99 protein-coding genes, 5 tRNA genes, 1 other RNA gene and 7 pseudogenes (1 of these 112 cut by a window edge) are annotated in these 115343 nt (G+C 41.1%); 55 read left to right on the top strand and 57 right to left on the bottom strand.

The window, feature by feature from the left end; all coding sequences use genetic code 11:
• Nucleotides 1-155: 155 nt before the first annotated feature.
• The gene (locus tag CDG62_RS13975) at nt 156-1022 is read right to left on the bottom strand and encodes a hypothetical protein (protein ID WP_087527223.1); all 867 of its coding nucleotides are present in this window, start codon (nt 1020-1022) and stop codon (nt 156-158) included.
• A 287-nt stretch (nt 1023-1309) separates the two neighbouring features.
• The gene (locus CDG62_RS13970) at nt 1310-1624 is read right to left on the bottom strand and encodes a hypothetical protein (RefSeq protein WP_087527224.1); all 315 of its coding nucleotides are present in this window, start codon (nt 1622-1624) and stop codon (nt 1310-1312) included.
• Between CDG62_RS13970 and CDG62_RS13965 the strand changes: the two are divergent.
• The 3 genes and pseudogenes from CDG62_RS13965 to CDG62_RS13955 all read left to right on the top strand — a co-directional run bounded on the left by CDG62_RS13965 (nt 1609) and on the right by CDG62_RS13955 (nt 6068).
• A pseudogene (locus CDG62_RS13965) lies at nt 1609-2568 on the top strand (IS5 family transposase). The gene CDG62_RS13970 and the pseudogene CDG62_RS13965 sit on opposite strands and share 16 nt — an antisense overlap.
• Before the next feature lie 568 nt (nt 2569-3136).
• Nucleotides 3137-4402 carry an anaerobic sulfatase maturase gene (locus tag CDG62_RS13960; protein ID WP_087527225.1) on the top strand — a complete coding sequence of 422 codons (1266 nt, stop codon included), beginning with the start codon at nt 3137-3139 and terminating at the stop codon, nt 4400-4402.
• Between the two features lie 115 nt (nt 4403-4517).
• Entirely contained in the window at nt 4518-6068 is a 1551-nt protein-coding gene (locus CDG62_RS13955; RefSeq protein WP_171405716.1) for an arylsulfatase, read from the top strand.
• A 113-nt stretch (nt 6069-6181) separates the two neighbouring features.
• Here CDG62_RS13955 and CDG62_RS13950 read toward each other — a convergent pair whose 3' ends face one another.
• The gene (locus CDG62_RS13950) at nt 6182-6658 is read right to left on the bottom strand and encodes a copper resistance protein NlpE (protein ID WP_087527226.1); all 477 of its coding nucleotides are present in this window, start codon (nt 6656-6658) and stop codon (nt 6182-6184) included.
• 276 nt (nt 6659-6934) lie between these two features.
• Between CDG62_RS13950 and CDG62_RS13945 the strand changes: the two genes are divergently transcribed.
• Nucleotides 6935-7531, top strand: a complete 597-nt coding sequence (locus CDG62_RS13945) for a 1-acyl-sn-glycerol-3-phosphate acyltransferase (RefSeq protein WP_087527264.1) — start codon at nt 6935-6937, stop codon at nt 7529-7531.
• A 69-nt stretch (nt 7532-7600) separates the two neighbouring features.
• On the opposite strand, the gene CDG62_RS13940 is transcribed toward CDG62_RS13945, so the two are convergent.
• The 4 genes from CDG62_RS13940 to mrdA form a co-directional block, all read right to left on the bottom strand.
• Nucleotides 7601-7936: a hypothetical protein gene (locus CDG62_RS13940; protein ID WP_087527227.1), complete on the bottom strand. Its 336-nt coding sequence runs from the start codon at nt 7934-7936 to the stop codon at nt 7601-7603.
• A gap of 165 nt (nt 7937-8101) precedes the next feature.
• Nucleotides 8102-8830 carry a sulfite exporter TauE/SafE family protein gene (locus CDG62_RS13935; protein ID WP_087527228.1) on the bottom strand — a complete coding sequence of 243 codons (729 nt, stop codon included), beginning with the start codon at nt 8828-8830 and terminating at the stop codon, nt 8102-8104.
• Nucleotides 8831-9049: 219 nt separating this feature from the next.
• Nucleotides 9050-9616, bottom strand: a complete 567-nt coding sequence (gene rsmD / locus CDG62_RS13930; RefSeq protein WP_087527229.1) for a 16S rRNA (guanine(966)-N(2))-methyltransferase RsmD — start codon at nt 9614-9616, stop codon at nt 9050-9052.
• Between the two features lie 2 nt (nt 9617-9618).
• Nucleotides 9619-11664: a penicillin-binding protein 2 gene (gene mrdA, locus CDG62_RS13925; RefSeq protein WP_087527265.1), complete on the bottom strand. Its 2046-nt coding sequence runs from the start codon at nt 11662-11664 to the stop codon at nt 9619-9621.
• Between the two features lie 241 nt (nt 11665-11905).
• On the opposite strand from mrdA, the gene CDG62_RS13920 reads away from it, so the two are divergent.
• From CDG62_RS13920 to CDG62_RS13905, 4 genes are all read left to right on the top strand, one after another.
• A complete protein-coding gene (locus CDG62_RS13920; RefSeq protein ID WP_087527230.1) occupies nt 11906-12424 on the top strand; it encodes a hypothetical protein in 519 nt (172 codons plus the stop codon).
• A 63-nt stretch (nt 12425-12487) separates the two neighbouring features.
• Nucleotides 12488-13804, top strand: a complete 1317-nt coding sequence (locus tag CDG62_RS13915; protein ID WP_087527231.1) for a hypothetical protein — start codon at nt 12488-12490, stop codon at nt 13802-13804.
• Between the two features lie 77 nt (nt 13805-13881).
• Nucleotides 13882-14541: an adenylate kinase gene (adk, locus tag CDG62_RS13910; RefSeq protein WP_087527232.1), complete on the top strand. Its 660-nt coding sequence runs from the start codon at nt 13882-13884 to the stop codon at nt 14539-14541.
• 82 nt (nt 14542-14623) lie between these two features.
• Entirely contained in the window at nt 14624-14815 is a 192-nt protein-coding gene (locus CDG62_RS13905; protein ID WP_087527233.1) for a hypothetical protein, read from the top strand.
• 18 nt (nt 14816-14833) lie between these two features.
• Here the strand turns inward: CDG62_RS13905 and nth are convergent, their stop codons facing one another.
• Together nth and CDG62_RS13895 are read right to left on the bottom strand one after the other, a co-directional pair.
• The gene (gene nth / locus CDG62_RS13900) at nt 14834-15544 is read right to left on the bottom strand and encodes an endonuclease III (protein WP_087527234.1); all 711 of its coding nucleotides are present in this window, start codon (nt 15542-15544) and stop codon (nt 14834-14836) included.
• A gap of 3 nt (nt 15545-15547) precedes the next feature.
• Entirely contained in the window at nt 15548-16342 is a 795-nt protein-coding gene (locus CDG62_RS13895) for an RnfABCDGE type electron transport complex subunit B (RefSeq protein WP_087527235.1), read from the bottom strand.
• Between the two features lie 347 nt (nt 16343-16689).
• On the opposite strand from CDG62_RS13895, the gene gdhA reads away from it, so the two are divergent.
• Nucleotides 16690-18033 (top strand): NADP-specific glutamate dehydrogenase, encoded by a 1344-nt coding sequence (gene gdhA, locus CDG62_RS13890; protein WP_087527236.1) that lies wholly within the window; start codon nt 16690-16692, stop codon nt 18031-18033.
• Between the two features lie 73 nt (nt 18034-18106).
• On the opposite strand, the gene CDG62_RS13885 is transcribed toward gdhA, so the two are convergent.
• The 3 genes from CDG62_RS13885 to rlmH form a co-directional block, all read right to left on the bottom strand.
• Nucleotides 18107-18889, bottom strand: a complete 783-nt coding sequence (locus tag CDG62_RS13885; protein ID WP_087527237.1) for an META and DUF4377 domain-containing protein — start codon at nt 18887-18889, stop codon at nt 18107-18109.
• Nucleotides 18890-19030: 141 nt separating this feature from the next.
• Complete coding sequence (locus CDG62_RS13880; protein WP_087527238.1) at nt 19031-19807, bottom strand: dioxygenase; 777 nt, start codon at nt 19805-19807, stop codon at nt 19031-19033.
• Nucleotides 19808-19915: 108 nt separating this feature from the next.
• Nucleotides 19916-20398, bottom strand: coding sequence for a 23S rRNA (pseudouridine(1915)-N(3))-methyltransferase RlmH (gene rlmH / locus CDG62_RS13875; RefSeq protein ID WP_004980899.1), 483 nt, complete (start codon nt 20396-20398; stop codon nt 19916-19918).
• 146 nt (nt 20399-20544) lie between these two features.
• On the opposite strand from rlmH, the gene CDG62_RS13870 reads away from it, so the two are divergent.
• Complete coding sequence (locus CDG62_RS13870) at nt 20545-21486, top strand: M28 family peptidase (RefSeq protein WP_087527239.1); 942 nt, start codon at nt 20545-20547, stop codon at nt 21484-21486.
• Nucleotides 21487-21729: 243 nt separating this feature from the next.
• Here the strand turns inward: CDG62_RS13870 and CDG62_RS13865 are convergent, their stop codons facing one another.
• From CDG62_RS13865 to CDG62_RS13850, 4 genes are all read right to left on the bottom strand, one after another.
• Entirely contained in the window at nt 21730-22110 is a 381-nt protein-coding gene (locus CDG62_RS13865; RefSeq protein WP_087527240.1) for a VOC family protein, read from the bottom strand.
• Nucleotides 22111-22238: 128 nt separating this feature from the next.
• A complete protein-coding gene (gene lon, locus CDG62_RS13860; RefSeq protein ID WP_087527241.1) occupies nt 22239-24668 on the bottom strand; it encodes an endopeptidase La in 2430 nt (809 codons plus the stop codon).
• Between the two features lie 148 nt (nt 24669-24816).
• A complete protein-coding gene (locus tag CDG62_RS13855; RefSeq protein WP_087527242.1) occupies nt 24817-25407 on the bottom strand; it encodes a 5-formyltetrahydrofolate cyclo-ligase in 591 nt (196 codons plus the stop codon).
• Between the two features lie 66 nt (nt 25408-25473).
• Nucleotides 25474-25872: a MerR family transcriptional regulator gene (locus tag CDG62_RS13850; RefSeq protein ID WP_087527243.1), complete on the bottom strand. Its 399-nt coding sequence runs from the start codon at nt 25870-25872 to the stop codon at nt 25474-25476.
• 82 nt (nt 25873-25954) lie between these two features.
• Here CDG62_RS13850 and CDG62_RS13845 point away from each other — a divergent pair, with 82 nt between their 5' ends.
• The 7 genes and pseudogenes from CDG62_RS13845 (at nt 25955) to CDG62_RS13815 (ending at nt 36716) form a co-directional block, all read left to right on the top strand.
• On the top strand, nt 25955-28909 hold the full coding sequence (locus tag CDG62_RS13845) for a heavy metal translocating P-type ATPase (RefSeq protein ID WP_087527244.1): 2955 nt from the start codon (nt 25955-25957) through the stop codon (nt 28907-28909).
• 341 nt (nt 28910-29250) lie between these two features.
• Complete coding sequence (mumR, locus tag CDG62_RS13840) at nt 29251-30162, top strand: LysR family transcriptional regulator MumR (protein WP_087527245.1); 912 nt, start codon at nt 29251-29253, stop codon at nt 30160-30162.
• A gap of 344 nt (nt 30163-30506) precedes the next feature.
• Nucleotides 30507-31761: pseudogene (locus CDG62_RS13835) on the top strand (NRAMP family divalent metal transporter).
• A 35-nt stretch (nt 31762-31796) separates the two neighbouring features.
• Nucleotides 31797-32579 carry a LamB/YcsF family protein gene (locus CDG62_RS13830; RefSeq protein WP_087527246.1) on the top strand — a complete coding sequence of 261 codons (783 nt, stop codon included), beginning with the start codon at nt 31797-31799 and terminating at the stop codon, nt 32577-32579.
• The gene (locus CDG62_RS13825; RefSeq protein WP_087527247.1) at nt 32572-33378 is read left to right on the top strand and encodes a putative hydro-lyase; all 807 of its coding nucleotides are present in this window, start codon (nt 32572-32574) and stop codon (nt 33376-33378) included. The genes CDG62_RS13830 and CDG62_RS13825 overlap by 8 nt, the downstream gene beginning before the upstream one ends.
• Nucleotides 33379-33411: 33 nt before the next feature.
• Complete coding sequence (locus CDG62_RS13820) at nt 33412-34995, top strand: urea amidolyase family protein (RefSeq protein WP_087527248.1); 1584 nt, start codon at nt 33412-33414, stop codon at nt 34993-34995.
• A complete protein-coding gene (locus tag CDG62_RS13815; protein ID WP_087527267.1) occupies nt 34995-36716 on the top strand; it encodes an acetyl/propionyl/methylcrotonyl-CoA carboxylase subunit alpha in 1722 nt (573 codons plus the stop codon). Before CDG62_RS13820 ends, CDG62_RS13815 begins: the two co-directional genes overlap by 1 nt.
• 748 nt (nt 36717-37464) lie before the next feature.
• Here the strand turns inward: CDG62_RS13815 and CDG62_RS13810 are convergent.
• A pseudogene (locus CDG62_RS13810) lies at nt 37465-38599 on the bottom strand (IS3 family transposase).
• A 377-nt stretch (nt 38600-38976) separates the two neighbouring features.
• Between CDG62_RS13810 and CDG62_RS13805 the strand changes: the two are divergent.
• Together CDG62_RS13805 and CDG62_RS13800 are read left to right on the top strand one after the other, a co-directional pair.
• Nucleotides 38977-39438, top strand: a complete 462-nt coding sequence (locus CDG62_RS13805; protein ID WP_087527268.1) for a DUF2147 domain-containing protein — start codon at nt 38977-38979, stop codon at nt 39436-39438.
• A gap of 200 nt (nt 39439-39638) precedes the next feature.
• Nucleotides 39639-40817 (top strand): DUF445 domain-containing protein, encoded by a 1179-nt coding sequence (locus CDG62_RS13800; RefSeq protein ID WP_087527249.1) that lies wholly within the window; start codon nt 39639-39641, stop codon nt 40815-40817.
• Nucleotides 40818-41163: 346 nt separating this feature from the next.
• On the opposite strand, the gene CDG62_RS13795 is transcribed toward CDG62_RS13800, so the two are convergent.
• From CDG62_RS13795 to CDG62_RS13785, 3 genes are all read right to left on the bottom strand, one after another.
• Nucleotides 41164-42381 (bottom strand): OmpP1/FadL family transporter, encoded by a 1218-nt coding sequence (locus CDG62_RS13795; RefSeq protein ID WP_087527250.1) that lies wholly within the window; start codon nt 42379-42381, stop codon nt 41164-41166.
• Nucleotides 42382-42514: 133 nt separating this feature from the next.
• Nucleotides 42515-43582, bottom strand: coding sequence for an amidohydrolase family protein (locus CDG62_RS13790; protein ID WP_087527251.1), 1068 nt, complete (start codon nt 43580-43582; stop codon nt 42515-42517).
• A gap of 12 nt (nt 43583-43594) precedes the next feature.
• Nucleotides 43595-44413 (bottom strand): fumarylacetoacetate hydrolase family protein, encoded by an 819-nt coding sequence (locus tag CDG62_RS13785; protein WP_228254398.1) that lies wholly within the window; start codon nt 44411-44413, stop codon nt 43595-43597.
• A gap of 296 nt (nt 44414-44709) precedes the next feature.
• Between CDG62_RS13785 and CDG62_RS13780 the strand changes: the two genes are divergently transcribed.
• From CDG62_RS13780 to CDG62_RS13740, 9 genes are all read left to right on the top strand, one after another.
• Entirely contained in the window at nt 44710-45579 is an 870-nt protein-coding gene (locus CDG62_RS13780) for an alpha/beta fold hydrolase (RefSeq protein WP_087527253.1), read from the top strand.
• An 11-nt stretch (nt 45580-45590) separates the two neighbouring features.
• Nucleotides 45591-46589, top strand: coding sequence for a VOC family protein (locus tag CDG62_RS13775; protein WP_087527254.1), 999 nt, complete (start codon nt 45591-45593; stop codon nt 46587-46589).
• 124 nt (nt 46590-46713) lie between these two features.
• Nucleotides 46714-48555 carry a bifunctional 3-(3-hydroxy-phenyl)propionate/3-hydroxycinnamic acid hydroxylase gene (locus CDG62_RS13770; RefSeq protein ID WP_087527255.1) on the top strand — a complete coding sequence of 614 codons (1842 nt, stop codon included), beginning with the start codon at nt 46714-46716 and terminating at the stop codon, nt 48553-48555.
• On the top strand, nt 48536-49327 hold the full coding sequence (locus tag CDG62_RS13765; protein WP_087527256.1) for a 2-keto-4-pentenoate hydratase: 792 nt from the start codon (nt 48536-48538) through the stop codon (nt 49325-49327). The genes CDG62_RS13770 and CDG62_RS13765 overlap by 20 nt, the downstream gene beginning before the upstream one ends.
• Nucleotides 49328-49376: 49 nt before the next feature.
• Complete coding sequence (locus CDG62_RS13760) at nt 49377-50321, top strand: acetaldehyde dehydrogenase (acetylating) (protein ID WP_087527257.1); 945 nt, start codon at nt 49377-49379, stop codon at nt 50319-50321.
• A gap of 2 nt (nt 50322-50323) precedes the next feature.
• The gene (dmpG, locus tag CDG62_RS13755) at nt 50324-51352 is read left to right on the top strand and encodes a 4-hydroxy-2-oxovalerate aldolase (RefSeq protein WP_228254397.1); all 1029 of its coding nucleotides are present in this window, start codon (nt 50324-50326) and stop codon (nt 51350-51352) included.
• A gap of 4 nt (nt 51353-51356) precedes the next feature.
• Nucleotides 51357-52205, top strand: a complete 849-nt coding sequence (locus CDG62_RS13750) for an SDR family oxidoreductase (RefSeq protein WP_087527259.1) — start codon at nt 51357-51359, stop codon at nt 52203-52205.
• Nucleotides 52206-52285: 80 nt separating this feature from the next.
• The gene (locus CDG62_RS13745; protein ID WP_087527260.1) at nt 52286-53296 is read left to right on the top strand and encodes an MBL fold metallo-hydrolase; all 1011 of its coding nucleotides are present in this window, start codon (nt 52286-52288) and stop codon (nt 53294-53296) included.
• A 223-nt stretch (nt 53297-53519) separates the two neighbouring features.
• Nucleotides 53520-54134 (top strand): TetR/AcrR family transcriptional regulator, encoded by a 615-nt coding sequence (locus CDG62_RS13740; protein WP_087527261.1) that lies wholly within the window; start codon nt 53520-53522, stop codon nt 54132-54134.
• Between the two features lie 275 nt (nt 54135-54409).
• Here the strand turns inward: CDG62_RS13740 and CDG62_RS13735 are convergent.
• The 4 genes and pseudogenes from CDG62_RS13735 to CDG62_RS13720 form a co-directional block, all read right to left on the bottom strand.
• Nucleotides 54410-55356 (bottom strand): annotated as a pseudogene (locus CDG62_RS13735) (IS5 family transposase).
• A 126-nt stretch (nt 55357-55482) separates the two neighbouring features.
• Nucleotides 55483-55665, bottom strand: a non-coding RNA gene (ssrS, locus tag CDG62_RS13730) — 6S RNA.
• A gap of 99 nt (nt 55666-55764) precedes the next feature.
• Nucleotides 55765-56049 carry a cell division protein ZapA gene (locus CDG62_RS13725; protein WP_087528913.1) on the bottom strand — a complete coding sequence of 95 codons (285 nt, stop codon included), beginning with the start codon at nt 56047-56049 and terminating at the stop codon, nt 55765-55767.
• A gap of 2 nt (nt 56050-56051) precedes the next feature.
• Entirely contained in the window at nt 56052-56603 is a 552-nt protein-coding gene (locus CDG62_RS13720) for a hypothetical protein (protein WP_087528912.1), read from the bottom strand.
• A gap of 64 nt (nt 56604-56667) precedes the next feature.
• Between CDG62_RS13720 and CDG62_RS13715 the strand changes: the two genes are divergently transcribed.
• Nucleotides 56668-57300: a UPF0149 family protein gene (locus CDG62_RS13715; protein WP_087528911.1), complete on the top strand. Its 633-nt coding sequence runs from the start codon at nt 56668-56670 to the stop codon at nt 57298-57300.
• Between the two features lie 80 nt (nt 57301-57380).
• Entirely contained in the window at nt 57381-58703 is a 1323-nt protein-coding gene (gene pepP / locus CDG62_RS13710; RefSeq protein ID WP_087528910.1) for a Xaa-Pro aminopeptidase, read from the top strand.
• A gap of 96 nt (nt 58704-58799) precedes the next feature.
• Here the strand turns inward: pepP and CDG62_RS13705 are convergent, their stop codons facing one another.
• Together CDG62_RS13705 and CDG62_RS13700 are read right to left on the bottom strand one after the other, a co-directional pair.
• On the bottom strand, nt 58800-59159 hold the full coding sequence (locus CDG62_RS13705) for a GGDEF domain-containing protein (RefSeq protein WP_265936537.1): 360 nt from the start codon (nt 59157-59159) through the stop codon (nt 58800-58802).
• A gap of 110 nt (nt 59160-59269) precedes the next feature.
• Nucleotides 59270-60202: an IS5 family transposase gene (locus CDG62_RS13700; protein ID WP_087528927.1), complete on the bottom strand. Its 933-nt coding sequence runs from the start codon at nt 60200-60202 to the stop codon at nt 59270-59272.
• Nucleotides 60203-60408: 206 nt separating this feature from the next.
• On the opposite strand from CDG62_RS13700, the gene ubiH reads away from it, so the two are divergent.
• From ubiH to CDG62_RS13685, 3 genes are all read left to right on the top strand, one after another.
• The gene (gene ubiH, locus CDG62_RS13695; RefSeq protein WP_087528836.1) at nt 60409-61617 is read left to right on the top strand and encodes a 2-octaprenyl-6-methoxyphenyl hydroxylase; all 1209 of its coding nucleotides are present in this window, start codon (nt 60409-60411) and stop codon (nt 61615-61617) included.
• A complete protein-coding gene (locus tag CDG62_RS13690; protein WP_087528837.1) occupies nt 61614-62858 on the top strand; it encodes an FAD-dependent monooxygenase in 1245 nt (414 codons plus the stop codon). The genes ubiH and CDG62_RS13690 overlap by 4 nt, the downstream gene beginning before the upstream one ends.
• A gap of 174 nt (nt 62859-63032) precedes the next feature.
• A complete protein-coding gene (locus tag CDG62_RS13685; protein ID WP_086207818.1) occupies nt 63033-63284 on the top strand; it encodes a hypothetical protein in 252 nt (83 codons plus the stop codon).
• Nucleotides 63285-63407: 123 nt separating this feature from the next.
• On the opposite strand, the gene CDG62_RS13680 is transcribed toward CDG62_RS13685, so the two are convergent.
• The 6 genes from CDG62_RS13680 to CDG62_RS13655 form a co-directional block, all read right to left on the bottom strand.
• Nucleotides 63408-64064 carry a DUF2238 domain-containing protein gene (locus CDG62_RS13680; protein ID WP_087528838.1) on the bottom strand — a complete coding sequence of 219 codons (657 nt, stop codon included), beginning with the start codon at nt 64062-64064 and terminating at the stop codon, nt 63408-63410.
• 95 nt (nt 64065-64159) lie between these two features.
• Nucleotides 64160-65548, bottom strand: a complete 1389-nt coding sequence (gene purB, locus CDG62_RS13675) for an adenylosuccinate lyase (protein ID WP_087528839.1) — start codon at nt 65546-65548, stop codon at nt 64160-64162.
• A 57-nt stretch (nt 65549-65605) separates the two neighbouring features.
• The gene (gene hflD, locus CDG62_RS13670; protein WP_087528840.1) at nt 65606-66337 is read right to left on the bottom strand and encodes a high frequency lysogenization protein HflD; all 732 of its coding nucleotides are present in this window, start codon (nt 66335-66337) and stop codon (nt 65606-65608) included.
• A gap of 13 nt (nt 66338-66350) precedes the next feature.
• On the bottom strand, nt 66351-67484 hold the full coding sequence (gene mnmA, locus CDG62_RS13665) for a tRNA 2-thiouridine(34) synthase MnmA (protein ID WP_087528841.1): 1134 nt from the start codon (nt 67482-67484) through the stop codon (nt 66351-66353).
• Nucleotides 67485-67488: 4 nt separating this feature from the next.
• Nucleotides 67489-67974, bottom strand: a complete 486-nt coding sequence (locus tag CDG62_RS13660; protein WP_087528842.1) for an NUDIX hydrolase — start codon at nt 67972-67974, stop codon at nt 67489-67491.
• 262 nt (nt 67975-68236) lie between these two features.
• Nucleotides 68237-68914: a hydrolase gene (locus CDG62_RS13655; RefSeq protein ID WP_087528843.1), complete on the bottom strand. Its 678-nt coding sequence runs from the start codon at nt 68912-68914 to the stop codon at nt 68237-68239.
• A gap of 125 nt (nt 68915-69039) precedes the next feature.
• Here CDG62_RS13655 and CDG62_RS13650 point away from each other — a divergent pair, with 125 nt between their 5' ends.
• A complete protein-coding gene (locus tag CDG62_RS13650; protein WP_087528844.1) occupies nt 69040-69936 on the top strand; it encodes a LysR substrate-binding domain-containing protein in 897 nt (298 codons plus the stop codon).
• 34 nt (nt 69937-69970) lie between these two features.
• On the opposite strand, the gene CDG62_RS13645 is transcribed toward CDG62_RS13650, so the two are convergent.
• The 4 genes from CDG62_RS13645 to CDG62_RS13630 all read right to left on the bottom strand — a co-directional run bounded on the left by CDG62_RS13645 (nt 69971) and on the right by CDG62_RS13630 (nt 72819).
• Nucleotides 69971-70507 (bottom strand): gamma carbonic anhydrase family protein, encoded by a 537-nt coding sequence (locus tag CDG62_RS13645; RefSeq protein WP_087528845.1) that lies wholly within the window; start codon nt 70505-70507, stop codon nt 69971-69973.
• Nucleotides 70508-70600: 93 nt separating this feature from the next.
• The gene (gene dacC, locus CDG62_RS13640) at nt 70601-71749 is read right to left on the bottom strand and encodes a D-alanyl-D-alanine carboxypeptidase PBP5/6 (RefSeq protein ID WP_087528846.1); all 1149 of its coding nucleotides are present in this window, start codon (nt 71747-71749) and stop codon (nt 70601-70603) included.
• 117 nt (nt 71750-71866) lie between these two features.
• A complete protein-coding gene (locus tag CDG62_RS13635; RefSeq protein WP_087528847.1) occupies nt 71867-72253 on the bottom strand; it encodes an MCR_0457 family protein in 387 nt (128 codons plus the stop codon).
• Nucleotides 72254-72444: 191 nt separating this feature from the next.
• Entirely contained in the window at nt 72445-72819 is a 375-nt protein-coding gene (locus CDG62_RS13630) for an MCR_0457 family protein (RefSeq protein ID WP_087528848.1), read from the bottom strand.
• Nucleotides 72820-73646: 827 nt separating this feature from the next.
• Here CDG62_RS13630 and CDG62_RS13620 point away from each other — a divergent pair.
• Complete coding sequence (locus CDG62_RS13620) at nt 73647-74411, top strand: hypothetical protein (RefSeq protein ID WP_087528849.1); 765 nt, start codon at nt 73647-73649, stop codon at nt 74409-74411.
• Between the two features lie 185 nt (nt 74412-74596).
• Here CDG62_RS13620 and CDG62_RS13615 read toward each other — a convergent pair whose 3' ends face one another.
• Together CDG62_RS13615 and CDG62_RS13610 are read right to left on the bottom strand one after the other, a co-directional pair.
• Nucleotides 74597-74872 (bottom strand): putative quinol monooxygenase, encoded by a 276-nt coding sequence (locus CDG62_RS13615; protein ID WP_087528850.1) that lies wholly within the window; start codon nt 74870-74872, stop codon nt 74597-74599.
• Nucleotides 74873-74880: 8 nt separating this feature from the next.
• Nucleotides 74881-76035, bottom strand: a complete 1155-nt coding sequence (locus CDG62_RS13610) for a catalase family protein (RefSeq protein ID WP_087528851.1) — start codon at nt 76033-76035, stop codon at nt 74881-74883.
• Between the two features lie 226 nt (nt 76036-76261).
• Between CDG62_RS13610 and CDG62_RS13605 the strand changes: the two are divergent.
• Nucleotides 76262-76651, top strand: a pseudogene (locus CDG62_RS13605) (hypothetical protein); the annotation flags it as partial.
• Nucleotides 76652-76703: 52 nt separating this feature from the next.
• Here CDG62_RS13605 and CDG62_RS13600 read toward each other — a convergent pair.
• Nucleotides 76704-77636, bottom strand: a complete 933-nt coding sequence (locus tag CDG62_RS13600) for an IS5 family transposase (protein ID WP_087528927.1) — start codon at nt 77634-77636, stop codon at nt 76704-76706.
• Nucleotides 77637-77677: 41 nt separating this feature from the next.
• On the opposite strand from CDG62_RS13600, the gene CDG62_RS13595 reads away from it, so the two are divergent.
• Entirely contained in the window at nt 77678-78103 is a 426-nt protein-coding gene (locus tag CDG62_RS13595; protein WP_162904037.1) for a type I secretion C-terminal target domain-containing protein, read from the top strand.
• Nucleotides 78104-78333: 230 nt separating this feature from the next.
• On the opposite strand, the pseudogene CDG62_RS19795 reads toward CDG62_RS13595, so the two are convergent.
• Nucleotides 78334-78480: pseudogene (locus tag CDG62_RS19795) on the bottom strand (antitoxin HicB); the annotation flags it as partial.
• A 14-nt stretch (nt 78481-78494) separates the two neighbouring features.
• Complete coding sequence (locus CDG62_RS13580) at nt 78495-79712, bottom strand: tyrosine-type recombinase/integrase (protein WP_087528740.1); 1218 nt, start codon at nt 79710-79712, stop codon at nt 78495-78497.
• Nucleotides 79713-79866: 154 nt separating this feature from the next.
• On the opposite strand from CDG62_RS13580, the gene surE reads away from it, so the two are divergent.
• From surE to CDG62_RS13565, 3 genes are all read left to right on the top strand, one after another.
• Nucleotides 79867-80637: a 5'/3'-nucleotidase SurE gene (gene surE / locus CDG62_RS13575; protein WP_087528739.1), complete on the top strand. Its 771-nt coding sequence runs from the start codon at nt 79867-79869 to the stop codon at nt 80635-80637.
• A gap of 153 nt (nt 80638-80790) precedes the next feature.
• Nucleotides 80791-81609: a peptidoglycan DD-metalloendopeptidase family protein gene (locus CDG62_RS13570; RefSeq protein WP_004980810.1), complete on the top strand. Its 819-nt coding sequence runs from the start codon at nt 80791-80793 to the stop codon at nt 81607-81609.
• 95 nt (nt 81610-81704) lie between these two features.
• The gene (locus CDG62_RS13565) at nt 81705-82634 is read left to right on the top strand and encodes a LysR family transcriptional regulator (protein WP_087528738.1); all 930 of its coding nucleotides are present in this window, start codon (nt 81705-81707) and stop codon (nt 82632-82634) included.
• Between the two features lie 201 nt (nt 82635-82835).
• Here CDG62_RS13565 and rsmI read toward each other — a convergent pair whose 3' ends face one another.
• A complete protein-coding gene (gene rsmI / locus CDG62_RS13560; protein ID WP_087528737.1) occupies nt 82836-83681 on the bottom strand; it encodes a 16S rRNA (cytidine(1402)-2'-O)-methyltransferase in 846 nt (281 codons plus the stop codon).
• A 327-nt stretch (nt 83682-84008) separates the two neighbouring features.
• On the opposite strand from rsmI, the gene CDG62_RS13555 reads away from it, so the two are divergent.
• From CDG62_RS13555 to CDG62_RS13545, 3 genes are read left to right on the top strand one after another with little or no spacing between them, the layout of a single operon-like run.
• Complete coding sequence (locus CDG62_RS13555; RefSeq protein ID WP_087528736.1) at nt 84009-84416, top strand: YraN family protein; 408 nt, start codon at nt 84009-84011, stop codon at nt 84414-84416.
• 60 nt (nt 84417-84476) lie between these two features.
• Complete coding sequence (locus CDG62_RS13550) at nt 84477-85160, top strand: BON domain-containing protein (protein WP_087528735.1); 684 nt, start codon at nt 84477-84479, stop codon at nt 85158-85160.
• Complete coding sequence (locus CDG62_RS13545; RefSeq protein ID WP_087528734.1) at nt 85150-86034, top strand: alpha/beta hydrolase; 885 nt, start codon at nt 85150-85152, stop codon at nt 86032-86034. Before CDG62_RS13550 ends, CDG62_RS13545 begins: the two co-directional genes overlap by 11 nt.
• Before the next feature lie 41 nt (nt 86035-86075).
• Here CDG62_RS13545 and nudC read toward each other — a convergent pair whose 3' ends face one another.
• From nudC to dnaQ, 3 genes are all read right to left on the bottom strand, one after another.
• Complete coding sequence (nudC, locus tag CDG62_RS13540) at nt 86076-86852, bottom strand: NAD(+) diphosphatase (RefSeq protein WP_087528733.1); 777 nt, start codon at nt 86850-86852, stop codon at nt 86076-86078.
• Nucleotides 86852-88495, bottom strand: coding sequence for a chemotaxis protein (locus tag CDG62_RS13535; RefSeq protein ID WP_087528732.1), 1644 nt, complete (start codon nt 88493-88495; stop codon nt 86852-86854). Before CDG62_RS13535 ends, nudC begins: the two co-directional genes overlap by 1 nt.
• A gap of 126 nt (nt 88496-88621) precedes the next feature.
• Nucleotides 88622-90037 carry a DNA polymerase III subunit epsilon gene (dnaQ, locus tag CDG62_RS13530; RefSeq protein ID WP_087528731.1) on the bottom strand — a complete coding sequence of 472 codons (1416 nt, stop codon included), beginning with the start codon at nt 90035-90037 and terminating at the stop codon, nt 88622-88624.
• Between the two features lie 209 nt (nt 90038-90246).
• Between dnaQ and CDG62_RS13525 the strand changes: the two genes are divergently transcribed.
• From CDG62_RS13525 to CDG62_RS13500, 6 genes are all read left to right on the top strand, one after another.
• The gene (locus tag CDG62_RS13525) at nt 90247-93516 is read left to right on the top strand and encodes a LysM peptidoglycan-binding domain-containing protein (protein ID WP_087528730.1); all 3270 of its coding nucleotides are present in this window, start codon (nt 90247-90249) and stop codon (nt 93514-93516) included.
• A 35-nt stretch (nt 93517-93551) separates the two neighbouring features.
• On the top strand, nt 93552-95393 hold the full coding sequence (locus CDG62_RS13520) for an extracellular solute-binding protein (protein ID WP_087528729.1): 1842 nt from the start codon (nt 93552-93554) through the stop codon (nt 95391-95393).
• A 21-nt stretch (nt 95394-95414) separates the two neighbouring features.
• Nucleotides 95415-96470: a microcin C ABC transporter permease YejB gene (locus tag CDG62_RS13515; RefSeq protein ID WP_087528728.1), complete on the top strand. Its 1056-nt coding sequence runs from the start codon at nt 95415-95417 to the stop codon at nt 96468-96470.
• On the top strand, nt 96470-97483 hold the full coding sequence (locus CDG62_RS13510; RefSeq protein WP_087528727.1) for an ABC transporter permease: 1014 nt from the start codon (nt 96470-96472) through the stop codon (nt 97481-97483). The genes CDG62_RS13515 and CDG62_RS13510 overlap by 1 nt, the downstream gene beginning before the upstream one ends.
• A complete protein-coding gene (locus CDG62_RS13505) occupies nt 97458-99047 on the top strand; it encodes an ABC transporter ATP-binding protein (protein ID WP_087528726.1) in 1590 nt (529 codons plus the stop codon). Before CDG62_RS13510 ends, CDG62_RS13505 begins: the two co-directional genes overlap by 26 nt.
• A 118-nt stretch (nt 99048-99165) precedes the next feature.
• Nucleotides 99166-100410: an NADH:flavin oxidoreductase/NADH oxidase family protein gene (locus CDG62_RS13500; protein ID WP_087528725.1), complete on the top strand. Its 1245-nt coding sequence runs from the start codon at nt 99166-99168 to the stop codon at nt 100408-100410.
• 7 nt (nt 100411-100417) lie between these two features.
• On the opposite strand, the gene CDG62_RS13495 is transcribed toward CDG62_RS13500, so the two are convergent.
• Nucleotides 100418-101083: a glutathione binding-like protein gene (locus tag CDG62_RS13495; RefSeq protein ID WP_087528724.1), complete on the bottom strand. Its 666-nt coding sequence runs from the start codon at nt 101081-101083 to the stop codon at nt 100418-100420.
• A 65-nt stretch (nt 101084-101148) separates the two neighbouring features.
• On the opposite strand from CDG62_RS13495, the gene CDG62_RS19680 reads away from it, so the two are divergent.
• Both CDG62_RS19680 and CDG62_RS19840 read left to right on the top strand, forming a co-directional pair.
• Complete coding sequence (locus CDG62_RS19680) at nt 101149-101403, top strand: hypothetical protein (RefSeq protein WP_228254455.1); 255 nt, start codon at nt 101149-101151, stop codon at nt 101401-101403.
• Nucleotides 101336-101757, top strand: a pseudogene (locus CDG62_RS19840) (YiiX/YebB-like N1pC/P60 family cysteine hydrolase). The gene CDG62_RS19680 and the pseudogene CDG62_RS19840 overlap by 68 nt, the downstream one beginning before the upstream one ends.
• 77 nt (nt 101758-101834) lie before the next feature.
• Here the strand turns inward: CDG62_RS19840 and CDG62_RS13485 are convergent.
• From CDG62_RS13485 to CDG62_RS13475, 3 genes are all read right to left on the bottom strand, one after another.
• A tRNA-Glu gene (locus tag CDG62_RS13485) sits at nt 101835-101910 on the bottom strand.
• A gap of 47 nt (nt 101911-101957) precedes the next feature.
• A tRNA-Glu gene (locus CDG62_RS13480) sits at nt 101958-102033 on the bottom strand.
• Between the two features lie 24 nt (nt 102034-102057).
• Nucleotides 102058-102133 (bottom strand) — tRNA-Glu (locus CDG62_RS13475).
• Nucleotides 102134-102331: 198 nt separating this feature from the next.
• Between CDG62_RS13475 and CDG62_RS13470 the strand changes: the two genes are divergently transcribed.
• Nucleotides 102332-103422, top strand: a protein-coding gene (locus CDG62_RS13470) for an IS4-like element ISAba1 family transposase (RefSeq protein ID WP_085940648.1) whose coding sequence is annotated in 2 segments (ribosomal slippage) — nt 102332-102872 and nt 102872-103422 — 1092 coding nt in all. Because the reading frame shifts where the segments join, the coding sequence is not laid out codon by codon here.
• Nucleotides 103423-103454: 32 nt separating this feature from the next.
• Here CDG62_RS13470 and CDG62_RS13465 read toward each other — a convergent pair.
• The 7 genes from CDG62_RS13465 to pyrC all read right to left on the bottom strand — a co-directional run bounded on the left by CDG62_RS13465 (nt 103455) and on the right by pyrC (nt 109832).
• Nucleotides 103455-104360 carry an alpha/beta hydrolase gene (locus tag CDG62_RS13465; protein ID WP_171405715.1) on the bottom strand — a complete coding sequence of 302 codons (906 nt, stop codon included), beginning with the start codon at nt 104358-104360 and terminating at the stop codon, nt 103455-103457.
• An 80-nt stretch (nt 104361-104440) separates the two neighbouring features.
• Nucleotides 104441-105853 carry an amino acid permease gene (locus CDG62_RS13460; protein WP_087528819.1) on the bottom strand — a complete coding sequence of 471 codons (1413 nt, stop codon included), beginning with the start codon at nt 105851-105853 and terminating at the stop codon, nt 104441-104443.
• Nucleotides 105854-105962: 109 nt separating this feature from the next.
• Nucleotides 105963-106038, bottom strand: a tRNA-Glu gene (locus CDG62_RS13455).
• A gap of 176 nt (nt 106039-106214) precedes the next feature.
• Nucleotides 106215-107645: an amino acid permease gene (locus CDG62_RS13450; RefSeq protein ID WP_087528818.1), complete on the bottom strand. Its 1431-nt coding sequence runs from the start codon at nt 107643-107645 to the stop codon at nt 106215-106217.
• Nucleotides 107646-108057: 412 nt separating this feature from the next.
• Nucleotides 108058-108133, bottom strand: a tRNA-Glu gene (locus CDG62_RS13445).
• A gap of 20 nt (nt 108134-108153) precedes the next feature.
• Complete coding sequence (gene rnt / locus CDG62_RS13440) at nt 108154-108813, bottom strand: ribonuclease T (RefSeq protein ID WP_005399764.1); 660 nt, start codon at nt 108811-108813, stop codon at nt 108154-108156.
• On the bottom strand, nt 108798-109832 hold the full coding sequence (gene pyrC, locus CDG62_RS13435; RefSeq protein WP_087528822.1) for a dihydroorotase: 1035 nt from the start codon (nt 109830-109832) through the stop codon (nt 108798-108800). Before pyrC ends, rnt begins: the two co-directional genes overlap by 16 nt.
• Before the next feature lie 151 nt (nt 109833-109983).
• Between pyrC and CDG62_RS13430 the strand changes: the two genes are divergently transcribed.
• On the top strand, nt 109984-111246 hold the full coding sequence (locus tag CDG62_RS13430) for a GGDEF domain-containing protein (RefSeq protein WP_087528817.1): 1263 nt from the start codon (nt 109984-109986) through the stop codon (nt 111244-111246).
• A 56-nt stretch (nt 111247-111302) separates the two neighbouring features.
• Here CDG62_RS13430 and argG read toward each other — a convergent pair whose 3' ends face one another.
• A complete protein-coding gene (gene argG, locus CDG62_RS13425) occupies nt 111303-112646 on the bottom strand; it encodes an argininosuccinate synthase (protein ID WP_087528816.1) in 1344 nt (447 codons plus the stop codon).
• Nucleotides 112647-113272: 626 nt separating this feature from the next.
• On the opposite strand from argG, the gene lldP reads away from it, so the two are divergent.
• Nucleotides 113273-114940: an L-lactate permease gene (gene lldP, locus CDG62_RS13420; RefSeq protein WP_171405714.1), complete on the top strand. Its 1668-nt coding sequence runs from the start codon at nt 113273-113275 to the stop codon at nt 114938-114940.
• A 32-nt stretch (nt 114941-114972) separates the two neighbouring features.
• Nucleotides 114973-115343, top strand: partial view of a transcriptional regulator LldR gene (lldR, locus tag CDG62_RS13415; protein ID WP_087528814.1) — the start only. It continues 373 nt past the right edge of the window; the window shows 371 of its 744 coding nt (coding positions 1-371); the start codon lies at nt 114973-114975; its stop codon lies beyond the right edge, outside the window.

Here is a 115343-nt window from a genome sequence, read left to right as displayed (position 1 = left end):
TATATTATTTTGGAATGGATTATATTAATTAAAAAGGGCTTTGTTGCATAAAGATTTTAAAGATAGAGCTTTCCTAAATTGTACTAGCTCAAATTTAACCTGACAGTCTTAAGCAAATATCGGTAACTGTCAGATCAGGTTTGAGCTAGTACAATTTACGAAATGGTTGTTATTGTGTTTGGATCTATTGCTAAATCTTTAATAATTTTTTCTGAACGTTCTCGAATGATTCGCCAATCGTTTAAATGAACTCGGTTAAATAATATTTCGAGTCGAACTTTCATGAAGGGTTCTATATTCCAATGCATAGCACATCTTTTTTCTAAATTATTTCTTTCTTTATTTTTACAGAATATCAGTGTAATAACCTTGCCTTGTGCATCCTTTTCTATATACATATCTTCAGTTTCTTGATGACCATCACTGTTCACCCAGTCTGGATGAGGATCATACTTTACCAAACCAAACTCTTCAGTATTAGCTGGAATATAAATATCTCTATAATTATTTTCTTTCAAAGCTTCATATGTCTGTATTTGAGAATCTAAAGTACTATTTAAAAAAAATGCCATTAAATTTGGCTGGTATCGAACACCAGCATTAACCATGATGGTAACCCATTCATTATGCTTTTGATGTTCTTCTGCACGGAATTGCTTTTTTGACTCTTTTGCAGATTTTGCTGCGTCTGAACCTTCTGGAGCCCCACCATAACCAACGTAAACCAGCCCCGTGGTATATTTCATATATATTGCAAATGAGGTAATGACTGAATTGAAATCTCGAGGTGGTGCTTTATAACCTTTATAGCGGTTCTCACGTACCAAGACAGGAGAGTCTTCATACTCCAGCCAAGATACTCCCTCACCTAAAAGTACAGGTTGACCACCTAAATTACCAACACGGTAAGGAAGGCCATGAGGACTCATGGGTGGCTTAAATTCAGCTTCTTTTTGCGAATCATTTGATGTACAACCGACCACTGCAATGATAAAAAGATAAAATAGATAATTTTTTTTCATGAGCCACTCGATCCTCCCTTTTTTAAAACTAATTGTTTAGGTCTAGCCTTTTCTATCTCACTAAACAACGAAAAAGTCTGATTTACATAATTCACTACACTTGATTCACATAATTCACCATGCTAGAAATCTGTTCCAGTTGAAACACCATAAGCCCATCCAGAATAACCATAACCTAGATCCAAAAGCTCCTGATAGATAGCTAGAGTCGCATTAATTTTTTAACATCTAATAGTGCTAGTAATTGAGCTATTCGGTCTTTTGAAAGCATTTGTAAATTTGTCATATTATTTTCCTTTAATATCGATTGGTTTTACAATAAAACCCTGTACGACTTTTTTTGCTTTTAGTTGAATGGTTTTCCAATCCTGCAAATGAACACTTTGAAATATTGTAGTAACACGAGCTCTCATTTCAGGATTCAAAACAAATTCCTGTTCACATTTACGTGCTATTGGATTTTCCGGATCTCCACATTTAATTAAGGTAAGTACCTTTCCTCCTTTATCTTTTTCAACATATAAATCATCTAGGCTTTGTTGCACAAAGCTATTCTTAAAGGCTTCTTCATCAATATAATTTCCAAATGAAGAAGCCTGCACTTAAAATTTATCGAGCAACTAATTGGCCTCGTATAATCGACCACTAATAAATAGAGGAAATATCTTCATTTGCTTCGACCCAACGACTCAATGGTATGCTCAATCACAAGGCAGCAGGGTCGAAATCAAACTTATGCCGATGCCGCGATTCAGTGCAGTTTAATAATCAAATCGCTATTTCGATTCTCTTTACGCATGGTCACAGGATTCGTTCAGAGCCTCATTAAACTTAGCGGATTAGGTTGGACAGCCCCGAATATCAGTGATATTTGTACTTCACGATGTGTAGAAGACAGAAGCATATTTATATTGCAATTCACTATCAAAAAAGTAGTAATGACTTCATTTACTTGTGGATTCTACTGGCTTAAAGCTTTTATATGAAGGTGAATAGAAAAGGAAGAAACATCAGCCTGAATATCGTCGCCAATGGCGTAAGCTTTACATTGGTATAGATGCTGAAACCCTGCAAATACGAGCTGAACAGCTCACAATGAATAATATCAGTGATTCACAAGTCCTGGATATTCTGCTGAATCAAATCCCATCTGATGAACGTATTGATTCTGTCTATACAGATGGAGCATATGACACGAAACAATGCCGTCAGCTCATTGCAAATCGATAAGCAAATGCGGTGATTCCGCTAAGAAATAATGCAAAGCCTTGGAAAGATACAAAGACCAACTCGCCAGAGCGCAATGAACTACTTCGAACGATTAAACGTTTTGGTAGTACACTATGGAAAAAATGCTCAGGCTATTATCGGCGAAGTTTGGTTGAAACCAAGATGCACTGCATCAAATCTTACGAAGCAGTGTTTCTCAGGCGATAAATTCAGTGCTAGGAACTTTCAAAGCTAAGTGAATGAGATTGATGCATGTGTGGTGGTATTTAATAAATTTACGGAATTAGGCAGACCTAATACTCAAGTTATGCCTTGAATTTGGTAGGACTTGGTGAAATCAACCTTTAAAAGGTTTGTACAACAAAGCCAATACATACTAAAGAATAATACGTTCTAAGAAATGATTGGAATCAGAAAAGAGCTTTAATAGAAAGAGTGTATAAAAATGCAATTACCATTCTTTTGAGTGGTTTTTCTATTTTCAAAGTTTGATAACGTGCTCTACCAAGCAATGCAACTGTGTGAGATGGGTCAGTATTTTTCAGCATGCCTAAATTGGAATTGGCTGTTGATTTTTACTCTTACACGGTAGCTTTGCTGATGAAAATTAAGCTTAGGGACAAGAAGAGAATGAATTATAAAATATTGGAATTATCAAAATATCCGCAAGGTCATTTTATGGCAGCCTTCCTGTTGCATGTATAGCAGCAACGATCATATGGGTTAATCCATTCAAAATACAAAACGGCACTGGTCTTAAGCAGACTTCTTGCAGTGAATGGAATGAAACTCGCTAATCACTTTTCGCAGAATAATTTGTGCACATGGTCTTGTACAGTTGCGAATTTGCGCCTGAACGCTGAAAAAGATGAGGACTCTAAAAAATGCGAATGATACCTATACAAGCTGAATCCCCACCGTTAAGAACCATGCAACTGAAGGGGCAGACCTATCGTTATCACGTGATGATTAAACCCTCAGGCGCGCAGTGTAATTTAGACTGTAGTTACTGCTTCTATCTGCATAAACAAGACATGCTACATCAGCCGAAAACCCCGCGCATGGCGGAGTCAATGCTAGAGCTTCATATTAAGCAATATATACAAGCACAAACTGGCGATGAAATTGTATTTAGCTGGCAGGGTGGAGAACCCACCTTAATGGGCTTGGCCTTTTTTGAGCGTGTGGTTGAACTGCAACAAAAATACAAGAAACCCAAGCAACGCATTGAAAATGACTTACAAACCAACGGCACCTTACTAGATGAAGAATGGTGCGCCTTTTTAAAGAAACACAATTTTTTGGTCGGTTTATCCATCGATGGTCCAGCAGATTTACATGACATTCATCGCTACAACAAAGGCGGCAAACCGACCCATGCCAAAGTCATGCATGCCGCAGCACTCCTGCACCAATACCAAGTGCCTTTTAATGCCCTGTGTGTCGTAAATCGCGACAACAGCAAAAGAGCACTCGAGGTCTACCACTTCCTGCGAGATCAAGTGAAGCCCTACATGATCCAGTTTATTCCCGGTATGGAAAGTGCCCAGTTTCAGCAAACAGCACCGGGCTACTGGAATCCGCAAGACCTACCAAAACTAGGCAGCTCAGCCGCACAACCAGGCACAGCGGACTCAGTCGTTACCGACTGGTCGATTGCCGCAGATGACTGGGGTATCTTCCTGTCTACCGTATGGAAAGAATGGCTCGCCAAAGACTTTGGGAAAGTATTTATTGACCAATTTGAAAATGTGATTTCAATGATGTTTGGCTATGGGGCACAGAAATGTGTTTCAGGACAAATCTGCGGCAAATCACTGGCGATTGAACACAATGGTGATTTGTTCTCTTGCGATCATTTTGTCTATCCCGAATACAAGTTGGGCAACATTCAAGAGACGCATCAAGGCGACTTAGTCTTTTCAGAACGACAAAAGAAATTCGCTTATGCGAAATCGAATAGCTTGCCTGAATACTGCCGTAAATGTCCGTATCTACAACTGTGCTGGGGAGATTGTCCTAAAGACCGCTTCCTAAAAACGCCAGAAGGAGAAGTGGGCTTGCACTATTTATGTTCAGGTTTGAAGAAGTTTTTTCATACCGCAACGACATCGAAGCATGAGATTGCGAAACGCTTACAGCCAAATTAAAAGAACCGTTGTAATTAGGGGCAGGAATTAGCCCAAAACAAATGAAAAGTTAAATAGTTACAGCTATTTGAAAATCCATTTTTTTTTCGTTCCAAAAATCTGTTAAGGAAAACTTATGCGTAAAAAGATCATTGCACGCTCCATAGCTTTGGCTGGCGGTGCACTGCTTTCAACAGCACTGATGGCAAAAGCACCCAATATTTTGGTCATTATGTCAGATGACGTGGGCATGACCAACGTTAGTGCATATAGCCATGGCATTATGGGCTATAACACACCGAATATTGATCGTATTGCCAAAGAAGGCATTATGTTTACCGATCATTATGCACAGCCAAGTTCAACCGCAGGGCGTGCATCTTTCATTACGGGGCAATATCCAATTCGTTCGGGTCTAACTACAGTGGGGCGCCCAGGCTCACTTTTAGGTATTAAACCAGAAACACCAACGCTTGCAGAAGTACTGAAACCGTTGGGTTATATGAATGGTCAGTTTGGTAAAAACCACTTGGGTGACCGTAATGAACATTTACCAACAGTACATGGTTTTGATGAGTTCTACGGCAACTTGTATCACTTGAATACTGAAGATACTTTTGAGCAATTTGATTATCCAAAAGATCCAGAATTCCGTAAAAAGTTTGGTACACGTGGGGTGCTGCATTGTTATGCAACAACTACAGATGATGAAACGACAGACCCTCGCTTCGGTAAAATGGGTAAACAAAAATGTGAAGATACGGGTGCATTAACCAGTAAACGCATGGAAACTGTAGATGATGAATTCGTGGCAGCCAGCTTAGATTTCATGAAACGCAGTAAGAATTCAGATAAGCCGTTTTTTGTCTGGTTAAACCCAAGCCGTATGCATATGTTTACGCATTTACGCGAATCACGCCGCTATCTTGCAGCAAAAGCAACTTCCGAAGAAGATATGTACGGCAGTGGCATGATCGAACATGACATGCAGGTGGGTGAAGTGTTGGATGGTATGAAGAAAATGGGCGTGTTAGATAACACCATCATTATCTATACTACTGACAACGGACCTGAGCATAGTGCGAAAAATCAGGGTGGTACCACACCATTCCGTGGTGAAAAAATGACAACCTATGAAGGTGGTGTTCGTGTACCAATGATGATTCGTTGGCCAGGTCACATTCCTGCTGGACAAGTGAAAACGGGAATTCAAGCTAATATGGACTTGTTCACGACTTTAGCGTCTATTGCTGGAAATTCGAATGTTGTCGATGAAATGAAAACCAATCGTAAACAATATATTGATGGTGTGAATAACCTTGATTATTGGACAGGTAAGTCGGCAGAGAGTAAGCGAAATAATTTCTTCTATTACCATGAATCATCACTTCGCGCTGTGCGAATTAATCAGTGGAAGCTTCATTTAGAAACCAGCGAAAATTATTATGATGGTTATCAGAAGCAAAAAATTCCATTGGTGTTCAATTTACGTCAAGACCCATATGAGTCTTTTGATAGCACAACAGATCGTTCTGAAATCACACAGAAAAAACTTTGGTTGGGTGAACCTGTGGAAGCCATGATTGGTGAACATATTAAATCTTTGATTGATTATCCACCTGTGCAAAAAGCTGCAACGCTTGATTTCAGTAAGTTGGTTGAAAATTTACTGTCGAAAAAGCAGTAAATGGTGTTTAAAAGTAGCCGATAGACTTCGGCTACTTTTTTTAGATGTTTGGGCAATTCATACACAAACATACAAATACGTAATTTAAATCATGCCTCATATTATGCGTACTCTTACTCTAAAGATTTGGTGAGTTTAAAGTTGAACTCTGGTTGATGCAGCACTTGACCTTTATCACCACGCATTTCAATAAATTGTGTACCAATGTAATAAATACGGCTATCACCTGATGAGTCTAGCTGAATCAGATGATTAGAGTCATTCAAAAATTGAAATGAGCCTTTCACTTCATTGACATAATTATTATTCGACTTGCCTAAAAATTTTTGTTTCAACACGAAATGACGATCTAAAGTGAGTTCAACTTCAGTGTCGATTCCTGAACAATCATGACAGGGTAAAGTCCCTTGATATGTACCTACCCAATCGAAAGCATTTGCTGTGTCTGGAGTATCTAACGCGGCTGCGCTAGCACTGTCGTCTATCGATGCTGTGACATTGAGATCTGGTGGGGGATTATTCTCATTCGGTTTTGAGCATGCGACTAACATGGTGAAAGATAGGCATAGTGCTAAAAAAGTCTTTTGCATATACAGCACCCGATATTATTCAGTGTTTAATTTACATTACAGTAGTACTGGAGCCGAAACTGTGAAGATCTGTGAGTGCTTCTGTATCTTCAATAAAGAATATTATTCACGTATTTTTTCTTTTAAGCTCGAATGTCCTGATTTCTCCTGAAATATTTGGAATTAAATAAAATATACGTTTATAGATTAATTGTTGTTTTATTGATCGGAGCGCCGTGTATTTGATCAGTAGCATTGCTAGAATCAGCGCGGATTTTCAGTAATGTGGTATTTTTTGTGTTCGAAAAGCTTGCAGAACAAAGTTTAGCCTTAATGGGGTGGCAGATTGATAATCATTGGGATTTGAATATCGATCAATGTGTAATGATTGCGGCACCACATACCAGCAATTGGGATGCGTTGTACGCCCGTTTGGCATTGAAAGCCTTAGGTGTACATGTTCGTATCACAATTAAAGACAGCTATATGAAACTACCATTTGGGCCATTTGTTCGTGCAATGGGTGGGATAGGTATTGACCGTCGTCCGAAGCATGAAGGCGAAGCACGCCCAAGTATGGTGCAACTCATGAGTGATCTTTTTAAAGAACACCCTAAGTTGGTCATGTTAGTGACACCAGAAGGGACACGTGCCAAACAGGAACAGTGGAAAACAGGGTTTTACCATGTTGCAGTCAGAGCAGGTGTTCCGATTGCACTGGCCTATATGGATTATGCGAAGAAAAAAACTGGGGTAGGTAAAATTATTTATCCTACGGGTGATTATGAAAAAGATATGGCTGAAATTATGGCATTTTATGTGCAAATTTCTGCTAAATTTCCTCAAGATTTCAGTGTCGATACTCGCTATCACAACGACTCAACTGTGTCTTAACTTCAAATTTAAATCATATGAAATTATAAAAGACAGCTTTCGAGCTGTCTTTTTTATTGCTAACTGGATTCAAGGGGTTTTCAGGGGGGTGGGTAAAACCCCACCTAGTGACTGGCATGCGGCCGTGTAACTTTGTAGCTGTGTTTCAATCACTTCAGGCAGAGGTAGGTCAAAAATTTGATCACCGTGTTGATAGCTTTCTACATAGGATTGGGCTTTTTGTTTACTGCTGGCAAGTACTTGTTCATGATAACTGGTCATGCTGCTGTGGTCTGCCTGATCGCGTTCTATATTTTGACAGTCAAAAGATTGGAGAAGTTTTTCGGCTTGTTTTATTTCTTTGGATGAGCTTATGGAACAAGCACTGATAAAGCAAAGACACAGTAGTGCAAGAGGCAGTTTCATATATGGTGAGTGGCGGGTTGAAAGGTGTGCCAATTGTATAAATATTTGTGAAGTCGGAGAAAGCCCAGTAGTGCCAAGTGGTTTAAAGATGAGCCTATTTTGACAGAAAATACACAATTGCTCGCATCAAGTTGATGCTAGCGTACTGGTTCAAATTTTATGGTGCTAAAGAAAGCTATAACTAATGCAGAGGAAACACCCTGAACTAAACAATAAGCCCAGTACTGTATGTTTGAACTGCCGTTCAGAAATTTTATAAAACAATTGCGCACCGAGCATGGCCGGTAGGCTCACACTTAAAACTAAGATGCCCATATAGGGTAAATGTTGCAGGTTTAAATTTCCACGAAGTAGGTAGCTAAATAGTGTGAATACTTGGATCGCAAAATTAAAATGTCTTAAAATTGAGCGCTGTTGCTCTTTAGGTAGATTTTTTAGCATGACCCAAGCAGAAGGAAGTGAGCCACAAAACCCGCCTAAACCACCGAGTATGCCACCAATAAAACCAATACAGCTGTCGGCATATTTTCCAGAGGTTTGAATGAGGCGAATTTGAGGATTAAGTAGCATCAATGGACACCAAAGCACTAAAAATATACCAAGCATTAGCTTAAACATATCCGCTTGAATAATATCTAAAAGATAGGTTCCGAATGGAACGCCAATCAGACCTGCAAGGATATAAGGTGCAACGAGATTTTTATCAAGTTGAAAGGTAGATTCTGACTTTAAGGAAATCAGGTGACTCCAGACTGAAGCAAAAACAACTAATGGCGCTGCGAGCTGTGGTGCTAAAACCCATACCCAAAATGACATGGCAATTAAGGCAAAACCCGTTAAGCCCTGAACAAAACCCGCCACCATTGCACCTAAGATAAAGATCAACCAAGTCATATGCGATATATTTAAAATTTTAGCAAGTGTACGGTTTTTCGACCACTCTACATAGTTTATAGAGGTGAAGAATGACTGAAACTTTAGCTTGATTTTGAATATGTATATTTCTCATCATACATAGCGTAGATCAGAACTACATTAATATATCTTAAGACGACTTCATTCAGCCTAAATGTGGTTTGTGATGGCGTAAATCAAAAGAGCGTAAAGCCGCAATTATGGGAAGACCACCACTTTCTTTTGATATAAGCCTGCGCGCACAGTTCCTGCTTTGGTATTCTTCACCTGTACCCACGAGGCTGGAAGTTTTAATAGATTTAAATCTCGATCTGCTTCTACATAAATATAGCCATGATTTTGAATTAGCGGGTCAGCCAACTGAGCTAATTGTTCCCATAGCTCTAGGCTATACGGGGGGTCTAAAAAGACCAAATCAAACTGTTCTTTTAAGGTGGGTAATGTTTGCTGTGCAGTAGCTACTTTTAATTGAGCACGAGACTTAGGTACTTTAAGTAGTTCCAAATTTTGTGTTAAAAACTGTGCTTGACTGCGGTCAGGTTCAATCATCACTACTTTTGAAGCACCACGTGATAAGGCTTCAAATGCCAATGCACCCGAACCTGCACAAATGTCCAAAACATTGGTATTTTGTACATCCCACATGAGCCAATTAAACAAAGTCTCACGTACACGATCAGGCGTAGGGCGTAAACCTTCAATACTGGCAAAAGGCAGTTGGCGACGTTTCCAGTCCCCTCCAATGATGCGGAGTTGGTTTTTCATAGTTAGTCTGACTCTACAGGTTCAGGAGGTGGTGCTGCTGAACGGCTTGGATTTACCGTTGTTGATGCAGGTGCTGTATTTGGGGTGCTTGTCGTTGCTGTTGCACTTGTCCCAGTGGTGTTCGCTGTTGGAGTGCTACCACTTGGTAATTCACCCGGTTTAATCCCCGCAGTCATCAAGCCACCACTAATTTGATGGTTTTGTGGACGAATTGGGTTTTTATGACGAGTGAGCAGCCAGTAGTCTAAGATCGGACGAGCCAGCTGTGCGGCAGAACCACCATGACGCCCATTTTCCCACACCACTGCAATTGCAATTTCAGGGTTTTCCGCAGGTGCAAAGCCCACGAATAAACCATGGTCCAACTGACGTTCAGTCAGCAAGGCTTCATTGTAGCGTTTACCTTGGGCAATACTTTTGACCTGTGCTGTACCAGTTTTACCTGCAATTTTATACATTGGCGTGCGAATGCCACGTCCAGTCCCTGTTTCAATGACATCGACCATGGCATCACGCATTTGTATCCAGTCTTGATCAGTGCCGTTGAATTGAATTCTGCCGACAGGTGCATTTAAGTCTTTATGTGGTTTCGCACCTTTACTGGTTTGTAAAACATGCGGAATCACATGTGAACCATGATTCGCCGTAATAGCGGTCGCCATGGCCAATTGGAGCGGTGTTGCGGTAAAAGCACCTTGTCCAATACTTACTGAAATGGTTTCCCCTTTGAGCCACTTGGCATCACGGGTACGCATTTTCCATTCAGGATTTGGGTAAAGACCTGTACTTTCACTTGGTAAATCTACACCCGTTTTTTCACCAAAACCAAACTGGCGCATCCATATGTTCATCTTTTCAATGCCCATACGGAACGACAGAATATAGAAGAAAGTATCGCAAGAGACCACTTGCGATTTATGCAAGTTGACTACGCCGTGTCCTGATTTTTTCCAGTCACGAAATTTATGCGAATCGCCCGGAAGTGTGAAATAGCCATGATCGGAGATGGCTGTGCCCCAATCAATTAAGCCATAATGAATGCCACCTAAACCAAACATTGGTTTAATGGTTGAGCCGGGGGGGTAAGCCCCTTGCACAGCACGATTATATAGCGGTTGATCGAGGTTATCACGTAATCCACTGTAGTCTGTATGACTAATGCCTGTGACAAACAGGTTAGGGTTAAAACTTGGGCTTGAGACCAAGGCAAGGATTTCACCTGTGCGTGGATCCATCGCCACGATTGCACCACGACGACCTGCAAGCTGCTCTGAGGCAACCGTTTGCAAGCCATAATCGAGTGAAAGATATAAGTCATTACCACGAATGGGTTCTTTACGGCCTAAATGGCGCAGCACGTTACCATGTGCATCGGCTTCTACAGACTCATTTCCTGGTACACCATGCAACAAATCTTCATAGGACTTTTCTACCCCAATCTTACCAATCAGGTTGGTGCCCGCATACAAATCTTTATTGATGCTTTTTAATTCTTTATCGTTAATTCGACCCACATAACCAATCACATGGGCAAACAGCTCGCCATGTGGATAGTAGCGCGTCATCTGGGTTTCGATATTAACCCCAGGGAATTGATATTTAACTTCGCTAAAGCGAGCAATATCGTTTTCATTAAGATTAAGTTTAATGGAAACGCGTTCTGTTTTACGTGAGGTTTTAATACGACTGTTAAAGCGCTCAATATCGTCAGAGGTGAGTTCTAAGATTGGCGTTAAACGTTTAATTGTGGCATCAATATCCGTCACATCCGCTCGACTCATCGTCGCGGTAAAGACGGGATAGTTGTCCGCCAACAGCACACCGTTGCGGTCATAAATATAACCACGTGCAGGGGCTAAAGGTTGTAGGCGGATACGGTTTTGATCGGATGCAGTTGAAAACTCATCAAATTGAACCAGCTGCAAATAGGCATAGCGAGTGACTAAAATCAGCAAGAAAAAGACCACAATACCCATGGATATAAAGGTACGATTTCGAAAAATGCGCTTTTCTTGTTGGACATTTTTTAAAGGAAAGTGCTGTTTCATACCAAATCGACTTAAACACATGGATAAAGAGGAAAATACCTGCGCGCTATTCTAACGCATGTCACACTGTTTTGATATTTGTTATCGCTGCATCTGCTTTTCATTTTTGCCTAAATTTTGACTTTATAGACATGAAAAATATAAATAGCTGTATATAAGTGTTTTATAAATTCTGCTACAGTCAAAATCCTGTAAAAAGGGACCAATTACTAAAATAACATTACGGATAATGGTGACAATAATGACAAGAATTTATCCAGTGTTGGCACTTGTTGCCTGTGCAAACGTAGCCTACGCTCAAGATAATTCCTTTTTGCCAGATGCGAAAATTCCTGCTGGCAGTGCTCAAACGTGGAATGTGGGAGCTGGTGTAACGCAGAAATTACTGCACACCAATCTGGAATGGGTGAATCCTTATGGCATTGCATATGCAAAAGCTGGGGTATTTATCAATGATGATTACCCTATAGGTGGTCAAATGGGTTTTAGATTTCCAGTTCATTTTACTGGTAAAGATAAAAATGGTTATTATCTCGGTGTTTATGCAGGGCATATTGATAGCAAGAAAGTAGATGGCGAGTACGAATCTCGCCTCGGTGGTGGTGTAGATCTTGCTTATGTGTTACTTAGTCCTGAGCGAATCAGCACTTTCAGCGTGGGGATTGGTGCGGGGGAAAAACTCGAAGCAAAATCGGGCTATGTGGTTGCAGAAACAGAACCGAGACTACAATTTTCCTATACTCTAAGTTTCGGTTTGTAGACACAATATCTTTTTTAAAACGCTATATAATTCAGTTAATAAAATTAAATATGGAAGTTATGCATGCTTGAGTACGTCAATCAGTTGTGGCAAACCTTTTTGAATCGACCCGATTTTTGGGCTGTACTCAGCATTATTCCTGTGACTGCTTTTGTGACTTGGGCGCATGTTTGGATGGCCCTGAAAATGGTCTTTTATCCGATTAACTTTTGGGGCTTCCATATAGGTCCCTTGCCTGTGGGTTGGCAGGGTATTGTGCCCAGAAAAGCGGGGCGTATCTCAGGCATCATTACCGATAACACCTTATCCAAACTCGGTTCTTTGCGTGAATTTTTAGATGCTATGGATCCTGAGGATATGGCGCGAATCATTGGTGAACAAGTCGGTTTTGAACTTGAGCACTTGATTGATGAAGTCATGATTGACCGCAATGCAGTACTTTGGGAAAACTTACCTTATTCGATTAAGCGTCGAATTTATGCGCAGGCACACAAACAGCTTCCAGCTGTGCTCAGAGAATTAGTGACCGAACTGACCATGAACGTCGAGTCACTTGTGGATATGCGCGATATGGTGGTCAGCCAAATGGAAGGTGACCGCAGACTGATGGTGCGTATGTTCTTGAAAGTGGGTCAGAAAGAAATCAACTTTATTTGGCATATCAGTGCACTCATCGGGATGTTCTTTGGTATCTTCCAAATGATTGTTTGGTTTGTGGTGCCATGGCATTGGACCGTGCCATTTTGGGCGGCAGTATGGGGCTTCTTAACCAACTGGATTGCCATTTGGATGGTGTTTAACCCAATTGAGCCACACTATGTTCGATATCTGCAACTGACTGAATTAACAAAAGATCGTAAGTTTCCATGGATTAAACCTGTGATTCCGCGCATTGGGACTTATAATGTACAAGGCGCGTTCATGAAGCGCCAAGAAGAAGTGTCTGATGTGTTTGCGAGTGTAGTCACAGAAGACCTGATTACGTTAAAATCTATCATGACTGAAATGATGTATGGCAATAAAAAGGACAAGACCCGTCGTATTGTCAAGCGCCATATTAATGAAATCATGGAAACACCATTGGTGAGAACATCTTTGCAGCTGTCTTTGGGGCCACGTGAATACGCAAAGCTCAAGACGGACTTGATTGATCGTTCAATTGAAATTACGATGGTGCCTGTATGCGACCCAGCGTTCAATGCGAGCCGTGCACAGAAAATCTATCAAATGTTTAGAGATCGTATTCGGGAGCTAACGCCGAAAGAATTTCAAAACTTATTACGTCCTGCATTTCAGGAAGACGAATGGATTTTGATTTTATTGGGTGGGGTAACTGGCTTCATTGCGGGTACAATACATTTGTTTGTAGCTTTCTTATAATTAGATGCTAAAAACATGTCGAATTTGTCGGCATGTATAAAGCGTCAAATATATTGTTTAAATGAGGATGTTTTTTTATGCGCATTATCTTACTCGGACCACCTGGAGCAGGTAAAGGTACACAAGCTCAGTTGATCTGTAAGCGCTACAATGTCCCACAAATTTCAACCGGTGATATGCTCCGTGCTGCAATTCGTGAAGGAACTGAACTCGGTCTACAAGCTAAAAGCGTGATGGACAATGGTGGTCTTGTATCTGATGAACTGATCATTGGTTTAGTGAAAGAACGTATTGCACAGCCTGATTGTGTAAATGGCTGTATCTTTGATGGTTTCCCTCGTACAATTCCTCAAGCCGAAGCGCTTGAAAATGAAGGCATCAATATTGATCACGTGATTGAAATAGATGTTCCTGACGAAGAAATCGTACAACGTCTTTCTGGTCGTCGCCAGCACCCTGCATCGGGTCGTGTTTATCACATCGTTTACAACCCACCTAAAGTGGAAGGTAAAGACGACGAAACTGGTGAAGATCTGGTACAACGTCCGGATGACCAAGAAGCAACGATTCGTAAGCGTTTAGGTTCATATCACACTGAAACTGAACAGTTGGTTGGTTTCTACCAAGGTCGCGCAGCGTCTGGTGAAAATGCACCAACCTATGACAAGCTGAATGGCTTACGTCCAATTGACGAAGTACAAGCAGATTTGTTCGCGATTCTTGATCAAGACAAATAATTGCATGTTTTAAACATGGCAATGTTTTGACATTGAAAGAGCTCTAAGTCATATTAGGGCTCTTTTTCTTGATCCTCTTAAAATGGAGTCGCGTGTGGCACAAGTTGGAATCATTGTTTTAATTATTGTTGCTGCGGCGGTATTAGTGGGTCTGTTTTATATCAGCGTAAAAATGCTACGCGATGTCAGTAAACAAGAAAAAATGTCGAAGAAGCAACCAGAACGTCAGTTGCATCCGAAATTGCAGCAAGATTTAAAAGATAAATCGAATTAAAAATAAAAAAACTGAACTTTAGTGTTCAGTTTCTATCATCGTTGTGGCAATACGTGCTGCACCAAATTCAAAACGATCTGGCCAGTTACACACATCTGAAACAATACACTCATGACATTTCGGTTTGCGTGCGATACAGCAGTATCGACCATGTAAAATGAGCCAATGATGCGAGTCGACAATAAATTCTTTCGGAATGACTTTTACCAAACGATGTTCGACTTCAAGCACATTTTTGCCGACCGCTAAGCCCGTACGATTGCCTAAACGAAAAATATGTGTATCGACCGCCATTGTTGGTTGTCCAAAAGCAGTATTTAACACCACATTGGCTGTTTTTCGTCCTACACCGGGCAAGGCCTCTAAATCGGCGCGGTTGTTTGGCACGATGCTGTTATGTTTTTCAATCAGAATTTTACAGGCTTTGATAATATTCTCAGCCTTTGAATTATATAAACCTATAGTTTTAATATAGGCTTTTAAACCATCTACCCCCAAGGCATAAATCGTTTCAGGTGTATTGGCAATTGGAAAGAGTTTATCAGTGGCTTTGTTGACGCTCACATCCGTTGCTTGAGCAGATAAGGTTACGGCTACTAACAGCTCAAAAGGACTTGAATAATTCAATTCAGTTTTTGGGTTTGGGCGTTGTGCTCGTAAACGTTCAAAAAAGATTTGGATTTGCTTTTTGGTCATGTTTTTTACAGGTTTTCCGCTTGTGGTTAGCATGCTCTAAGCTTCCTGTAACTGATTAAGCTGTTGGGTTAAGTCATCTAACAATAGACGTTTTTTTACATCTTCACGCACGCTGAGTTGCTTTTCTAGTTTTTTAATTTGTACACGTAATTTCGCCAGCTCAATGGTGGATTTTGCATCTGGTTTTGCTGCCATTTCTGGTTCTTTTTCAATGATCTGAATATCAGGTACAGCATCGTTCTGTGCTGAAAACTTGGCAAATAACGCCGTATCAATTTCCGCACGAACCACTGGACCTTTACGGTGTAGACGCTGTTTTTCCTCACGCTGAATGTGTGCGTAATAGCGTTGTCTTAAATCATCTTGTTCAGCTTTACGCAAGATTTCCGTCGGTATGCCGTTTACATCTGGAATAAGGTCAATACAGTCAACAGGACAAGGGGGAATACACAGTTCACAGCCTGTACACAGGTCAGTCAAAATGCTGTGCATGAGTTTACCCGAGCCAATAATGGCATCTACAGGACAGGCACTAATACATTTGGTACAACCAATGCATTCATCTTCACGAATGATTGCTTTCATTCTCTGTGGACGACCATCGGCTTGCAGAGGCCAAACACTTTTCTCTGCAACTAATTCTGGTCGGTTTAGTAACTGAGCCAATGCATTAGCTACAGGCTGCCCACCAGGTACACACTTATTGGCTGCCTCACCTTCGTTGATGGCTTGGGCATAAGGCAGACATCCATCACGATGTCCGCAGAGTCCACATTGGGTTTGGGGAAGGAGAGCATCGATAGTTTGGATCAGGGAAATGTGCGAATTCATGCGTAAACCAATCCTGCAACTGAATTTGCAGAGATATTAGGAGAAATAGGTAGATCACTGAATTTTACCATGTTTTTTTTGAATAATCCTGTGTTCCAAAATAGATCATTAGATGCATCTTTTTCGAGCACAAAATGATTTTAAATCCGTGTTTTCATTGGTGTTTTTTTATATGGGGTTTCGAGGTATGTTTTATATAAATAATTGTTATATAAATGATAAATATGTTTTTTTATAGAAATGTGTTGTGAATTGTCGGTAAAAGATATTTAATTGTTTGCGCCAAAATTTAACATTGTTTATAAAAGTTGACCAATTTTGATCCATTTTCTGCTGAGGATTAAGCGTTGAAATATAACAGCCTTAATGAGTTTTTAGATTACGTGAAAACACGTGATGAACATCAACCCGAGTTTCTACAAGCGGTAGAGGAAGTCATGACCAGCCTTTGGCCGTTCATTGAAAAAAATCCTCGTTATGCAGACCATGGTTTGCTAGAGCGTTTGGTTGAGCCAGAGCGTGCGATTCAATTCCGCGTTTCATGGGTGGATGATCAAGGTCAAACCCATGTAAACCGTGCTTTCCGTGTTCAATACAACTCAGCTATTGGTCCATTTAAAGGTGGTATGCGTTTTCACCCATCGGTAAATCTCTCGATCCTCAAATTTTTAGGCTTTGAACAAACTTTTAAAAATGCGTTAACAACACTGCCAATGGGTGGTGGTAAAGGCGGTTCAGACTTTGATCCTAAGGGGAAGTCTGAAGGTGAAATCATGCGTTTTTGCCAAGCGCTAATGATTGAGCTATACCGTCACCTAGGTTCAAATACGGATATCCCTGCGGGTGATATTGGTGTGGGTGGCCGTGAAGTGGGTTATATGGCTGGCATGATGAAGAAGCTAAGTAATGACACTTCATCTGTGTTTACGGGTAAAGGTTTGACCTTTGGTGGTTCTTTGGCGCGTCCTGAAGCAACGGGTTACGGTACAGTGTATTTTGCTGAAGAAATGCTAAAAACACGTGGCGACTGCTTCCAAGGCAAAACAGTCACGATTTCTGGTTCTGGTAACGTAGCACAATATGCTGCTGAAAAAGCAATGTATTTGGGCGCAAAAGTCGTTTCATTGTCTGACTCTGCGGGTACGGTATATGTAAAAGCAGGCTTCACCGATGCTTTACTTGCTGAAGTGATGGAGCTGAAAAATGTGAAGCGTGGTCGTATTTCTGAATTTGCATCTAAGCATGGCTTTGAATACTTAGAAGGGCAGCGTCCATGGTCTATTCCATGTGATATCGCATTGCCATGCGCAACTCAAAATGAATTAGATCAGACGGATGCTGAAGTACTCCTTGCAAATGGAGTGATTTGTGTCGCTGAAGGGGCAAACATGCCTTCTACTTTAGATGCAGTTGAAAAATTCGTTGAAGCGAAAATTTTATACGCACCAGGTAAAGCATCCAACGCGGGTGGTGTTGCGACCTCTGGCTTAGAAATGTCACAAAATGCTTTGCGTTTGGGTTGGACTTTTGAAGAAGTCGATGAGCGTTTACATGCGATCATGAAAGAAATTCACCGTAACTGTGTGAAATACGGTACACAAGCAGACGGTACTGTGAACTATGTCAATGGTGCTAACATTGCAGGCTTTGTAAAAGTTGCAGATGCAATGCTAGCTCAAGGCGTATTCTAAGTTTACATATACTTAGAAAAATCCCTATAAAAAACCGAGGCGATAGCCTCGGTTTTTACAGATCATTGAACGATTACAATGAGCCTTTTACCGCTTCGCGTTCAATAATCATGTCTTGAACATAAGCATATTTTGATTGGTCAGCCGCAGGGTTTTGAATTTCATAACGCTTCACACGCACGATTTGACGTTCTTTCGGATTGTGGGTGAAACCATCAATGTGGTTATAGAATAACGTCCAGTCTTTATCGACCTGTGTTTTTACGCCATTTTCAGCATACTTAATTTCACGAACTTGTAAGCATTCCACACGAGCAACACCTGCAGAACATGTTTTGGTTTCTGGTGAAATTTCTAAGAAAACAGTTTCACCTTGGCTTTGATATTTCGCTTCAGCCGTTTGCTTACCTGTGAATACAATTTTTTCACCTTTTGCCGATACCACGGTCAGTGTTGGTGCATCAGGATCATTTAGGTTTAAAACAAAAGGTGCCTTACGGTTGTCAAATAAATCTGCTGCGACACTTTCTTGAGCCATAGCTTTTGGTTCACATGCCATTTGAGTCGCCATCAGGTTACCCGTCACGATTTGATTATTCTCAACTTTCCAACTGGTACCCATACCGTTACAACTGGTTGCAATGCCTAAGCGACCAGCTTGTTTGTCAAAGTTTAAAACCAAAGGTTTAGGCGCATCTGCGGTGTTCGCGCTCCAATGGTAGTTTGTGAGTGTTTGATCTGCATTTTGTTGTTGTAGTACAGACACAGCCAAATCTCCTACTTTTTGAATATCAGATGATTGGCAAGCAGCCAGCGCGAGTGGAAAAAGGGCAATCGCTAAATATTTTAATTTCATGGGTTACAAGTTCTTGATTTAAAATAACAAGATACATGATATCCGATGTTGTTTTTAAAAGAATGGATACATTCAGTTCTTTTGGGTTTCAAAATGTATCCATAAATATTTTTTTGTTAATATATAAATAATTTTCATACATTAATCGAAACGGTAAATGTCCATGCCTAGTGCACCCATAGTAAAACTACTATGTACAATATTAAAACGATGACCTGTGCCCATCGTAAAGAATATTGGGGCAAAGTGTTCCAACGTTGGGTGGTTACGGCGGACAAAAGGGATCGATTCCCAGTCTAAAACCGCGTCAAAGTCCTGATGGCTGAGTTTCGCGACGACATGATTACGAAACGTTGAAGCCCACTCAGGTACCGCTTGTGACTGACCATGCCACGACAACTCGGCTAAGTTATGGGTAATACTCCCTGAGCCAATGAGCAAGACCTGCTGTTCGCGTAGTGGTGCAAGCGTTTGTCCAATTTTATAAATCTCCTCTGCCGACAGATTCATCGGGAGTGAGATTTCCACCACAGGGATGTCTGCATCTGGATACATATGGAGTAAAGGCATCCAAACGCCATGATCACGCGGACGGGTACTGTTTGCATGAGCTGAAAAACCTGCTTCTGCCAATAAATGTAGAATTTCTTCAGCTAAAACAGGCTGACCGGGTGCGGGGTAGCGAATGTCATAAAGCTCAGCAGGAAAGCCTCGAAAGTCATGCCATGTCTCAGGACGGACTCCAGTACTTACTTCAAGTGAGTTACTTTCCCAGTGGGCGGACATAATCACAATTGCTTTTGGTGTAGGTAAGTTTAAGCCTAAACGATGTAACGCAGGCCCAACTTGCTCTGGATTCAACGCAAGCATGGGAGAGCCATGAGAAATGAATAAGCCGGGTAGCGTTTGTAAGTTCATTATGAAGGCCTAATAAGGGAAGATGAAAAGAATTTTGTCAGATTCTCATCATCTGTGTAATGGGGGAAATATCAACGTATTGTTCCAAAAAAAGAACAATACTTGAGCTTAACCTGCACGATGATAAGGGTGATTATGGTTAATACTCATCGCACGGTAGAGTTGTTCAATCAGCATCACGCGAACCATCGGGTGAGGTAAGGTCAGTTTGGATAAAGACCAATGCCAAGCAGCTGCTTTACGTACTGCTTCAGAGTGACCGTCAGGCCCACCAATAGCCAATACAATATCATTGCCCTCAAGCATCCATCCTTTCATAGTTTCTGCCAGTTTTTCGGTGCTAAACTCACGACCACCGACTTCTAAAGCAATCAGCACTTCGTTGCCTTTCATCGCATTTAAAATGCTATCACCTTCAATTTGACGGTATTTCAAAATATCTGCTTCTGAATCATTTTTACCGCGCTTTGCCATGGGTAGTTCAATAATCTGCGTTTGAACAAAAGGTTGAATACGTTTGAAATAATCTTCAAAACCAGTGAGCACCCACGCTGGCATTTTTTGACCAATGGTCAGAATACGGATTTTCATAATGGGGCATGTATAAGGAGGTGATTCATTATAACGGTGAAAGTCAGGCTTTGCAGTGAGACGAAACAAAATGCAATTGAATTCACTGAGCCAATGTTGCTTAATTCAACAGATGAGAGGAATAAGAAATACTTGGAATAATAACAATGTGGCTCAAAACTTTAAAAAAACAGGTTTTTTTGTGGATTGCTGTACTGACTACTTTCACAGGGCAGGTATTTGCAAGCAACGTCAAAATGGCTGATGAACAAAACCTACAAGTTTATTTGGAGCAAGTGATTGGTCAGGGCAAAGCACGTAACTATAAAAACCTTGATGAACTGAACCGTGTCTCTGCATGGATCAAAGAACAAATGCGCTTATTGGGCGTTCCCTGTCACTATCAAAACTTTACGGCCAATCAGCAAATCTACCGAAATGTAGTGTGCAGTTTAAACGTTGGACGTGCAGACCGCGTGATTGTTGGGGCACATTATGACGTTTTTGGCGATCAAGATGGTGCAGATGACAATGCCTCTGGTGTTGCTGGCGTGATTGAAACGGCGCGCATTTTGTCAGAGCAAAAGTCTAAACTGCCCAACAATGTGGACTTTGTGTTTTATAGTTTAGAAGAACCACCATTTTCTAAAACTGAACAAATGGGCAGTTATGTGCATGCAAAATCGGTTCAGTCACAAAAAGATAAGATCAAAGGTGTTTATATTTTAGAAATGATTGGGTTTTTTAGCGAGCAACCCATCCAAAGCTATCCTGTGGGCTTAAAGTGGATTTACCCAACACATGGTAATTTTATTGCGACCGTGAGTAACGTCAGTTCACGTGATTTAGGTACAGGCTACTGTGCTGCGATGCAGGAGTTGAATCAACTGGAATGTCAGCGTTTGGTTGCACCAAGCTTTGCTAATGCTTTTGATTTTTCAGATCATTTGAATTATTGGGAGTTTGATATTCCAGCAGTGATGATTACCGATACGGCATTTTATCGAAATGGTCACTACCATACCAAAGCAGACCGCTTAGCGACGTTGAATTTGACCAAAATGGCAAATGTGATCGATGGGCTGGTACAGCATTTATTGAAACCTTAATGTATTTTGAGCAATAAAAAACGCAGTTCCCAAGTAGCGAGAACTGCGATAAAAGGTCATCCGTCTGGAGAATCAGATGACCATGCAATTTCAAATCACCAATAAAAAGAAACATACAGCGCATATCTGCTCTTATTATTTATATCGGGCTGTTTATAGATTTTTCAAGTCTGATGGATGATAGTGGAAAGGTTTAATACAAAAAATCAAACAAGCTAAGCGAAAATTTGGGGTTTCTCCGTTTCATGTCATGGAATGTAGGCCAATCATATTTCCTTCACTATCAAAGGCCAGCACAATAAAACCATATTCACCAATGGCCGTTTTTGCTTCATGAATTTTTCCACCAGATTCAACAAGTCGGCTCGCTTCATTCGCACAATCATCACATGAAAAATAGATTAAAGTACTGTTTCCTCCTGCGGATAAGCCTGGCATTTTCACCAGTGCACCTGAAGCGCCATAGACTTGCATGTCTGAAGGGAAAGCCCACATTTGCAACGAATTATCATCCGCTGGTGGAGTTAATTCAGTTAATTGAATATTAAAAACAGACTCATAAAATTGTTTGGCACGAGATAAGTCATCCACATAAATTTCAAACCATCCAATCGGGTTTTTCATTTTAGTTGCCCTACATGTATCCCTTGATCAAATTATTGTAGGAAATAAAAGCATAAAGATGTGTGGTGTTATCTACAGTAAATTGTAATAAAAAAAGAGAGCCGAAGCTCTCTTTTTACGTTGCGGAATTAGTGGCGTGCGGCTTTTTTGCCTTCATCGACCGCTTTGACAATTGGTGCTTTGACCAACGGTTCAGGCATAGAGGTCAACGCTAGTGGTAAAATTTCATCAATTGATTTTACTGCTTTAATCTCTAAACCTTCTTTGACATTGTCAGGGATTTCAGATAAATCACGGACGTTGTCTTGAGGAATGAAGACCAATTTAATGCCACCACGGTGTGCTGCGAGTAGTTTCTCTTTCAAGCCACCAATACGCATTGCACGGCCCCCTAGACTGGTTTCACCTGTCATCGCGATATCAGGACGAATTGGAATACCAGTGAAGGCAGAAACCAATGCTGTCGTTAACGCGAGACCTGCAGAAGGGCCATCTTTAGGTGTTGCACCTTCAGGTAAGTGAACGTGTACATCTGTTTCATCAAAGCGAGATGCATCAATACCGAGTTCATCTGCACGGGTACGTACCACGGTCATAGCAGCAGTAATGGATTCTTTCATCACGTCACCAAGTGAACCTGTAGTGATGAATTTTCCTTTACCTTTGACCGCTGCAACTTCAATGGTCAATAACTCACCACCAACAGAAGTCCATGCCAAACCGTTCACGCGACCGACTTGGGCTTCGTCTTCCGCCATACCAAAGTCAAACTTATGTGGACCTAAGTAGTCTGGAAGGTTTGCCGAAGTCACATCGATTTGCAGATTTTTCGCCTTTTTACTGACCGCTTCTTTGACCACTTTACGGGCAATTTTAGAGACTTCACGTTCTAAGCTACGCACACCCGCTTCACGTGTATAACGTTGCACGATGTCACGAATCGCTTCTTCATGAACAGTCAATTCTTTTGCACGTAGACCATTATTTTTAATGGCTTTCGGAACAAGGTAACGTTCAGCAATGTTGACTTTTTCATCTTCGGTATAACCCGGTAGACGAATCACTTCCATACGATCCAGTAAGGCTTCAGGAATATTCATGCTGTTTGCAGTACAAATGAACATCACTTCAGACAAATCTAGATCAAGATCGAGGTAGTGATCATTGAATTTGCTGTTTTGTGATGGATCGAGTACTTCAAGCAACGCAGAAGCAGGGTCGCCACGGTAGTCTTGTGCCATCTTGTCGATTTCGTCGAGCAAGAACAATGGGTTCTTCACGCCGACTTTCGTTAAAGACTGCACAATTTTACCCGGCATCGCACCGATATAAGTACGACGATGACCACGGATTTCCGCTTCATCACGTACGCCACCTAATGCCATACGGACAAACTCACGACCTGTCGCTTTCGCAACAGATTCACCCAGTGAAGTTTTACCTACACCTGGAGGGCCAACCAAACAAAGGATTGGGCCTTTAAGCTTTTTCACGCGTGACTGTACCGCAAGATATTCGACAATACGGTCTTTCACGTCATCTAAGCCATAGTGGTCTGCATCCAGAATTTCCTGTGCTTTCGCAAGGTTAATACTGACTTTGCTGGCTTTATTCCAAGGCGTATCTAAGATGGCCTCGATATAATTGCGCACCACAGCCGCTTCACTAGATGCAGGTTGCATTGCTTTTAGTTTACGGAATTCGCTTTCCGCTTTTTTACGCACGTGTTCGGGCAAATCTGCTTCAGCAAGACGTTTTTCAATTTCTGCAACGTCATCTTCTGCACCGCCATTCATGTCGGAAAGTTCACGCTGAATCACCTTCATCTTTTCATTGAGGAAGTATTCGCGTTGGTTTTTCTCCATTTGACGCTTCACTGAGTCATGTAAAGTTTGCTCAATCTGTTGTTCTTCAGATTGTTGCAATAAATACGTCATCAGTTCTTGTAAGTGTGCTTCAAACTCATCGTGTTCGAGGAATTTTTGCTTCACATCAATATTCAGTGGAACACGGGTCGCTACGAAGAATAATAATTGAAGTAAATCGTCGATCTTGTTCGCAGCAGCAATCAGTTCACGTGCATTACGTAGTTTTGCTTCAGCGTATTGACCAAACAGGGCACGTAACTCTTGTACACGTGTTTCTTGTGTTGTTTTGTCAATGTGGACTGACATTGGGCTAAGCGCATGTTCAGCTGTGAGATAATCATTTTCATCAATGATTTTTTCTAGCTTTGAACGATGTAAGCCTTCAATTAATACTTTTATACAGTTTTCATCATTTTCATGATTCACAACTTGCACAATCTTCGCGACAGTACCGTATTGATATAAGTTGTCGTGATCAATTTCTTCTGAAAGAGAATCTTTCTGAGCAACTACAAATACTAGATTGTCACTGTTACGAGCCACATCAACTGCATTGATCGATTTTTCACGACCTACAAATAGCGCGATTTGCATGTGTGGGTACACCACTACATCACGTAACGCTAAAAGTGGTAATACACTTGGAACCTGAGGCTCTAAGGTTTCTTGATTCATAATAATTTCAGACATGGGCACTCCTAATGAGTGACAACGGTGTTGCCATGTTTTTTATAGTGATGGGTATTTTAAAAAATACAAGGGCAGGTCAAAATAAATTGTATAAAAAATGACTAAACATGTGATTTTTAAGTATTCTCAACAGTCAAAAATGTCAATTTTAGCGCTTGAAGCGTAAATGTTGTCGAGGGGTTAGTAGTCCATCTAAAGGCTGATCCCATTTTTCCCGGATTAAAGTTTGTGGCACCAACTGGAAATGATGCGCCAAACCAAGACGAAATGGACGGTGATAGGGCGCAGATGCCAAGGTTTTATCATAAAAACCACCGCCCATGCCAATACGTGTGCCATAAGGATCACACGCCAATAATGGCATGAGCAGGAGCTCTAAATGTGAAACGTGTTGCCCACGTGTCGCCATGGGCTCTTGCATACCCAGCGGATGGTGGGAAAAGCGTTTATTTTGAAATTGGTTGTGTGAAACTTTGACCCACACCAAGCGTTGATTCATATTGCAAATCATCGGTAAATACACTGCTTTTTTTTGATGAAAACAATACGTAATGATTTTATGGGTTTGAATTTCCCCAAAGGCATGTAGATAAATACCGACGTGCTTGGCCTGTTTGAATTCGGGCACGCGTTTTAAGCGCTGTAAAATTTGCTGTTCGGACTGCTGCTGTTGATAGGAGGAAACTTGTCTGCGTTGTTTGCGAAGTTGTTTTCTGAGTTGGGCAAGTTCAATCGACATGGTGAACGCAGTCCTGAGTATCGAAAAGATGAGTGTTAAAGTGATCGCCAAATTAAAAGGCAGGCTTTATTTATAGCCTAGTGTTGAACCTTTTTTCAGTTCTTGCAAAATGGGGCAGCAACTATCTGTCGTGGTTTTACATTCATCCACCCAAGTTGAAAGCCGTTGTTTCAAAGCATTGAGTTCCTGTATGCGTTGGTCAATTTTTTCCAGACGTTGCTGAATCACATCACGGACTTTTTCGCGGTCATCTAATTGTAAGTGCAATAAATCCTGAATTTCACTGAGTTGTAAGCCCGCATCTTTACCTTTCTGAATAAAGCTTAAGGTTTCAATATCTTGCTGACCATAATAACGATAGTTTTGAGTCGTTTCAGGAATGCGCATCAGACCAATGCGTTGATAATAACGGATCGTTTCTACATTAACATGACACTGTTTTGCCAGTTTGCCGATCGTAAGCATAAAATAATCTCCAAAAGGCTTGACTCAGTACCTAGGTACAGACTTTATGCTAACACAATCAAAAAATAAAAGGTGAGTCAGAATGAGTGAGCAACACAAAACTTCTTGCTGTTCCAAAGATAAATTAGCGCCTACGGTCATAAGGATCGACCCAGTTTGTGGTATGACAGTGGCGGAAGATTCTCCACATGTGTATGAGCATCAATCTGTTCGTTATTTGTTTTGTTGCTCAGGCTGTTTAAAGAAATTTGCCGCTAACCCAGAGGCTTACTTAGGCTCAGAAAAACAATCAAGCACTTGTTGTGGTAAACCGAAAACAGATTTAAGCAATGCTTCCTCTCAGGCGAAAGAGGGAAGTGCTGTAGTTATTTCCAAAGGCTGTGGTTGCGGATCCAAACCTGTGTCAGATGCAGAGAAGACCACATTTATTGACCCTGTGTGTGGTATGACCGTGACGGATTTAAGCAAACCGCACACCGAGTGGCAGGGGCAGGATTATTATTTTTGTAGTGAAAAGTGTCAGCAAAAATTCATTGCCAATCCGGAGGCTTATGTAAAGGTTGAACATTTAGATTCTGTAGTTAAAGCTTCAGGTTGTTGTGGGTCGACTCCGAAAGTGGTTGAGAAAAAAGCATCCTGTTGTGCACCTAAGCCACAAACAGAACCAGATACCAAAGCCAGTTGTTGCGCACCTAAACCTAAAGCAGAACCAGCCAAAAGTAGTTGCTGCGGTGCAGGAAAGCATGAACATCATGCTCCATCTGGTTCATCCGCATTTATTGATCCTGTCTGTGGTATGTCCGTTGACCCAAATACAGAGTTAAAAACGGATTATCAGCAACAGACTTATTATTTCTGTAATCCTTCTTGCTTAGATAAGTTTAAGGCTGACCCTGAGTTTTATCTGATTCCACCCGATCAGCGTCCTGTGCCTGAAGGGGCTGCGGATATGGACTATACCTGTCCGATGGACCCTGAAATTGTACAAAAAGGACCGGGGACGTGTCCGATTTGTGGTATGGCACTCGAGCCGATGCAACCGACTTTAGATGATGCACCCAACCCAGAGTTGGTGGACTTTAGCCATCGCTTTTGGATGACTTTACCACTGACGTTGATTGTATTTGTACTGGCGATGGGTTCGCACATTCATAGTTTCATTTCACCGCATATTCAGCCGTGGATTGAGTTAGTCCTCGCGACTCCTGTAGTGCTGTGGGCAGGTAAACCCTTTATTGAACGTTGCTGGACTTCGTATAAAACTCGCAACCTCAATATGTGGAGCCTTATTGGTGTCGGGGTGTTGGCAGCTTATATTTATAGTGTCGTGGCAACGATTTTCCCAAGTGTGATTCCAATGGAAGCCAAAACTGGGCACGGCGTTGCAGTGTACTTTGAAGCGGCCTGTATGATCGTGTCTCTAAGTTTGCTTGGTCAAATCATGGAACTGAAAGCGCGTGCCAAAACCGCAGACTCACTCAAAGCCTTACTGAAACTGCAAGTCAACACGGCCAAGTTGGTTCAAAACGATCAAGTGGTTGAAGTGGATATTGGTATGGTCAAACAAGGCGATATTTTACAAATTGCCTCAGGTGAGCAGATTCCACTCGATGGTGTGGTGGTGGAAGGGAAAACCTATGTCGATGAAGCCATGATGACGGGCGAACCTGTACCTGTGAAAAAGCAAGTGCATGACACGGTGATCGGTGGTACGGTCAATCAACAAGGCAGTATTCGTATTCAAACCACGGCGGTCGGGGCGAATACCACTTTGGCGAAAATGATTCAAACGGTAGCAGAAGCACAGCGTTCAAAAGCGCCGTTACAACGTTTGGCCGATGTATTTGCCAAGTACTTTGTCATCATCGTGCTATTGATTAGTGTGCTGACCTTTGCTGCTTGGATGATCTTTGGTGGTGCACAATTTGACTTGGCTCTGATGTGCGCGGTGGCGGTACTGATTATTGCTTGCCCATGTGCGCTGGGTTTAGCAACGCCAATGTCCGTGATGGCAACCACAGGTCGCGCGGCACAAAAAGGGGTACTGTTTAAAGATGCAGAGGCGATTGAAGCGTTAAGTAAGGTCAATACATTGATTGTCGATAAAACAGGGACTCTGACGGAAGGTAAACCAAGTCTTAAAGAAATTCAGTTGCTCAGTCCAAATGTAGAACAAACTCAAGTAGAACAGTGGATTGCCTCGATTGAGCAATATTCTAGTCATCCGATTGCTCAAACTCTGACTCAAATTGTTCCTGCACAGCAATTGCTTAAAGTAGCAGACTTTGAAGATGTGACTGGGTTTGGTGTCAAAGGGCAGATCGGCGAGCAAACCCTCTATATTGGCAGCCAAAAGTTGCTAGAACAACTCGGCATTACTTTAGATGATACTTTGCAAAGCCAGTTGAATCAGCAACGTGCGACAGGCAACGTGATCAGTTTCTTAAGCAATAACCAAGAAGTGCTGGCTTATATTTCTATTCACGATGCGATTAAAGCCAATGCTCAGCAAGTGATTCAACAGCTGATTGATGATGGTATTGAAGTGGTCATGGCAACAGGTGACCACGAACAAAATGCCCAGTTGGTGGCTAAGGAATTGGGTATTCAACACGTCTATGGCAACTGTACGCCAACTGAAAAACTGGAGATCGTGAAGAAATATCAGGCCCAGGGTAAAATTGTCGCCATGGCGGGAGATGGCATTAACGATGCACCTGCACTAGCACAAGCCAATGTCGGGATTGCTATGGGGAACGGAACTGATATTGCGAAACAAACTGCGCAAGTCACTTTGGTGAAAGGTGATATTCGTGGAGCAGCCGATGCGCTACATATGGCGAAACTGGGTGTACGTAATATGAAACAGAACCTTGCATTTTCCTTTGTGTATAACGGTTTGGGTGTACCTGTGGCAGCAGGGATTTTCTATCCATTAACAGGTTTATTACTCACCCCGATGTTTGCTGCGGTGGCGATGTCACTGAGCTCACTGTCCGTGGTCTTAAACGCTTTACGTTTACAGAAGAGTAAATAAGCGCTTTTAGATTTTTACAGTCTCTTTTTTAAGTTGAATCTTAAAAAGCATCTTTTTAACAAAGATGCTTTTTTTATGATGATTCGTGATGGAAGGAAGCACAGCGTGAATAAACATTGCCCCCTTCAAGCCTTTTTTGATTCAACTTGATCTAAAGAGCCTTGATCAGGTTAGACAGATTAAGATTGGTTAAACAATACAAAAAGGAGGTGTTTGGGTAAGCACTAAAGTTTTAATGAGCGTCATATCGTGAGTCATTTTTAAATTATCTACAATGGAAACTTAAAAAATAGTAGTAACTGCCGTACTATAAGCGGGATGGAGAAAAAGCAGGATTCAGGGTGAATTTAAAAAATCTAGAAGCATTTTATTGGGTTGTGACCTTAAATAGCTTCAATAAGGCTGCTGCAAAATTACAAACCACTCAGCCTGCGGTTTCCCAAAAAATCACTGCTCTTGAAAATGATTTAGGTTTTAAAGTACTCGATCGCAGTTTTCGACAGCTTAAACCCACCCATAAAGGCATGACCCTGTTTAAATATGCTGAAAAGTTTATGCGTTTGGAAACCGATTTGGTGGCTGAGCTGACTGAAAACCAGCATTTAACAGGAACAATTCGTTTAGGTGTTTCTGAGACGATTGTTTATACGTGGCTGGTTGAATATATCGAGAAAGTACAAAAAGAGTTTCCTAAAGTTTCTGTGGAAATTGTGGTGGATTTAACTCCAAATTTGCAAGAGGGTGTGCGTACAGGAGATTTGGACATGGCCTTTTTGCTGGGCCCGACTTTGGCTTTTGAGTGTGTGGAACAGGCGCTATGTGACTTTGAGCTGAGCTTCTTGGCAGCGCCATCTTTTAAAGGTGGGGTGGGGCAAATGTCGTTTAAGACATTGATGTCTCATACCATTTTAACCTACCCGAAAATTACCTATCCCTATAAAGAGCTCAAGGCCAAAATGAAAGAGCAGGCACTGGATGAGCCGCTTTCAATTACCAGTTATTCGCTTGCGACCTTATTGCGTCTTGCGGAGCAAGGTTTAGGGATCGCCGTTGTGCCGACCTTAACGGCGCTAAAGGAAATTACTGATGGTCGCTTAGAAATTTTAAATACCCCGATCCAGCTCAAAACTTTTCATTTCACCTCAATTTATATGCAAGGTAATGATGCAGCCTTAAAAGAGAAATTAACTGATGTCGCAGTCGCTGTTTCTGAAAGTGCAATGAAAAGATTGCTGGAGAAAATTAAAAAATAATTGAGGCGTACCAGTTTTTTGACAAGTGAAGTTACTTTATCTCAAAACGTAATTTGTTTGAAAAACCATAAAAGCAGCTTATCGTGCGTGATAAGTAAAATTTATCATTAGACTTTTAATAAATAAAAAACATTAAAATACAGTTATTTGAGTTTAATAATTGATTTAAAAAGTCGTATTGTTCCTCGCGCTTGCCTATGTTCTTATTTCAAATAGAAGATTTGATCCACCATGGCTTTGGTTGGGCAACAGGGAATCTTTGTCAGTTAAATGGATTTAAGAACAGAATTTGCAAACAAAATGATGTTCTTGGTTCAACTTGAAAATAGCGTTATTAAGCTCAAATGGACGAGGAACGCATTAAATATGTCTTTATTAAAATCTTCTTTTTTATCAGATCGCCAATGGGCCATTGTTGCTTCAATCTTTATGATGGCAACTTCTGCAATGGGGCCTGGTTTTCTAACTCAAACCGCAGTCTTTACTGTGAAATTGGGTGCGGCGTTTGGTTTTGCCATTCTCGTGTCTATTTTGATTGATTATGTGGTTCAACAAAACATTTGGCGTGTCGTAACACTCACGCAAATGCGTGCCTCGGATATTGCCAATAAAGCCTTGCCGGGCAGTGGTTACTTACTGGCTTTTCTGGTCATTTTGGGCGGCTTCTTCTTCAGTATTGGTAATATTGCAGGCGCAGCTTTAGGTCTCAATGCATTATTTGGTTTGGACACCAAATGGGGCGGCATTTTAAGTGGTGCTTTAGCCATTTTAATTTTTGCTTCAAGAAAAGCCACGCTGGCCATGGATAAAAGCATGATCGTTTTGGGGTTGCTTAAAATCATCTTGATTATCATTGTTGCCGTTATTGTGATGCCACCTGTGGGCCAAGCTGTTCATCAAACGTTTGCACCCGACCAGATTGATTTTGCCATTATCACCACGATTGTTGGTGGAACGGTCGGCGGCTATATCTGTTATGCAGGCGCCCATCGTTTACTGGATAAAGGCGCGGTTGGCCCTGAAAATATTGATGAAGTTGCAAGAGCCGCAACCAAAGGTATTGTGGTTGTAGGCATCATGCGGTATGTGCTGTTTTTAGCTTTCTTGGGTGTGGTTGTCAGTGGTGCAACGATTGATTTAGCCAGCCATGATGCCAATCCCGCAGCGCAAGCTTTTCAATATGCCGCAGGGACTTTTGGTTATAAATTATTTGGTCTGATTTTCTGGGCAGCAGGGATCAGCAGTACTATTGGTGCCGCTTATACTTCGGTTTCATTCTTTACTGCATTTAAGAAAAACTTCAGTCCTAAACAAACCAACTACACCACCATTACATTTATCGCTTTAGCGTTATTGCTGTATGTGGTACTGGGTGCAACTCCTGCTGGATTGTTGATTTTTGTTGGTGGCTTTAATGGTTTGGTATTGCCAATTGGGTTAACGATTTTTGTTTATGTAGCTGCTTGCCGTAAAGATATGATGGGCAATTATAACTATCCAAAATGGTTACTTATTTTGGGAGTACTCACGTGTATGTTGACATGGTGGATGGGCTATATGTCCTTTACCACAGTCTTTAATTATTTAACCAAACTTTAAGCCAGACGACGGTGAAGTGATAAAGGAATTAAGCCATGTTTGTAGATTTAAATAGTGACTTAGGTGAAAGTTTTGGTTCGTGGAAAATGGGCAATGATGACCAAATTCTACCTGTGGTGACGAGTGCCAATATTGCATGTGGCTTTCATGCAGGAGATCCGCTGGGGATTTTAAAAACACTGCGCAAGGCTGTTGAATTAAAGGTCACGATTGGCGCGCATGTATCTTATCCAGACCTCGTCGGTTTTGGTCGCCGTAATATGGATGTGTCACGTGATGAGCTGATTGCCGATGTGTTGTATCAAATTTCCGCACTAGATGGTCTAGCTAAAGTGGCAGGTTCTCAAGTGCAATATGTGAAACCACATGGCGCACTGTATAACACTATTGCACACGATCAAGCTCAGGCAGCTGCAGTGATTGATGCTATCAAAATGTATAACCCAGAACTGGTTTTGGTGGCACTGGCAGGTTCCAAATTGGTTGAACAAGCACGTGCGGCAGGCTTAAAAGTTGTATCTGAGGCATTTGCAGACCGTGCTTATAACAGTGATGGTTCACTGGTCTCTCGTCGTTTAGACGGTGCAGTTTTACACGACTCTGCATTTGTGGCACGCCGTGTGGTGTCTATGCTTAAAAATGGTGGGGTTGAATCGATTGATGGCGTATTTACTCCTATCCAAGCCGATACGATTTGTTTACATGGCGACACCGCTGGTGCCTTAGAGATGTCGGCTGCGATTAAAGCTGAACTGTTAAATCATCATATTGAAATTCGTCCCTTTGTCTTAAAGCATGAGGAAGTGCGCAATGTATAAGGATATTCGTGTCGATTCAGCGCAGCTTGAAGCTGCTTTAGCTGCGCGTTTAAAAATTCGTGCTGGCTTTGACAAACCAACGGCAGGTATGGCTGCGGGCATGACGCAGGTGAATATGATTTCGGTGCCTAAAGATTGGGCTTATGATTTTCTACTGTATGCACATCGCAATCCGCAAAGCTGCCCTGTTTTAGATGTGTTAGAAGAAGGTGTTTATGCCACAAGATTGGCAGAAAACTCAGATATACGTACTGACTTTCCACGTTATCGCATCTGGAAAGAAGGTGAAATGGTCGATGAAGTCACCGATGCGAGTGATATTTATCATGCGCATCCTGACTTGGTGACGTTTTTAATTGGTTGTAGTTTTTCTTTTGAAACAGCACTGCAAGAGGCGGGCATTGAAGTTCGTCATATCCATGATCAGACCAATGTACCGATGTATTTGAGCAATATTCAATGTCAGCCTGCGGGGCGTATTTCGGGCAACATGGTGGTTTCTATGCGCCCGATTCCTTCCCATCAAATCACGGATGCCGTCAAAATTACAGCACGGATGCCAAGTGTACATGGCGCGCCTGTACATATTGGACATCCTGAAGGTTTGGGCATTCGTGATGTGAATCAGCCAGACTTTGGCGATGCTTCACGTATCGAAGCTGGGGAAATTCCCGTATTTTGGGCTTGTGGTGTCACCCCACAAGCAGCGGTGATGAACTCAAAAATTCCTTTTGCCATTAGCCATGCACCCGGTCATATGTTGATTACCGATATACCTGATCGTGCATGGATAGGTTAAGCGGCACGAAAGAACAATTAAAAGGATAGGCACATGCGTTTTTTATCGGTAAACGCGGATTGTTTTCTTATAGAGCTTGCGAGCTTAGAGGAAACATTGGCGTTGTACAATAAATTGCACACGATGCAATTGAATGGAATTAAAGACTTAGTCCCTGCTGCAAAAACGATTTTGGTTTTTTTTAATGAAATCGAAACCAACTTTAAAACACTGGTTGCTTCGATTCAGACTGTAAAAGTCAGTTCAGGTATTGAGCGTAATGTGCAAGAACTGATAATTCCTATCTGCTATACGGGTGAAGACCTCGCTCAGGTTGCAGAGTTACAAGGGCTTTCAATTGCTGATGTTATCTTGAAGCATCGTCAAAGTGTTTGGAATGTGGGTTTTATTGGCTTTGCGCCGGGCTTTGCATATATGAGCAGTCCCGATCGACCTTTTACAGATATTCCTCGTTTAGCCGTACCACGTAAAAAAATACCGTCAGGTTCTTTGGGGCTGGCAGGGCAATATTCAGGGATTTACCCGAAAGACAGTCCGGGGGGCTGGCAGCTGATCGGTACGACTGCTGAAAAAATGTGGGACTTGGAGCGTCAAAATCCAGCGCTACTGTTACCGGGAATGACAGTACATTTTGAAGATGTCACACATCAACCGACCACGGTTAGCGTACCACAGCAAGTCACTAGTACAGTTGAGCCGAAACACTCCATGCCTTTGTTTACGGTAACGGCACCGAGTCTACAGATGCTGATTCAAGATGAAGGGCGTTTTAACCAGACCAAAATTGGTGTGGGTGTTGCAGGGGCGATGGATGTATCGGCGATGCACAGTGCAAATCGAATTGTTGGTAACCCAACTCCGACGCCTGTAATTGAAGTTTTAAATGGTGGTTTGAAAGCCAAAATGCATCAGTCCGCAGTTATTGCGGTTACAGGAGCAATTTCAAACATACAAGTGAAATTTAGTGATAGCCAAAAGGCTGACTTTGGCAGTTATCAGGCGATTGCCCTTGATGAAGGCGATGAATTTCAGATTCAAGCACCGACGGCAGGGCTGAGAAATTATCTGGCAATTCGTGGTGGTATCGACGTGCAGCCTGTGCTGAAGAGTGCCTCATTTGATAGTTTGGCTGTATTAGGGCCTGAACCTCTAAAAACGGGGGATACTGTTTATCAAGGACAGGTTAAGGCTTCAAATATCAGTGTCACCGAAGTTGCGAAGTTGAACTTGCCTAAAGTCGGCGATGTGGTAGAGCTAGACATTGTGATGGGACCGCGAACGGATTGGTTTGAAGCAGAGAGCATAGAACGCTTATGTCAGCAAGCATGGCTGGTGACCAATGAAAGCAATCGGGTTGGCCTGAGACTCTCGGGTGAGCAGCCGTTGCAGCGAAAAATTACCCATGAGTTGGAAAGTGAGGGAACCTGTATAGGTGCTTTACAGATCCCGCCAAATGGTCAACCTGTACTGTTTATGAATGACCATCCCTTAACTGGTGGTTACCCCGTCATTGCGGCTGTAGCGAAGCACCAATGGGAATTGGTGGCGCAAATTCCAGCAGGTTGCCAAATCAAATTTAAAAAAATGACCGAATTTACAGATTTTGAGAATAAATGATGACGACTGAAAAATTATTAATCGCAAACCGTGGTGAAATTGCCGTTCGTATTATTCATGCTTGCCGTGATATGGGTATTTCATCGGTTGCTTTATATGCCAATGACGATATGGACAGTCTGCATGTCGAACTGGCGGATGAAGCATGGGGTCTGGCGGGTGCAACTGCACGTGAAACCTATTTAAATATTCCAGCCATTCTTGACGTTGCTAAAAAGTCCAAAGCGACCATGGTTCATCCAGGTTATGGTTTTTTATCTGAACGTGCTGAATTTGCTCAAGCCGTAATTGATGCAGGCTTAAAGTGGGTCGGGCCATCACCGAATGCTATTGAAAAATTGGGTGATAAAATTGAAGCACGTAAGATAGCGGCTTCAGTGGGTGCGCCTTTAGTTCAAGGCACACAAGACCCTTTAAATAATGCTGATGAAGCCCTCGAGTTTGCAAAGCAGTTTGGTTTACCTATTGCGATTAAAGCCGCATTTGGCGGTGGTGGTCGCGGTTTAAAAGTTGTTTGGAAACTGGAAGATGTAAAAGAGCTGTATGAGTCGGCTGTACGTGAAGCACAAGCCGCTTTTGGCCGAGGTGAGTGTTTTGTTGAGCAATACCTAGATCAACCACGCCATGTCGAAGCACAAGTGATTGCCGATCAACATGGCAATGTAGTGGTTTTAGGTACACGTGATTGTTCGCTACAGCGTCGTAATCAGAAGTTGGTTGAAGAAGCCCCAGCGCCTTTTATCAGCGATGCAATTTATGCAGAAATTTTAACTTCGGCTAAAAATATCTGTCAGGCAGCTAACTATGTTGGTGCGGGTACCGTTGAATATTTGCTGAGCCGTGATGGAAAGCTTTCATTTTTAGAGGTGAATACCCGCTTGCAGGTGGAACATCCTGTCACGGAAGAAACGGCCAATGTCGATTTGGTGGTTGAACAAATTCGTGTGGCTCAAGGCTATGAACTTTCAATCAAAGAAACCCCGAAAGCGCAGGAGCATGCTATTGAGTTTCGTATCAATGCTGAAGACCCTGCTCGTGGCTTCATTCCTGCATTTGGTGTATTGAGTTTATTTGAAGCACCGTTTGGTCAGGGTGTCCGCGTCGACACAGGTGTTCGTACAGGCTCTTTGGTGTCGAGTCATTTTGATTCGCTTATGGCAAAACTGATTATTACTGGCCCGACACGTGAGGTTGCTATTGCCCGTGCTAAACGTGCGCTGAAGCAATTTAAAATTGAAGGGGTTGCTTCGGTTCTAGACTTTCATCGTGCTGTATTAAATGAAGCTGATTTTACCGACACATTTAATGTCCATACTCGTTGGATTGAAAATGATTTTAAACAGGATTTAAAGCCAACGAAACGCAGTATTCCGAATCATCAACAGCCGATGTTACTCAGCTATATTGAAATTGATGGAAAATTACACCGTTTAGGCTTGCCAGCAGGCATGTTTGCACAAAGCCCTACAATCACAGTTCAAGACCAATTAGCTACAGAAATAGCTGCGCGTGCTGAACATTTACTTGCTCCGATCAATGGTGTGATTAGTAATTGGAAAGTAGAAAATGGGGAGCAGGTCGTAGAGGGGCAAGTAGTGGCAATTATGGAAGCCATGAAAATGGAAGTCCCTGTACTTGCGCATCAAAGCGGAGTGATTCAGTTGATGGCTCAACAGGGAGAGACTTGTCACGCAGAACATATTCTTGCATCGATTTGCTAAACCCTTAAATGATTTGAATGAACCTGATGTAGCATTCAGCTAAGTCAGGTTTTTCATTTGGAAAGTTTTAAAATTGAGTGCGAATTAGCTTTTGTTTTATGGATAAATAAACTAGAAAAATGACACGATAAAAATTTAACAAATAAGGAAAGAACTTGTTTCTGAATCGGCTTCTTGTATATCGTATATGCATTAGTAACGAAATTATAATATAAACTATTCTGCTTGTTCATTGGAACGCTTTGAAGATTTCCTTTTCTAGACTTTTGAATCAACATACTTTTAATGATTTATGTGGGTTTTAACATGAGGCGAAACAGGTATTATTTATAAGTTATGTTATTCAATTAAATAAAGCACTCCGATGATGCCGCTGCATGTGTCGTTACCCTGAACCCGATGAGTTCTGAGGGAAATCTTGTTTTTGGCGAGATGAGACAATATTAAACAAAGTTTAAATACATGAAAAATTAAAATAAATATTTGTATTTAAATAATAAAATACTGAAGTCTATGAAACAATACCACATTGTTCAGAAGTATAAATAATTTGCCTACCATATGCCTACTTCTTCACTTCTGCCTACCTTTTAACGTTTTCAGCCTACCATTTGCCTACTAAATTTATTTGTAAAATTTAATAAAAAAAAGTGAATTAAACTGTTTTTTGAGATGTAGAGTTTACTGGTAGCCGATTCATTTAAGCAAAAGCATCCGCTTTCTGATCCTAGACAGTATCGTGGACAACCTATCCCTCTAAATTCTTAAAATATTCCTGTTCAAAGGCTTCGGGACTTACCCAGTCATTTGCAGAATGCCTTCTGATTCGATTGTAGTAAACTTCAATATATTCAAACAATATAGCATTCGCTTCTTTTCGGGTAGTAAACACACTACCGTGAACTACATGACTTTTTAATGTGTGAAAGAAGCTTTCGGTCACTGCATTATCCCAACAGTTTCTCCTGCGTGACATACTTTGAATACAGTTATTCGTTAATAACAGGGCCCTAAAATCACGACTATAGTACTGTGAGCCTTGATCAGAATGCACACACCTGTTGGATAACCCTGACGAGCCATTGCATAATTAAACGCATCACACATCAATTGACGGTCTATTCGATGGCTGGTTTGCCAACCCACAATACGACGACTGAATAAATCTAACATCACGCATAAATACAACCAACCTTCTTTGGTGTGGATATACGTTATGTCGGTTGTCCAAACTTTATTTGGCCGAGTGACTGTAAACTGGCGATCTAACAAATTCGGCGCTGTTGGCAAACGATGTTTTGAATCAGTCGTATGCTTATATTTACGGGAAATCTTGCTGCGTAAACCAAGCTTTCTCAACATTCTTCCAACTGTACGTTCACTCATGCAGTAACCTAAATCATGCATGTCGTGCACCAGTGAAGGTGCTCCTAAGCGAGCATGGTGTTGCCAATATACAGCTTTTAAATCAGTATATTTCTGTTTGACGTAAATCAGTCTCTTTCGCCAAGCATAGTAGCCCGAAGTGCTAACACCTAGACATTTACAAGCAGAAGAAATCGTAATTTCAGTCATAGCTAGACCTTGGATTAACGTGTACTTTTCTTGGCATGATCTGTTAGGAAGTACACATGCGCCTTTTTTAAAATGTCATTGGCTTCCCTGAGCTGTTTGACCTCTTTCTCTAAATCAAGAATACGCTGTTGTTCTGGTGAGAGTTGGCGTTTGCTTGAACCCGCTGGATTAGCTTCACGAATCCATTTATCTAATGTTGAATAACCTACACCTAATTTCTGGGCGATTGCAGCTACAGACTCGTGTGAGTTTGAAAGTGCATAATCAATTGCTTGCTGTTTAAATTCTGGACTAAAGCGTTTAGCCATTTTTACATCTCCAAAGTTAACGTAACGTTATCTTTAGAGGGACTATGTGTCCATTATTTTGTCTAGGATCATTCTTATAAATCGTTTTCAATAGTGAAGCTTGGAAAAGTGAACCGAAAAAACTCGGAAATTTAATTTTTAATGATAAGAGGGCAAGAGTCCTCTTTTTTTTGTTGAGTCAATGAACAGGCCTTTGCCTTTCGAGCACTGGACTTGAAAGTGAAATACGCAGATTAATTTACAATTTAAATTGAAAATATTTGATCAATATTGAACAAATATGTTTAAAATTGATGTGTTTTAGAAATGCTTGGAAAAAATGGATTTTTTAGGTTGTCTTTTATATTGAAATAATGAATAAGGAGCTAATAAGCCAAATGTTTACAAATATTTATGTCACTTTTTTGACTTGTATTGTTCTAATTTCCAATGCATATGCAGAGGATGGGATTATTGGAAAATGGAATACTATTGATGATAAGAGCGGTGTTGCACGAGCAGTGGTGCGTATTTATAAAAATGCAGATGAAACATATGCAGGAAAAGTTGAAAAGATTTACCCCCAATTAAATCAATCTGAGCCATTTCATGAGACTTGCTTTAGGTGTAAGGGAAAATTAAAAGATGCTAAAGTTGTGGGGATGCAAATTCTTTCGGGTTTTGTTATAAACCCTCAAAAAGAAAATGAATATATTAATGGAAAAATTCTAGATCCCGTTTCAGGGGAAATTTATAAAAGCAAAATTAAACTATCGAAGAATAATAGACGTCTTAATCTAAGAGGGTATGTAGGAATTTCACAGCTAGGAAGAAGTCAGACATGGATACGTATCGAATAATTGTCTTTTTCGCCTAACTGAAATTTATGAAAGGGTGCTTAATGCCCCCTTTTGTTTGTTCATGACTAGCCAGTTTTCATATCCTAAGTAAATATTATTTTTAATGTGTAAAATTGAACAATATTGTTCAATTGTGCGTATCAAAAATGTTCACAAATATACTTCTAGATATACAAGAAAATTGGTTGTTATATTGCGCGATGCCACTTGTTGCAGCAGCAATTGGTTATATAACAAAGCTACTTGCCATCAAAATGATGTTTAGTCCCATAAAGTTTATCGGTATTAAGCCTTATTTGGGTTGGCAAGGCATTGTGCCAAGAAAAGCCGAATATATGGCCAATATTGCCTGTGAAACTTTAACTAAAAATTTAATTAATCCACAAGAAATCTGGGAACGTCTAGATCATCGAGTGTTGTTAAGTGAGTTGGAAAAACCACTTTCAAAAGCAGTTGAAAGTATGACAGAAGAGATTGTCTCGACCTATTATCCGAGTTTATGGCAAGTTCTGCCTAAAACAGTCAAGACCAAATTAACACTGAGAGTTCAACAGCAAGTGCCAACACTGAGTCATCGTATTGTCACTGAGCTTGGAGAAAACCTTGAAACGGTTTTTGACTTGAAGGATATGATCGTTAAAGCCTTAACGACAGACAAACGTGTCATTATTAAAATTTTTAAAGAAACGGGGCGAGAAGAGTTCGCTTTTATTCGTCGAACAGGTATTTATTTTGGATTTATAATTGGTGTTGTACAAGCAATCACATGGGCGCTGACTCATTCACCATGGGTTATGCCTCTATTTGGTAGTTTTGTTGGGTTCTTTTCTGATTGGCTGGCTTTAAAAATGGTTTTTAGACCATTAGAAGAAAAAAAGTTTTTTGGCGTATGGTCGTGGCAAGGTCTTTTTCTTAAACGCCGATTAGAAGTTTGTGAGATCCATGCGCAACTCATTGCGGAAGAGGTACTGACAGTACCTAATCTTGTTGATGCAATCATTTCGGGTCCAGCATCTGACCGATTATTTAATTTAGTTCATCGTTATATTGAAGAAATGATAGATGAACAAGCTGGCTATTTACGTCCTGTTTTGGTGTATAGCATGGGCAGTCAAAATTACATTGAAATGAAAAAACAGATTACACAAAAAATGATAGGGCAGCTCCCAGCGATGACTCAGCATATTGAACCACTCTTAGCGAGCCAGCTTGATATAAAAAATGAGCTATCCAGCAAAATGAAGCTAATGACTTTAGAGCAATTCGAAGGTTTATTAAGACCTGTTTTTCAACAAGATGAAAAAATTCTGATTATCTTAGGCGGTATTTTAGGGTTCTTAGTGGGAGAACTACAGGTTTATATCATGCTACATCATTGATTTGAAATGTAACTCTTTAAGGCTTATTTATAGCAAGGAATCTTAGATAAATAAGCTTTTATTAAATAATAATGAAATGAATTATATGAAGTCATTATTTAGGGTTGATACCTTTTCAAGGATTGGCTGATCTAAATATTTAGCTGTCCGTATCGCATAAAATGGAAGAGCGACGGACAGATGGTTTAAGAGTTGGTGCCTTGCGAAATACGTATAAATTGCTAAGGACATCGCATCTGATGAGTGAGAGAATAGAAAATCCTGTTTTGCCGAAGCCAACAATGAGCGCTTTGGGCAAAACAAGAGGTAGAATATTAAAATTAAGAGCGGTAAGTTCAATCAGATACTAAAATTTATATCCAATTTTCATCATATAACCGACAGCTGTATTATCTTTAAAATCAGCGACTTTAGAGGCTTCTTCAAAACCTGGAATAGAATGCGTTGCAGAGTGGGCTGTTGCATCACCTAACCATACGTATTTAAAACCACCTGCAATAAAATATTGAGGTGTCGGGTTGTATTGCAATCCTAAACCCGCCGCCCAATAACCTTCAACTGGACCTAAAGTTGATGTAGGATTTCCAGCACCGCTATCCCAGCCGCCGTAGACTACACCAGACCACTTATCCGTTAATTTGTGCCCCAAACCAACATTCGCTGAATATTGATCCTTGGAGTAATCAGTTAAGTTGACTCCGTCTGGATAGCCAAACATATTTGTGGTTACGAGTGATGTAATTTTACCAAACTGGTAAGGTCTGACATAAAAGTCACTCCAGTTCACCCAACGTAGATTTGCAAACAATAACGTTCTAGGACTAACACCTGTTTGAAAATCGATATTTACTGATTCTGGTGTAGTTACAGATGATTCACCTTCACCAACTAAGGGTACTAGATTACTAAAAGGTAATGAAAACTCTTCATTTGCATGACCTTTGTGTGTGATTTCAGACCGATAAGTAACGGCCGCTTTTAAAGCTATTTCTGGAATTTGATAGGCAACGCCAGCCATCCATCCTAAGGCATGATCTTCACTGATAGAAACTTTATATCCAGAAGCAATGCTAGAAGTACCTTGAATACTCACATCTCCTTCTAAAGTTTGATAAACAGGGCCTGCATACAAATTCCAATTTTTATTGGGTTGATAGCCCAATATTAACGATAAGTTTTGCGAATCAACTTCAGCTGCAGTATTTCCTTTTACAGAGCTGAAAGCGCCATTTTGCATGGTTGGATATTCTGCTGAAGCACTATAGGGCTGGTCATAAAGCAATCCAAATGAAAAATTTGGTGTCAGTTGTAATTTGAGTGCAGCACTATAAAACTGATCATCTTTGGCGATTTCTCCAGTAGAAAGATCGGTATTTGGAGGTGCTTTATGAGGTCTAACTTTACCTGAAACATCTGGGTCAACCACATACATAGCTGCTTCAAAATAATTGCCATCCTGTAGAAATGGAGTTATGAGTTGACCTGATCGATCTAAACCAGCTGCATATGCAGTCGTGTTTAGCATACACATAGCGAGGGTCGACATTAAAAACTTGTGATTCATGATCATTCCTTGTCAGAGTATTCCTTACTCTGGATTTGTTTGAGTTTTTTATTTCCTATTCATCGAGTTACATCGATAATCTTTTTGTTTATGCTTTTTTCCTTTCGCGATATATCTCCATACATTCTGGGTTTTAGCGTTTGCGCATTCTTTCAGCCATATAAAGTAAAGGTTTCGTCATACTGCGCTTAAATTGTGTCCCCATCGAAACGGTCGAATACTGTTGTAGTTCAGGGATGCTTTGATCTTCATCTATGCGTAAATGTGGAAAGAGTGCCAAGGAGTTGGCGCGAAGCAGGTTTTGCCTTTCTTCATCTGTAAATACAGTGAGCTCATCAAGATTTTGCTTTTGCAAAATAGAGAGCTGTTTCGGGGCAAATGGAAAGTCGCTACCAAATAAAATATGAGATGGATCGACGAGCTGTTTTAATGCTGCCATTGCATATGGGGAAGACGAGAGTGCAGTATCGAAATAAAAACGCTGAATATAATGTAAAAATCCTTGAGGGGTTTTTTCAGTAAGTTCAGGCATCAGATTGCACAGAGATACTCGCCATGCAACATAAGGTAAGAAACCTCCTGCATGTGCTAATATCCAGTTGATATTTGGATATTTTTCAATGACACCTGTCGTAATCAAATTGACTGCTGCACGTGTGGTATCACATAAAAACTCAAGAATAAAACCGGGTGTGTTGAGCTGTAATTCTTCGCTGGTTTGATGCATGTTCGGGTGAACGAAGACAGTAGCATGGCGTTGGTTTAACACTTGCATCAGTTCATCTAAGGAGTCATCGCCTAAGAAAATGCCTTGCGTGCTGCCTAATAGAACAATACCTTCAGCTTTCAAAATATCTAAAGCATATTCAGCCTCACGACATGATTCAGCTGTAAAAGGCATTGGTAGAACCGCGAATGAACCGAAGCGTCCAGTATGCTTTTGCTTAATTTCAGCAGAAAACTCATTACAGGCACGCGCTAAATCACAGGCTTCTTGCAAATCTCCAAAATAAACCCCCGGGGCAGATAGAGAGGTGATGGCAGTCTGAGTTCCAATTAAGTCCATGGCTTCTAAAGAACGTTCGGCATTCCATGGCGGTAAAGGGGCACCTGCAACTTCAGTGATGTTATATTTTTCCATCACCTTCAAAAAAGCGGGTGGAATAAGATGATGATGTACATCAATATTAAAATTTTGCATAACTTACTCTTTCTATAAATCTTGGATGTGGTGGGATTGTTGACCAAGATGGACTTTTCCATCTGAGCTTTGAATCATGAGTTCAAGGGTGTCACCATGATTTAAGTAACGTCCATTGTTTTTTTGCATTTGAATAAATAGCTGCCATTTCTTTTGTTCAGGTAGGAGCCCCGTTGCTTTAACGAGCCATGGCGCAGGTAATGAAAGTGCACAGCCAGAAGGTGTGCCAGTCATAATCACATCGCCCGCTTCGAAATTAACAATTTCAGACATTTCTGTGAGCGTTTCGGTGGGTTTGAACACCATATTCGCTGTGGAATCTTGCTGTCGAACCTGTTGGTTTACTTTCAGTGTTAGTTTGAGATCGTCTAAATAATGCATTTCCTCTGCTTCAAGCAGACACAGCACAGGTCCTAATGGACAGAAAGTTCGGTAACTTTTACCTTTAAAAAACTGTGTTTGTGGGATTTGAATATCACGGGCTGAAATATCGTTACCCATACAGATCCCTGCAACATATTCATACAAATTGTTTTGCGTAACGTTTACTGTTTCATGAATTGCTTTTTTTAAGATCAAACACAGTTCAATTTCATAATCCAATAGTTGTACATGCTTTGGCTTTTGAATGACGCCAGTTGGGCTATGAATTGAAGCACTAGATTTGGTAAAGAACATGTTGAATTTTTTATCATCAGGGTTCATGCCTGAATCGATCATATGCTGACGATAATTTGCGCCTTGGCAAATAATTTTGGCATCAGAAGTGATTGGACTGAGCACTTCCACTTCATCTATTGAGAACTGGGCTGTTTTACTTTTTGCTTTCAATAATTCTTGAATACCAAGTGATATTAGCGCTTTGGTAGTTATGTATTCTGATGTAAGCGATAAAGGGTAAACTTTACTTTTTTCTATAACTCCCCAAAAAATCTGATCATTTCTGGTGAAGCGAAGGATGTGGATTGCCATATCTCATCTTCAACTTTCAATATATTGAACACTACTGTACAAAAACATACCAAATAGTTCAATTGGAAAATATAAGAAATATTAAAAATAATTATTGCAAAATTGAACATCATTGTTCAATATGGTTTTAAGTTGTACATATAATAGAGCTAGAAATGGGTCAGAAAATTGAGATTAAAGGCTTAAAAAGTACTTTTGTTGAATTTGATAATCGCAAGATTTTCTTAAGTGAAATAGGTGAAGGCTTTCCTGTATTGTTATTACATGGTGGCGGTGCTGGTGCAACTGGGCTTTCAAACTATTCCAGAAATATAGAAGCATTAGCAAAACACTTCCGTGTATTGGTTCCAGACATGCAAGGTTATGGTCAATCTAGTAAGGGGGTAAAACGAAGTGATCCGTTTGGTGATCTTGCTGATGTGATGTTAGGCCTACTCGACAAATTAGAGATACCTAAAGTACATGCGGTGGGTAATTCATATGGTGGGGCCTGTGGTTTGCGCATGGCGCTAGACCGTCCTGAGCGTGTTCAGAGTTTAGTCCTTATGGGACCGGGCGGAGTAAATACAACACGTGGTTTACCTACAAAAGGGATTAACCAGCTTTTAAGTTATTACGCCGATGGTGGGCCTACGCGTGAAAAGTTACGTACTTTTATTCGTGAATACTTGGTTTATGATGGCAGTCAGGTTTCTGAAGAGCTCATAGAGTTACGTTATCAAGCTAGCATTGATCCAGAAGTCATCGCTTCACCACCATTACAACGTCCCAATAGTCTAAAAGCTGCTATTCGTATGGATTTTAGCCGAGATCCACGTTTAAAACGCTGTAATACCCCAACCTTAGTCGTTTGGGGAGCGGACGACAAAGTCAATCGTCCAAGTGGTGCGGAAACATTACAAAAAACCATGAAGAATTGTGATGTGTATTTATTTGCACAAACAGGGCATTGGGTACAGTGGGAACGTGCTGAGCACTTTAATGCAATCACCACAAGCTTTATGCAACAACATACGCCTGCATGATGAGGTGAAAAATGTCGACATTTCAATATGAAAATATTTTTGGACAGATCAAACTCGGTTATGTGATTGCACAATCGCAGAAATTTGATGAGTGGATCAGTTTTATGCAGAAGTGCCTTGGTTTGCATTTGGCAGAATATACTGAACAGCAACTGAGTTTCCGCATTGATGATTATCAAAAGCGTTTTATCGTACAACGTGGCGATGCTGAAGATGTTACACACATTGGTTTTCAAGTGGAAAATCAGCAGGTTTTAGATCAAATATTGGGACGTTTTGATTTTCGAGGTATTCAATACACTCAAGGATCTGTTGAGGATGCTGGTAATAGAGGTGTGAAATCTTTTTGGGCTTTAAAAGGTCCTAAAGAAATTCAAGTCGAACTTTTCATTGAAGAGGTGCGAGTCGATCAACCACTCAATATGTTAGCAAGTGGTTTTTACACTGCTGATAGTGGCATGGGACATGTCGCAATCACCTCTAGAAAACCTGAAAAGATGATCCGTTTTTGGCAAGAATTCTTTGATGCACGACTAACAGATACCATTGAACAAAAGATCAATGGGGTGACCTTGGATGTTACTTTTTTAAGATTAAATGAACGTCATCATTCGATAGCGGTTGCTGAAACACGTGGTGTGCATCTCGATCCAATTCGCACGGCAATTCAACACATGAATTTACAAGTTTTAGACTTGGAAGATGTGACGATGGCATATCAACGTTGTAAAGATCATGGTTTTCCCGTGGCGTGGGAAGTTGGGCAACACACCAATGACCGTGAAGTGTCTTTCTATGTGGCAAGTCCATCGGGTTTTGAAATTGAATTGGGTTGGGCACCGATTAAGATTGATGAAGGAACGTGGCAACCTGTCAAACATACATCGATTAGCGTATGGGGGCATCATCCTAAACCTCCGACAAAGATGCATAAATTCGTCCATGAATTCGGTCAAATCAGTCAAAGCATTAAAAAGCTACGACATGATGAATATTCACCGATTGATTAGCTAAATGTATTACCACTAAATCAATCATTTACAGTCATTCAATTAAAGCCATTCAACGCCAAGTTTTAAAAAGTAATCGAAAGGTTACTTAGGGTTTTGCACCCTTAAAAAAGGATAAGTGAAGATGAAAGCAGCTAAATCGCAGTCAATAAAACAGCAAAATCAACCCTTGCCAAATCAAGCAGATGTAGTGATTGCAGGACTGGGTCCAACAGGACTGGTACTTGCACATGTATTGGGAAAACGTGGGCATCAAGTCGTGGTACTGGAACGTGAGCCAGTGTTCTATGGAAATGCGCGTGCTGTTTATACCGATGACGAATGTATGCGAATTTTCCAATCCATCGATATGGCAGAAGAACTACAAAAAGATATGTTGCTGGAAACCCCAGTACAGCTGACTCGTCCTGATGGTACTGTTATCGCGCTATATAAGCCGTTGAAGCGCCCATTTGGTTGGCCAGTTGTTAATTTCTTTTACCAGCCCTATCTGGAAACGTCACTCACTAATGGCTTAACCAAATACCCTAATGTCAAAATTATTCGTGGTCGAGAATTGATTAATTTTGAACAAGATCAAGAGGGGGTGTCAGTCACTCACCAAGCAACGCAAGTGTATCGTTTTAGTGATGAAACAGATGCTAAAGCTTCGGCTCAGAGCGATGTGGATATTCAAACTATTCAAGCCCGTTATCTTGTTGGTGCAGATGGTGGGCGCAGTACGGTACGTGCAAAACTCGGCATTGAAATGACGGGTAAAAATTTCCCAGAGCCATGGCTTGTGGTTGATCTGAAGCAAAAAGATTTGAATAAAGGCTTGCGTCATCTCCCTTATTTTAACTTTGTGGTTGATCCTGAGCTTCCTGTTGTCAGTTGTGTGCAGCCTGATGGATTTCATCGCTTTGAGTTTATGTTGAAAAAAGGGCAGACCAAAGAATATATGGAGCAAGATGATACGGTTCGTATGCTTCTTTCAAAATATGTTGACCCTGACCAGTTCGAAGTAAAACGTAAATTGGTCTATACATTCAATGCTTTAGTCGCGAATCAATGGCGTGATCGCCGTGTGCTATTGGCAGGTGATGCAGCGCATATGACACCTCAATTTATGGGGCAAGGGGCAAGTTCAGGTGTACGAGATGCTGCTAATTTAGGTTGGAAACTGAGAGCAGTACTTGAAGGTAAAGCCGGGGAAAAGGTTTTAGATAGTTATGAATCTGAACGCCGTGATCATGCAAAATCAATGATTAAGGGTTCGGTGCTATTAAAAGATTTGGTATCTATGACCAGTCCTGTCGGAAGTGCGATTCGTGATATTACGATAAAAAGTATTCTATCTACACCGAAATTAAAGGACTGGGCACAAGAAGGTGGTTTTAAACCAAAACCTGTTTATACCAAAGGGCATTATTTGGGCTTGGAGCGTAAACATCGCTTAAGCCCTGAAGGCTGTTTATCTCCACAACCCATGGTACGAACTATAGCTGGCAAAAGAATCTTGCTTGATCAGCTTACAGGTGAAGACTATGCGTTAATCGGTTTAGCGTGCGATCCATCTGTTTATTTATCACAAAGTAGCAAACAGATCCTTGAAAATTTGGGGTGTAAATTTATTACGCTTTATTCCTATGCAAGTCGTCCGCAAGGCGATGTCATACGTGACTTTAATTCAGACTTGGTCGAAGTTGAAGATATTGATGGGCACATGGTGGATTGGTTTAAGAAAGCTTGTCACTTAGAGCAGCCTGTTGCATTACTGAGACCAGATAAATTTAACTTTGCTGTAACTGCAAATACTGAACTCGATGGTGCTATTCAACAATTAAAATTGCAACTTGATCTCGTAAATGCAAAAGGGATCGTCCGTAGTCAACCGCGTGTTGTTCAAAATAATGAGGCGAATACACATATAACTTCTGCTAAGCAATCTAGCGAAGGAGCAGACTATGACACGACAACAAAATGATCGTTTTTTTGCTGCAGCGACAGCATTACGTGAAGCACGGCAACAGCGTAAGGGCATCGATAAGGTATCTGTAACCCATGATATTCAGGGTCTAGATGAAGCCTATGCCGTCGCACAGATAAATACTGATTTTAAGTTGGCTCAAGGTGCGCGAATTGTCGGAAAAAAAGTGGGTTTAACCTCTAAAGCTGTACAGCAACAACTCGGCGTAGATCAACCTGACTTTGGCATTTTGTTTGAAGATATGATGGTTTTGGAAGGGGAACCAGTCAAAGTAAGTCAATTAATTCAACCCAAAGCAGAGGCAGAAATTGCATTTGTACTTCAAGCTGATATTTCGGATGTAATTCCCACATGGGGGGAATTCCTGGCCAAAGTTGCCTATGCCTTACCAGCGTTAGAAATTGTTGATAGTGCAATTCATGATTGGAAAATAAGTTTAGAAGATACCGTTGCTGATAATGCTTCATGCGGATTATTTGTACTAGGTCAGCAACCGATTGCGATTGACAGATTTGACCTTTCTAAACTGGCGATGCGTATGGAGAAAAATGGTGAAGTCGTCTCCCTAGGTTCTGGTGCAGCATGTCTTGGACATCCACTCCGTGCGGCTTGGTGGCTTGCCAAAACGATGGTTGAACGTAGCATTTCTTTAAAAGCGGGTGAAATCATTCTATCTGGAGCCTTAGGGCCAATGGTGAATGTACAGGCTGGTGATGTCCTTCATGTGGATATTGGTGGGTTGGGCTCATTCTCCTGTTCTATGCAATAGCCTATTTAACGAATTATAAGCATTTAACACATTTAAAAGAGAAATTGCCATGAACAAAATTAAGGCTGCCATTATAGGAAGTGGCAACATCGGCAGTGATTTGATGATCAAACTGTTGAAATATGGTCAATATATTGAAATTGCAGCAATGGTGGGTATCGACCCAGAGTCTGATGGTTTGGCTCGTGCAAATCGTATGGGCGTAGCAATTACAGCACAAGGCGTTCAGGGGCTTATAGAGCTTCCTGAATTTCAAGAGATCGATATCGTTTTTGATGCGACTTCGGCAGGTGCACATGTCAAAAATGAAGCTTTGCTTCGTGCATATAAGCCAAATATTCGTTTAATTGATCTGACGCCAGCCGCGATAGGACCATATTGCGTGCCTGTAGTGAATTTGGATAAAAATATTGAGGCACTCAACGTCAATATGGTGACCTGTGGTGGTCAGGCAACAATTCCTATTGTAGCCGCAGTTTCTCAAGTGATTCAGGTTCATTATGCAGAAATAATTGCTTCTATATCGAGTAAATCAGCTGGTCCGGGTACACGCGCAAATATTGATGAATTTACCGAAACTACATCAAAAGCACTGGAAACAGTTGGTGGTGCAGCAAAAGGCAAGGCAATTATTGTATTAAACCCAGCCGAACCGCCCCTGTTGATGCGTGATACGGTTTATGTGTTGTCAGAAGTTGCGGATCAGGCTGCAGTTGAACAATCGATTGAGCAGATGGTTGCCCAAGTTCAGCAATATGTTGCGGGTTATCGCTTAAAACAAAATGTCCAGTTCGAGGTTATTCCTGAATCTGCTCCATTAAATATTGCAGGATTAGGGAAATTTTCAGGACTAAAAACCAGTGTGTTTCTAGAGGTTGAAGGTGCAGCACATTATTTACCCGCCTATGCAGGCAATTTGGACATTATGACTTCGGCAGCTTTGGCGACAGGTGAGAAAATTGCACAAGCGCTTCAAGACTCAGTAGGAGTATGAGTATGAATGTTCAAGATAAAAAAATATATATTTCCGATGTGACTTTACGTGATGGGAGTCATGCCGTTCGCCATCAATATTCTATTCAAAATGTGCAAGAGATTGCCAAAGCTTTAGACAACGCAAAAGTAGATAGCATTGAAATCGCCCATGGCGATGGCTTACAAGGCTCAAGTTTTAACTATGGTTTTGCTGCACATACAGATTTAGAATGGATTGAGGCTGCTGCCGATGTATTGACGCATTCTCAAATTGCGACACTGATTTTGCCTGGTATAGGGACGATTCATGATTTAAAAGCTGCTTATAACGCAGGTGCTCGTGTGGTTCGTGTCGCGACGCATTGTACCGAAGCGGATATTTCCAAACAGCACATTGAATATGCTCGTGAATTGGGTATGGATACGGTGGGTTTTTTAATGATGAGTCACTTGACCACACCGCAAGCTTTAGCGGAACAAGGCAAATTAATGGAATCTTATGGTGCTGAATGTATCTATGTCGTTGATTCTGGTGGTGCGATGACCATGCAGGATATCCGTGATCGATTCCGTGCCATGAAAGCTGTATTAAAACCTGAAACGCAAACTGGGATTCATGCTCATCACAATTTAAGTTTAGGTGTAGCAAACTCAATTGCCGCTGTTGAAGAGGGCTGCGACCGTATTGATGCAAGTCTTGCAGGTATGGGTGCTGGCGCAGGCAATGCGCCATTAGAAGTGTTTATCGCAGCGGCTGAGCGTCTCGGTTGGAATCATGGAACTGACCTGTTTACGCTCATGAATGCTGCCGATGAATTGGTTCGCCCATTGCAAGATCGTCCAGTTCGTGTCGATCGTGAAACTTTGGCTCTGGGCTATGCAGGCGTATATTCGAGTTTCTTGAGACATGCAGAAATTGCCGCACAACGTTATGGGTTGAGTACCGTTGATATTTTAGTCGAGTTGGGGCGTCGTCGTATGGTCGGTGGTCAAGAGGACATGATTGTTGATGTTGCTTTAGACCTATTAAAACAGCAACAGGCAGGATAACAGCATGACCCAAATTAAATTAAATGGCAAAGTAGCGCTGGTGACAGGTGCAAACTCAGGGATTGGAGCAGTCACAGCAAGGGAGCTGGCGTTACAAGGTTATCATGTGTTTTTAGCCTGTCGTGATGCAGACAAAGCACAACAAGTGATTAATGCAATTGATCAACAGAGTCGAGGACAAGCAAAAGCAGAGTTTATCCCTTTAGATTTAGCAAGTCTGGACTCTATTCGCGCTTGCGCTGCACAGTTTTTAGCAAAGAAGTTACCGCTGAATTTATTAATCTGTAATGCGGGGTTGGCTGGACACAAAGGCATGACGAAATCAGGGTTTGAACTGACTTTCGGGGTCTGTCATGTAGGCCACTTTCTACTGACACAGTTATTGACAGAAAAGTTAATAGAATCCAAGCCTGCACGTGTCGTGGTTGTATCAAGTAAAGCGCATCGTCATGCAAAAGGTATTGATTTTGATGCCGTCATTCGGCCAACAGAAAGTGTGGGAGCGCTTAAGGAGTATGCCGTTGCCAAACTTGCGAACGTGCTTTTTGTGAAAGAGTTAGGACGCCGTTTATACGGTACAGGCGTGACTGCTTATGCTGTGCATCCTGGAGTGGTATCAACCAATGTTTGGCGGAGCCTTCCTAAACCTATGGTGAAAGTGCTTTCCCGCTGGATGATAAGCCCAGAAGAGGGTGCACAGGCCACACTATATTGTGCAACCCAACCTCAATTATCGGGTGAAACGGGTATGTATTATGACAATTGTAAAGTCACTGCATCATCCCTGACTGCTCAAGATATCCAGCTGGCACGCTTACTATGGGAAAAAAGCTCAGAATGGGTGAAATATTAATGTGACTCGATAAGCATTTCAGTGGATGAGTTCTAGCTTTAAGTCATTGATGACGATCAAAATAAAAGAAGAGTGCGTTTATGCGTAATTTTAAGATTTTAGCAGTTATAACATTGGCAACATTATTGAGTAGTTGCCAACAAGTGAAAGAACAATTTATTCGTAAAGAACTTGCGGATAAGACGGATTACACTTTATTGGATAAAAATAATGGTATTCGAGTCATTCTTTGTGGAACAGGTACACCTCAGAAATATGGAACACGAGGACAGGCATGTACACTGGTTTCGGCAGGTGGCCGATTATTTTTATTTGATGCAGGTGAAAATGCGATGCGAAATTTAGAACATAGCTATATTCCGCTATCTGCTATACAAGATATTTTTATTACGCATTGGCATTCTGACCACTTTAATGGTCTAGGTGCCTTGATAAATCATAGCTGGGTTTGGGGACGTGATAAACCTGTACGTGTGCATGCACCAGGTAAAGTTGATGAAGTCATGCATGGATTTGCTCAAGTGTATGCACAGGATGCATATTATCGAAATACACATTTTGTGAGCGCTCCAGAAGTTGCATTTGGTGTCGCTCAGCCGTTTTCTATTCCAGCTTCCGAAGAAGCGATCCGTGTCTATGATGAGGGCGGAGTAACGATTGATGCTTATAAAGTTGCACATGAACCCGTAGAACCTGCCGTCGGCTACTTGCTCAGCTATGCAGGGAAAAAAGTTTTTATCAGTGGTGATACTAAAATTAGCCCACGATACTTTAAAGCTTTGGAAAATACTGATCTTGTTGTTCATGAAGCCATAAATAGCCATTTAATCACTGATGCGGCAAAGGTTGCAAAAGAAATGGGGCGGGATAAGGATGCTAATTTGATGACACATGTGATTGAATATCATGCAGATACGATTGATTTAGCAAAAGTAGCACAAGAACATCATGTCAAACATTTGGTACTTACACACTTAACCCCCGATCCAAAAAACTTCATTAGCCGTATTTTATTTAAGCATGGGATGAGTGACTATTATGATGGTGAAATTACACTCGCAGAAGATGGCACTGAAATTACTTTACCCTAATAAATAGAAAAGACGGATAGTTTATATTGATCAGGATCGGTTGAACTGATTCTGATCTGAGAAAATAATTCAATATTGTGAGATAACTTGATTCTGTTTGACTTTATTGCAATAGATGAAAACGTGACAGCAGTTGAATATCGGTTGAATAAAATTAGAAAAATAGTTTAAAAATAAGTATTATTGTTCAAAACTGAATAAGTTGTTCAAAAAAGGGAACGATGTGCGATTATCTTCATCTCAACAAAGACTTCATAAAGCAGCACTTAAGCTTTTTGCTGAAAGAGGCTCTACCAATATTAGTGTGAGTGAGCTTGCCGATGCGGCAGGAGTGGCACGGGGTACAATTTATAATAATGGTTTAAACCCAGAGACACTTTTTGAAGATATTGCGACATTACTGGCAACAGAAATGAACGCCAGAGTGATTGAAACCCTTAAAAATGAAGAAGATTATGCAGTTCGGCTTGCTCAAGGTATACGTATGTATCTTAGACGTGCACATGATGAGCCTGACTGGGGACGTTTTATTTGTAAATTCGCCTTTAGTGCAAAATCAATGATGGGCTTATGGACAGGAAGTGATTCCCCCTTACCTGATGTGATTCATGGTCTTGAAAATGGTCGATATCAATTTAGACAAGAACAATTGATGTCTGTGTTAGCTGTGATTGCTGGCAGTGTTTTAAGCTCAATTTTTTTGGTGCTCGAAGGTTATAAAACTTGGCGTGATAGTGGGTCGGATGTTGCAGAATTACTTTTGATTTCTCTAGGGATGGATGCTAAAGAAGCGTATCAAATCGCGCGATCAGATTTACCAGCTTTAAAAGAATTGTGATGAAAGCTTGTTAGTTTGCTGTGGATGATTTGGATTTTAAATATTCATGTAGCACGAGTATTATGTAATCGAATTTTTAAAGGTTCATCAAGCAACTATAGTTTACTTAATTGTATTAGTTCAGACTTGATCGTACATTCTTCTTGCAAAAGAGAAAGTTACCCGTTTTGATAAAGGTGTCGAAATCTTAATCAAACAAAGGTAACTTTCTTATGTTGCATACGGCTTTGTTGCATAAAGATTTTAAAGATAGAGCTTTCCTAAGTTGCTCATATTTAAGTGACAACTTGGGTATGAGGTCGGCCTAATTCTGTAAATTTATTTAACACGGCTATACGTGCATGGATCTCATTCACTTGGCTTTGAAAGTTTCTTGAATGTAGTCTATCGCCCAGTAATTTGATGCAATGCATCTTGGTTTCGACCAAACTACGCCGATGATAACCAGACCACTTTTTCCAAAGCGTTCTTCCTAGACGTTTGACTGTTTTCAATAATTCATTTCTCTCTAAAGATCCCAATTTCTTATCTTTCCATGGCCTTGCATTTTTTCTTGGAGGAATTATGGCATGTGCATGACGATCTGAAATCACTTGTCTGCACAATTTCGTGTCATATGCTCCATCCGTATAGACAGAATCAATACGTTCATCAGATGGGATTTGATTCAGCAGAACATCCAAGACTTGTGAATCACTGACATGATTTGTTGTGAGCTGTACAGCTCGTATTTGCAAGGTTTTAGCATCTATACCAATATGCAGTTTACGCCATTGCCGACGATATTCAGGCTGATGTTTCTTGCGTTTCCATTCTCCTTCGCCTAAAAACTTAAGGCCAGTTGAGTCTATCAATAGATGTAATCCTTCATGACTTTTTTGATAGCTGATCGCAATATCAATCTGCTTTTGTCGTCGGCAAAGTGTGGAATACGAATATCACTGATATTCGGTGCTGTCCAACTTAACCCACTGAGTTGAATTAGGCTTTGTACAAAGCCTGTGACCATACGCAAAGAAAGTCGAAAGATAGATTTGATCATCAAACAGCACTGAATTGCTGTATCAGAATAAGTTTGATTTCTTCCATGCTTAGCTTGTGGCTGAGCATACCATTGAGTCTGAGGATCAAACCAAATTGAAATATTTCCTCGCTTGATTAGAGCTTGGTTATAAGAGGACCAATTCGTTGTGCGATAAATTTTAGATGCAGGCTTCTTCATTTGGAAATTATATTGATGAAGAAGCCTTTAAGAATAGCTTTGTGCAACAAAGCCGATTTATGTGAATTTGAATAAACAGGTTGAGAAGTGTGTTTTACTGTGAGTTATTGTTATTTATGAAAATAAAGCACTCCGATGATGCCGCTGCATGTGTCGTTACCCTGAACCCGATGAGTTCAAGGTGGACGCGACGTATACTTGCTGGGTTTCCCACATGAAAGTGGGCATACACTCTAAATATACAGAACACATCCATAAGTTTAAGTATCGGCAGGGGAATAGACCCGCTGGCGAACACCTCAGAGTTGCCTTAAGTATAACGAATCTCACGCTTATCGCAACTCATACACCGCTACGAACTGTAAACAACTAGGGTAAGTGTTGATACTTTATTCAATTAAGTCGAGTTTAAACAAGTTCCGCAACGTCATCGATGATATTTGCCAGTAATCGTTCTGCATGTGCATATTCTTGTAGCGTTTTATTCATAGACAGAACTTCTTGCATTAACTCAAGCGCCACCATAATGATGATTTTACTAGGTTCTACACGTGGTGCTTTACGACGAAATTCATCATATTTATCATTTAAAAGTAACGCTGCACGTTCAAGGTCAGCTTTCTCTTTTTCTGTTGTGACTAAACGAAAACTATGACCTAAGACACGTAATTCAACAGTAATTTGTTCACTCATGATTAAACTTCCTCACCAGCTTCTGTCGGATGGGCAAGTTGCTGAATTTCTTGCGCGTGATGGTCTTGCTCTGTACCTAAAATAGCTAAACGTTGGATGATGGCTTCGACTTTAGCTTTGGCATGTTCATTTTTTTGTAACAATCTTTCACGTTCTTTCTGAAGTGCTTGGATTTCTTGCTGAGCTTGACGCTGATCATTGTTCATTTTTTCTTTAATTGCACGTAATTCATTACGTTCAGCCAAGATTTCCTGAAAGCGATTTTTTAAATCCGTACAACTTTTTTCCAAACGGCTATAACGATCGGCCAAGGCAGTCGCATCAGTATTCAAGTGTTGATATTGGGTCTGAGCGTTGCTTAATTGCTCAGTTAAATCATCAATTTGTTCTTGTTTCTGGGTAATTAAGCCATTTTTTTGCACAACTTGAGAACGGTGCTGTTCTTCAGCATCCCGTTTGGCTGCATTTAAAGTGCTATTTTCACTTTCAAAATGAGCAAGTCGCGTTTTTAAAACGCCAATATGCGCCTGTAGACGCTGTAATTCTTCTAACATATCGTGGTCGCACAGTACTGCAAACAAAGGTAATATATAAGAAGTATAGAGATTGGATAAACGAATGCAAGACGATATTTCAGGTTGGTCAGAATGGCAGCCAAATTTTTCTAAAATTGAAGAGATTTCTAGCCCAAGTGAGTTACATGGTTTACTCACAGGTATCATTTGTGTAACTCAGGCGCCTAGCCGTGAAGAGTGGCAACATATCTTAGCGACTTTAGAGATTCCAGAGTTAAGCGAAGAAGCTTTAGCTTTGTTAGCCGATGAAGCTGAGGATGTCGCACATGCACTTTCTGAAGACGAATTGGACTATTTACCATTACTTCCCGATGACACTCATACACTCGCAGAGCGTGTACAAGCTTTGGCGGATTGGTGCGCAGGCGTAGTGTTAGGCTTTGGTTTGGCGTCAGGTCATATTCGTCCAGATGAAATGGAACTGATCGAACATTTACAAGATGTGGCAGCAGTTGAGTTTGAAGAAACTGATGACGATGAAGAAGGTGAGGAGAGCTATCAAGAGTTATATGAGTTTGTTCGTTTAATTCCTGTGAGCTTATCTGTCGGTCGCAAAAAGATTGCGGTAGAGGAAAGTTCTCTGCTTAAACACTTTCATAATAAGCAACAAATCGATCGTTCTGTAACAGAAGCGAACAATGTTGTAGAAATGTTTACACCGCATCGCCCAAGCTAATTGGCATAAGACTTGCTGCGCGTACAAGATAGGGTGCGCGTGGCACTTTTATTCTTTGGTATAAAAAAGACAGATCAAACATGAAACTAACGCAAGTGGATTTTCAGGAACGCCGTGACCGTTTGGCTGAACAAATGGGTCCGAATAGTATTGCCATTATCGCAACTAGCCCGGTGGCGATGCGTAATCGTGATGCAGATTATAAATACCGTACAGATAGTAGCTTTTTTTACCTGACAGGTTTTGCTGAGCCTGAAGCCGTGGCGGTCATTGAAACTTTTGCCGAAGACGATGAAGATGGTTATAGCTACAGTTTGTTCTGCCGTGAACGTGACCGTGAGATGGAAATCTGGAATGGTTATCGTGCAGGTGTAGATGGTGCGGTAGAAGACTATGAAGCTGATGAAGCCTATGCGATAGATTTGTTAGATGAAGAAATCATTGAAAAACTTTTAAGCAAAGAAAAATTATTCTATCGCATTGGGCAACAACCTGAATTTGATGCGCGTGTAGCAAAATGGATCACGACTGCTAACGGTGAGTCACGTCGTGGGACTGCTGCACCTGCGCAAGTCATTCAGCTAGACCGCATTTTAGATGAAATGCGTTTGTTTAAATCAGAACAAGAAATTGCATTGATGCAAACAGCTTCTGATATTTCTGCACAAGCTCATACTCGTGCCATGCAAACCGTTAAGCCAGGCATGATGGAATATGCTCTAGAAGCTGAACTGAATTATGTATTTGGTCAAAATGGCTGCGTGCCGTCGTATAACAGCATTGTTGGTGGTGGTGAAAATGCTTGCATTCTGCACTATGTAGAGAACAATAAAGAGCTAAAAGATGGTGATTTGGTCTTAATCGACGCAGCATGTGAATATGAATACTATGCTTCAGACATTACCCGTACTTTTCCCGTCAACGGAAAGTTCAGCCCTGAGCAAAAAGCACTTTATAATGTAGTCCTTGATGCACAAATTGCTGCAATTGATGCAGTGCGTATAGGAAACTCGTATAAAGAACCACATAATGTTGCTGTGCGCATCTTAGTTCAAGGTCTGCTTGATTTGGGCATTATGCAGGGTGATATTGAAGAGATTATCCAAAAGGAAAGTTTCCGTCAGTTCTACATGCACGGGACAGGCCACTGGCTAGGGATGGACGTGCACGATGTGGGTTCATATAAACAAGAAGGTGTGTGGCGTGCCTATGAAGCAGGTATGGTGGTGACAGTTGAACCTGGTTTGTACATTGCGCCTGATGATGAAACCGTGGACGCAAAATGGCGTGGTATCGGTATTCGTATTGAAGATGATGTCGTTGCGACAGCCAATGGTCCACTGGTTTTAACCAAAGCTGTGGTGAAATCAGTTGAAGATATTGAAGCCTTAATGGGGCAGTAAGCGTGATTTAAATTTTAAAAAAGCCGATCATTTGATCGGCTTTTTTATATTTACATTTTGTATTTGAGGTTTTGTTTAAAATATTAAGCCTGTAAATTAGTACCTTATACAGTTTCTACCACTGTTTTTAGCTTCATAAAGATACTTATCTGCAATCCTGAAGACCTCTGATATATCTTTAGAACTTTTTGGCCACTCAGCTATACCTATAGAAACAGTAATGTGTCCTACGTTTTCTATGAATTGTTGTTCTATGGCTTGTCTAAAGCGTTCAGCACTTTGATAGGCCTCATTTTTACTCACGTTTGATATAAGAACAATAAACTCTTCCCCACCATAACGGCAGCACACATCATTTTTTCTAAAATTTTTTTGCATAATCTCCGCAACATATTTTAGAACTAAATCGCCTTGCTCATGACCATATGTATCATTTACTCTTTTAAAAAAGTCTATATCGATAAGTAAAATAGAAAAAATATTGTTCGTACTTATTTTTTTTTCTATTGTGACGGGCTTTGTTGCATAAAGCCCTTAAAGATAGAGCTTTCCTAAGTTGCTCAAATTTAAGTGACAACTTGGGTATGAGGTCGGCCTAATTCTGTAAATCTATTTAAAATGGCTATACGAGCATGTACCTCGTTGACTTGGCTTTGAAAGTTCCTAGCACTGAGTTTATCGCCTAATAATTTGATGCAGTGCATCTTGGTTTCAACCAGACTTCGCTGATGGTAGCCCGACCATTTTTTCCATAGTGTCCTGCCTAAACGTTTAACAGTGCGAAGTAATTCATTTCGCTCTAGCGAATGAACTTTTTTATCTTTCCAAGGCTTGGCATTTTTTCTAGGTGGAATCACTGCATGTGCTTGCCGATCTGCAATGACCTGTCGGCATTGCTTGGTGTCATAAGCGCCATCGGTATATACGGAGTCAATCTGCTCATCCAATGGAATCTGATTGAGTAAATCCCCAAGCACCTGTGAATCACTTACATTGTTGGTCGTGAGCTGAACGGCTCGTATTTGCAGGGTTCTAGCATCTATACCAATATGAAGTTTACACCATTGGCGACGATATTCAGACTGATGCTTTTTACGTTTCCATTCACCTTCGCCCAAAAACTTTAAGCCAGTAGAGTCTACGAGTAGATGAAGCCCATCACTGTTTTTCTGATAACTAATTGCAATATCAATATGCTTTTGTCTTCTACAAAGCGTACTGTAATCTGGTGCTGTCCAATCTAATCCACAAAGTTTAATTAAGCTTTGAACAAAGCCAGTGACCATGCGTAAAGTAAGTCTAAATAGAGATTTGATCATCAAACAGCATTGAATCGCTATGTCGGAGTAGGTTTGACTTCGACCTTGTTTGCCTTGAGGTTCTGCATACCATTGTGTTTTTGGATCGAACCAAATGGCAATATTCCCACGATTAATGAGAGCTCGGTTATATGCGGGCCAATTGGTTGTGCGGTAGATTTTGTGTGTAGGCTTCTTCATTTGGAAATTATATTGCTGAAGAAGCCCTTAAGAACAGCTTTGTGCAACAAAGCCGTGAGATGGTGATTTTACTTTACCTTGATAGTACGTAAAAACATTCATTTCATTATAAAAATGAAACGCTTTCATGTAATATAAAATCCATTAAAACTTATAGGTATTTTGAAGTTTTAGACTTTGAATACGCCATAACAAAGGATACAAGCATGCAACAAGAAGTCATCATTGTCGGTGGTGGTATGGTCGGACTCAGTCTGGCGTTGATGTTAGCCAAACAAAACATTGCGGTGAAGCTTTTAGAGGCGATCAAATACCCAAATTATGATGATGTAAACCTTGCGCCATACCACTCTAGTTTTGATGCACGAAACAGCGCACTGTCTCGTCGTACAGTTCAGATTTACCAAGAATTAGGTTTATGGAGCGCTTTACAAGAACATGCAACACCTATTCTAGAAGTAAATATCACTGAACAAGGTAGCTTTGGTAAGGCTCGACTTAAAGCAGAACAAGAAAAAGTCGAAAGCTTCGGGCAGGTTATCGAGAATGCATGGCTCGGTCGTGTCCTACTGACAGAAGTTCAAAAACAGCCACTCATTGAGTTGATTGATGGCGTAAAAGTCACCAAACTGACGCAAGATGCTGATTTGGCATTCATCGAAGCAAACCGTGGAGAAGAAGAACTGTCACTGCAAGCAAAACTTGTTATTGCAGCAGATGGACGTGATTCATTCTGCCGTAAAGCTTTAGGAATTGGCGCTTCGGAACATGACTATGACCAAGTCGCTATTGTGACCACAGTACAGACCTCAAAACCTCACCACCATGTGGGTTTCGAGCGTTTTAGTAGTTTAGGGCCATTGGCACTGTTACCACTTCCGGGTGAATACCGTCGTTCCGTGGTTTGGCCTGTGCAAAAGGGTACTGAAGGGGAATGGTTGGGTGATGAAAATGACCAACACTTCTTAGATGCCTTACAAGAAACTTATGGCGACCGTGCAGGTAAATTCCAGAAAACAGGTAAGCGTTTTAGTTTTCCATTGTCACAAGTACTAGCAGAAAAGCAGGCCGTAGGACGAGTGGTGTTGATGGGCAATGCTGCGCATACGATTCACCCTGTTGCAGGGCAAGGTTTTAACCTGTGTATGCGTGATGCACACGTTTTGGTACGTTATTTAACGGAGCAAATTGCACAAAATGCTGACTTGGGCGATGCAACGATGTTGCAATCCTATGAGGCTTCACGTTTGACTGACCAACAGCGTGTAATTAAGTTCTGCGACTCTGTAGTGCGTGGTTTTAGCAACAGCAACCCGATCTTAAAATTTATTCGAAACACAGGGCTGGTCGCATTTGATACAATTCCAGGCATTAAACCGCTAGTAGCTAACTATGCCATGGGGCTAAAAGCATGAGCCAAGTTCAAGCTGATATTTTAGATGTGGTGATCATCGGTGGTGGTTTAGTTGGCGGACTGACTGCCTTACTTTTAGCACAGGGTGGTGTGCAAGCGACAGTACTAGATGCTGCGCCTATTTTAGATGAACAAAAAACGCTAAGCATTGCCAACCCACGTGTTTTGGCACTCAGTCAAGCAACGATACATTTGCTTAAAACCATTGATGTTTGGGATAAAATTGCCCGCCAGATGCCCTATAGTGGCATGCAGGTATGGAATAAAAATGGCTATGGTGAAATTAACTTTGGTCATGCGTCCCAGCAGGAACCGCAAGGCGAACAAGCTCTCGGTTCTATGGTTGAGCCAAGTTTGCTCAATTTAGCGATTCAACAGCAGATGCTTAATGTACTCAATGATTACCGCACCCAAGTTAAAGTTGCCCGTGTCGAAGAAGGTGTTGGGTTATGGTATATCCATTTAGCCGATGGCACAGTGCTAAAAACCAAACTGGTGATTGGCGCAGATGGTGCAAACTCTTTTGTACGAGAGCAAGCATTTATTGATATTGATGTACTCGACTACAAACAAGCGGGTTTGAGTTGCGCCATTCGGACGGCACAGCCACATCAATATGTTGCGCGTCAGATTTTCTTAGAAACTGGCCCTTTGGCATTTTTACCGATGGCGAGTTTAAAACCAGAGCAAGCAGGACATTGGCAGTCGATCGTATGGACTTTACCTGATGACTATGCAGATGAATATGCTGCACTTTCAGATGCTGAATTTACCGAGCTGTTAACGCGAGAAAGTCACCACATGTTAGGCGAAGTGTTGGAAGCGACACCGCGTGCTACTTTCCCCCTCAAAGCACGTGCTGCACAACAATATGTTAAAGCGGGTTTGGCCCTAATTGGCGATGCCGCACACGTGATTCATCCGCTGGCGGGGCAAGGGGTCAATATTGGCTGTTTGGATGCTGCTGTACTCTGTGATGCATTACTACATGATCTAGCACGTGGCGTATGGGCAAATGAGCAAACATTGAAGCGTTATGAACACCGCCGTAAAGGACAAAATGATGCCATGATGCATAGCATGTCTGCGATTGGTTGGATGGAAACTACACAACTTTTTCCCATGGTGTGGGCGCGAAACTTTGGTTTGAAACAGGTTGAAAAATTACCTGTATTAAAAGATGCTTTTATGACACAGGCCAATGGTTTAGGGTTGCTCAAAGAGACGCGTTATGCTGTCTAAGACGGGAAGTGTTATTTTTTAGGCAGTTGTAAAATATGATTACGATTTTGATTAAAAAGATACGATTTTCTATTGAATAAGACTATGCGAAAGGCTGAGAGCTTGTTAAATTTCAACATAATTGAAAACCAGTAATACATTGGAACCTTAAAGGTCATTTGTGGGGAGATTAAGATGACTGATTCAAATGATTATGATGATGTAGAAGACTCAGCGGTTGATGAGGACGAAGCACAAGCCGCTGAAAAGGGCGCATCAGATTCTTCTGAAAATGCAGCAAGTGATGGTGATGTTGCCGAAGCTGAGACACTCACTGTGACTGCGAAATTGAAACAGCGCCAAGCGCTAGAAGATGAAGTAGCTGCTTTTCTCGCACGTGGTGGTCGTATCACAGAAGTGCCAGCAGATGAGTCTGCAAAAGATTGATGTTTATAAAACACCACCAACGTGGTGTTTTTTTATGGTCTGCTTAAAGTTTCGTGCATCAATTACAATACGTGCAATCAATTTTGTACAGTCATCAGTTGCCTCTATTCGACTAACTGTTGATTAGCTTTTAAATAAGTAAATGATGCCTGTGGTGATTGAGCCAATGGTTGCTAATAGCATATCTTTGTGAGCATCCCACATGTCACCTTGCTGGCCATTATAATTTTCAGCATCTTCTGGAGAGAGTCCCATGGCAATCAGCCATTCAATCCATTCATAAATCAGACTGCTTGCCATCACAAACTGAATCACCAAAAGGAATAGTGTCAGTTTTGAAAGTTGCGGTAACCAGACTTGAAATACCCGATAGAAAAATGGGTAGAGCAGTAGACCGTATGCTAAATGTACAAAGCGATCATACATATTACGTGTCCAACCTAAACTCTGGTTGAGGTCGAGGTTTAAGTATTGGATCGACCATTCATTATAGGGTACATAAGAATACAGATAGTGTGCGCCAAGTATATGAATCAGCAAAAAAACAATATACAGCACAAAACTCATCAAGCTGAGTCCGAGTTTATACAGACAAATGATCAGCGTAATTAGCATGAACACAGTTCCGACCTGATGCAAGATATAAGAGCTGAGTTCAAGCGGGTGGATTGAAGCCAAAGCCACTGCTAAACAAAGCAGGATGAGACAGACCCAATGTGGCCTTTCCAGTTGATCGTTGATGGGATTTTCTGTGGTTGATGTTTTCAGTATGGTTGTCATCTTTTTATTTTTTCAATGAGATGTATGCAATATGCTTGTTTGTATTATAAATAAAAAAGCGAAGCCTCAGCTTCGCTTTTTTTAATTTCTAAAAGTTAGATTTTAGAAATTAAGTCCGCAACTTGTTTTGCTTGTTCAGCTGCATTACCTGTATAGGTTGCAGGCGTCATTTCCGCTAAACGTGCACGGTCAGCAGCAGGAACAGCTTCAAGTTCATTACCATTAACGAAGTCAACCATCATGTCACGCGTCATCGCTTGACCACGTGTTAATGCTTTTAGTTTCTCGTATGGTTTTTCAACGTTGTAACGACGCATAACGGTTTGAATTGGTTCAGCTAGAACTTCTTGCGCATTGTTCAAGTCTTCGTCAATACGTGCAGCATTCAGTTCAAGTTTACCAATGCCTTTTGAACATGCTTCAAAAGCAATCAAGCTTTGTGCAAAACCAACACCCATGTTACGTAGTACAGTTGAGTCCGTTAGGTCACGCTGCCAGCGAGAAATTGGCAGTTTTTCACCTAAGTGAGCCAATACTGCATTGGCTATGCCTAAGTTACCTTCTGAGTTTTCAAAGTCAATTGGGTTCACTTTGTGTGGCATTGTTGAAGAACCCACTTCACCGTCTTTCAGTTTTTGCTTGAAGAAACCTAAAGAGATGTAGCCCCAAACGTCACGGTTAAAGTCGATCAAAATCGTATTGAAACGACGTAAAGCATCAAACAGTTCCGCCATGTAGTCATGTGGTTCGATTTGAGTGGTGTATGGGTTAAAGCTTAGACCTAAAGACTCAACGAATGCTTGTGAGTGTGCAGGCCAGTTAATGTCTGGGTAAGCAGAAAGGTGAGCGTTATAGTTACCTACCGCACCGTTAATTTTGCCTAAAAGCTCAACGTGTTTGAATTGTTTGATTTGGCGTGCAAGACGATATGCTACGTTCGCCATTTCTTTACCCAAAGTGGTTGGACTTGCCGTCTGACCATGTGTACGAGACAACATTGGTTGATCAGCATGTTTTTCAGACAATGCCACGATTGAGTCAATGATTTGCTGCATAGAGGCAACCAATACATCACGACCACTTTTCAGCATTAGTGCATGAGACAAGTTGTTGATGTCTTCAGATGTGCATGCAAAGTGAATGAATTCACCTGCATTTTTAAGTTCTTCAATACCTTCAATTTTTTCTTTCAGGAAGTATTCAACCGCTTTTACATCGTGATTTGTAGTGCGTTCGATTTCTTTGATACGATTTGCATCGCTTTCAGAAAAATCAGCAACAATTGCATCAAGTGCAGTAGTGGTCGCAGCACTGAAAGCAGGCACTTCAGTGATTTCTGGACGGTTTGCAAGCGCTTGTAACCAACGCACTTCAACAGTCACACGAGCATGGATTAAACCAAACTCAGAGAGGAAAGGACGAAGCGCATCACATTTGCTAGCGTAGCGTCCATCTAATGGAGAAAGTGCGGTTAAAGCGTTCATAGCGATTCCTTAAACTTTGGAATTAAACGTAAAACTAAAAAGCCCGTCGATCATGTGTTAAATCACCTGATACTGTAAACGAGCGAGATCTTGAATATCTTTGAGCAATTTGCGTTTACTAAACACCATGCCCCATGAACTTCCACCGAGCTGACGCCATAAATGTGCCATTTGTAAGCCAGTGAAGAGGGAAGCACGAATGCGGTTGGTATGTGATGAATCTTTAAATGCTTCTGCATTGCCTCGCACCATAATGCGTGGGTTAATTTGCCCTGCGGTGTCGACGTAGGTTTGCGCGAGGTTGGCAATGATGCTTGGGTGCAAATAGTTATTATCGAAAAAAGAAAGCTGTCTTAAAATTTTTTGTTGGGAATGTTCAATAATTTCAACGAATTTGGGATTGCTATACACTTTCTTTTCTAATTGTAAGAGTGCCATGGCATAGGTCATGGGAAGTTTTGCAGTAGATAATTTAGGAATTCGCGTTTTGGGTGAGGTATTAAAGGGCTGAGTAATGCTACTTTCTAAGGTTTTCAGTCCTAAGGAGATGTCCGCCAACTGATGAAAGAAGTCTAAGGTCTGTCCGCTTTGGTTGCCCTTTGGTCGGATATTTAAACTGGCTTTAATCAACTGCTCTAAATAGAAGTTACCGCTTTCCCCAATACTTTGCTGACCGCTCAAGGCGGTCATATGCGTCAGTTGCGCAGACTGAAAAACAGCTGCCAACGCCAACGCTCGGTTTTGGCGTTCGTTCAAAGTTTGAGGCTGTTGAAACGGTAACTCAGCCATGTCTTAAAATCCTTTAAATAAAATCAGGTTTAGGAGCATTGGTATGATGAATCACGCCACCGCCTAAACAAACTTCACCTGAGTAGAATACGACACTCTGACCCGGAGTCACGGCACGTTGGGGTTCATCGAACTCAACGCGTACGCCACCTGGGGTAGTCGGATCATTAAAGATCACACAATCTTGGTCATCTTGGCGATAGCGTGTCCGAGAGGTACAACGGAAACCTGTTTCAGGAATCTGCATTTCACCTGTGACCCAGTCAATTGTTTCACTCCAAAGTGTAGTACTTTGCATGAGTGGATGTTCATGACCTTGACCAATCACCAAACGGTTGTTTTCAATATCTTTATGTAGAACGAACCATGCGCCTTCAGCGACACCTTTCAAACCACCAATACCAATACCACCGCGTTGACCGAGCGTATAGTACATTAAGCCGTGATGTTCACCAACCTCTTTGCCATCATCTAAGACGATTTTTCCAGCTTGTGCAGGTAGGTATTGTTTTAAGAAGTCATTAAAACGACGTTCACCAATAAAACAGATGCCCGTTGAGTCTTTTTTCTTCGCCGTGACTAAGTCATATTGTTCCGCAATTTTACGTACTTCTGGCTTTTCAATTTCACCCACGGGGAACAAGGTCTTATTAATTTCACGACCATGCACAGCATGTAAGAAATAGGTTTGGTCTTTATTTTTATCTAAACCACGTAGTAAAGGTGCGTATTGCTCACCTTTAGAGTTGGTCATAGTTTCGCCGCGACGTGCATAGTGACCAGTTGCAATAAAGTCCGCGCCTAGTTGCATGGCATGATCTAAGAATGCACGGAATTTGATTTCTTTATTACATAAAATATCTGGGTTTGGGGTACGGCCCGCAGCATATTCCGCTAAGAAATGCTCAAATACACGATCCCAATATTCCATAGCAAAATTGGCGGTATGTAACTTAATCCCTAGTTTGTCACAGACTGCTTGAGCATCGGCTAAGTCTTCCATCGCTGTGCAGTATTCTGTGCCGTCGTCTTCTTCCCAGTTCTTCATGAAAAGACCCTCAACTTGATAACCTTGTTGAAGAAGAAGAGCAGCAGAAACAGAGGAATCTACACCACCCGACATACCGACGATGACACGTTGTTGCATAGGACTAGGCATCCAAACTTGAAATAAGAGGAGAATTTTGGTGCTCATAAACGAGCGATAAAGGATATTTTTGACCCGCGAGTGCGTCTTGAACTGCTTTAATCACCAATGGACTACGCGCACGAGCCGTTTCGAGTAGTTCATCCAAAGTCATCCATACTGCACCGACGATACCTGTATCGAGTTCGGCGGTTGGATTGTGATGAAGTGACTGCGCTAAAAAACAGAAACGGTAATAGGTACGATCTGGAAACATGGGCGGGGTATAGGTATAAATGCCCAATAACGCATCTATAGACACTTCGTGTCCTGTTTCTTCCATGGTTTCACGAATAGCGGCTTCGATGAGTGTTTCACCTGATTCAACATGGCCCGCAGGTTGGTTAAATACAGTGTGTGTCACTCCCGCAGTATGCTCTTCTACTAATAGAAATTTTCCGTCTTTTTCAACAACAGTTGCGACGGTCACGTGAGCTGTCCAAGCGGTCATGTAAAAGCACCATGGGGTAAAAGGAGTATTCTACAAAATTTAGACGGTGGTGGCTATGTTATGGATATAAAATTAGTAGCTGAGTTCCACGCTTTCAGTATTATCTTCATCCGCTATGGAGATCGTTATTGTGGGAGAAGTGAATTCCCATCTCTTGATAGGAGGTGGTTTTTTACACAATTCAAAGCGTTTTTAGTGAAATGATAGATCTAATTAAAAAAAGGCATAAGTTTTTATAGTCTTATGCCTTCATCAGTTTAAATTAACGACTTGAATCTAGAACTTCGTTATTTTGAACCACTTCTTGTGCTTTTACATAGCTTTCCATCAACAGTGCATAAGCAGGAAAGATCTGGGTGTAGACTTGTGCCCATTCTTGCGCATCTTCACGGTTCCATGTTTTTTGGATTTCAGAAGCAACTGCCGCAGTATCCATCGGGACTACACCTGCTTGAACCACACGAGCAAGAGTAATTTCCTCGGCCATTTTTGTATATGTTCCTGAAGCATCAATCACTGCGAAAACTTTATAACCTTCAGCAACTGCACTAATGGCAGGGAAAGCCATACATACGCTAGTAATAGTTCCTGCAATAATTAACGTCTTTTTCCCTGTCGCTTTGACTGCATTGACAAAGTCTGGATTATCCCATGCATTAATCTCACCTTTACGCGCCACATATTGTGCATGTGGTGCATTTTGGTGTATTTCTGGAATTAAGGGGCCATTTGGACCTTGAGGAACAGAAGCTGTTGTAATCACGGGAATGTTTGCAAGAGATGCAATTTTTGCCAAAGCCGCCGCGCGCTGACGCAATTCAGGCATCGGCATGTCGCCTACAGTTTGAAATAAACCACTTTGATGGTCGATCAAAAGCATCACTGAATCTGTTGGATCAATTACTGGACGTTGACCTTGGAAGTTTGCTGGAGTAGACATTTTTATTACCTTTAGTACGGATTAACTTGTGATTTCTATATTAATTTCATGACAAAGGTGGAAAAATACCTAATATGAGAAACATTGTCATATTAAAAGAACAATTGGGTATTCAGGGGCTGTAGATGAAAGACTTCAATGACCTTTATTATTTTGCAAAAGTGATCGAGTACGGTGGCTTTTCTGCGGCCAGTAATGAACTGATGATCACCAAATCATTACTGAGTCGCCGTATTGCTGAACTGGAAAACCGTTTAGGGGTAAAGTTACTCAATAGAACTACACGCAGTGTATCCGTCACAGAAGTCGGAAAAGTTTATTATCAGCACTGTCAAGCCATGATCATTGAAGCAGAAGCAGCGGATGCAGCTATTGAAATGCTCAGTTTAGAACCTGTAGGCACGGTGAAAATCTCATGTCCTGTGAATTTATTGCATCTGAATGTCAGTACCATGCTGAATGATTTTTTAAAGAAATATCCCAAAGTGCGTTTACATGTTGAAGCCACCAACCGAAAAGTAGATTTGATAAATGAGCGTTACGATCTAGCAATACGTATCCGCCCCTTACCACTAGAAGATAGTGGACTCGTTGTACGTAACTTGTCTTTGTCTCGGCAGTTTATTGTGGCGAGTCCACAATTGGCTTATCAGCAGTTTTCCATTCAACATCCTAAAGAGTTAAATCAATGGCCTGTGTTGATGATGGAGTCATTTGTACCTGAATATCATTGGAAATTATTTGATGAAAATGAAGAACCATACGTGCTGAAGTGTGAACCGAGACTGACCACTACCGATCTCAACGCATTGCATGTAGCGACTTTACAAGGTCTTGGGATTGCCAAGTTGCCTGAACTAATTATTCATCAGGATTTAAAAGAAGGGCGTTTAGTCAAAGTAATTCCAAACTGGGAGCCAAAACCAGAGTTGATTCACTTAGCCTATACCTCTAGACGTGGTTTGTTACCATCAGTGAAAGCTTTAATTGACTTTTTGGTCACAGCATTTGAAAAATATTAAGAAATGAAAAGTGCGATGCAACTCGCACATAGGCCTATGACTCTAAATAATGCCCTGAAACTTTCACATAGTTTTGTGCTGAATAGGGTAAAAATGCTAATTCTTTTTCCGTAAGTGGGCGTACCTTTTTAGCTGGGCTTCCGACATATAAATAGCCACTTTCCAGCACTTTTCCAGGAGGAACTAGTGTGCCTGCACCAATCATGACATCGTCAGGAATAACGACATCATCCAAAACAATGCTATTGATACCAATCAAAACACGGTTGCCGATGGTACAGCCATGTAAGGTAACATGATGTCCAATAGTCACATCATCACCAATGATCAAAGGGGAACCGTTAGGTTTATCTGCTTTTTTATGACTCACATGCAACATTGCATGGTCTTGTACATTTGAGTTTTTACCAATTCGAATATGGTTTACATCACCACGGATCACAGCAAAAGGCCAGACTGAAACATTGTCAGCCAAAATGACATCGCCAATCACGACTGACATTTCATCAATATAGCAATTGTTACCCAGTTGCGGTGTGGTGTTCAAATAGGGACGAATATTTTTAGCCATATTGGTGTTCTGCTTTTTATGTAGGTGCTCATTATAAAATAAAAAAGCACCCAGACCGAGGTGTGGATGCTTTAACTTAAGTCTAAATATGACTTAGAATAGGTTTGAGAAGAATTGTTTGATGTGATCTAACATACGCGCAAAGAAGCCTGCTTCTTCAACATCTTTTAATGCAACCAATGGCTTTTCAGCAATCACTTTACCATCAAGGCTTGCAACGTATTTACCAACCACTTGACCCTTTTTCAACGGTGCAGTGAGTTTCGGTTGAACTACAATCTGCGTTTTAATAGAGTTGGCTTGACCTTTAGGCATGGTCACATTGAATGTTTCAGCTAAACCCACAGGGACTTCACTGTCTTTACCAAACCACACTTTCGATTTGGCTAAAACTTGGTTCGCTGCTTGTACGTTTTTAGTTTCAAAGTTTGCATAACCCCACGCTAAAATTTCACGTGTTTGCGTTGCGCGTTCTTGCATGCTTGGTGCACCAAAAATCACAGAAATCAAACGCATTGGGCCACGTTTAGCCGAAGTTGTTAAGCAGTAACCTGCTTCGTCAGTATGACCAGTTTTTAAACCATCGACACTTGGGTCAGTATAAAGCAGGGCATTACGGTTGCCTTGTTTGATGCCGTTAAATGTAAATTCTTTTTCAGAATAAATCGGATAATATTTTGAACTGTCATGAATAATGTGCTGTGCAAGCGTTGCCATGTCTTTAGCGGTCGAGTAGTGACCTTCAGCAGGCATACCTGTTGAGTTCATGAAGCTGGTATTGGTCATGCCGATACGTTTGGCTTCGGTGTTCATCATGTGAACAAAAGTACCTTCGTTCCCAGCAATGTGCTCAGCCATGGCCTTAGAAGCATCATTACCCGATTGAATGATAATGCCGCGTAACATCTCTAATGCAGTCGCTGTACCATTTAATGGAACATACATACATGATTCTGAACTGCTACCACGACACCACGCAGACTCATTCATCCGAACTTTTTCATCTTCAGTGAGTTCACCCGCCAACAACTTTTGTTCAATAATGAAACTCGTCATCATTTTTGTCATTGACGCTGGAGCTAATTTTTCATTTTCATTTTTAGATGCGAGGATTTGCCCAGTCTCATAATCCATCAGCACATATGATTTATTATTTAGTTCTGGTGGTGAAGATAAGACAGTTGCTGCAAATGAAATGCTTGGTACGAGTAATGCCGCAGCAAGGGCGCTTTTTTGAATCATTCTAAGGGGTTCCGATTTCTTTAGTATAAGCACGAGAGCTTTGCATTTTAGGACAAAGTTCTGCCGACTTCTACGGTAGAAATCGGCTTATTTCAAAGATATTGTAACCAATTGGTATTATTTGCTGTAAGTGCTCAATTCTTTACAAATTTCTTGGTTTTTTGCTTTGCCTGCTTTTTTCGCATCGGATTGAGCTTCGACTAAAATAGGTTTGAATTTTTTCTCTTTGCTGAGGCTTTTGAGGTATTCAGTTGGATTTTTCTGTTCTGGTAGATACTCTTTAGCCAAAGCATTGTAGCCATTTTCAAACTGAGTTTGGTCTGAAACAAGGCTTGGACAAACTTCAGACAGAACATAAATTGCAGCTAACTCTTGCTGAGTCACTTGTTGCAGTGGAGTCACTTCAATATTTTCGTCTTTATTGGCTGCATGAGCAGAACCGATGGCAATCAAAGAAGAACCACAAACTGCCAAAATCACTTTTTTCATTACATTTAAATTCATTCTAAACCCTAAGTGCATACATGTTTTTGCCATAATAGGATGAGCTTAAACAAATTTTAAGTAAATGTAAGCGAAAAAATGTATAGAAGCTGTTGACGTCGCTTCATCGTTTTTACATTTTTCAGTTCAATAAAAAGGATGAATAACCCCATTATTCATCCTTTCTTTGCGATACAGATATAGAACTTGAATTAACCTTCAAAGTTTACAACGTCATCACATACTGACTTTTGTTCTGCTTTGTCTGTACCATTTGCATCTGCACGTGCTTCTTTCAGAATCGACTGGTATTCGCTGTCTGACTGCAATTTTGCATAGGTCATGGACTTATCTGAGTAGTCTTGTAAATAGGTTTGAATTAAAGTTTGAATGTTGCTTTCAATTTTAGGGCCTTGACCCACCAAAGCAGGACAAAATTCGGTCATGACTTGCGCTGCTGCAATATCTTCTTTCACGATGGTGTTGGCTTCTTCTGCGCTTAACCCCTCTAGTGCAAAAGCAGATTGAGAGATCATGATAGCCATGCCTAATCCGAAGAAATTACGTAATGTTAAGCTTTTAATCATTTTTAAAATCACATATTTATGGTGGATGCGGAGACTCAATATATATTTTTTTAGTTAGAATTCAATGAAAAGTTCTGACCAGTCATTTTTTAATAGAGATTTATGTTTTGAATCTTTTATCGCCAATGATCATCCTAACTACTTCTAATCTTTAGTTTTGGCGGTCTTTAGGATGAGCTGCTTGTTGGTGCAGGAATAATATTTAGGGATAAAAAATGCTTACGATAGGTAAGCATTGAACTCAATAGCCCTTAGATAAGAGCTATTGGGTTTGATTTTCAAATGTTCAAATATTGAGAGCTAAAAAGTAATAAAAGCTTCGAATAGCCGTAATCTCATCTTGTGTAATTTCGAGTGACTCTAAGAATTTTTAATGCTCCTTATATTCCATCTCTTTAAATTTTTGATGCCACTTTATCATATCTTCTTTTGATAAACCTACTGCGATCATAATCTCTACAGTAAGCATAGTTTCCATCCTTCGTTCATTGATCCATTAAGCCAAACCTTTTACTTATAGACAGGTCAATCAGGTGAATTCAAAAATATCGCAAATTAAATTGATGCGAACAGAACATTTGTCATGGCTTATTTTACAGCTGTCTTTACGGGTAGCGAGTGACAACATGAGCTTAGGTGTTTAACGCAAATCAGTTTGGTTTCATGGTCAATACACGATTTATAAAGCATATGAATAAGTCTATAGACGTTGTGGTGTTGAAAGTCATAAACAGCCTCTATGGTCGGGGTCTTTGAAATTTAAGATTGGTTTCAGTTGTGAGCACTATTATTCAGCCTAGACAAAAGAATCAGGTTTGGTGCGTATCATGACTGAAGAAAAAACATTGAATAAGGTGCTGAGCAAGGTGCCTGAAGTCACTTTGCTGTTTTGGATCATTAAAATTGCTGCAACAACACTGGGTGAAACAGCGGGGGATGCCTTATCCATGTCACTTAATCTGGGATATATCGTAAGTACGGGCATCTTCGCCGTTATTTTTGCAATATTCGTTGCAGCACAGATTAAGGCCAAAAAATATAATGCATTTTTTTATTGGTCTACAATTATTGCAACAACAACTCTAGGGACCACTATAGCGGACTATGTTGATCGGACCTTAGGACTGGGCTATTTAGGTGGCAGCTTAATCTTATTCGGCTTACTTATTTTCTCTCTATTGGCGTGGTACTACAGCAGTGGGTCAATAGCGGTACAGAGTATTCAATCTTCCAAAAGTGAAGCGTTTTATTGGCTGACCATCATGTTTTCCCAAACATTGGGTACAGCGCTAGGCGATTGGACAGCAGATACGCAAGGTTTGGGTTATACCAGTGCAGCACTTATCTTTGGCAGTTTACTTTTATTGCTAACGATACTTTATATGTGGACCAAAATCTCTAGAACTTTCTTATTTTGGGCTGCATTTGTACTCACGCGACCATTAGGTGCCGTACTGGGGGATTTCCTAGATAAGCCTATTAGTCACGGAGGGTTGGATTTAAGTCGATTTGGCGCATCCTTTGTTCTATGTGGTTTTATTGTCTTTTGTTTGGTGGCTTTTAAACCCAAAGCAGCAGCGATTGCTCACTAAATAAGATATCAGGTTGAACATCTGCTCAATGCACGATGATCAATACAAAAATTGCTATTTCTTCATCAGGTTTTTTAGTCCAGAACATTTTTAAATTTTATGGTCTGAATAGAGATAGCTTTCATTTGAGGACTATTTCAAGTTCTAGTCATAGAAGTGTCATTTTATAGCTAGAAACTTAAACCTTATTCACCCTCAGATATTTTGTACTGCCGTTTAATATTTTGCGTTTTCACTCCCCAAACAGATGAGGCTGTTCTACTTTGGTGATGCTTAAAACTTTTCATGCTATCAAACACTTCTTGCACTTCCCAAATAAAAGGGTCGTGGCTTTGCTTGACCTCAAAAGAAATGCAACCGTCTTCTTGAAGAGTTAATTTAATATGTTCTGGAAGGAGTTCCATCACCATACAGACTTCTTCTTTAGACACACAAATGAACAGGCCATTGAGTTTAACCATAGGACTCCTTATTGATCTCCAACATTGTTAGCATTTGTTTGTTTAGCCAAATTCATCTCATGTCTGACGCGACTAATCTGGTCATATATGACTTTGCGCATTCGGTTTATCGCACCCAATGGTTTATGTTCAGCTAATGCATGCCATGGTGTAAAGGATAGGTTCTCACAAAACTTATTTTGCTCTGCGGTATCAAAAACTTGCTGAGGAATACGAATAGTGGCCACTTTATAGAAAGGAGCTTGCTCTTCTTTCCATTCCGTCATCGAGTCTTCAACAGACATTGAGCTGGATGTCCGAGGTTGTACTAGAAATTCCATGCAGGCATCACGATCTTGTAATGTCGTTCGAAGTGCCTCTCTTAAAAAGTCCGTTTGAGGAGAAACTGGAATCGGGCTAACAACGCTTGAACATGCACGAGCAGAGTACTTTACCGCTTGACGATGCGTGCCAACTCCTAACTGATAGGGCACCATGGACCAGTATCTGGTTTGCAAAGGATTTGAAATTTTATTTCTAGTGTTTAAGGCAATCCAAGTTCCTTTCGCTCCTAATGCGAAAGGGACATGCAGTTTTTTTAGAAATAGATCGCTATTGATATCTTGCATAAATGATAGATAACGAGCAGGCTCATTGGCAAAGAATACAGGGTGATTGATCATGATAAAATCTTGCGTAGACGCAGGTTCATCTAAAAGGTTTTTCTCTGGCACGGCTAAAAGTTTGATCGCCATGCCGCGTGCATCTTTCTTTATATCTGCCTGTTTTGCATTACTCGATCCATTCGAAAAACGAATCCATGCTTGATAAGTTTTACCCGGAATAAAAACACCATGGGCCATGTTTGGAGGCAATGTCTCATTTATCTTAAATTCTGCGCGTACGCAACCATGTGCTTTAGGGTGCGCATCACGTAGCGCAATTTCTGTGGCATATTGTTTTCGGATCGTCATTTCAATGATGTTCGCGATTTCTTTAGCCGTGGCGGCCTCATTCGGATAAAGACTTTCACTTAGACCATGATCTACATTTGGGTATATAAAATTTTTGGAAGAACTCAACCCTACAGAGGGTGTATTCGCATTTACGTTAGCAGCAATACCTGTGAGCAATATGGTATGAAAAAGTAGACCTAAACGCATAGGTCTTGCGGATTTAGGCATTGATTGTCTCCTTGCTCTAAAGCTGGATTTTTTAGTTTTTAGCCTGATGATATGAACTTGTTTAGCCTTATTTAAGACACAGAATTATGATTATATCTGTGGCATTTTTTTATTCATGGCTACTGTCTAGAAAAATCTTAATGAAGGGCTACTCTGAGTGGTGGTGAAAAATTAAGATTAGTTTGAAATTTGTTCGATGATGTTTATCTCCCTCTAAAACTTATATATAAAAGAGGATGAGCATGAGCGAAAAAATCAATGTCATGAATGTTTAGTTTGTGGACAGAAATTCCTCATTAAAAACCTTATTCCTATGGGCCAATACGAAAACCTATTACTGAAGAAATTTCACATGATTTTTCAGAATGGTCGCCTCAAAGTTATATATGCCAAGCAGACTTAACCAAATACCGAATTCAGTATGTTCATTCACTGTTAAAGTCTAAAAAGAGGGAAGTGACTGATCTTGAATATGAAGTGATTAAAAGTTTGCAACAACATGAAGTAATCACCAAAAATGATTGAAAATCAGTTGGATCAAATGGATTATTGTCAATACGGTGGTCATGGTCACGCACCTGTCGATCCATATCCCTATATTTTTTTAAATTTAATTGGCTTTGTTGCATAAAGCCCTTAAAGATAGAGCTTTCCTAAGTTGCTCAAATTTAAGTGACAACTTGGGTATGAGGTCGGCCTAATTCTGTAAATCTATTTAAAATGGCTATACGAGCATGTACCTCGTTGACTTGGCTTTGAAAGTTCCTAGCACTGAGTTTATCGCCTAATAATTTGATGCAGTGCATCTTGGTTTCAACCAGACTTCGCTGATGGTAGCCCGACCATTTTTTCCATAGTGTCCTGCCTAAACGTTTAACAGTGCGAAGTAATTCATTTCGCTCTAGCGAATGAACTTTTTTATCTTTCCAAGGCTTGGCATTTTTTCTAGGTGGAATCACTGCATGTGCTTGCCGATCTGCAATGACCTGTCGGCATTGCTTGGTGTCATAAGCGCCATCGGTATATACGGAGTCAATCTGCTCATCCAATGGAATCTGATTGAGTAAATCCCCAAGCACCTGTGAATCACTTACATTGTTGGTCGTGAGCTGAACGGCTCGTATTTGCAGGGTTCTAGCATCTATACCAATATGAAGTTTACACCATTGGCGACGATATTCAGACTGATGCTTTTTACGTTTCCATTCACCTTCGCCCAAAAACTTTAAGCCAGTAGAGTCTACGAGTAGATGAAGCCCATCACTGTTTTTCTGATAACTAATTGCAATATCAATATGCTTTTGTCTTCTACAAAGCGTACTGTAATCTGGTGCTGTCCAATCTAATCCACAAAGTTTAATTAAGCTTTGAACAAAGCCAGTGACCATGCGTAAAGTAAGTCTAAATAGAGATTTGATCATCAAACAGCATTGAATCGCTATGTCGGAGTAGGTTTGACTTCGACCTTGTTTGCCTTGAGGTTCTGCATACCATTGTGTTTTTGGATCGAACCAAATGGCAATATTCCCACGATTAATGAGAGCTCGGTTATATGCGGGCCAATTGGTTGTGCGGTAGATTTTGTGTGTAGGCTTCTTCATTTGGAAATTATATTGCTGAAGAAGCCCTTAAGAACAGCTTTGTGCAACAAAGCCTCAGTAGACCATTAAATGCTGAAGATGAGGTTGATACTGTCGTATCTGGAGACACCAGTAATAATACATTTACAAGTGACGCCACTGTGAGTGAGTTATTTGTTTTAAATGGTGGTCAGGATATTCTGAAGTTAATCCAGAATTCTTCTGGAGAAACTTTGGTGGACTATGTAAGTGACTTCAAGGTAACCGAGGATAAATTGGATTTATCAGAGTTCTTAGACAGTAATCATGTGAACTCATCAAATATTCAGGATTATCTAGGTGTTTCTTACGATGCTGATCTTAAAACAAATACAGTAAGTGTCCGAACTGATTTAAATGGTAATTCTAAAGATATTTTAGTTTTAACAAATCAGTCTGAATACCTGTCTGTACAGGATCTACTAATAAATCAGGCTGTTATGTATTGATAGCTTGATGTTCGTATTTTTATAAATTTTAATTTTTTCAGAAAAGAGAAACCCTTGCGTAGGCAGGGGTTTTTTAAATTTAGAAGTTTGATCCTAGCCAGTTTTTCTAACACCAAAAGATTCATACTTACACCACACTCCGTAACTTCAAGGGTTGGTTTTTGATGAACCATTGATGGAGCACCAACAGGAAACCGCCCACTATACTTTTTTTCTGAAAGCGGTATAGGCTATTTTTCATTATTGTTGATCATATCAGCTACAACTTTACCAACAAGATCAACAATTCCTGAGTATGCTTTAGATTGTTCTGCATCAAGCCAAGACAGTGATGGAAATTCGGCACATAGACCGACATACTCATTATCTTCTGCAGTCTAACATTCAAATTTTATGCATTCCAACTGTCAACAATGTTTGCCCAATCTTGTAGCATTTTTCTACGGTCACTTAAATATTTAGCATGGTTGTATGTAGCTCTTGTCTTGTTTTCTTCAACATGTGCCAACTGCTTATCAATCCAGTCCTGTTTATATCCTTGTTCATTTAACAAGGTTGACGCCGTTGCCCTAAAATCATGTGTGGTTACCTCGGGCAATCCAATAAAAACCAAAGCTCTATTTAGTGTTGTTCTTGCCAGCATTGCATCTTTTTTAAAAGGTGCAGAAAAAACATATGTTTGGTTTTGAGAGATTTCATATTGTTCTTTCAATAACGCGAATAACTGATCAGACATTGGGACCAGATGTATATGGTTCTTTTTATTGCTGCGCTCTTGTTTTCGGCGTCTTGAGGCTTTGGGAAACTCAATTACACGGGTGTCAAAATCAACAAATGACCATTGCATACGTCTAACCTCTGAAGCACGCAACATGGAGTACATCATTGCTAAGCAAGCGTTTCTGACCGTTGTTGTACCTCCATATAGTTCCAGCCTAGTTCTCAGTTTTATGCGTTCATCTTTTTCTAAGGGACGAGCGTGTTCTATTTCTGGAGATTCTATAGCGCTTCTTACGGCATAGGTTGGATCATTGTCGGCTCTTTGAGTAACAATTGCATATTTCATTACTAAACTGATGAATCTTCGATTTTGATTGGCAGCTGCTTCACCTGTACCATAGTGACCTAGTTTTTTTACCCTAACTATTGTGTCTTTCATGATGGTTAAAACATCTGAGGAATTAACATTCTTAACGGGTTTGTGGCCAATAATTTTGTAGATATCTTTCTCCATGGATCGTTTGAATTGTTCAACATAGTCCTCGCCTCGATATTTCATTTGTTCTAAAACATATTCTTCTGCTATAGCTTTAAAAGTATTGGATGAGGCTGTAACAGATTCGGCCTTCTTTTTCTTTTTTTCATCAACAGGGTTTATATCGTCTTTTAGCAAGGCCCTAGCTTCATCTTTCTTTTTGCGGGCCTCTGCAAGTGAGACAATAGGATATTCACCAAAACTGATCGTTCCTTCCTTCCCATTTAATGTATATTTGAATCGCCAGATTTTCTTGCCAGTGGGTCTAACTTCAATGTATAACCTTTCTGCATCAAGCACTCTATATACTTTTTCTTTAGACTTTAGTGATTTTATTTTAGTATCTGATAGCATTGAGTTACCCGTTCAGTTAAATAAGTTACCCGCAAAAGTCCCCGTTTTTTTGACAGATTAGTGCGAACTAATACAGACTAAAGTAGATTAAATTTAAGTCTAAATAAAGGTTTTTTAAATATTTTTAGATTAATGTAGATTTAAGAAGATTATTGTGAATATTTTAATAGCTAATGACGATGGTGTTTTTGCACCAGGTATTCAAGCGCTCGCACATGCTCTACGTCCATTAGGTCGCGTGGTGATTGTAGCACCTGAAAGTGAACGTAGTGGTTTTTCCAGTGCTTTGACTTTAGATCGCCCCTTACGCCCAATCGAAATTGCACCCGACATGTGGGCAGTCAATGGAACACCCGCAGACTGTGTCTATTTGTCCATGAATGGTTTGTTTGACTTTGAATTTGACCTTGTTGTTAGTGGTATCAATAGCGGGGCAAATTTGGGGGATGATGTGCTGTACTCAGGAACAGTGGGTGCAGCTTTTGAAGGTCGACTCATGAAGCAACCAGCTATTGCGGTATCATTGGCTGGGCCAGAAGTGCGTTCGTACAACCGCCCAGAAGATTATCATCATGCTGCACAGTGGGTGCATGACTTTGTGAAGCAAGGTTTGCCTGAACTGCCACCACGCCATATTTTGAATATAAATATTCCCGATGTCGCTGAATTACAAGGTGCTAAAATTACTTATCAAGGACGTCGTCGTCAGTCTAAGCCGATTACTAGTCATGTTGACCCACGTGGTCGTCAAGTGTACTGGATTGGGCTTGCAGGTGAAGCAGTGGCAGAACCGAAAAGAGGCTATGATGAGGTAGAGTCAGACTTTTTCGCCGTGGCGAATGGCTTTGTCAGTATTACGCCTATTCAGATGGATGCAACCAACTATGAAGTTTTGCATGCATTACAAGGGCAAATAAGTGTTTAAAAGTCGCTGCAGCTGAGCAATACAAGGAATGTTTTCAGCAGTTTGTTATAACTTTGTGAAAATACGTGCAGAGATACTATTTTCATATACTTTTTTGCTAATCTTAGCGCAAATTAAACTGATTATTTTTTGTATTTTTAGAGAGTAAGATAAATGTCTGTGTTGTCTCAAATTCGTTTCATTGCAATTCCTACAGCACTGCTGAAAACTGTCGTGTTATCTACTGCTGTAGTTTCAACTGTTATTTTGAGTGGTTGTGCTTCTAAACCACAGGTTAACAATGCAACACGTTTTGCGAAAGCACCAGACTATTATACAGTTCGTTCAGGCGACACGCTGAGCGGTATTGCAACTCGTTATGGGCTGAGTTATATATCGGTTGCGGACATGAATGATATCGCTGCGCCGTATCGTATTTATGTGGGACAGTCATTACGTTTAAAAGGTTCGGGTAGCCCACGTACAACCACGACGCAACCTATTACACAAACCGCTCCAATTCAACGTCAAAATGTTGGTCTCCCGAGTCAAAATACGACCACCACAACTACAACAACTCCTGCTAAAGTACCGACCGCACCTGTTGCGAGCTCGAAAAGTTCAACTTTACGCTGGGTAAAACCAAGTAATGGCGCTGTTTTGCAAGGTTATAATTTAGCAAATAATGTAAAAGGTATTCGCTACGCTGGTAACCAAGGTGATCCAATTTATGCAGCAGCAGATGGTCAAGTGGTGTATGCAGCAGACGGATTGAAAGAATATGGAAACTTAATTTTGGTTAAGCATATTGACGGTTATATCACAGCATATGCACACAACAGTGCGATGAATGTGAAGAGCGGTCAAAATGTGACGGCAGGACAGAAAATTGCGGAAATGGGATCAACAGGTGCAACGCGTACCATGTTGGAGTTCCAAGTACGCTTAGATGGCAAGCCAATCAATCCGACTATAGTTTTACCATTAAATTAAAAAATCTGGATGCAACGCAAAAAATTCACCGTATAATACAATGAGTTGTTTTTATCAAATAGATGAAAACTTCTCATGAATCCAGAGAGAATTTTATGTTAGATCAACTACGGGCAATGGGTGTTTTTGCTTGTGTTGTCGAAAAAAGTTCATTTAGTGGTGCCGCGCGTGAGTTAGGCATCACTACAAGTGCTGTGAGTCAGCAAATTCGTTCTTTAGAGCAAGAGATGGAAGTTGTTCTTTTACATCGCTCAACAAGAAAGTTGAATTTAACTGAAGCAGGCCAGGCTTTTTTCCACAGCTGTCAAGAAATGCTCGCCGCTGCTGAACGTGGCAAAATACGTATCAATGAATTGCGCGATGATCTTGTGGGTGAGCTGAGAATCGCCACTACGCCAGAGTTAGGTGCTAATCATGTGATTCCTGCTTTGTCACATTGGATGTCTGCTCATCGCGGATTATCTATTCATATTGAGGCAGATAATCATTATGTAGATTTGATGAATGGGCGAATTGATATTGCTTTAAGAATGAGCCCAACAGTTGACGATCAAAGCGTACATGTGGTGCCATTGGCGCGCGTCGAACAGATTTTGGTTGCTTCACCGAGCTATTTGAATCAGTCTGCACCAATTTCACGACCTGAAGATTTGAAAAATCATGATCTTATTCCGATTACGATTATGAAAAATAATCATGATTTTGATTTTAAAAATGTGGTGACAGGTGACGCGGTTAAACTTGAGATGAAATCAAGAGTAACCAGTAATAATATTTTAGTGACGAAGACTTTATGCCAACATGGGCATGGGGTTGCACGTATTTTATATTTGGATGTGCAAAAAGAATTGCTTAACGGTTCTTTAGTGGAAGTTCTTCCAGAGTGGAAGCTCCCTAACTTTACGCTATATGCCATCATTTCAAAGCATGAACAACAGCCGATGAAGATCCATCGTTGTTTGGATGCATTGAAACAATACTTTTGCCAACTACCCGGCGGTCGTATTTACCAAGAAGCAAGCTAATTCGATAGAGATTGTAACTGACGGTCAGTCAACCCATACACATGCTTATAAATTTTAAATGATATAACTACATAATCTGAGTTAAGCGGTTCACATGGATCCGCTTAATATTGAGAGCAGCAGAGAAAGGCCAAAGCACTTAAATCTGCTGCTCTTTATTTTTTCAAAAAATAGCAATACTTTTTTTCAAGCTATCGAAGCCTATTCAGCCTGATCTTGCGTTAGTTCTAAAGCGCGTTGGTATGCAATTTTCTTTTTAATTCCTGTCAAATCAGCCGCTAACTGTGATGCAGCCTTCACCGACAAATCTTGTAAGAGACGTGTTAAAAGCTGGTCGAGTTTTTCTTGCGTCATATCTTTTTCACTAGTCGCACCACCGACAACTAGCACAATCTCACCTTTTTGTTGATGATGATCGTTTGCAATAAATTCAACCAACTCTCCTAAAGTCATCTTCTTAATGGTTTCAAAGGTTTTGGTAATTTCACGGGCAAAACCGACAGGGCGGTCAGCACCAAAGACTTTGGCCATGTCACTGACACTATCTAAAATACGATGTGGTGCTTCATAAAAAATCAGGGTTTGCGTTTCGTCTTTGAGTTTTTCCAAACTTGCCAGTCGTTGGGTTTGTTTAGAAGACAAAAAACCTTCAAAGCTGAAACGATCACTTGGTAAGCCCACTGAGCTTAAAGCAGCAATGGCAGCACAGGCGCCAGGAACAGGAATTACACGGATATTATGCTCTTGTGCGGCACGAACCAGTTTAAAGCCTGGATCACTGATAAGGGGTGTTCCTGCATCACTAATAAGCGCCATATCTTCACCTTTCAACAAACGCTGAATGAGAGTATCAATTTTGTTGCTTTCGTTATGATCGTGGCACGCAGTGAGCGGTGTTTGAATATTAAAGTGTTTCAGTAATTGTGCTGAGGTTCGTGTATCCTCAGCTGCAATGACTTTGACTGATTTTAATACATCAATTGCGCGGTATGTCATGTCATCTAAGTGCCCAATAGGGGTTGCGACTACAAATAACTGGGCACTCATGGGGCTCTCCGCGCTGCAAAATAATAAAATGATGGGGTTGGGTTATGCTTGGATGCATTCGACCAATTCCGCATAAGCATTCTACCTGAATTGTCCGTCATGGCGTGAGCTAGAATGTAGTCGGCGATCTATTTGCAGGAGTCAGTAAGACATTCGGCTAAAATCTAAGCGCTAAGAAAGCTTTAAAACGTAGAATGAAATGAATTGATTGGTTCGAGAGACTCACAGCAGTGTTTTTAAACATCAAGGCGTGAGATTTTTGATGGATATTGAGCTTTTCGAAATGCGCTGATTTAAAAATAAAAACGAAGTAGGGAAGATAAAGTGATGAAACTGGGACAATGGGCAGAGCAGCAAGCTTTGGCTGTGTTAGAAGAACAGGGGTATGTTTATGTGCAGTCAAATTATCATTCGCGCTTTGGTGAAATTGATCTGATTGTACAAAAGGGGCAGGAATTGGTTTTTGTTGAGGTCAAAGCGCGCTCAAAAACGCGTTTTGCACAGGCTGCTGAAACAATTTCCTATTCAAAACAACGCAAAATAGCAAAAACGGCCATGTTATTTTTACAAGATCATCCACATTTCCAGCAATATTATTGCCGCTTTGATGTGATTTGTTTTGATTTTTTTAAAGAAATTGCAAAAACCATACAGCAAGATTTTTCAAAATTCACTTATGATCAGCAATGGATAGAAAATGCTTTTACTTTTGATCAAGACTTTATTAATCTTTGAACAAAATCAAAGCTGAAATGCTGAATTAAAATAGTTTGAAAAGTTGAGGAGTCTTGCTGAGTGTTCAATCGTATTGCAATGACCGTATTATGTGTCGCAAGTTTATCTGGATGTGCAAGTTTCATTTCGGGTGGAACAGGGACAGCTGCTGTAGGAACAGAGAGTGGTGCGCGTTCATTAGGACAAGTTTTCATCGACTCTTCAATTGAGCGTACTGCAAAAATTAACTTATATAAATTGGACAGTCGTTTTAAACAGTCACGTGTCAATATTGAAAGTTTTCATGGAAATGTCTTATTAACAGGACAAGTGCCCGATCAACACCTACGTCAGTTGGCTGAAGACAATGTACGTGCGATGTCGGATGTTAAAACCGTGCATAACTACATTACAGTCGGAAACCAAATTAGTTATAGCACCATCATGCAAGACACCTCAGTTACGGCAAATACCCGTGGCTTGATCATGAAAGCTGCTGTTGTTTCAGATGCGAAAGTTCGTATTCACACCGAAGATGGTGTGTTGTACGTGATGGGGCGTTTAAATACTGCTGAAATTACGGACTTAAACCAAGTATTACAACAAGTGGGTAATGTCACTAAAATTATTACCTTAGTTGATAACATTGAACAACAATCACAAACAAACAATGCATTTGCATCACCTATGATGAATGCTGTACCTACAGAACAAACACCTGTAGCGATAGACCCAGACCAAGTTGAGCCAACTAATGTTCAATAAGCTTCAGCCTTTCGTTCAAAGACTGAATCGTTCGGTAGAGTATGCAAGATTACTCTATCGTGACTTTCGTATTTATGATGTCGGTAGCTATGCCCTAAACCGTTTAACGCCGCGTAAAGGCTATTTAGTTCAAGAAAATGTGGCCTATGGTTTGCGTGCGCGACATCGTTTGGATTTGTTCCGCACACAAACGCCACGTGAGCATCGTCCACTAATTGTTTTTGTGCATGGTGGTGCGTGGATGCATGGTGATAAGAAAGACTATCGCTTCATTGGTGAGGCTTTTGCCAAAGAAGGCTTTGATGTAGCTGTGATTAACTATCACTTGGCGCCTGAGCATATTTTTCCTGCCTCTATTGATGATCTAAGCTTGGCTTTAAATTATCTCAATGTGCATCAGATTAAATATCAAATTTCGACTGAAAAAGTGGTGTTGATGGGACATTCCGCAGGTGCGTTTAATGTGATGTCTGCGCTCTATCATCCGAAGCCATATGAAATACAATGCCGTAGTCAAATTACCGCCATTATTGGTTTGGCAGGACCTTATCATTTCGATTATAAAGGCGATCCAATTTGTGCAGATGCTTTTGACCAGAACAGACCTTATCAAGAAGTGATGCCATATTATTTCGTCGAGTCGAATACGGTGAAACATTATCTGTTGGTTGCAGAGAATGATGATGTTGTCGGGTTGAGCAATGCCGTTGATTTAGATCGTAGGTTGAAAGAAAAAGGCAACTACAGTCAACTTTGGACGGTGCCGCGCATTGGTCATATTTCAATGATTGGTTCAGTGTCGAGTTTGTTTAGTCGTTACTTCACGACCAAGCAAAAAATTATGCAGGCGCTTGAGGATGCACTTAAGCAATAATTGGGTTTTAAAGGGCTTTGTTGTAGATATGGTGAGTGAGCTTACAGCCACTCACGTGTATCATCTGCGACCGTTGTGCCTTCTGTCGCATGCATGATCATAGCATGTGCAATGCTGCCTTTGAACGGAATTTCAGGTAATTGATCAAATTTAAAGAATTGAGCATCACTGATTTCTTCTTCTTGTAAGCAAAGCTCACCCGAATCATATTCTGCTTTAAATGCAATCATTAAGTTACTTGGGAATGGCCAAGGCTGACTCGCCAAGTATTGAACATTTTTAACTTGAATGCCGACCTCTTCCAAGGTTTCGCGGCGTACCGCTTCTTCTAAAGTTTCACCGACTTCAACAAAGCCTGCAATCAAACCATACATATTGCTGCGGGTATTACGCGCATTTTTTGCCAACAGAATTTCGTCTTCACCTCGTGTAATGACGGTGATGACGCAGGGTTGTACCCGTGGATACTGATGATAACCGCAGGCAGGGCAAATCATGGCATATTCGCTGGCATGCATTTCTGTGGCGTGCCCGCAATGACTACAAAACTTATGATTACGACGCCATTCTAACAGTTGAATAGCTCGGCTGGCCTGTTCGAATTGTTTAGTGCTCCAGAGTGGAAGCAACTGGCGAATTGGGATGAGTTCTAAGCCTTCAGGAATCGGCTCATTGTCTAACAGGTCTCGGGCGATCACTTGATCACCCGAGTGAAAACTTAAATCACTTGCTAGCTTCTCTACACGAGGCAATTGAAAGTTATGGTCCACCAACAGTTGTTGTTGGTGGAAAATATATGCAAGTGAAAGTTCTGACATTAGGCAACAGTCTTTAGTTTTTGGCTACTGTTCAATGCTACATCAAACATACTGTGTAATACAGGCTGTTTGTTTTTTAAGTTATCAATCAGCATATCTGCACTTGCGAGTGCATCAAGCACATGATTCACTTGAGCAGCAGTGAGCGCAGTTTCAGCCGTGATTTGTTGTTGAACAAAATCTGCTGAAATATTCAGGGCGGTTTGACCATTTTCAGCGCCTAAGAACAACAATGCGCCCGCAACTTCACGTAGTTGCGCAGGAGTATTCTCAAGAGTAGCTAAATCTTGCTCTTGCTGATATTGCGCCAACGCTTGACTACTTAAGTCAATAGAAGTTTTAGCCTCTGTCAATAATGCAGTATGGGCTTCATCTAAACGGTCTAGTGAAATATTCATGTTATTAACACGAAGCTGTAGTCGGCTTGAAGTATGGTGACGTTCTAGCACTCCAATAGAGTTCATTGCTGATAAGATCACGTTCATCAACTGCTGCGCAAAACCTTCATCTTTCAGCATATCTGCTTGACTAAGTGATGCTGCTTGACGATTTAAGTCATTGTACGCTTCATTTAAGTTCAACACTTTGAAGATGTTCGCCAAATCGACCAGTTTTGCTTGGAGTTCTTGGGTCTTCTCAGGCGTCATGTCTTGATAGTTGTACTCAATGTCATTGCGAATTTGTGACATTTCAGTGGTCACCAAATCACTAATGGTATGCATCGTGTCGAAATCAGGCCCATACAGATGACGACTAAAAACTTGCAGTTGCGTATCTGTGAGTAAGTCATCGCCAATATTGAGTTTGCCACGGATGTGTTGAGACACTTCATCTTCTTGGCTGATACACAGGCTGAGAATGTTGGCAAGATCTGTGAGGCTGGCTTTGAAACGTTCAGGCGCAGTAAAGAACTGTGCAATGTTACGTTCTATGCTAATCAGAGTGCGTAAACGTGGTTCATTAATGAGCAATTGTTCAATTTGATTAAGTGCAACATAGACCAAGTTCCAATACTGTTTACTCGGCGTTTGTTCTGCTAGACCCGCTAAATAAGTTCCCACCAATTTTATTGCTTGTAAATCAAGTTCGCTTTCTTCTTGTTTCAGCATTTGACTTAAAGACAGCTTGTACAGGCGGTGGACATATTGAGATTTTTCAAGACTTGGCGCTTGAGGGAGGCTGAAATCTGGTGTGATACAGTCTAGTAAGGACTCGATATGCTGACCTTCTTGCGTTAACGGCTTTGCTAATGCAATTTCAAGACGGTTTAAGGTATCCAACAAGAACTGTGGAATTTTCACTTCTCTTAAGCAAATGAACTCAATATAGCGCTTCAGCATGGTCGTACCTTCGCTGAGTGCAATTACATCTTGGGTATTGATCTGTGAAGGGTTACCCATGATCTTGCGCATAAGTTCTGCGGAATATTCAGCAATTTTGGCCAAGTTTGACATATCAATCAATGCAAGCACTTGAGCGCATTGCTCAAATTGGTTTAATGCATCGTCAATCCCAAAAGGTAAAGTCTGATCTTCTGCTAAGGTGCTCACAGCTGATTCAACTAGCTTAATGGAATTATCCACTTCATTTTTTATTATCAGCAGCGCTGTTGGATCAAAATGAATAGAGGTTTGGTAAGACATTGATCTGCACCTATCCTAGTGTTTTATCGTGTTTATATGCGGCCCAAAGAAGGCATAGCAACTTGTTTATCACTATAGCCTAACTGAAAAATCTTGTAATACAAAAGTTAACAAAAACTTTAGAATTTATTTGGCAAAAAGGCAGGGTGTGCCATGTTTTTCTTGGTATTGTTTGACCCAAGTCTCATGTGCTTCAAGTTCTTCTGTAGAAGGGTAAATTACTGCCAGTTCAATATCCAGTGCTTGACGCTGACTTTGTCCATTTTGTTGTTCACTATGCGACAAGGCATCCATATCAAAGGAAACCTGACCACCCGTCATAGCCAAGTAAACATCGGCTAGAATTTCAGCATCCAGTAAGGCCCCGTGGAAAGTACGGTCACGCTGTGGAATTTCGTAACGGCGGACTAAAGCATCGAGTGAGTTTTTTTGTCCTGGATGCTTAGATTTTGCCATCGCGAGAGTATCTGTCACTGCACAAACTTCAGAAAGTGCAACAAATCCTGCACGCTTGAACTCCATGTCTAAGAAATTCATATCGAAGCTTGCATTATGCGCAATGATTTCCGCACCTTTGAGATAGGCAAATAAGGTGTCGGCAATCTCTTGATACAGAGGTTTATCTTTTAAAAAGTCATCAGAGATACCGTGAACATTTTCAGAGTCGCCCACAGGTTTTTTCGGATTAATGTAGATATGAATAGAGCTACCTGTGAGCTTTCGATTCACCATTTCAATCGCACCAACCTCAATAATGCGATCGCCATCTTGATAATAGAAACCGGTGGTCTCTGTATCGAGGATGAGCTGTCGAGGCCCAAAGACTTCAACCTTACGTGGAGTAATCACAATTTGCGGATGTTGTTTAAGTTGTGTTAAATCGACACTTGCTGCAACTTCAGGCATTTGTTCAGTAGAAAGCACCGTTGTATCAAGTTCTGGTTCAGCCACTAAACTCGGCTCTTGACGTGCTTCGCTTTCGTCTAAACCTTCGCTGTCTTCTGTTTCTTCTTCGTCATCAAAACCCAAACCAAAAGGGTCGTTTAACAACCAATCTGGTTCAACTTTTTTTTTATCTACCAAAGGTTCTGTTGACGCTGTTTTAGACTGATGAAGTTGAGCCTGTGTTTGATCGGCACCGAGGTTTGCCAATTGATCTGCCATTTCGTTACCTTCATGACCTGCATGGCCTTTGACCCAGTGCCAGTCGATATCACGGCCTTGACAGGCTGAGTCGAGTTTTTTCCATAAATCTGGATTTTTAACGTCTTTCCAGTTTTTCTTTTTCCAACCTTTAATCCACTCGGTAATGCCACGTTTGACATAGGTCGAATCCGTCCAGACAACCAACTTCGCGTCGGTCGGGCAAAAAAGAATACCTTCAATGGCCGCGGTGAGTTCCATTCGGTTATTGGTGGTGTTGTCCTCACCGCCACACAGTTTATGTTCTTCAGTTTCTGTAATAATGTACGCGCCCCATCCCCCAAGACCGGGGTTCCCGCGACAAGCACCATCGACATACAGGGTAATTGTTTGTGACATACACAACTTCCGTAAACTGAAAATTAAAACTAAGCGGGCACCATTGTATAACGCAAATGCACTAGAGAAGTGTATAAGATGCAGCTTTTTTAATTTCTTGTAACATTTATACTGATTTCGAGTTAAATTAACGCCTTGTGTCTGCGGCGTGCTTTACTACAATGGCAGATCTAAAAAATAAATTTTATACGAGTTGTTTGGATTTTCTTATGTATAAGTCAGCTGCCATTTTTGGCCAACCGATGTTACCGACATTATTTAAAATTACAGTACTCGGTTCAGCACTCGCTACACTTGGTCTGGCTGGTTGCTCCTCGACGCAAAGTGCAACGCAAACATCTAAATCCAAACAAGTCGGATCGAGCTACTTAGATGCAAATAGTCTAGACTCTTTAGAAGATTTACTTTCTGCAACCGACATGCGCGCGGTGGAAGGGGATCGACTATTGGTGTTAAAGCACGGTGACGTTTGGAAGCGTATGACCGTGGGCTTTAAAATGAACACCGATCATTGGAATCCGCGTATTGATGCACAGCGTGGGTGGTTCATTTCACGCCAACCCTATTTGGACCGTTTAAGTGCGCGTGCATCACGTTATTTGTATCACACTGTTAAAGAAGCTGAGCGTCGTGGTTTACCGACAGAGTTGGCTTTACTGCCCGTGATTGAAAGTTCGTATGACCCTGCTGCAACCAGTAGTGCTGCGGCTGCGGGCTTATGGCAGTTTATTCCAAGTACGGGACGTATTTATGGCTTAAAACAAAGTAGCCAATATGACGGTCGACGTGATGTGGTTGAGTCAACGCGTGCCGCGTATGAGTTCTTGGGAAGTTTATATAACCAGTTTGGTTCGTGGGAACTTGCACTAGCAGCTTATAATGCAGGCCCGGGCCGTATTCAACAAGCAATTAACCGTAATAAAGCCGCAGGTTTGCCGACAGATTATTGGTCATTAAAACTGCCTGAAGAAACCATGAACTATGTGCCACGGTTCTTGGCGGTTGCACAGATCATTAAAAATCCAAATGCCTATAACATCAATTTACCACCGATTGCCAATCGTCCGCACTTTAGAGAAGTCACTGTGGGCGCGGTGAGTCTAAATGAAGTTGCGTCGATTACAGGTTTAAGCCGTGCCGAGCTGTATCAGTTAAACCCGGGACATCGCGGTGAATGGATTGATGGTGCAAGTCCAATGCGGATTCTAATTCCTGCAGACTTGAGTCCTTCAGTGGATGTACGTTTGAAAAAATTACAGGGTGGTTCAGGCGGCTTGTGGGCATCTGCAAATACCAAATTGCCTGAAAATAATCAAACGATTCAACCCAGCAAAATTGAACCACCGACGTTAAATACCAAATCGATCACACCATCGAAAACTACACCACCTGTTTTAGCGACGACAACCACAAAGAACACGACAGGAAAGCCTGCCACTTCATCTACACTAACATCGTCGAGCAGTACTGCTATTGTAACACCTACGCGTGGTTCAACGCCTAAAGGGTCTAGTGCACTGGCCGCTTTTGCTGCCAATAGTGATATTCCAAGTGCGCCACGTATTCCAGTTGCGGTGACGCCAGTGACCCCCGTGAAACCCGTTTCCGTTGAACCACCCATTTCAGCGGCAGAACGTGAGCAGTTAACTGCGGCAATTCAAGCCGAAGGTCAAAGCAAAACTGTCGATGAAGTTCTGAAACCAGTTGCGACGAAAGCAGAGCAAGCTGAAGTGGTAGCTGAAATTCAGGCTTTAGCACCTCAAGGCACAGAAATTGTAGATCCTCTGGATGGTAAAATTAAACTGACTGCAATTCAAACCAGTCAGTCTGTGGCTGAGTTGCAAGGCAAAGAATTAACCAAAGGTTTTGCTTATCCAAAATCAGTGGCTGACAATACCCGTTTAGATTCAGATGAAGTGAAGCGTAATCAAGGCAAAAATTTTGTTAAGACTGATTCTGAAATTGTGATTGTCCCGCCAAAAGGTAAACGTTCAACTTATACGGTACAACCAGGTGATACTTTGGCGCTGATTGCGGCAAAAAATGGGGTGAATTGGCGTGATGTGGCGAAGTGGAACCAAATGGATGCCAATGCCACACTTTATGTCGGTACATCAATTTATTTATATGATGCAAAACCACAAGCTGAGAAAGTAGAAGTACGTTCTACCGTGAAAGCTGAGACTAAACCCGAGAGTTATACTGTTCGTGCCAATGATACCTTAACAGGTATTGCAGATGAGTTCGGTTTAAGCTTAAAACAGTTGGCTGACTATAACGGCTTAAGTGTGACCAGTGGCGTACGTGTGGGACAAAAGCTTTCCTTAAAAGAAACAGCACAATCACGAGCAAAAACTAGCGATGAGAAAGCCACTAGTCAAACTAAAGTAGCAACTCAGTCGTATACGGTGAAACGTGGCGAATATCTGAAACTGATTGCAGACCGTTATGCGCTGTCAAATCAAGAGTTGGCAGATTTAACACCGGGTTTAAATGCTGGCAGCAACCTATTGGTGGGACAAAAAATTAATGTACCAGTCAATGATGTCAAAAGCTTAACGACAAGTAGTGCCAAAGCATCTCCAGTTAAAGCCGAACCACAGTTCAAAGTTGAAAGCTATAAAGTACAACGTGGTGATACTTTGTATAGCATTGCCTCACAGTCAAAGATGAGCCTGTCGGAGTTGGCTGATCTTAATAATCTTTCAACCAATAGTGGCTTGCAAGTGGGTCAAAGTATTAAGATCCCTACGGGTTCAACTGTGCCAGATACTTATACCGTTCAGTCTGGAGACTCATTAACTGCGATTGCTTCGAAATATAATTTGGGTATGGATTATATTGCTGACCTCAATAATATGAGTCGTACGGCGGGCTTACGTACAGGTCAAAAGCTCAAATTAACGGGTGAAGTGACTACTGTTGAAACACCTAAAACAGTCGAAAAGCAAAGTACTACAAGTAATAATTCAACCGATATCCATGTGGTGAAATCGGGTGAAACACTAAATAGCATTGCGCGTAAATATCACTTGCAACTGAACTATTTAGCTGAGTTGAACAACCTGAGCCGTACGGCGAATGTTCGTGTTGGTCAGCGTTTGAAAATTGAAGGTGATGTTGATTCAGCTCCAATCAAAACAGAAACAGTGGCAGCAAAGCCACAAGCAACTTCAGTTCGAGCAACTGAAAGCTATAAAGTGAAGTCTGGTGAGTCGTTAAACTCAATTGCAAACCGTGCGGGGATGTCTGTGTCAGAGCTTGCTAGTTTAAATAATCTGAGTCCGCGTGCTGGTTTGCAAGTTGGGCAGACCATTCAAATTCCAAAACTGATTACCCAATACACAGTGAAACGTGGTGATACCTTAATTGGACTGGCAAGTCGTTATGGTATGGACACGGCGCAATTGGCTGAGCTAAATGACATTAAACCGAATACGCAGTTGCGCATTGGCGATGTAATTAAGGTGCCGAACTAGTATTGAGTTGAAATGCAATTTCAGAGAAAGCCCCGATGAAGGTTAGAACAATACTCTTGCTGTTCAGCCTTGTAACGATACCTTTAAAGGCATGGTCTGCACTGCAGACCATGCCTTTTATTGCACCTTATGCTACGCCGAAATACAGCCAGTTGGATCATCTGCCTTATGCCAATGTGCAGGCGCCAAAGGGTGGCGAATTAACACGTGCAGTGATAGGGAGTTTTGATAACCTAAACAGCATGAATGGTCGTGGTACTGCAGTTGAGGGAACCAATTATTTATTTGACTCACTCATGAGTAGTTCTTTGGATGAGCCTGCGGTGATGTATCCATTGCTGGCAGAAAAGGTCAGCTATGACCCGAAAAATTTTAACACCATCATTTTTCATTTAAACCCAAAAGCACGGTTTAGTGACGGCAGTCCTGTTACTGCAGCTGATGTAAAGTTCAGTTTTGATCTTTTTCAAACCAAGTCCAATTTTGGCTTGCAGATGTATTTGTCGGATTTAGCCAAGACCGAAGTGTTGTCTAAATACAGCATCAAGATGCATTTTAAAACACGAAATAATGTGGAAATGCCTTTGATTGTGGCCAGAATGCCAATTTATTCCAAAAAAGACTGGCAAGGTAAAGATTTCAGTCAAACTTCAGTCAAACCGATTTTAGGCTCAGGTCCTTATCTCTTAGAGAAAATCAATGCTGGGCAGCGGGTTGTTTATAAGCGTAATCCAAAGTATTGGGCGAGAGATTTAAAGGTTAACCAAGGGCGCTATAATTTTAATCGCGTGAGTTATGTGTACTATCGTAGCAAAGATATTGCCTTTACTGCGTTTAAGGCGGGTTTATATACCTTACATGAGGAAGAATCCGCACGACAATGGGTGACAGCCTATAACTTTCCTGCAGTAAAACAAGGTCTCGTTAAAAAATATCGCTTTAAACATTTCAATCCGATTCCAACGCAAAGTTTTGTGTTTAATACCCGCCGTCAGCCTTTTCAAGATATTTATTTTCGCCAAGCTTTAACCTATGCCTATGACTTTGAGTGGCAAAACAAAGCGATGTTTTATGGGCAATATCAGCGCCTGCAAAGTTATTTTTCTAATAGCGAACTAGAGGCGAAGGGTTTGCCTTCGGCTGTTGAAATCAAAATCTTAAAACCTTATTTGGCGAAATTGCATCCTGTGCAGCGAGAAGGCGTTTTAAAAAATTGGCATTATTCAGCTTCCGATGGATCGGGCTATAATCGAAATAATTTGCTTATCGCACGACAGATTTTATTAAAAAATGGCTATAGATATAATGCCAAAGGGCAATTGTTGGATCGGAAAAATAAGCCGATCCAGTTTGAGTTTCTAATTCAGCCGAGTGATGCTGTGCGTGAAATTACGCCTTTTGTTCGCCATCTAAAGCGACTAGGAATACAGCTGAACATTCGACAGGTGGATACACCGCAGTATTATGAGCGTATGCGGACTCAAGATTTTGATATGACCCTACAAACGATGCCACAGTCTTTAACACCGGGCAAAGAACAGGTACAGCTGTGGGGCAGTACTTCAGCCCATCAGGTGGGAAATTATAATTATTCGGGTATTCAAAATCCGGTAATTGATCAGATGATTCAACAGTTGATTCAAGCGCCTGATCGTAAGCAAGTGGTGGTACAAACGCGTATTTTAGATCGCTTGCTGCGTGCGGGTTATTATCAAATACCAACTTATGGTAAAGCTGATCAATGGTATGCCTATTGGAATATGTATCAAAAACCGGCACGGAGTCCGCAGTTGAATGTCGGGTTGGATTATTGGTGGAGTGATGCCAAACAGGCGAAAAAGGTGGGCGAGTATTTAGGTCGGGCAGCCAAGCCATAAGCTGGCATAGGGGTTTTTGAGATGCGTATGTATATATTCAAAAGGCTGTTGCTGATTGTTCCAACCTTATTTCTGATTTTGCTAATCAATTTTGCTGTGATCCAAATTGCGCCTGGAGGGCCTGTTGAGCAAGCTATTCAGCAAGCGGAAGTCATGCAAACTTTGGGTAATCTGGGCGGTGCAGGTTCAAATGTCTATCAAGGCGCACAAGGACTTAGTGATGAAATGCTCGCAAAGATCAAAGCACATTATGGTTTTGATCAGCCCATGCATGTACGCTTTTTTGAAATGGTGAAAAATTATGCGCAACTGGACTTCGGCACCAGCTTTTTTAAAGACCAGCCCGTTACAGCACTGATTAAGGATAAATTACCTGTATCCATGTCTTTGGGGCTGTGGAGTGCTTTGCTAATTTATCTGATTTCGATTCCTTTGGGCATCAAAAAAGCCCGATTGCACGGCACGGTGTTTGACCAGTCTACATCTCTACTGCTGGCCGTGGCTTATGCGGTTCCTGCATTTATTTTTGCAATTCTTCTGATTGTATTTTTTGCAGGCGGTTCTTATTTTCAATGGTTCCCCTTACAAGGTTTGGTTTCGGAAAATTTTGCGGACTTGTCGCTATGGGGCAAAATTAAAGATTATTTTTGGCACATGGCTTTACCGCTATTAGCCATGGTGATTGGTGGTTTTGCCACGGTGACTTATCTCACCAAGTATTCGTTTATGGAAGAGCTCAGCAAGCCCTACGTGCTGACGGCGCGTTCTAAAGGTCTGACCGAGTCTCAAGTGTTGTATGGTCATGTGTTTCGCAATGCAATACTGATTGTGGTAGCAGGTTTACCTGAAGCTTTAATCGCTTACTTTTTTGTAGGTAATTTATTTATCGAGATCATTTTTAATCTGGATGGTTTAGGTTTATTGGGCTTTGAGGCGATTCTGCAACGCGACTATCCTGTGATCTTTGGCACCTTGTTCATTTTTACTTTGTTGGGCTTGCTGCTGCGTCTGATTGGCGATGTGTTGTATCAGTTGATTGATCCGCGAATACATTTTGATTCGCAAGGGAGAGGCTGATGTCACCCATTTTACAGGCAGGTTTCAAACGATTTAAGCAAAATAAGCTCGGGCTCAGTTGTTGTATTTTATTTATCTGTGTTTTTGTCCTTTCTTTAGCTGCAGAGCTGATCGCGAATGATAAACCGTTGTTGGTGAAGTATGATCATGCTTTGTATTTCCCTGTATTGAAACACTATCCTGAAACGACTTTTGGCGGTGTTTTTGAGACTGAAACTGAATATAAAGATCCAGTGGTACAACAGCTGATTCAAGCAAAAGGTTGGGCCATGTGGCCGTTGATTCAATATTCATATCAAACTCCCAATGTGGATTTAACTGTCCCAGTACCATCACCACCCACGATGCAAAATTGGCTCGGGACAGATGACCAAGGTCGTGATGTTCTGACGCGTGTATTGTATGGTTTACGTGTCTCATTGCTGTTCGGTTTTATTTTGACTTTCAGTTCAGCTGTATTGGGCATTGTGATTGGGGCAATACAAGGTTATTACGGTGGTTGGGTGGATTTAATTGGGCAGCGCATTTTAGAAGTCTGGGGTGGCTTACCCATGCTGTTCATGGTGATGATTCTAGTCAGTATGTTCAGCCCCAATATCTACTGGCTGTTTTTCATCATGCTGTTATTCAGTTGGACGATTTTGGTTCCACTGGTACGTGCTGAGTTTTTAAGAGCGCGCCAGTTGGACTACGTGCGCGCGGCGCGAAGTTTAGGTGTCACCAACCGAGCTATTATCTTTCGGCATATTTTACCCAATGCCATCAGCTCTAGCTTGTCACAACTGCCCTTTATCCTAACAGCCAATATTACTGCGCTAACAGCACTGGATTTCTTGGGTTATGGCCTACCGCCTGATGCAGCATCACTGGGCGAGCTTTTGTTACAAGGGAAGAATAATTTAAATGCGCCGTGGTTAGCACTGTCTGGCTTTTTCAGCTTGGCCATTGTGCTTGCGTTGCTGATGTATATCGGGGAGGCTTTGCGCGATGCATTTGACCCTAGACGCCAATAGAACAGCCTCCATACTTGAAGTGAATGCACTGAGCATTCAAAGTGCAGAAAGGGTGTTAGTCGATCAGCTCAGTTTTGAACTGCGTGCTGGGCAGACTTTAGCGCTGGTTGGAGAGAGCGGTTCAGGAAAATCAATCAGCGCTTTAGCCTTGATGGGTTTATTGCCGAAAACATTGCAAGTGCAAGGCTCAGTACTGTTAGATGGAAAAAATCTCTTAGCGCTGAAAGATGCACAATTTAGGTCGATTCGTGGGCAAAAAATCGCGATGGTTTTTCAAGAGCCGATGACCGCCTTGAATTCTTTACATCGGGTGGAAAAGATCGTTGCTGAGACACTATGGTTACAGGGCTGGTCGAAAACGCAAGCTCGGCAGCGTGTAATTGCATTGCTAGAGGATGTGGGTATTGCAAATCCTGAAAGTGTGTTGCAACGTTTTCCTTATGAACTGTCTGGTGGACAGCGACAACGGGTCATGATTGCAATGGCACTGGTGCAAGAGCCTGATATTTTGATTGCTGATGAACCCACTACAGCACTAGATGTCATGCTACAAGTTCAAATTTTAGACTTGCTCAAGTCTTTACAACAGCGTCATAAGATGGCCATGATTTTGATTAGCCATGACCTCAACTTGGTGAAACATTATGCTGATGACGTTGTGGTCATCCATCAGGGCAAGGTCGTAGAGCAAGGGGCGGTTATGCAGATTTTTGAGAAATCGCAGTCTGCTTATATTCAAAACTTAATCAATCATTCTTTTGGTCAAGCCATTCACGTACAAAATGCTGCACCTTTACTCAGCTTAAAACAACTTGAGGTCAAATTTCCGATTAAAAAAGGCTGGTTGAATCGAGCGACGCAGTATCTTGCTGCGATTGAAGCTTTAGACTTAAGCTTGGCTCGAGGGCATTCTTTGGGCGTAGTGGGGGAGAGTGGTGCAGGCAAAAGTTCTTTGGCACTGGCTGTAGCAAGGTTGATTGAAAGTCGTGGGCAGATCCAGTTTGGAGAACATGATTTAAACCAACTTTCGCAAAAAGCATTACGTCCGCTTCGCGGTGATTTTCAAATCGTATTTCAAGACCCGTTTGCAAGTTTGAATCCACGCGTGAGTGTTGAGCAAATTATCATGGAAGGTCTGACCTTAAAACCTTTGTCCTTGTTCGAGAGGACACAGCGTGTTGAGAATGTCTTATCCCAGGTGGAGTTACCAGTCACATTTAAAAGCTATTATCCACATGAGCTATCTGGCGGACAGAGGCAGCGTGTGGCTTTGGCGAGAGCCTTGGTACTTGAACCAAAACTATTGATTTTAGATGAGCCAACCTCGGCTTTAGACCGAAGTACGCAACGTTCTATCTTGGCTTTATTACGCCGTCTACAACAGGAGCAGGGCATCAGCTATTTGTTTATCAGTCATGACTTACAAGTGGTACGAGCACTTTGCCAACAGGTTTTGGTCTTGCGACATGGCAGAATAGTGGAGTTACAAGCCACTGAACAACTTTTTGAGCAACCACAGTCTGACTATACGCGCCGACTGATTCAAGCCAGTCAGTATCAGTAAAATTATTCAATAAATAAAAGGTTGAAGAATTTGACAAAATGAATTGTCAAATTATCTTGACTGTAGCCAAAAAACACATAGAGTAAAAACACTAAAAAATATTAAAGGATGAATTTTCATGAGCCAGCTTGCAAGCGCAATCGACATTGGGCAGGTCCATTTTAAAAATAAGATGATTAAAGGGGCGATGAGTGAAGCACTGGCTAATCATGCTGGCCAGCCGAATCATTTGCACTTGGGCTTGTATGAGGCTTGGGCAAAGGGTGGTCTAGGCTGTGCTATTACAGGTAATGTGATGGTGGACTTCCGCGCTAAAAATGAGCCGGGTGTGGTGGTGATTGAAACCGAACGTGACTTAGAATCATTAAAAAAATGGGCTGCGATTGGTAAAAAACATGGCATGGTGCAATTGGTGCAGTTGTCACATCCGGGGCGTCAGTGTCCAAAGGGTTTAAATAAGGAGACGGTTGCACCTTCAGCAGTTCCGTTTAGTCCAGCTTTAGCAATGAGCTTTGGAACGCCGCGAGCGCTTCGTGAAGATGAAATCCTCGATATTATCCAGCGCTTTGCAAGTTCAGCTGCAATCTGTGAAAAAGCAGGCTTTGAAGGCGTGCAATTACATGGTGCACATGGTTATCTGATCAGCCAGTTTTTATCGCCATTGACCAATAAACGCCAAGATCAATGGGGTGGTTCTGCTGAAAACCGCATGCGTTTTTTATTGGAAATTTATAAAGCGGTACGGGCAGCGACTTCGGATCAGTTTATTATTTCAGTCAAACTTAATTCAGCAGATTTTCAGCGTGGTGGAATCTCGGAAGAGGATGTCATTGCAACATTTAAAGCTATTGATGCGGCTGGGATTGATTTGATTGAAATTTCAGGTGGTAGCTATGAAGCACCTGCGATGGCAGGGGTGAAGCAAGAAAAACGTAAAGCGTCGACCATTGCACGTGAGGCTTACTTTTTAGAATTTGCTGAAAAAATTCGTGAACATGTCCAGTGTAAGTTGATGGTGACAGGTGGTTTTCGCACTGTGGCTGGTATGAATGCAGCCTTAGAAAGTGGTGCGTGTGATTTTATTGGAATGGCACGCCCGTTTGCGGTAGAACCCGATGTGACCAACCGTTTAATTGCAGGGCAAGATGTGCGTTATGCAGTCGATAAGATTAAAACGGGTATTTCGATGATTGATAAAATGGCGATTATGGAAGTGATCTGGTATGCCGCGCAATTTAAGGATATCGCAGAAGGTAAACAACCAAATCCGAAACTGTCGCCGCTCAAAGTATTTTTTAATTATTTAAAAGGTAATGTGAAAGCCGTGATTAAAGGGCAAGTCAACTCTAGAAAGTCTGCCTAAGTAGAACTTACTGCGTGATAGACCAATAGTCTTCAAAATAGGAAGCAGACCATTGCCCGCGTGCCATTGCAGCATTGAAGGCAGGTCTGCTTTGTATTTGGTTGAAATAGTGTTGAATGGCCTGATACTGAGCAAACTGCGGTGTGGCATAACTGGCTGCATAGAGCGGAAACCACATTAGTATATCCGCATAACTAAACACATCGCCTGTAAAGTATGCATGCGTGCTTAAGTGGATCTCAATTTGTTTAAGCTGTCGATGTAGCTCAGGGTTTAAATAAGCACGATTAAACGCGCTTTGAAAGGCCAAACTCACAAAGCGCACCATAAAAGGTGTTTGTTGTTTAATGTGTTGGAAGACCTGTTTCAATGCCAAATTGGGCATGAGACTGGCATCGCTATAACGACTATAAAAACAGAAGTTCCAATACTGTGCATGGTCATGAGGAATAATCAACTTCTGCTGTAGTTGACATAAATATTCTACGATTGCACTGCTTTCAGTCAATTGTACGGTCTGAGTATCATGTGTAATGTCGAGCGTTGGAAATTTCAGATTGGTTTGTTTAGCTTGTGCTGTATCATAGAGTTTGAGTTCATAAGACAGCTCAAGTTCCTCAAGTAGCCAAAGAATACGCTGTGAACGTGAGTTTTGAAGATGATGTAAGATCATAAATATTTTATAGTTTTAAAAGTGAGTGATCGTATCTATAAAAAGAAGAATAAAGGAAATCTAGGATGAAAAATAGCAATGTTGTGATTTTAAGTGCTGTTTTACTTTGGGTAAGTCCTCAACTGCTATGGGCGAATAGGTCCTATCAAACCGGTGATATTATTTTTCACGTCTCGAAGTCTCAACAAAGTTTAGGGATACAAAAAGCGACCAAGTCTCGCTATAGCCTTATGGGTTTAATTGTGAAAAAAAATGGAAAAGCATGGGTTTTTAGAGGCGGTTCAGTCCGTGAAATATACGGCACTTCAGCAGTGGATTGATTGCGGGGGTGAGCGGCATTATGTAGTGAAGCGCTTTAAAACGAATTTGACTGTTCAGCAAAAGCAGAAGCTAATCAAGAACGCAGAACAATACTTAGGCCAGCCTTATGATCTTTATTTTGAGTGGGACAATCTGCGTTATATTGCTCAGAAATAGTCTGGAAGGCCTATGATAATGCTTTAGGCATTGAGTTGGCTCCATTATCTAAACTCAAGCAATTTGATTTAAGTTCGTCTGAAGTCAAGCAACTCTTGCAACAGCGATATGGTCAAAACATTCCCTCGAATGAAACTGTGATTGCACTACAGGCTATTTTTGCCTCGACAGCTTTGGTTGAAGTTGATCGTAAATAGACAGGCAATAAAAAAGCCCAAGTTCTAATGCTTGGGCTTTTTTATGAGATGACTTTAGAAAAAATCAATCTCGAATATGGCGTCCCTACGGGGATTCGAACCCCGGTTACCGCCGTGAAAGGGCGATGTCCTAGGCCTCTAGACGATAGGGACAGTACAGAAGTGATGTTTTAAAACCGATTACTTTTGATCTAAAGTAATGGCGTCCCTACGGGGATTCGAACCCCGGTTACCGCCGTGAAAGGGCGATGTCCTAGGCCTCTAGACGATAGGGACTTAATAAAACTTTACTTCTGAAATTGGCGTCCCTACGGGGATTCGAACCCCGGTTACCGCCGTGAAAGGGCGATGTCCTAGGCCTCTAGACGATAGGGACGTTTCAGAGGTGGGCGTATATTAGGGCGAAAACAGAGGGGTGTCAAACGCTTTTCTCTAAATAATTCTAGTTTTAAGTGTTGAGTGCATAAATTTAAAACAATCTAGATAAAATGATTAAAAATCATCTCTGTACACGACAAAAATAGATAACTCATTGAAATAATGTCACAATAATTGTTTTCTAACGACGAATACTATGACACATCTCAATGAGTTATATCTTATCTTAAACAAATCTCTAAAATGGAACAAGTCACATTTAAAGTGCTTTGCGCTCATCATGCTTGTGATTATTTTAAAGCAAACATGTAATCTTTCTTCTGCATCTAAAGCCTTGCCCATCAAGTGTTTACCACAATCATTTTATCGACGTATGCAGCGCTTCTTTGCAGGTCAGTATTTTGATTATCGTCAAATTTCTCAGTTGATTTTCAATATGTTTTCATTCGACCAAGTGCAACTGACTTTAGATAGAACCAATTGGAAATGGGGAAAACGAAATATTAATATCCTGATGCTCGCAATCGTTTATCGTGGAATAGCGATACCTATCCTTTGGACATTGCTTAATAAACGTGGAAATTCAGATACGAAAGAGCGTATTGCTTTGATTCAACGCTTTATAGCCATTTTTGGTAAAGACCGTATTGTGAATGTGTTCGCAGACAGAGAGTTTATCGGTGAGCAGTGGTTTACATGGTTAATTGAACAAGACATCAACTTCTGCATTCGTGTTAAAAAAACTTCATTGTCACCAATCATTTAGGAAAGAATCATAAAATTAGTGATTTATTTCGCCATCTTAAAGTTGGTCAAATTGAATGTCGTAAACGACGGATTTTGGTTGGTCGGGTGAAACTATATATAAGTGCACTACAGTTAGAAAATGGAGAGCTTTTACTCGTCGTTTCTCCTCAGTTTAATGCCAATGCTATTCAGGATTATGCATTACGCTGGGAAATTGAAACCTTATTCAGTTGTCTCAAAGGACGCGGGTTTAATCTTGAAAATACGCGCTTGACAGACCCTAGACGAGTGAAAAAATTGATTGCGGTGTTAGCTATAAGCTTCTGTTGGTGTTACTTAACGGGTGAATGGCAACATAATCAAAAAAAAGCGATAAAAATAAAGAAGCATGGACGACTCTCAATGAGTTTATTTCGCTATGGTTTAGACTATGTTCAAATGGCGATTCAGCGTTTAATTGGTTTTGGGAAAAAAGAAGAGTTTAAGGAAATTTTGGCAATTTTAAGAAAGCAGAATCCTGATAGGATAAGGGTTCTGTGAAATTTGTCGTGTACAGAGAAAAATCATATAATTTAAGTCGATTTTTTAAGCAACTTAAGTAAGTTGTTGATGAACACGGGGTGGCGTAAATAGCCTTCGATCAGATGAGGGTGAGCAAGATCGGTGGTGATTTGCTTGTTGATAATGGCGGGAGTAAAAGCAAACGGTTTTTGGTTCAGTGGAAAAGCACTTAGAAAATCAGCATCTGAATAAAAGTTGATCCAATCACCAGATAAAGCCGTAGGCCGTTGAATAGGCTGTTGCAAATGACACTGGATAATACGAAAGGCAAGTGGCGAACCGAGAGTAATTAATGTTTGAATCTTGAGTTCGGGGTGTTGAATTAAATAATTATAGGCAATCACACTGCCTAGAGAGTGGGCAATCACAATCTTGGGTTTTGTGTCGTGTAAGTGCTCATGCAGACGTGTATGCACTGCTTGGATGAAGTGTGGATTGGATAAATATAGGTATGCTTCCACCAAAAAACGATGAATAAAGCTGCTATGCAACTCCGGAAAGTGATTGATTAAACTAGCTAAATCACGTAAAGCCAGATCTTTGCCTAGGAGGCTGATGTATTTAATTTTATGATTGAATGAGAGTTCATCTGAAACTGTGAGCTGAGGGTTTTTAGACATTTCAGCTTGATGTTCAATATTGGGTATAACTGTGGGTATTAGGTGAATAGGATGTAAAAAGGAAAAAGGAGACCAATGCTGTGGCATAAGGGTGCTGGCGCTGAGGGTGTTTTCTAAATGCTGACGTGTGAGGAGGTCTCCATAAAAAGCCAGTCGACTGTGCCGCTGAAGATAAAGCAGGGTATCTTCGTATCCAAGACTATTCAGTACTTGTTGTAAGATTACAAGCCAATGTTGAAGCAGGGTACGCGCAGTCTTATGCTGCTGATTCATCCCATGAATCCAGACAATATTCATCGTGTATGCACCGATGATGTACTTGATAAAAACAGTATAAAAAAAAGAGCGACCGAAGTCGCTCTTTTTAACAGTAAGGATTAAGATTTCTTGTGATAAAAGGTGTAATAACTTGCATAACATACTGCAATAAACAGTAAACAACCAAAGAAGCTAATACGCATACTTGGGTCAAATACCATACTCATGCAGGTAATAAAGCAGAAGATAAAGCCAAGGATTGGCACAATAGGGAACAGGGGTGCTGCAAAACCTAATTCTTCTTTTTTACGTCCTTGTTTATACCATTGGCGACGGAAGTTAAATTGGCTTAAGCAAATACTCATCCAAACGACAACCATGGTAAACGCTGCAATACCAAGTAGGTTGGTGAAAATTGTTTCAGGCGCAAACTGCTCAGACAGTAAACCTGGCATTCCCCCAATCATGGTTACGATGACTGCCACATAAGGGACGCCACGTGCATTGATTTTTGAGAATACTGCTGGTAATTGCTTTTGGTAAGACAATGACCACATCATACGCGAAGCAGCAAATAGTCCAGAGTTCGCAGCAGATAGCAACGCAGTGATAATCACAAAACGAATAATATCTTCAGCATAAGGAATACCAATGTGCTGGAATACGGTCACAAATGGACTGCTACTCACGCCTTCAGCCGCTAAACCAGCTTCTTGATGCGGAAGGAGTGAAGTCACGACCAAGATTGTACCCACAAAGAAAATTAATAAGCGGAAAATCGCAGTATTGATGGCTTTGGGTACATTCTTAGCAGGATCTTTGGTTTCACCTGCAGCCACACCAATCAGCTCTGTACCAGAAAATGCAAAGTTCACAATCAACATGGTGGTAAAGATAGGGAATAAGCTTTCAGGGAACCAACCTTGAGCCGTTAAGTTGCTAAATAAAGGTGCAGCCTCATAGCCTCTGTAGCCAATCACGCCAAAAATTGCCATTAAACCTAATAAGATAAAAGCAACAACCGTGATAACTTTGACTAAAGCCAACCAAAACTCAGATTCAGCGAACCATTTGGTCGAGATCATATTTAAACTAAATACAAAAGCACCAAAAATTAGGGTCCACATCCACATTGAACTATCTGGAAACCACTCCTGCATGAGTAGTGCGGCAGCTGTAAACTCGGTTCCTAGCGTGACTGACCACGTTAGCCAGTACAACCATGTGATGGTATAACCTGTACCTGGTCCAATATAGCGTTTGGCATAAGCACCAAATGAGCCAGACTCAGGCATATGAACAGCAAGTTCCCCTAAACACAGCATGACCATATAGGCAATGATCCCGCCGAGGAAATAAGAAATAATGGCACCTACAGGCCCCGTTTGTGCAATGACTTCACCCGATCCTAGAAATAGGCCAGTCCCGATTGCGCCGCCAAGCGAAATCATAACCAGATGTCGAGTACTCATAGCGCGTTTTAAAGGCGCAGAATTGCCCTGATGCGAAGCATCATTCGGAGATGAGTGCATAAGCGTTAATAAGTTCAGGAATGAAGCGGGCTATTGTAGTGAAAAACTGCAAATCTGCAATGAAATAATAGTAATTATGAATAAGTGTTGATCGGATAGGATCAAGAGATGGCGTCCCTACGGGGATTCGAACCCCGGTTACCGCCGTGAAAGGGCGATGTCCTAGGCCTCTAGACGATAGGGACGTTGCGAGGTGATGCGTATATTAAGGATAAAAGGCCTATTTGTCAAAAGGGTTTTTTCACTCTAGGGCTCAAAAGTTCAAACATTAGGCAAAACAAGCAATTAAATTGAATGATTGACTTTACTGTTGCAAAAGTGAGCTCTAAAAATAAGTTTGAGCTCACTTTGCTGAGGATGCTTAGTTTTTATTGTGATAGAGCCAATAGTAGCTGGCGTAGCAAGCCGCCATAAAGAGCAAGCAGCCAATAAAACCTGAAAGCATTTCAGGGTCGGCCGCCATACTTAAGCCTGTTGCTGTACAGCAAATAAAACCTACGATCGGAACCGTTGGATACCAAGGGGTACGAAACTTCAGTTCCGATAAAGCATGACCTTGCTTTAACCATTGGCGGCGGAAGTTAAACTGACTCCAGCAGATACTCATCCAGACAATCACCATGGTGAATGCTGCAACCCCCATCAAGTTCTTAAAAATGACATCTGCACCAAACTGTTCAGAGAGCAAACCCGGTAAGCCACCAATCATAGTGACCCATATGGCAATATAAGGCACTCCAGATTTACTTACTTTGGCAAAGAGCTTGGGGAGCTGGTTTTGTGAAGACAGTGCCCACATCATGCGTGAGGCCGCATATAAACCTGAGTTTGCAGTTGATAATAATGCGGTGATGATGACAAAACGGATAAAGTCTTCAGCATAGGGAATACCCATTTGGGTGAAAACAGTCACAAATGGGCTGCTACTTAAACCAGCATGATCACCGACTTGCAAGCCAGTATCGGTATAGCTGAGTAATGAGCTGATAACAACGATGGTTCCCACAAAGAAAATAATCAGACGCCAAACCGCGGCATGAATCGCTTTGGGTACATTTTTCTCTGGGTTTTCAGTCTCACCTGCGGCAATGCCAATCATTTCTGTGCCATTAAAAGCAAAGTTCACAATTAATAAAGTGGTAAACAGAGGTATAAAGCCATTTGGTAGCCAGCCTTGTGCAGTCAAATTGCTAAATAAGGGCGCAGATTCATAGCCCTGAAAAGGGATGATACCGAAAATACAGGCAAAGCCTAAAAGAATAAAAATAAGAACAGTTGCGACTTTGATCATGGACAGCCAAAACTCAGACTCTGCAAAAGCTCGGGTTGAACTGAGGTTTGAAATCAGGACACCACTAGCAAAGATTAACGTCCATAACCAGATCGATGTTTGTGGGAACCATTCCTGTACCAAAATGGCCGCTGCGGTAAATTCGGTGCCAAGTGTTGCCGACCAGCCAAGCCAATACATCCACGAGACCATATAGCCTGTGCCAGGGCCAATATAACGCGTTGCAAAGGCACCAAATGAACCAGAAATAGGTAAATGTACTGCAAGCTCTCCAAGGCAAAGCATGACCATATACGCGATCAAACCCCCAATAATATAAGCTAATACAGCACCGAGAGGGCCTGCTTGAGAAATCACTTCACCAGAGCCCATGAATAGGCCTGTGCCAATGGCACCACCGAGCGATAGCATGATCAGGTGGCGCGTGCTCATGGCGCGTTTTAATGAGGTATTTTGCGGTGAATCAGTTGAAGACTGCGAAGGTGGAGTTGCAGATTGCATAGAAAATTAAACAATGGGCATAAAGCTATATTCTAGTTTTTAATAAGATGAAAATTCACGTGAATTGAAATTTTCTAATAAACTATCAATATTAATTTAAGAAACAAATGCTTAAAGATAATTTTTTAGTGGTCAGGTGTGGGATAGGAAGGGCTGTTTTCAGCAATAGAATGTATTTCTGGCGTAACAGGATCTTGTTTGGTGTGATTGGTCTCTTGTTGGATAAACCATAAATAAAAAATAGAAGGCGATAGAATCAATAACAAGATTAAAATTTTCTTAAGCATCACAATCAACCTTGAAAAGCACGGATCATAGTATAGCGGGTGCATGGTTAAAACTGAAATGAAACATCAGCGTTTAATCAGAACTGATTCAATGAAAAGTAGTATTTTTTATAAATAGAGTGAAATGGCGTCCCTACGGGGATTCGAACCCCGGTTACCGCCGTGAAAGGGCGATGTCCTAGGCCTCTAGACGATAGGGACGTTGCGAGGATGGCGGTATCTTATTGATCCGCCACCAGGGTGTCAAGTAGGTGTGGCGCGAGTTTGTTTAAAATATAACAGAACAGTTCGGCGGTCTTTTGAGTGTCGTATAAAGCCGAGTGGGCCTCTCTACCATCGAACTCAATCCCTGCTTGAATACATGACTTCGCAAGAACGGTTTGACCAAACATCACAGCACTTAAGGTGACGGTGTCAAATACAGAGAAACTGTGAAATGGGTTTTGATTTTTAGTCCCTGTACGTGCAATCGCTGCTTGTACAAAGCCTAAATCAAAGTGAGCGTTATGGCCGACCAAGACTGCATGGGTACAGTTCTGCTGGCGACGGACTTCATTGACGGCTTTAAAAATACGTTTTAATGCTGTTTTTTCGTCTTCAGCCATCGCCATACGCATGGGATTAAAGGGATCAATACCAATAAAGTCCAATGAGCGACGGTCTAGATTAGCACCTTCAAAGGGGTTGATATGCGCATGATGCGCAGGACCCGGTACAAACTGACCTTCTTCATTATAAATAATCGGAATTGCAGCAATTTCCAATAAGGCATCGGTCTGTGCATTAAAACCTGCTGTTTCGACATCGACAACAACAGGTAGAAAGCCACGGAAACGCTGACCAATTATTGGCAATGTTTCATTTGTCACACTTTTCTCCATTGAATGGTTTTACCCGCATACAGCGGAATAATTTGTTCACCATCCAAATAGTCTAAACTCTCAGGGATGACTTGGTCTTCTTTTACCAGTGTAATTGTTGAAGTATTGCGCGGTAGACCGTAAAAGTCTGCACCAAAGTGGCTGGCAAAACCTTCAAGGCGTTCAAGCTTACCCACTTGATCGAATGCTTGAGCATAAAGTTCAATTGCAGTTGGTGCGCTGTAGCAACCTGCACATCCACATGCATTTTCTTTGGCATTTTTAGAGTGTGGTGCACTGTCTGTGCCTAAGAAAAACTTAGGGTTGGCACTGGTCGCAACTTCGAGCAAAGTTTGCTGATGCGTTTGACGTTTTAAAATCGGTAAGCAATAGAAGTGCGGTTTAATACCTCCAACCAACATATCATTACGGTTAAACAGTAAATGCTGTGGAGTAATGGTTGCAGCCACATTGCGGTCTTGTTCTAAAACAAAGTTTGCTGCTTCACTGGTGGTAATGTGTTCTAAAACCAACTTCAGTTTTGGGAATTGTTTTAGCAATGGAGAAAGAACTTCATCTAAGAAGCGCTTTTCACGGTCGAAAATATCGACATGATTATGCGTAACTTCGCCATGTAACAATAAGGGAACTTGGTGCTCTTCGAGTTGCTCAATGACAGCATAGACTTTACGAATATCGCTCACGCCATTGTCAGAGTTGGTAGTCGCACCAGCAGGGTAGAGTTTAATCGCATTTACAAACTCAGAGTTTTTAATCTTCTTTACTTCTTCAGGCGAAGTTGTATCAGTAAAATACAATACCATGCGTGGGTCGAAAGCATTACCTTCTGGTACGTGCGCCATGATGCGTTCGCGATACGCATTCGCTTCCTCAACCGTTTTGACAGGAGGTACAGTATTTGGCATACAAATAGCGCGGGAAAACTGCTTGGCTAAATCGGGAACAGTACGTTGTAATGCAAGACCATCACGAAGGTGGGCGTGCCAATCATCTGGCTGGAGAATCGTAATCGTATTCAAGGTGATTTCTGTCAAAGAAATAAAACAGATGATAATGCATATACAGCAAAAATGGTAATGACAAATAAAGGCATCTTGTCTGATTATTATGATTAATCTTTGTAAATTTGTGTTATTTTTAAGCAACTACAAGAATTAAATCTGGTCTGGTATGGAATACAAATACAACCTCGCCAAACTTCAGTACGATAAAGAAAAAATGGAAGAGCTGATTACACGACATAACCGTCGTATTGGTCAGGTTTTTCCTCAGAAATTAGAACAAGAGTTTTGGCGATTAAACTTAGAGCGCGCGCGCCGAAATATTAATGATTTTCTTTGGTCTGGTGTTTTGGCTTATTTTATTTTTGCCATTTTTACGATTCCAGGGGATTACTGGATTATTGAGCATTCTCATTTTAAAGAAGATTTTATTCATTGTTTACTGGGGTTGCTAAATGGGGCTGTTTGTCTTTTATTTCTTTATGTTTTTTCACACTTTACTAAACTAAAGCCTTTTTTTTCCTATGCAGCCATGTTTGCTGTGTTTTGGGCTGTAGTTTCGACGACTTGGTTGACCATGTCGGTGCATACAGAAGCATTGCGCCATCAAGCAATGATGATTATCTGCATGATTTATGTATTGGGGTTTTTACTGACTGGGGTAAAACCAGGATATGTTTTTATCACAGGCATAGTAGCTGCTGGGGTTTCATTTTTAGTGCTCATTTCGACTTTAGTTAAGTTTGATGCGATCGTGATGGGGCGTGTGATGTTTGGTAGCTGTTTGCTGGGGTTTATCATTAGTCGTATGATTTATGCTCGCGAGCGCATCATTTTTTTAAATATTCGCCGTGCTAAAATTAGTGAAAAGATACATCGAATACATACCTCAGAGTTGTTGCATTTGAGTCAGAATGATGAACTGACAAAGATCTCAAATCGGCGTAATTTTGACGAAATGATGGATACCTATTATGAGCAATCCCGTCAGGATGAAACACCTTTATCGATTTTGTTTATTGATGTTGATTTCTTCAAAAAATATAATGACTGTTATGGTCACCAAAAGGGTGATGATGTGATTTCATCGATTGCAAAATCTATTAAAAATGCGATTCGACATATGGATTTTGTAGCGCGTTATGGTGGCGAAGAATTCGTAGTTTTATTGCCGGAAACCGATGCACATGGCGCTTATGCGGTTGCTTCGAATATTTACCGAGCGATTGAGCGGTTGGAAATTCCGCATGAAATGTCTGAAGTATCGCCATTTGTCACCATTAGTTTAGGGATTACGGTCTTTAAAGGCGAGGTGGATTTGAGCAAAGTCGAGTTGTTGAGGATCGCAGATCAGGCTTTATACCGCGCCAAGCAATTGGGGCGTAATCAGATTTATTATCAGCCTTTATCCACATCCCCTTGTATAGAATAAATCACTGAAACATAAAAAACCGCTCATAAGAGCGGTTTTTTTGACATTCAACAAACTTATTTGTTTTTGTCTTTTAGTTGTGGAACAGCAGAACCTGTACCGACTGCAAGCAAACCAGTATTGGTATAAATACCAAGTTTCGCACGAGTATCTGTGATGTCCAAGTTACGCATAGTTAACTGACCAATACGATCCATTGGCGTAAACATTGAATCACCTTTCTCCATCGTCAAACGCTCAGCTTCATAAGTGAGGTTTTCAGACTCAGTGTTCATAATGGTGTAGTCATTACCACGACGAAGTTCTAAAGTCACAGTACCAGTGATCGCTTTTGCAACCCAACGCTGTGCAGTTTCACGAAGCATTAATGCTTGAGAGTCAAACCAACGACCTTGGTAAAGTAAACGACCTAAACGTAGACCGTTAATACGGTACTGTTCAATCGTGTCTTCGTTATGAATACCAGTAACCAAGCGCTCATAAGCAATATGTAGAAGTGCCATACCTGGTGCTTCATAAATACCGCGAGATTTTGCTTCAATAATACGGTTTTCGATTTGGTCAGACATACCTAGACCATGACGACCACCAATACGGTTGGCTTCAAGAATGAACTCAACAGGGTCTTCGATACGTTGACCATTGATTGCAACAGGGAAGCCTTCTTCAAAAGTAATAGATACTTCTTCAGCTTTAACCTCTACGTCGTCTTTCCAGAATGCAACGCCCATGATTGGGTCAACAATTTTGATACCTGCATTGAGGTATTCAAGATCTTTTGCTTCGTGAGTAGCACCCAACATGTTTGAGTCAGTTGAGTAAGCTTTCTCTTTTGACATTTTGTAGTCAAAACCATTGTCGATGAGGAACTGTGACATTTCTGCACGGCCACCTAATTCATCAATAAAGGTTTGGTCTAACCATGGTTTGTAAATTTTAAGTGCAGGGTTGGTCAACAAACCATAGCGGTAGAAACGCTCAATGTCGTTACCTTTATAAGTTGAACCATCACCCCAGATGTTGACGTCATCTTCTTTCATTGCAGTTACAAGCATAGTACCTGTCACTGCACGACCCAATGGCGTCGTGTTGAAATATGGCATACCGCCAGTGCTGATATGGAATGCACCACACTGAATCGCTGCAATACCTTCAAGTGCAAGCTGTAAACGGCAGTCGACTAAACGTGCTTTTACTGCACCGTAAGCTTCCGCTTTTTTGGGAATCGCATCGTAGTCATCTTCATCAGGCTGACCTAAGTTTGCTGTATAAGCATAAGGTTCTGCGCCTTTTTGTTTCATCCACAAAAGTGCAGCTGAAGTATCTAGACCACCAGAGAAGGCAATACCAACTTTTTTGCCAACTGGGACATTCTGCAAGATAGTTGCATTATCAGTCATTGTTAATCCTAACGATATAAATATAGGCACCGAGAATGGGTGGCCTGAAAGAATACATATGTCCGTGATTGTAGCACTTTTCCAAATGGTTTTTCTAAAAAATCATAGGGCTTTAAAAATATTAAAGTTCATGTGTATATCGATACTGCTTAATAAAATTCTGAATAAAATCGGTTTTTATAATGTGTGGTCAATTTTTGTCTTTCTAGAGGGTGTTTGGTCTATAAATTAATCAAAAAAGTGTTGAGGTCTGTTTGTTTTTAAATTGGTATTACCAATATTGTGTGATTTTTCCCATTTTTGAATATTAAGCTGGATTTAAGTTGGGTGATTATTTTTATATTATTAGACTAAAGTCTAAAGTTGGCATTATTTATATAAAAAAATTAGTAAAAACAATGATATTAATTTGATTGAAATATGATCTGGTTTATAAGGGTAGCTAATATTGGTCATACCAATATTAAATTTTATTTGAAGTTTTACTTCATTTTAAATCAAAATAAGCCAAGTATAAGTCATTATTGGTTTGTTTCTCTTTACGGTTGCTCATATTGGTCTGTCCAATATTGGCAAAAGTACCAATAATATGCTCAAAATTAAATCTTAGTAAGCATTTCAAGGAGATGACAATGCTTCAATGGCAGCAAATGTATGACCCGATGGGGAATATTTGGATTTCAAGTCTAATTGCACTGATTCCGATTATCTTCTTCTTCTTGGCGCTCGCAGTATTTCGTTTAAAAGGCAGTGTGGCAGGTACGATCACCGTTGTGCTTGCTCTTCTCGTCTCTTTATTCGCCTATAAGATGCCTATGCTGATGGCATTTGCATCGATGGCTTATGGTTTCCTCTACGGTTTATGGCCGATTGCGTGGATCATTATTGGTGCTGTATTCCTGTATAAAATTTCAGTGAAGACAGGCCAGTTTGATATCATTCGTTCTTCTATTCTCTCAATTACTGAAGATCAGCGTTTACAAATGCTGTTGGTGGGCTTTGCTTTCGGTACTTTCTTGGAGGGTGCGGCAGGCTTTGGTGCGCCTGTGGCAATTACCGCAGCACTATTAGTAGGTTTAGGCTTTAAACCTTTATATGCAGCAGGTTTGTGCTTAATCGTAAACACAGCACCTGTGGCTTTTGGTGCGATGGGTATTCCTATTATTGTTGCTGGACAAGTATCTGGTGTCGATACGATGGAAATCAGCCAAATGGTGGGCCGTCAGTTACCATTTATGGTGCCAATCGTATTGTTCTGGATTATGGCAATTATGGACGGCTGGCGTGGTGTTAAAGAAACATGGCCAGCCGTTGTGGTGGGGGCAAGTAGCTTTGCAATTGCGCAATACTTAACTTCTAACTTTGTCGGTCCAGAATTACCTGATATCACGGCTGCAATTGCATCCTTGGTTTCCTTAACAATTTTATTTAAATATTGGCAGCCGAAGCACATTTTCCGTTTTGCAGATCAAGACGCAACGATGAGTGAAGATGTGGCTGCACAAAAACAGCAAAAATACACTGTAGGACAAATTGCAAAAGCATGGTCTCCATTCGCCATTTTAACTGTGATGGTGACGATCTGGAGTGTGAAACCGTTTAAGGATTTATTTGCCAAAGACGGTGCATTGCATGATCTCGTGATTTCAATCAAAGTGCCATTTTTGCATCAAATGATTCAAAAAATGCCACCTGTAGTTGCTGAAATTAAAGATTATGATGCGATTTATAAGTTTGATTGGATTTCGGCTACAGGAACTGCAATTTTTATTGCAGCATTGATTACCATTGCCTTTTTGAAGATGAAGCCCAAAGATGCTGTGGTGACTTTTGGTGAAACTCTGAATGAGTTGAAAGTTCCAATTTATTCAATTGGTATGGTGTTGTCTTTTGCTTTTATCGCAAATTATTCAGGTATGTCTTCGACCTTGGCTTTGGCTCTTGCACATACAGGTTCAGCATTTACGTTCTTCTCGCCTTTCTTGGGCTGGTTGGGTGTATTCCTCACAGGTTCAGATACTTCTGCCAATGCACTGTTTTCAGCACTTCAAGCCACTACAGCTCAGCAAATTGGTGTTCCAGAAGTTTTATTGGTTGCAGCCAATACCAGTGGTGGTGTGACGGGTAAGATGATTTCTCCTCAATCAATTGCGATTGCATGTGCGGCGGTGGGACTCGTTGGTAAAGAGTCTGATTTATTCCGTTTTACCTTAAAACACAGTATAACGTTCACAATCATGATGGGTATTATGATTACCCTACAAGCTTATGTGTTCCCATGGATGATTCCATAACACAAATTGTGTATTAACGTTAAGGAAAGCAGATGAAAGTCTCCGATAAAGCTGTACAAAGCCTGCGTGTATTGATTGAACAAAGCAATATGCAAGTTGGAGACCGTCTGCCTGCTGAAAGAAAACTGTGTGAACAGCTTCAAGTCTCTCGCTCTTCTTTAAGAGAGGCTATTTCACAGTTGACCAGTATGGGTATGTTGGTCAGCAAAGTGGGAGCGGGAACTTTTTTAAAACAATTACCAGCAACCTGGTCCAGTTATCAAATTGTACAACCAATTAGTAATTTGATGAGTCAGGATCCTGCCTACCGATTTGATGTGCAAGAGGCGCGCATTATTTTAGAAGGTGGAACAACTTGGTATGCAGCACAACGCGCGACCAAAGAAGATATGGTGAACATCCG

The organism is Acinetobacter sp. WCHA55 (genome assembly GCF_002165305.2).
In the GTDB taxonomy this organism is placed as follows: Bacteria; Pseudomonadota; Gammaproteobacteria; order Pseudomonadales; family Moraxellaceae; genus Acinetobacter.
The sequence above is the reverse complement of the archived record's forward strand: the minus strand, read 5'-3'. Positions and strand labels throughout refer to the sequence as shown.

What these genes read in the sequence shown, in the direction of transcription:
- CDG62_RS13975 (WP_087527223.1), bottom strand. Translation starts at nt 1,022, where the DNA reads ATGAAAAAAAATTATCTATTTTATCTTTTTATCATTGCAGTGGTCGGT.
- CDG62_RS13960 (WP_087527225.1), top strand. Translation starts at nt 3,137, where the DNA reads ATGCGAATGATACCTATACAAGCTGAATCCCCACCGTTAAGAACCATG.
- CDG62_RS13955 (WP_171405716.1), top strand. Translation starts at nt 4,518, where the DNA reads ATGCGTAAAAAGATCATTGCACGCTCCATAGCTTTGGCTGGCGGTGCA.
- CDG62_RS13950 (WP_087527226.1), bottom strand. Translation starts at nt 6,658, where the DNA reads ATGCAAAAGACTTTTTTAGCACTATGCCTATCTTTCACCATGTTAGTC.
- CDG62_RS13940 (WP_087527227.1), bottom strand. Translation starts at nt 7,936, where the DNA reads ATGAAACTGCCTCTTGCACTACTGTGTCTTTGCTTTATCAGTGCTTGT.
- CDG62_RS13935 (WP_087527228.1), bottom strand. Translation starts at nt 8,830, where the DNA reads ATGACTTGGTTGATCTTTATCTTAGGTGCAATGGTGGCGGGTTTTGTT.
- rsmD (WP_087527229.1), bottom strand. Translation starts at nt 9,616, where the DNA reads ATGAAAAACCAACTCCGCATCATTGGAGGGGACTGGAAACGTCGCCAA.
- mrdA (WP_087527265.1), bottom strand. Translation starts at nt 11,664, where the DNA reads ATGAAACAGCACTTTCCTTTAAAAAATGTCCAACAAGAAAAGCGCATT.
- CDG62_RS13920 (WP_087527230.1), top strand. Translation starts at nt 11,906, where the DNA reads ATGACAAGAATTTATCCAGTGTTGGCACTTGTTGCCTGTGCAAACGTA.
- CDG62_RS13915 (WP_087527231.1), top strand. Translation starts at nt 12,488, where the DNA reads ATGCTTGAGTACGTCAATCAGTTGTGGCAAACCTTTTTGAATCGACCC.
- adk (WP_087527232.1), top strand. Translation starts at nt 13,882, where the DNA reads ATGCGCATTATCTTACTCGGACCACCTGGAGCAGGTAAAGGTACACAA.
- CDG62_RS13905 (WP_087527233.1), top strand. Translation starts at nt 14,624, where the DNA reads ATGGAGTCGCGTGTGGCACAAGTTGGAATCATTGTTTTAATTATTGTT.
- nth (WP_087527234.1), bottom strand. Translation starts at nt 15,544, where the DNA reads ATGCTAACCACAAGCGGAAAACCTGTAAAAAACATGACCAAAAAGCAA.
- CDG62_RS13895 (WP_087527235.1), bottom strand. Translation starts at nt 16,342, where the DNA reads ATGAATTCGCACATTTCCCTGATCCAAACTATCGATGCTCTCCTTCCC.
- CDG62_RS13885 (WP_087527237.1), bottom strand. Translation starts at nt 18,889, where the DNA reads ATGAAATTAAAATATTTAGCGATTGCCCTTTTTCCACTCGCGCTGGCT.
- CDG62_RS13880 (WP_087527238.1), bottom strand. Translation starts at nt 19,807, where the DNA reads ATGAACTTACAAACGCTACCCGGCTTATTCATTTCTCATGGCTCTCCC.
- rlmH (WP_004980899.1), bottom strand. Translation starts at nt 20,398, where the DNA reads ATGAAAATCCGTATTCTGACCATTGGTCAAAAAATGCCAGCGTGGGTG.
- CDG62_RS13870 (WP_087527239.1), top strand. Translation starts at nt 20,545, where the DNA reads ATGTGGCTCAAAACTTTAAAAAAACAGGTTTTTTTGTGGATTGCTGTA.
- CDG62_RS13865 (WP_087527240.1), bottom strand. Translation starts at nt 22,110, where the DNA reads ATGAAAAACCCGATTGGATGGTTTGAAATTTATGTGGATGACTTATCT.
- lon (WP_087527241.1), bottom strand. Translation starts at nt 24,668, where the DNA reads ATGTCTGAAATTATTATGAATCAAGAAACCTTAGAGCCTCAGGTTCCA.
- CDG62_RS13855 (WP_087527242.1), bottom strand. Translation starts at nt 25,407, where the DNA reads ATGTCGATTGAACTTGCCCAACTCAGAAAACAACTTCGCAAACAACGC.
- CDG62_RS13850 (WP_087527243.1), bottom strand. Translation starts at nt 25,872, where the DNA reads ATGCTTACGATCGGCAAACTGGCAAAACAGTGTCATGTTAATGTAGAA.
- CDG62_RS13845 (WP_087527244.1), top strand. Translation starts at nt 25,955, where the DNA reads ATGAGTGAGCAACACAAAACTTCTTGCTGTTCCAAAGATAAATTAGCG.
- CDG62_RS13830 (WP_087527246.1), top strand. Translation starts at nt 31,797, where the DNA reads ATGTTTGTAGATTTAAATAGTGACTTAGGTGAAAGTTTTGGTTCGTGG.
- CDG62_RS13825 (WP_087527247.1), top strand. Translation starts at nt 32,572, where the DNA reads ATGTATAAGGATATTCGTGTCGATTCAGCGCAGCTTGAAGCTGCTTTA.
- CDG62_RS13820 (WP_087527248.1), top strand. Translation starts at nt 33,412, where the DNA reads ATGCGTTTTTTATCGGTAAACGCGGATTGTTTTCTTATAGAGCTTGCG.
- CDG62_RS13815 (WP_087527267.1), top strand. Translation starts at nt 34,995, where the DNA reads ATGACGACTGAAAAATTATTAATCGCAAACCGTGGTGAAATTGCCGTT.
- CDG62_RS13805 (WP_087527268.1), top strand. Translation starts at nt 38,977, where the DNA reads ATGTTTACAAATATTTATGTCACTTTTTTGACTTGTATTGTTCTAATT.
- CDG62_RS13800 (WP_087527249.1), top strand. Translation starts at nt 39,639, where the DNA reads ATGCCACTTGTTGCAGCAGCAATTGGTTATATAACAAAGCTACTTGCC.
- CDG62_RS13795 (WP_087527250.1), bottom strand. Translation starts at nt 42,381, where the DNA reads ATGAATCACAAGTTTTTAATGTCGACCCTCGCTATGTGTATGCTAAAC.
- CDG62_RS13790 (WP_087527251.1), bottom strand. Translation starts at nt 43,582, where the DNA reads ATGCAAAATTTTAATATTGATGTACATCATCATCTTATTCCACCCGCT.
- CDG62_RS13780 (WP_087527253.1), top strand. Translation starts at nt 44,710, where the DNA reads ATGGGTCAGAAAATTGAGATTAAAGGCTTAAAAAGTACTTTTGTTGAA.
- CDG62_RS13775 (WP_087527254.1), top strand. Translation starts at nt 45,591, where the DNA reads ATGTCGACATTTCAATATGAAAATATTTTTGGACAGATCAAACTCGGT.
- CDG62_RS13770 (WP_087527255.1), top strand. Translation starts at nt 46,714, where the DNA reads ATGAAAGCAGCTAAATCGCAGTCAATAAAACAGCAAAATCAACCCTTG.
- CDG62_RS13765 (WP_087527256.1), top strand. Translation starts at nt 48,536, where the DNA reads ATGACACGACAACAAAATGATCGTTTTTTTGCTGCAGCGACAGCATTA.
- CDG62_RS13760 (WP_087527257.1), top strand. Translation starts at nt 49,377, where the DNA reads ATGAACAAAATTAAGGCTGCCATTATAGGAAGTGGCAACATCGGCAGT.
- dmpG (WP_228254397.1), top strand. Translation starts at nt 50,324, where the DNA reads ATGAATGTTCAAGATAAAAAAATATATATTTCCGATGTGACTTTACGT.
- CDG62_RS13750 (WP_087527259.1), top strand. Translation starts at nt 51,357, where the DNA reads ATGACCCAAATTAAATTAAATGGCAAAGTAGCGCTGGTGACAGGTGCA.
- CDG62_RS13745 (WP_087527260.1), top strand. Translation starts at nt 52,286, where the DNA reads ATGCGTAATTTTAAGATTTTAGCAGTTATAACATTGGCAACATTATTG.
- CDG62_RS13725 (WP_087528913.1), bottom strand. Translation starts at nt 56,049, where the DNA reads ATGAGTGAACAAATTACTGTTGAATTACGTGTCTTAGGTCATAGTTTT.
- CDG62_RS13720 (WP_087528912.1), bottom strand. Translation starts at nt 56,603, where the DNA reads ATGTTAGAAGAATTACAGCGTCTACAGGCGCATATTGGCGTTTTAAAA.
- CDG62_RS13715 (WP_087528911.1), top strand. Translation starts at nt 56,668, where the DNA reads ATGCAAGACGATATTTCAGGTTGGTCAGAATGGCAGCCAAATTTTTCT.
- pepP (WP_087528910.1), top strand. Translation starts at nt 57,381, where the DNA reads ATGAAACTAACGCAAGTGGATTTTCAGGAACGCCGTGACCGTTTGGCT.
- CDG62_RS13700 (WP_087528927.1), bottom strand. Translation starts at nt 60,202, where the DNA reads ATGAAGAAGCCTACACACAAAATCTACCGCACAACCAATTGGCCCGCA.
- ubiH (WP_087528836.1), top strand. Translation starts at nt 60,409, where the DNA reads ATGCAACAAGAAGTCATCATTGTCGGTGGTGGTATGGTCGGACTCAGT.
- CDG62_RS13690 (WP_087528837.1), top strand. Translation starts at nt 61,614, where the DNA reads ATGAGCCAAGTTCAAGCTGATATTTTAGATGTGGTGATCATCGGTGGT.
- CDG62_RS13685 (WP_086207818.1), top strand. Translation starts at nt 63,033, where the DNA reads ATGACTGATTCAAATGATTATGATGATGTAGAAGACTCAGCGGTTGAT.
- CDG62_RS13680 (WP_087528838.1), bottom strand. Translation starts at nt 64,064, where the DNA reads ATGACAACCATACTGAAAACATCAACCACAGAAAATCCCATCAACGAT.
- purB (WP_087528839.1), bottom strand. Translation starts at nt 65,548, where the DNA reads ATGAACGCTTTAACCGCACTTTCTCCATTAGATGGACGCTACGCTAGC.
- hflD (WP_087528840.1), bottom strand. Translation starts at nt 66,337, where the DNA reads ATGGCTGAGTTACCGTTTCAACAGCCTCAAACTTTGAACGAACGCCAA.
- mnmA (WP_087528841.1), bottom strand. Translation starts at nt 67,484, where the DNA reads ATGCAACAACGTGTCATCGTCGGTATGTCGGGTGGTGTAGATTCCTCT.
- CDG62_RS13660 (WP_087528842.1), bottom strand. Translation starts at nt 67,974, where the DNA reads ATGACCGCTTGGACAGCTCACGTGACCGTCGCAACTGTTGTTGAAAAA.
- CDG62_RS13655 (WP_087528843.1), bottom strand. Translation starts at nt 68,914, where the DNA reads ATGTCTACTCCAGCAAACTTCCAAGGTCAACGTCCAGTAATTGATCCA.
- CDG62_RS13650 (WP_087528844.1), top strand. Translation starts at nt 69,040, where the DNA reads ATGAAAGACTTCAATGACCTTTATTATTTTGCAAAAGTGATCGAGTAC.
- CDG62_RS13645 (WP_087528845.1), bottom strand. Translation starts at nt 70,507, where the DNA reads ATGGCTAAAAATATTCGTCCCTATTTGAACACCACACCGCAACTGGGT.
- dacC (WP_087528846.1), bottom strand. Translation starts at nt 71,749, where the DNA reads ATGATTCAAAAAAGCGCCCTTGCTGCGGCATTACTCGTACCAAGCATT.
- CDG62_RS13635 (WP_087528847.1), bottom strand. Translation starts at nt 72,253, where the DNA reads ATGAATTTAAATGTAATGAAAAAAGTGATTTTGGCAGTTTGTGGTTCT.
- CDG62_RS13630 (WP_087528848.1), bottom strand. Translation starts at nt 72,819, where the DNA reads ATGATTAAAAGCTTAACATTACGTAATTTCTTCGGATTAGGCATGGCT.
- CDG62_RS13620 (WP_087528849.1), top strand. Translation starts at nt 73,647, where the DNA reads ATGACTGAAGAAAAAACATTGAATAAGGTGCTGAGCAAGGTGCCTGAA.
- CDG62_RS13615 (WP_087528850.1), bottom strand. Translation starts at nt 74,872, where the DNA reads ATGGTTAAACTCAATGGCCTGTTCATTTGTGTGTCTAAAGAAGAAGTC.
- CDG62_RS13610 (WP_087528851.1), bottom strand. Translation starts at nt 76,035, where the DNA reads ATGCCTAAATCCGCAAGACCTATGCGTTTAGGTCTACTTTTTCATACC.
- CDG62_RS13600 (WP_087528927.1), bottom strand. Translation starts at nt 77,636, where the DNA reads ATGAAGAAGCCTACACACAAAATCTACCGCACAACCAATTGGCCCGCA.
- CDG62_RS13580 (WP_087528740.1), bottom strand. Translation starts at nt 79,712, where the DNA reads ATGCTATCAGATACTAAAATAAAATCACTAAAGTCTAAAGAAAAAGTA.
- CDG62_RS13570 (WP_004980810.1), top strand. Translation starts at nt 80,791, where the DNA reads ATGTCTGTGTTGTCTCAAATTCGTTTCATTGCAATTCCTACAGCACTG.
- CDG62_RS13565 (WP_087528738.1), top strand. Translation starts at nt 81,705, where the DNA reads ATGTTAGATCAACTACGGGCAATGGGTGTTTTTGCTTGTGTTGTCGAA.
- rsmI (WP_087528737.1), bottom strand. Translation starts at nt 83,681, where the DNA reads ATGAGTGCCCAGTTATTTGTAGTCGCAACCCCTATTGGGCACTTAGAT.
- CDG62_RS13555 (WP_087528736.1), top strand. Translation starts at nt 84,009, where the DNA reads ATGAAACTGGGACAATGGGCAGAGCAGCAAGCTTTGGCTGTGTTAGAA.
- CDG62_RS13545 (WP_087528734.1), top strand. Translation starts at nt 85,150, where the DNA reads ATGTTCAATAAGCTTCAGCCTTTCGTTCAAAGACTGAATCGTTCGGTA.
- nudC (WP_087528733.1), bottom strand. Translation starts at nt 86,852, where the DNA reads ATGTCAGAACTTTCACTTGCATATATTTTCCACCAACAACAACTGTTG.
- CDG62_RS13535 (WP_087528732.1), bottom strand. Translation starts at nt 88,495, where the DNA reads ATGTCTTACCAAACCTCTATTCATTTTGATCCAACAGCGCTGCTGATA.
- dnaQ (WP_087528731.1), bottom strand. Translation starts at nt 90,037, where the DNA reads ATGTCACAAACAATTACCCTGTATGTCGATGGTGCTTGTCGCGGGAAC.
- CDG62_RS13525 (WP_087528730.1), top strand. Translation starts at nt 90,247, where the DNA reads ATGTATAAGTCAGCTGCCATTTTTGGCCAACCGATGTTACCGACATTA.
- CDG62_RS13520 (WP_087528729.1), top strand. Translation starts at nt 93,552, where the DNA reads ATGAAGGTTAGAACAATACTCTTGCTGTTCAGCCTTGTAACGATACCT.
- CDG62_RS13515 (WP_087528728.1), top strand. Translation starts at nt 95,415, where the DNA reads ATGCGTATGTATATATTCAAAAGGCTGTTGCTGATTGTTCCAACCTTA.
- CDG62_RS13510 (WP_087528727.1), top strand. Translation starts at nt 96,470, where the DNA reads ATGTCACCCATTTTACAGGCAGGTTTCAAACGATTTAAGCAAAATAAG.
- CDG62_RS13505 (WP_087528726.1), top strand. Translation starts at nt 97,458, where the DNA reads ATGCATTTGACCCTAGACGCCAATAGAACAGCCTCCATACTTGAAGTG.
- CDG62_RS13500 (WP_087528725.1), top strand. Translation starts at nt 99,166, where the DNA reads ATGAGCCAGCTTGCAAGCGCAATCGACATTGGGCAGGTCCATTTTAAA.
- CDG62_RS13495 (WP_087528724.1), bottom strand. Translation starts at nt 101,083, where the DNA reads ATGATCTTACATCATCTTCAAAACTCACGTTCACAGCGTATTCTTTGG.
- CDG62_RS19680 (WP_228254455.1), top strand. Translation starts at nt 101,149, where the DNA reads ATGAAAAATAGCAATGTTGTGATTTTAAGTGCTGTTTTACTTTGGGTA.
- CDG62_RS13465 (WP_171405715.1), bottom strand. Translation starts at nt 104,360, where the DNA reads ATGAATATTGTCTGGATTCATGGGATGAATCAGCAGCATAAGACTGCG.
- CDG62_RS13460 (WP_087528819.1), bottom strand. Translation starts at nt 105,853, where the DNA reads ATGCACTCATCTCCGAATGATGCTTCGCATCAGGGCAATTCTGCGCCT.
- CDG62_RS13450 (WP_087528818.1), bottom strand. Translation starts at nt 107,645, where the DNA reads ATGCAATCTGCAACTCCACCTTCGCAGTCTTCAACTGATTCACCGCAA.
- rnt (WP_005399764.1), bottom strand. Translation starts at nt 108,813, where the DNA reads ATGGAGAAAAGTGTGACAAATGAAACATTGCCAATAATTGGTCAGCGT.
- CDG62_RS13430 (WP_087528817.1), top strand. Translation starts at nt 109,984, where the DNA reads ATGGAATACAAATACAACCTCGCCAAACTTCAGTACGATAAAGAAAAA.
- argG (WP_087528816.1), bottom strand. Translation starts at nt 112,646, where the DNA reads ATGACTGATAATGCAACTATCTTGCAGAATGTCCCAGTTGGCAAAAAA.
- lldP (WP_171405714.1), top strand. Translation starts at nt 113,273, where the DNA reads ATGACAATGCTTCAATGGCAGCAAATGTATGACCCGATGGGGAATATT.